The following is a 114,081-nucleotide window of genomic DNA, read 5'->3' as shown; positions in this document are numbered from 1 at the left end:
ACTTCGATGAATGACGAAGGTTGGAAGCAAGCCTTGAGCCGGGAGCTTCAGGACGCTGGGTACGAAATTGATTGGAACAAGGTGATGCGCAGCTAGGCAGGCGGGACTAAAGCCCTGACCTAATCCTTGCTGACAAAGGTGGCTGGAGGTGTAGCCTGCGATGGTCTGCTCCGAGACTTTGTTCGCAAATTGCCTCCCCTTGGAGACACGCGAGAGCCCGCCCCGGAAGCGGGCTTTTTCGTATCTGCCAGTAAAAGTCCCATCAGACGATCTCAATTTCCGTCACACAGCTTCTGCCTCGACTCGAGCGCGTGAAGACTCGGCCTCACCCTAACCAATTGCTACCAACGTAACCATGCAGGAAGGTGGGCGATGGATTTTTCCACGTAGAACTCAACCTTCGCCTCTTTTCCATCACTCGAAAAAGATGGAGAGCCGCTGAGAAGCGGCCTTTCAACCACCTGCTTGGAGTCAATGCTCTCAAGGCTTATGGACTCACCAAGACCTAAGATTTTCCTTGCTATCGCCTGGACCTTTCTGCTCTGTCCCAGCTTAGCGTTGAATGTTTTTTTATCATGCCGGCTACCATCATCGTTCCAGGAAACCTGCTTGCCTTTTGAGGATCGATGCTTAGTTTTGGAGATATGGACGTGACATTTTGAATTGTTTTTTTGATCTGCTGCGTCTAACCGAGCAGACCAAACGCTGTCAATTTCCCTCCAACTCCCTTCGAGGGAAATGGTCACGCAACTGAAGACCTCTGCTGGTAACGTCACGTACAGGTCGGTGATTTCATCAAGCTCGTCGCTTGACTCGGAATTCAACGCAGCTTTCAGGTAATCGCTGAGGCTCATGTCTCTCACTGCCTATTTCCGGGTGTTCGCTCTGTCTAGATTTGTGCTTTCAGGCGCAATTTAATAGATGCAGCCACTCGCCCAGCATCATCGATGTCCACCGTATGACAGACCGGATTGAGCTGCGCATTCAACCCTCGATGCACCATCCGTTCATCAAGATCATGATCAGGAAATTTTGCACCGAACCGCTCGAATCATGCCATAGATGCACATGTACATGCTGTCGATGCCCATGGTCCCCTCTCCGGTGAAGATTCTTGCGGGATTGTACTTCGAGCTGAGCAGGCGATGACTCGGTCACCCCATCAGGAGCTCTTAGGGTAGTCCATCGATGAGTTGGCATCCGATGAACGTTTTCCAAGTTCACTACCAGGATTGGAGCGGGTGTGAAGATGCGACCGATCACTTGTTAGAAATGCCAACGATTTTTTGTTGAGGCTGCCCGGATAACATCGGACCTAAACTGCTTGACGACGCAGCAGAGCTCGCAAAGAAATAACATCATCTAACCTAGCCGAGTTATGTATTGCCCGTTCCAACCACTGCACCTAGTATGGCAATGTGCCGCCAGCGGAGTTTGAGGCACTATATGAGCAGAGTCAGGCAGCGACCTCCACTGCTGCCTGACTCAAACAAAACACTTCCGAGAAAGCCGGAGCGGTTCACTGCGAGGTAAGGAATGCATATCGTGGGTGGCTTCTACCGTGAGCTGTGTCATCTACCTGAGTGGGACGCGCCCATGGGATCCGGTGCACGTGCAGCATTGACTGTCGCTGCACTCTCACCGGGCACGGAATTCACGACCTATGCTGCTGCTAGCGAGAGCATGGCGGTTGAAGCACTTGAGCGCCATGGCATCGCAACCACCGTCGCGACAAGACCAAGCCCCATTGTTTTCGCCTACTTCCATCCTCTCTCATCTCCACATATAGAGCCAGGACGTGAGGAATTGATCACTCAATCCTCCCTGCAGGTAACGGCTGATGCGGTTTTGCGGTTCGGCTTCCTGGAGGGTGATGCTGTCGTCAAGGCGCGCCGTGCGGTGTATGACCCACAGACGTGGCGAAAGCCGAAGCCATTTTCAGCTAACGGATCATCGGCAGATGAACTCGCCCTTGTCATGAATGAGTTGGAAATATCGAGTGCTACGGGCATAGAAAACATCGACCAGGCAGCACATCACCTCATCCAAACCCAAAAAGCTGAGGTCGTGGTCGTCAAGCAAGGCCCCTACGGCGCCAAGGTCTATGACGCCTCAGACAGCAGTACTCACGTTCCTGCGTACAGCTCAGTCCGAGTGTTCAAGATCGGAACTGGGGATGTGTTCAGCGCGGTATTTGCTCACTACTGGGCACAGATGAGAATGCCGGCCCATGAGGCTGCAGACCTCGCTTCCCGCGCAGTATCACTCTACTGCGAAACCCGCACATTCAAGTTCGACAATGCTGCCCTGGCTGCTCGCCAACCCGTCTTTGCAACTCGCGGGGCCACCGCCTGCATTGAAGCAGGAATCGACGCGATTGGGCAGCGTTACGCGCTGGAGGAAGCTCGCTTCGCACTGAGAGAATTAGGAGTCAATGCGATTTGTCCAAATATTGAGCTCGCAATTCCCACTGGGAATTACGAGGCAATACTCGTTATAGACGATGCTCTCCCTCCAGAATCGGTAGGTCGCATTGCAGAACATGCTGCTCGGGGCACACCTATCATCGTTCTCAAAGAACGGGCAGAAAGGGATACACCATGGCCCACAGATACTTTGACAACACCGGACTTTACAACAGCCCTGTATTTCACAGCATGGGCGGCAGGCGAAGCTTTGTCACCAGGCATGCCTTAAACACTTAAAGCATCACCCTCAGGGTAGTGCAATGGAATGTAATCAGCTGAGGCTCAGTCCACACATGGCGGACGTATACATCATTTATGCCAAAGAGAACCGGGACATCGCGGTAAAGGTGCACGATCTGCTTTTCAAGTCTTGGACTGTGTGGATGGATGACCTCATTGTGGGCGACTTCGCTACTGCCATCAAAGAAAATCTCCAGAAAGCGGCGTGCGTGGTGGCACTGTATTCAGAATCCGCAAGCAAGCCAGCGGTGACAGATGAGCTAAGGCTTGCCACCAAATACGGTAAAAAAATCATCCCGTTGCAGCTTGACGATAGTGATCCTCCCTATTCTTTTGGGAACCTCAGCACCGTTAATTTCCAATATTGGTCAGGCGAACCCGACCATGAGGCATTCAAGCTACTTCAGGTCAAAATCCAAGAAGTAGTGCCCGCAATGCGGCCCGCCGAGAGACTATCATCGCTTGAAAGTAACACACTGCCGATCCCAAACATTTTCATGTCGGTATCGTCTCACGAAACTCAATTCAAGCCTGCAGAAGCGTTAAGCGTGCTGAAGGCTCATGGCACGAAGTCGATTCTAGTGTCCGCGTACGACCTGAGAAGATCTGAAGACAAAGATCAGATGATTGAGGAGATCAAAGCTTATCGTGAGCGAGGAGGATTTGTTCTCATCGACTCAGGCAATTACGAGGCAGACCGTACCGAGGACAAAACATGGACGGCGGCCGAGTTTCATCAGGCTCTGCTTGAGACGCCACATGATTGTGCGTTTTGCTTTGACAACCTGGAGCCAAGCAGTGATCTGGAGATGGCAGTTGAGGAGGTCATTCAAGCGTTCGAGCGAGACCGCCTAAACACATCAGCGCCGGTGTATCCGATTGTGCACGTGTCACAGGATGAAGAGGGGCTCAAACGCCTTCCAAACATCGTTTTTGAAGTGGCCAATCGTATCCGTCCAGGTGTCATCGCCATAGCAGAGCGAGAGCTGGGCCCAGGCTTGGCTCTTCGCGCTCGGACGATGAAGCGTGTCAGAACTCAGCTACAAAATCTTCCTTTTTATCAGCCCATCCATTTGCTCGGCACAGGCAATCCTTGGAGCATCTCGGTGCTAGTGGCTGCCGGCGCCGACACCTTTGACGGCCTCGAATGGTGCCGATTCAGCATCGACCCCACCAGAGGCCGCCTTCACCATTTCCAACATTTCGATTTTTTCAAGCACTTATGGAATAGAACCCCTCTGCTTGACATCGTCGACACCGATCCGAAAATCAAATATGCGGGCAAGGTGGCACTTTACAATCTGGAGTACTATGAGGAGTTTGGGCAACTGATGCATTCTATGATTGCAAGCAACGACGCAACATTGTTCGCAACAGGCATTGGACTGACCGCCCCAGAGCTCAAGAAGCTATTCCCGGAGATTTTTCAATGACCATCTATAGTGCCGAAGCCCTTTGCAGAGCGGTCGCGGCAGTCTGCCCAGACATCCGGGAGCGTATCGACACCGGACCCGTCTTGGATGAACGACACCTATGGTGGGAGTTGTCGTGCTGCATCCTCAGCAGTCAGGTGCCCTACCCACTTGCAATGGCGGCTGCGGACAGGATCGATGCGCAGGGCTATCTGCGCGTAGGTGAGCAAGATCACCTTAAGCTTGCTGATCAGCTGTTCGCGGCGCTTATTACCCCTCTTGATGTCGAAGGCAAGCGTCGGCTCTACCGTTTTCCGAGGGCAAAAGCGACCCATCTGGCAGCGACATGGCTGGCGGTGTCCCAAGCAGGGGGATCCCTCAAAGCCTTGATCAGCGGAGATGTAAATGGCGTGAGGGCCTGGCTTGTGTCGAACGCCTCCGGGATGGGCCCCAAGCAGGCGAGCATGTTCTTGCGCAATTGTGGCGTTACCTATGACTTGGCCATACTGGATCGACACGTACTCAATTATATGTCGGCTCAGGGTATCTGCTCAGGCGAGCAGGTATCAATTGCAGGACTGAACCAATACGGCAGATACGAAAACCGTCTTCGTGATCATGCCCAACAGATGGATTGCCCCGTAGGTCTTCTGGACTGGGCGATATGGATTGTGATGCGCGTCGCAAACCGCAAGCAGGAGGCTGTATTTTTATGAGCATCGTAACCCTTGTTTCCGGGGGACTGGACTCTACGCTTGTCGCCAAACTGGCGCTTGAAAAGGGTCTGCGAATTTTTCCTCTTTTTGTCGATTACGGTCAGCGTGCACGCAATCGTGAATTTGCGGCCTGCCAGTTGGCAATGAGAAAGCTGGGACTACCTGAACCAGAGGTGGCGGCCTTATCGGGCTTCGGTAAGCTGATTCGATCAGGTCTCACAGATCCGGGTCTTCATATCATTGACGATGCCTTTACGCCTGGTCGCAACATGCTATTCCTGCTCACCGCAGCCGCGTATGCATACCAGAAAAATGCTGATGCCATTTCGATAGGCCTGCTGCATGAAAGCACTAGCCTCTTTCCTGACCAGACTTCTCACTTCCTTCAACAGGCTGAGCAAATGATCTCTCTGTGTATGGGTAGATCGATCAAAGTGCTCGCACCGTTATCCTCATTCACAAAGCAGGACGTTGTCGCTCTCGCCGAAGCCAAAGGGATATCTCAAACCTATTCCTGCCACCTTGGCGAGGACGAGCCCTGTGGTGATTGCATCGCCTGCAACGAATTCAAGTTTGAGGGAGCACAGTAATGGGGGGGAGCAGCTCTGGAGGATGGAGTCGCCTTGGCGACGTCAAGTCGCTTGAACAAAAGGCCAAGGCGGCGCTGAACGAAGGCAAACGCAACGTGTTCATCAGCTTTGCGACTGAGGACATGAATGAAGTCAATCTGCTTAGAGCGCAGACAAAAAACGAAAACAATGATCTTGAATTCAACGATCATTCTGTAAAGGAGGCTTATGATAGTGATCAGGCCGACTATATCAAACGGAAAATCACCGAACGTATCAACCGCTGTTCTGTGACGGTCGTCTATATTTCAGGCGAAACAGCACAAAGCAAGTGGGTGAAATGGGAAGTCGAAAAAAGTTTGGAATTAGGGAAAAAGGTTATAGCAACTCACGCCGGAGATAGCTTTAACGGAGCGAAGCCTAGTTGGATTTCTGAACAAGGAATCAAAATGGTACCTTGGTCTGGCCTAGCAAACGAACTCAAGTAACCCATCCATACATGAGGCCCGGATCGGGCCTCGGAGTTACAATCAGAATTGACGGCTGGCCCTCCTCTCAAGTGCATCCAGCTTTTTAGGAAGAGCATTGTCGGTATTCCCAATCAAATGCTATATAGTGATATATGAGGATCCGGCAGCTAAAATAATTTTCCTCACAATTTTCACAACTCGCAGTGGTTTGTCAGTTGTCTTTTCGTGCTTCCCACTGCGTATGTTCACGAGAGAATGCATTCTCCGCGTCACCAACAAACTTTGATAGCTCCACATCCTCTGCCAGACCGTATGCATCCTCACGGATAAGCGCAATCTCATTGGCTGTGAGTGCATATGAGGTCGATAGCTCTGTGAATCGCTTTGCCTGCATCCACGTCAAAATGCTAGCAGCAACAGTGATGAAAACATCCGTAGGAAAATACTGAAACGCGGGATTAGCAATCTTTGACGCCGCGCAAGCCAAAGCGATTAAGTTAGCTACGATCAGCCCGGTAAAAAAACATTTGGCGGCAGTGGAGTTGAATTTTGCCTTACGCTTGTACCACTCCAGTTGGTCGTTAATGCGGTGATCAATGTAGGTATCGCGCCGTTGAGTAAAGGCCTGAGCCCTCATTTGCGTCATAGTGTCTGTGACTTGAGGTGCGGAAGCATGACTGATCAGCTGGTTCGAGACACCAGGATTTTGCTGCACGACGTCTCGAAGCCTACTGATTAACAGCGACCTTGATTCCTCGTCGCTCTTGTCGAAGGGTTCGGCGCGAGAAACATAGCGCCAAGTCATCGTTTTGATGGATTCTGCAACTGCTCGCCCCGAATACCATGACTTTTCAGGTCTTTTCCATGCGAGGAAAACGGAACTAGCAAGCGCGAGCAGCAACAACATAAATTGGATGAGCGCAGCAACCCAGTGGGGGTAGTTGATCACGGAGACAAGGGCTGCAAGCACTAGCAGCAAGAGATTACTGAAAAGGGCACCGAGAAAATATTTCTGGGCGTTGCCAGAAAGGGTGTCAGCCGACTGGTATATTCCTGGGAAGTCCGTATTTTGCATTGATTAATCCTTGTATCCAAGATTTTTGTAGATCTCAGGTGCATAATAATAATCACCTAGCTCACTGTTGGTTGGGTGAGTTAAGGCATACTGAATAATCGCTGGCGAAAACGGCACAAACACTGCGCCAACATTCTGCAAGATCGGAGGACAGAGGTCAGCATTGAGATGACGACTACCGTCTAGGTTGACGCCGATGAGCTTACAACCCTTCTCCATGGCTACCTGGATCTCCCAGCGCACATACTTGTGTTTAGATCGCGTGTCCTGCCCGATCAGAAGCGCGAAGGTGCCCGCCAAGTCAATCCGCTCTCGGCATTTGCGCTTGATGTAATCTTCGTCCTCAGAATTCAGCGCCATGTTCAGCTGACAATCTGCAAAATTGAAATCAATGCGCGTGTTCTTTTTCCATGCCCCCATCAGCTCGTACATATGCCGATCAGTGCTGCTGAAGCCCACGAACGTTCTAGGCAACCCCATTTTTCATCCCTTTTGCGAACTACGGCGTTTCTCGTCGTAATTTTTGACTTTACTTTTCATCCGGCGTGAGCGTCGCCAGCCGGTCTGCTCGGATCTTGAAAAGCTCATCTTTCCCGGTCTGGTAAGTATCAATTTCCCACTGGGCTTGGGCGGCGCCTCGAAACATTTGTTCAAAGGGCTCAGCTTTTTCAGGCTGTTCGCACGCAAAATAACAGTTGGCCAAAGTTGCATAAATCCAACGTTTGTCGGGCCTCTCTAGGAAATTCTCGGAACTCAAAACAGGTTGTAGCGCCTTCAGAAGCATCTGACGGATCTTCTGGGCACACATGAAATCAAAAAACTTCTCCGAACGCGCAGACTGAACCTGCGCGCGAAACTCGAAACACTGCGCCAGATTCTGCCCATTGTAATAGTCACGCTTGACCTCAAACCCTCGACGGTAATATTGAATCGAAGCATCAAGGGAAGATCGATCACCCTCAAGTAACCACAGACGCTTGGTGATGGCCCCTGCAATGCCTACGGTTTCCGGGTCATTGGACTCGTCGGGATTCAGTTGTGCAATGATTTCGAAAGCTGACCGCAGAGCTGTGAGCTCGTCTGGCAGCTTGGACTTATAGGTGTTAAGCGCCAGCTTCTGGAGAATGTTAGGTTCCCCGGGCCTCATTTCGCGGGCAGCAGAAAACTCCCGGCAAGCCAGCTCATGCTTGCTTTGACGCATGAAAGTTTCACCATCGCGCATATGCCTAGAAAAGCGCAGATGCGCCTCCTCGGCCTCACCAAGCAACTCTTCATATTCCTCATCAGACATACGAGGCGAAAGCAGTTTGGGCAGGTAGGTGTAGACCGGACTGTCAACAGCTTGAGCCTCCATTACAGATCCGATGAGCGTCCCCAGATCCTTGACCGCCCTTCTAGCCTCCCGTGCCAAGATGTCATCACCGAAATGCTGATATCGAAAAGTACTGATGTGATTTAGATCAAAGTACAGTTTGCCCTGATCTTCACTCATGATGATGGTCGAGTTAGGTCTGAGTGCATGACGTACACCCAACTCATAAACAGCATTCACATTCCCTGTGGAAATGTCGGCAATTACCAAGTCCGCCCTGAGCAGCATCTCGTACATTTTGACATCGATGATGCCTGACTGGGTGATTTCATCAGCCCTGATGCACCTCAAACCGTTGCCCGAAACAGCTGGCTCAATGATAGCCTCGTAGGTGGCGTCGAGATCTAGAACCCTACCCGTCTCATACTCAACTTTCTTGCCAAAACCCATTACGACAAAGCATACCTTCATCACAATATCCCATTCCAACAAGGGATAGGCTGACTGCCTCCCTGACGTCATTGAAAATTCGGTTAGATATTCCGGAGAACATCGACACGGAGGGGGCGCAGCTCAAGTAGCCCGCGCTCATCAAGAAACCGGGGGCCGGCAACTCGAGATCACGAAGATTCAACCCAAAGCGGCGGGCGGGTAGAGTATCCGTAACCTAAGCTGGCCCCTTACCCTTTTTTTGCATATCAATCTGCCACTGGCCCTGAACAGACTATCCTCCATACTCTTGCCTTGAGCAATCCTGCCTGGGAACCAAGAAAGGACCAATCTCTACATGCAGGCCAAAACTTACCCATCCTTCATCTCGGAGCTTATTATGGATGAGCATCGTGAAGCACCTGTTCGACTCGATTACTTCCGTTTAGTTAAACGTCTCAACGAGTACCTAGCCAACCTCGGTGACGAGCGAATCGATGAGGATATTCAAGAAGCATGGGCAGGTTACTTCCAGGAAATGGCCATCACGCAGGAAGAAATTGACATCATCGGACGTTGGTACAGCAGGCATTATACGGTCAGCCTCTCGATTCCGACTCTACGCCGTTATGTAGAGCATCTTCGAGCGCACTCTTTTTTGCCGGATCAACGGCTCGTAGATCAGGTTGAAAGTGATGCAGCCGCAATCCTTGAGGTGTGCGCATCAATGGGGCTGGATGGCCACAGGCTCTCTGACGCACTCTTCCAGGCTGCCGCGTTGGTTCACCACGCTGTCTATCGTGCAAATTATCCAAACATCGATTCAGCTTGTATCCGCCAAGAAATCGAGAGCCGCGCACGGCTCGCGGACTACTTCTCACGTGACATTTTGAATGAAGCTCAAAATGGATTCGGGGCCGCAGCGAAGATAGGCAAGGCTCTTTTTCCCCGACACTGAAATTCGATCCAAGCACAGCGGTTGTGTGCCAGAACAGACCAAGGCGAATGGCGCGCTTGGCCTATCGACTCTTTTGTCTACGTGGCAGTGTGGGACACAAAACGTGTGAGCACGCAGCCAACCCATTCCAACCACGCCGTTCTACAAGACGCTGATTGCTCGGCGGATTGACTATCCGGAGCAAACACCAGAGTTCGCATACTCCCACGGTCGTTGAGGACGGCCTCGTTGTAACCAAAGAAATCGAGCAGATCCCACCTCCACAGTCAGCACAGCACTACCCAGTCCCATCTTCACGCGACTTCGGTGTGTTCACCAGCACCGTGTCAGGATTGCGCAAACAATCGGACCAAACTCGCTGTACGGTTTGATTGGCCAGTGGGCTGGCCCATGCTCAGGTCCCGACTCAACGCTTGATATTCATCGTTTCGACGGCAAACAGGTATAGGGCGAACATCCGCACAAATTCGACACTGCCGAACAGCTTCAGGTTGATAGGATCGGGAACATTCGACACGTACCAAAAAACTATGCACAGGCAGAACGTTAATACCACCCCACCCAAGTAGGGCCCCCAGCTGAAAAGATCGTGATCGGCCAGGCGGCTGTTCAGGTTGATTACACAGTGCACCCACGACACGACCATCACAGAGGCGAAAAATAAAAAGAAGGGCAGCAGCAAGCTGGTAACGGAAAAAGGATCCTTGATCGGCCCTCCACCGTCAACGAATGTCGAAAGAGCCAGCGCTGCAAACACGTTCAGCAGCGGGCGAGACTTGATCCTACCCAAAGCATCCAGAAGATCCTTGAACACTTATGTTTGATCCTTGCATGAGTTGAAACTTAGGCCCGCCTGCAAATCTGCAGTGGACCATCAACGCTTTCGGGGACGGTTCTTTTGTTGACGACGAATAGCTGCAGAGTGCTGAGATTTACGCCGTGCCATTTGCTGATTGAACGGCCCCAGCACTTTGTCCAGGTCTCCGTAAAAATTCGATTTCGACCTGACAACCTCGGTGAAAAAATAGCGCTTAAAAGTAGAACTCTCAAAACGTCCATGCCTCCAGCAGTGCAGCATAAAGTTGCTGCTCAAAAAGAAGCAGAAGCCGCCGAACAAAATGGTCAGCTGCAAGTACAACGCTTGGTCCGTAGCCAGTTCACCGGATGAGTTTTTCACCAGCAACCAATACACCGCCGTAGTCGCTCCCAGTACCACACAGAACATGGGTAATAATGCTCTCTTGCGTATGGGCTGCCCGGCAACACTCACTTGCGTACCTTGGATTAAGGTGTACAGGGCATTCACCAAAAAGGGGAATCCAACGAAAGCAATGTCGATACCTGAGAAAGCGTAGCTCACCGAATCCAGCCAATAGACACCGACTAACGCCAGCGCCGTGATCGCGGCGACGATCAAATCCTTCTGTAGCGATTCAGCGTAATCAAGGTAAAGCCGACCATTTTTGCCCAAGCGCGAATGAACGTAGTCGACTAGTTCTATATACGCCAGCGGCCATAACGATGCCGTAAAGCCGACAATGTAAAAAGCTTTGAGCAGGGCAAAAAACTCAAGATTGTAAAGCAGCGCGAAAGGGTTGACCCTCAGAGCGAGGAACCCCCAAAAAAGCGACACCAGCAGAAGCGGATAGAAGAGGATGCGGTGCAAGTAACGCATGAATTTCCCTAGCTAACAGATCAGGAGTGCAATTGCCCGGGCTGGACGGCTAAAACCCAAAGCGAAACAGGGCCTACCATCCTCTTCGTTGCAAACCAGAGCAGCGTGGCATCCGAAGCTCGTCGCAAATCTGCGCGCTTTGCTTGCCCAAATTGACCAACAGTTCGATCTGACCACAGTCGCTACGCTTGGAAGTAAAATGGCCAAGTGACGCTTGGACGATATCACGCTTAGCGGTGCCAACGCCTATAGAGAAGGACATGGCCTACGAGTTGAAACTGTCACCAAGTTAACGTCGAATCTATCGACGCGGTGCTCTACATCGCGACCAAGGCCAGATCAGTGCGTTGCTGGCCGGTACCGCTACGGAAGAAGGACGCATCGGCTACGTTGCACTGACGAGCGCGAAAAAACTATTTTGGCTGGCCGTCCCAAACAGTTGCTTAGGCGCAATGCGCATCGCCTTGATCAAGGCTGGCTTCACAGAGGCCTCGTCACGGTGACGATGAGCCAACCAGACTCGGTCGATCATGCTGCTGGCATAGCGACCAGAACTTTTTGTCCGACAAAAAGCGACTTGTTCGGCTCCTCTTTTGACGTTCACCGATTGCTCTCGTGACAAGTTGGCCCAACAGGTTGCAGTTAATGAGAAATACGTTGACCCATGGTATCCGCTTCTAGCGCGCCGGTCTTCTCGTAAAAGCACAACGCTGCTGTGGGTGCTGGCGTCGAATTGACCCAGTTGCCGATTGCACGCAAAGCCAGTACCAATTGGGAAAATCCAGCACTTGTAATGGGTTCATAGGGGAGAGCTTGGGGCACCAATTTTTCAGCAAGTGGGTCAATCCTATACTAGCGGCAACACATAGATATTTCCCCGAACAAAAGTGATGCCGAACAAATGCAGTCGCTGTTCTCCCGCATCGAAAGACTGATCACGTCCTCTCAAAGCAGCGAAAGCACATTCGAAAGCCTGGTTTCAGCACTGGAAGAGCTCACCGTCGGATAGGTCGATCAGGATACGAAAGACATGCTGGCCGCTGATTCGGATGAATTGACTCTAGTAGCGATAGCGATATTGAAGCCTACGCATTCGGCGAACGGGTGGCCACGCATTCCTACGACCAGATGAACTCCAATACCGGCCCCTTCGTCGAGTTCTAACTGTCGGATACAGGTCGGCCCAGAGGTGGCGGTTCAAACGGAAGAGCACTGCCACCAGCAGTCAAAGCGAGCGTGCTGCGATAACTATGGTCGAAGCATCTGTCGTGATTTCAGGATTCGGGCAAGAGCTTGTGTGGCGTGAGAGAACGCATCGTGACCCAGGTCATCAATGGGTCCGCTCCCTCTTGATTAGTGCGTTCTGAACAAGAACCTGCAATCGAAGTGAACTACTATTTTCTTCTGCGGAAACGGCCGTTGTGGCCACGCTGCATCAACCTCTGTCCTTGAAGAAATCATCCTTCGTCATCAAACCGAAATCGTCATCCGGCATTCCGCCATCATCGTCGAAGAGCCCTTGAGTACGCGGCTCTTGCTTGAGGCCGACAACAGCTTGGAAAAAGCAGCCTTCACACAGGTGTATCTCGTACCGCTCACCGTCATGCTTCGTTCCATAGCCCCAATGCGCCTGCAACGTTGCAAATTGAAGCCCACCGTTGTGTACCTTGGTGGTGAGCCGACAGACATCGCAAACAACGTCTCTGACACCATCAATTTCGACCTTACCGATAACTTTCATCTCCCATCTCCTCACGTCAGCAAGCGTATGAAAGCAGATGAGCCCCGAGTGACCGTATGGCGTGGAGGGGCACGCCGCTACTGATAAACACCCAAGCGAGCGCGCTCTAGGTAGTCCACCACAACCTTGAAACCCACCGAGGTATTGAGCATCTCGAAAGGAACAATCCCTGAAAGGTGCTTACACGACCGTCCGAGCCAATTCTCGGCGAGCGTTTGAGAGCCGAAGACTATCACTGCAAGCTCAAGTCCCTGGGCGTATTGGAGCGCTACAGCGCTCTGCTGGGGATTCAATCGGACTTCGTTCTGGGGGTTACTCAGCCGTTGGATGGTCCGAGCGGACTTCCCCATGATTCGCTCCAGGAGCTTGTAAGATTTGAATAGGCTTGATGAGCGGACCATAGCCTGAACATCACTGAGGGCAAAACCAGCTTGGACGAGGCGCAGGATGTCCAGATGACTCAAGCTTCCCGTCTCAGCATGGGTCAACTGGAACGTCGGTGGTTGAGCTGCGGCTCCTGTTTGAGGTCTCAAGATTGAAGAACTCATTGGACTGACCTCCCAATGCTCTGGATGCCAGATTTAATCCGTTTCTCTCTCATTGTAGTGATCAGCCGCTTCGAAAGTGAGTTAATCCCACCTCGGCTCGCAGGATCGCTAAAGATCACTACTTCACTCTGATGCACACCTGGGCGATCAGTACGGCCCTATCGTTTGAACAGCAGCTTCATGTAGGCCCGAGTTCGCGGATATCGATCTCGACGTTCCAGACGCTGTGCAAGGCGTGGGAGCAGGGAGAAGATCTGCGACTGCTTGAGACACAGGTTCTGATCCGATCCGAATCGCCGAATAATCTCAGCTTCCAACTCACGTTGCAGTCCATCGTCCCTGCTCTCCCAATCGACTCGCGGATTAGGGTTTCTAGCAGGTTTGGGCACTTGACTAGCCTGCGCATACAACCACTCTCTGTCGTGACGATGCAGCCAGGTGTAAAGCGATTGGCATTCGCGGCGAAGCTCAGTGAGAGAATGCGATGGAAACCGCGACTGAAGCTCAGCCCATCGTAAGCGATGATCAGCCTGATCGAGAGCCATTCGTCGAGCCTCCCATGACGCTTGAACGCCACGCTCCGCGCGGAGCAGCTTGTTCACCGTGGATATGGTGAGTTGAAACTCCCGGCAAATTTCATTCTTTGCCGTTCCTTCAGCAAGTCGGCTCAGTAGATGTGCCCTGAATTCAGACTTGAGCCGCTTCGGCCGAGGGTGGCCCTTTCTGTTTGCCGGTGATACTGAAACCTCAAGTACTGGGGGTGACGTCGGAAGTGCCGAAAGTGCTTTCCGCTGAGCACAAGCGACATCGTGGCATACCGCAAAGGACGAAACCTCGCCGAATAGCCAAGTAATCATCACCAGGTGTTTGAGTGGATGAATGTGCCGCCGTGGTGACCGCACCATTTGACTGATGAAGCTGGTGGCGGCGGTCTCAGTGGATGGTAGCCCACCATATGGACGAAACCTTCGCAAAGGGCTGATATGCGTCAACAGGCTCTGTGCCGCGCTTTCTGTTGGTAGCCACTTGCGGTAGAGCTGGGCGACCATTACTGGATCAAAGTGCTTTGCCAAGCCTAGAGACCCCAACTCGCGGCACACCGAGGCCAGTTGAGCGAGGCGCTCCCGTTCCAGGGAGGTGATCGCGCCATAATCCGAATCGCGTAATGTGCCTGCGCAGGGCATCGTCCAAGTGAAGCGCCCACACCAACGGCGATTTTGGCTGCATTCGCAAAGCACTTCACTGTGCTCAGGGCATACCACCACGCCTGGGTACTGATGGGATAGATGCCAATATGAGACCCCACACGAGTCCAGATCCCGAGCCATGCAGGACCGGCATGCTCGCAAAGGATGATCAGCACCGAATCCTCCACAAACGAGGCCGAGTTGGTACTTCAGCGGTCCAAGCGATGGGCCTCTGATTTGAACAAGGGCGCCGGCGACTGAGCTATCCGACTGAAAAGGGGAGAAGAACGGGAAAATGGTGCGCTGTTCGATGATGGAGATGGCTTCTCCCCAAAGGCCCGAGGTGTTCCGCTCGAAAGCATCCAGACCACAAGGCACATCGTGCTTGATGCACCGCTCTGAGAGGCTGAACAGCTGCTCGGTAGTCGCAGCTGGGCGGAGGTGACCAGACAGGAAATGCAGACGACTGCAAAGACTGAAGAACGTCTCTCCCGGTAGCCAAGCGAGGGAAAGTCCAAAACAAGAGGTAGCCATAGGCACCTCTCCATGCGAGAGGTTTCTCGGGCACGCAAACGTGCTGTGGATAACTTATTGTAGCCGGATGGCAGATGTGGATAGTTTGTTTGGAACTATCAGATAGCGTAGATATTCAGCTACGTCTTAGCAGTGTGGATAACTTTTAAGTTATCCAACGAAGAGCAATTGAAACCTTTTGCACACATTAACCATACAAACTTACGCTATATCAAGCAGCTAGGGAAGGGACCGGAATCTCGTGTGCGCTGTGCAAAAAGCTTTTAAGGTTGTCAACACCGCTTTCATAGCGTTACCATGCGCAGTAATCGCTATAGGCTTAACTGCGAACCGATCTAAAAAAGCATACATAGCGGCGTATGCTAAGTCTCCAAACTTCGCTCTGCGCCAAGAGCAAAAAGTTCGCTGCCAATTAAATAGCCAAGTTATAGAATATAAAGAGGTAAGCGGTATGAAGAATTCTGGTTAGCTTTTCGGGGAGCCAGAATAGACAAAGGCCTGAGTTTTACCCCAAGCCCCTGTGTCAAGATTAGTGCCCTGACACAGCCATTGTCTATCCGCATGCGCGGGGCGTCAAGTCCTGCGGTCCCCCTTCGTCCCTTGAAACGTAAATCCGGGTGCCCCAACAGCACCAGGTCGTGTGCGTACGCCTTTCGTACGCATGTACTCCACTTGGCCACCGCTGGCAGAACAAGTGGTATGGGTATGGACAATAATGATTTCTGAAAAAACGCTGAAGCGGATTAGAGACCGCCAGGGCAATTTCCGGTGGGGGGACGATTACGTTCCCGCCATTTGTGCTGTACCAGGTGAAGCCCCGAAGAGTTCGAGGATCTGCCGCCTTAACAGCCGAAAGCTCGGCCGCACACTTCACCTGCTATCCATTCCTGAACGAGTGTTCACACAACTGGCGTTGTTCAATCCAGCAGTGTTTGAAATTCATGAGCAAAAAATGCTGCACCCGGTGCCGCATGTACATCCCCTGCATGGCCACCCTTTCGCCCTTGGCTTGAGTCTCAGTCCTCTAGTCGGAACTCTCGCCGCAGCAAAAGATATAGGGATGGACCATGCCAAGGTGGTGATAGAAACGCCGTGCGGCGAACGCCAGTGGTCCGCCTACCCATACCTGGGTGACCTACTGATCTACCTCCGCGAGCCGGGCACGGCGCCCTTTGCTCTAAACTGGAACATCAAACTTTCCAAGTTTGATTTTATGGAGAAACGGCGTTCAGCGGTTAAATCATTAGAGGCGCGAAGAAAAGATCGTGAACGCGCAGAGTTACGCCTTCACCTTGAAGAAACTTATTATGCAAGCGCCGGCATCAGAACAGTAAATCTCTCGCTCGACGATATTGACCCTATTGTTGTAGCCAATCTAGATCAGATTTTTGGTTTACATGACCGTCCTCTCAGCCTTGACCAAAATTTACTGGAGGACTTCAGCCACCAATTACAAGAAGATTTTAATATTGGCCGCCCTCCGGCACTGGCGGCCATCACCTATGGCAACAAGTGGGGACATCGCGACCAGTTCATCGCCCGCATATATCAAGATATTTGGAATAGATCGCTACCAGTAGACTTATTTCAATACATACAGATCGACCAACCACTTGGGCAGGCCAGGTGCGAAGTGATTGAGCACTATCGCCATTTTTTCTCGGAAGCCGCTCTATGATGGCGGGATCTCGACTGATTGCACCACAAGGCTGCGGTGAACTCGTAAAAGGAAAGGAATACCACTTTCTCATCAGTGATGGCGGGTGTAACCGTGTCCGCTTGGTCGAATTCGATGAAAAAGGGTCATCTGCGAAGCTGCACACGATGACCCGGCTGCGCTTCGAAGCGGCGCTGGAGGCTGGTGAGATCGTAGAGACAGGTAGCCATGATTATCCGCCATGGCTGACAGCGGCAGCAGGCATCGAAACCAAATGGCGCGAAAGCCGCCGCGTTAGCTCGAAACGGTCGTACGAGGAGATAGTTGACGGCCGCCTACTGAGGATCGTAGAACTTATTCCAAAGAGAGCAGAGATACTGGCCTCGGACGACCCGGAGGCAGTTATTAATGCTCACGCTAGGACTTCAAGGCCGAGGCAGCACCCCGCACGTATCCGGCTATGGTTCTTTACTTATCTCGTATTTGGGCAAACAAAATGGGCATTGATGCCCCGCTTGGACGCATGTGGAAAATGGGACAGAAGTGAGAAAACCGATAAGAAACTGGGTCGCCCATCCGGCCAAGGCCAGAATCATGGATATCCCATAACTCCTGACATGAAGGAGAAAATCCTAACTGCCTTCTCGAAGCACTCACGGGTAGACAAGACCAAGGACGACATCTACGGGGATTCACTGCGAAAGACATTTGGTTGCCGTACTCGCCAGGGCTCAGCGGGGAAAGAGTTCTACCATCCCGACGGTGAGCCTTATCCAAGCTTCAATCAGTTCTGGAATTGGGTACAACGGCTAACAAACCCCTCTGCCCTTGCGCAAGCGATGAAAGGGCCAAGCGCTGCGCGTGCAAAATCCGGCGACATTGGGAGCTTTGCGCAAATGATAGGTAACCTCAATCAGCGATTAGAATTTGATGGTTATTATCCAGAGGAAAAATTATCTGGGTTCATCGAAGGATCGCCACTGGATTCATTTTGTGTGGTGAGAGCAGTATGTGCACTTTCAGGAGCCGTTGTAGGTATAGGCTTTGCCAGAGGCAGGGAAAGCTTGGAGGCGTACCGGATGGCCCTATTTTGCATTGCAATCGGCAAGGTTAAATACTGCAAGCTATTTGGTATGAATATCAAACCTGAGGAGTGGCCCTGCGAAGGACTCTCAAGCCAGATGATATTCGATAGAGGTCCAGGAGTGCATATAGATGTCTCTGGTGCAAAAGAATGGTTAGGCCGCTTGGAAATTACCCCTACACATTCTGGGCAATCTAAAGCCACAGTTGAATCCTCTCATCCTAGAGATAAAAAGTTCAAAGATCAGCCGGCACATGTTCATAGCGGCCTCAATCTTGTTGAAATGTCACGTCGAGAGATACGTCGGGTTATCAAGGACAATGAAACATCCGACGCTAGCGACCGTATGGATGAGGAAATGTGGCTGGAAGGCTTCTCGCCGACCCCTCTGAACGTATGGAACTATCACGATGCGCTTGGCCGCAATCATGGCATCAAGATGTCGCCAGAAGAAGCTGTAAGGGAATTTTTGACGCCTTTGCCTGCGGTGATCAGGGAAAAAGGTGTCTATTTATTCGGGAGAAAGTACAACTCAAAAGAATTGACCGATACAGGTATATTTGACCGAGTTGCTGGTGGTCGCGTGATTCACGCAACAGCATATACCATGACAATGTGCGTTCGACACATATGGATAGAGGTTGAGGGAAGGCTTTACGAACTCAACTGCGTTTTCACCGCAAGCACAAGACGTGGCAGCACGGACATCTCGCTCGAAGACCTTCAGTACATCAACGAATCACGTCTCCGGGCTCAAGCAAAACGCAGAAAAGAAAAAATTGCCATTGATCAGCATCACTATCAAGAGTTTGAAAATGAGACGGGCAAGCCTTGGCATGCTGGAGTGAGAAAGTCAGGGCGTCCGGCTAAGAGTCTTGAAACACAGCGAGACTTAGATGATCAAAGACGACTGGTAGGTAATAAGCCATGATTGAAAGACTGCGAACCAGATTCGATGGTTTGATTGACATCGAGCACATACGGAAAAAGGTAACAGTCCGACCAAAACCCGTCGGCGACATAGATCGACTACCACCTATGTTAGCTGCACACATCCTTGATATGTCACTAAGACAAATTTACCTGCCAAATCAATTCAGTTTAGAGCTTATTGCAGAGCTAGTGGGGAAAGCAGCACTCCATTCGGCAATACGTTCCGAAACAGAACAAACGTTTGTCAAAGGCATGTACTACCCTATAACAGCCGAAACTTTCCCAATCTGCCTTACTGGCTTAGCGGGTGTGGGTAAATCGGCAACCATCGAAGCGCTACTTCGCGCTATGCCCGGCCCTACTGAGTTCAAGCTAAATCATTACATGGAACCTCAAACAGCCGAGTCTTACTGGTACGCCAGCGCTAAAGGTAAAGCGTCTGGTAAGCAGCTGCTCACGGATTTTCTTGGCATTGAAGCGACTACACGAGAGAACACTGCAATCCTCAGATTAAGAGCGCAGCAGCAAGCACATCAACGCGGTATCTCGCTGGCAATTCTTGAGGAAATGCAGCATTTAACACCTGGGAAAGGGGCAGCCCTTACAACCGACATACTGCTTACTATGTCCGGCCTTGGCTTACCCATGGTGTACGTATCTAATTTCAGTTTGGGACATAAGCTGCTTAAACGTAATCAGGAAGACACCCAACGCCTAGTCGCAGAGCCGAGAATCATGTGGCCAGACGCCCTAGAGTCAAAAATCTGGGCTGAATTCATAGACGAATGTATTACCGTGAGTGATGGTCGAATTCGGGCCAATCCCAAAGATTTTTCTTACGAAATCTATCGCGGGAGCTATGGGCTAAAGCGTGCAGCCATTCACCTAATGGTACAGGCATATATCCAGGCTCGTTCCTCAAATCGCGCATGGGTTGAAATTGAGGATGTGCAGAGGGCTTATGCCTCAAGCTCATATTATTCGTACCGGGTGGACGTTGAGGAACTGGAGCGGATTGCTATTCAAAAGAACTCCAAACGTGATGACCTCAATTGCCCATTTGGCTCTCCCATAAACTCGAATGTGGTGCAGTTCGTTAGGAAGGAGCGCGATCATCGTGTCGCTCAAGCTGCTTTCAAAGGTGCGCTGACGGCTGAAGAGCGTGAAGCTCATAAAAGCTTGAAGCTGGATACCGACATGAAGGCTCAAAACCCGAAGCCCCTTAAGCGACCGCCTTTAGGAAAACCTACAAATGATGATTTGGGGAATGCGTTCAGCGATTATTTCGGCGACAAGGAGGACAATTAATCCTAATACCTGTCTTGGTACTCAACACGCATCAGGTCATCTATGTTGCGAACCAGCTTATCTGTTTCACGCAGACTGTCTACTAAAGCAGCAAAGCTGCCATACAACATTGCTATAACTTCAATAATATTATGAGAATACCTATCGTCAGGGCGATATTTCAACCATGTATCGGAAATTCCTTTAGAGTTTTTAAGCCTCCAATTTATCGCCATTAACTCCTCCTCACTAATACTTCCCTCCAGTGCCATTTTATTTGCCTGACCCGCAAGATGTTCTATAGCAGACTCCAAATCAACGGCAAATTTTGATTCTCCGATTTCCGCGAAGATTCTTGCGAATGTCAGTTTATATTCGTGTGGATTTTTCGTGGGTTCGCACTGATGGACATAGCTCCCTTTACACCCGCCCCAAAGCAGATCATGACCATATCTTTGGCGATGATATCGGATATCGTGTCTACATATAGGGCATTGTCTAAGCAGGATTGTATTGTGCTTCGCACATACCTCCACATATCTGTGGTCACGTCTCCAGTAAGGGAAACCAAGCGACTCAATGTCCTCTTTTACACAGTCAATGCAAATTCCAACTCGTTGACTTTCGGTTTCAAATCTCGTTTCGGAATCCTGATAATTGCATCTGGTATAGCTGGATTGGCCGAAGTCTGGAAAAACCCCTACCTGCGAATAACTCGTGTGTTCATGCAGCAGACGATTGAATTCATATGTATCAGCTCTGCCTAGCAGGTCAGCGATCACCCCGATAGACCATCCTCGCATGTAGTACCTGGATATTTTTTTGAGCTTTATCGACTCGGGTGATCGGGGGTCCAGGTAAAAATGCCTTTCGATGAAGGAGCGGAGAGACTCGTGCGGTTGGATGGTGAGCAGCAAGGAGGAGTACCCAATATTTCGAGGCACCAGAGGGGGCAGTAGAGGGATCTCTGCTCGGAGCCCCCAAAGGCTCCAAGCGAGACAGACTTTAATACTCAGAGACAGACTTTAATATTTACGATCAGGGGTGATCAGCTGTGGATAACTTATTCCACCGTCACCGACTTCGCCAGGTTACGCGGCTGATCCACGTCAGTGCCCTTGAGCACAGCGACGTAGTACGACAGCAGTTGCAGCGGAATGGTGTAGAGAATCGGCGACAGGATGTCGTGGATGTGCGGCATCTGCACCACGTGGGTGCCTTCGCCGTTGGTCATCCCGGCTTTTTCGTCGGCGAACACGATCAGTTCGCCGCCGCGGGCACGGACTTCCTGCAAGTTGGACTTGAGCTTCTCCAGCAGTTCGTTGTTCGGCGCGACGGTGACCACCGGCATGTCGTTATCCACAAGCGCCAGCGGGCCGTGTTTCAGTTCGCCGGCCGGGTAGGCTTCGGCGTGGATGTAAGAGATTTCCTTGAGCTTCAAGGCTCCTTCCATCGCCACCGGGAATTGCGCGCCACGACCCAGGAACAAGGTGTGGTTCTTCTCGGCGAACAGCTCGGCAATCTTTTCCACGGTGCCGTCCATCGCCAGGGCTTCGCCGAGGCGGGTTGGCAGACGGCGCAATTCTTCGACCAGTCTGGCTTCAACGCCATCGGCCAGCGTGCCACGTACCTGGCCCAGGGACAACGTCAGCAACAGCAGACCCACCAGTTGCGTGGTGAAGGCTTTGGTCGAGGCCACGCCGATTTCACGACCGGCCTGGGTCAGCAGGGTCAGGTCCGACTCGCGCACCAGCGAACTGATGCCGACGTTGCAGATCGCCAGGCTGGCGAGGAAGCCCAGTTCCTTCGCGTTGCGCAGGGCGGCCAGGGTGTCGGCGGTTTCGCCGGACTGGGAGATGGTGACGAACAGGGTATCCGGCTGCACCACCACCTTGCGGTAGCGGAATTCACTGGCGACTTCGACCTGGCATGGAATCCCGGCCAGCTCTTCGAGCCAGTAACGGGCAACCATGCCGGCGTGATAGCTGGTGCCGCACGCCACGATCTGCACGTTGCGCACCTTGACGAACAGCTCGGCGGCCTGCGGGCCGAACGCTTGTACCAGAACCTGATTCTCGCTCAGGCGACCTTCGAGGGTACGTTGCACCACGACCGGCTGCTCGTGGATTTCCTTGAGCATGTAGTGGCGGTACTCGCCTTTTTCTGCCGCTTCGGCGCCATCGCTGTACTGCACAGTCTGGCGCTCGACCGCCTGGCCGTTCACGTCCCAGATCTGCACGCTGTCACGGCGGATCTCGGCGATATCGCCCTCTTCCAGGTACATGAAGCGGTCGGTCACCTGACGCAGGGCCAATTGATCGGAGGCGAGGAAGTTCTCGCCCAGACCCAGGCCGATCACCAGCGGACTGCCGCTGCGGGCAGCGACCAGACGATCCGGCTGCTGCGCGTTGATTACCGCCAGACCGTAAGCACCGTGCAGTTCCTTGACGGTGGCCTTGAGGGCAACGGTCAGATCGTGCAGATCCTTGAGCTTGTGGGTGAGCAGGTGTGCAATGACTTCGGTGTCGGTGTCCGAGGTGAACACGTAACCCAGCGCCTTGAGTTGTTCGCGCAGCGCTTCGTGGTTTTCGATGATGCCGTTGTGCACCACGGCGATGCCGCCGGAGAAATGCGGGTGGGCGTTACGTTCGTTCGGCGCACCATGGGTTGCCCAGCGGGTGTGGGCAATACCGAGGCGACCGACCAGTGGGTGCTCGGCCAGCGCAGCATCCAGTTCACTGACCTTGCCCACCCGGCGCGTGCGCTCGAGGGTTCCGTCGTTGGTCAAGACAGCGACGCCTGCACTGTCATAGCCCCGGTATTCCAGACGCTTGAGGCCTTCGAGCAGGATGGCGGTGATATTACGTTCAGCAACGGCGCCGACAATTCCACACATGCTTATTTCTCCTGACTGACAGTCGCGCAAATCAAGTTGATACCGCGAGCCTGAATCTGATCGCGTGCATCTAAAGGCAGGCGATCATCGGTAATTAGGGTATGGACACTGCTCCATGGCAGCTCCAGGTTGGGAATCTTGCGGCCGATCTTGTCGGCTTCGACCATCACGATCACTTCCCGCGCCACTTCCGCCATCACCCGGCTCAGGCCGAGCAATTCATTGAACGTGGTGGTACCTCGTACCAGGTCGATGCCATCGGCACCGATAAACAACTGGTCGAAGTCGTAAGAGCGTAGTACCTGCTCGGCGACCTGGCCCTGAAAGGATTCCGAGTGCGGATCCCAGGTGCCGCCGGTCATCAGCAGCACAGGCTCGTGCTCGAGCTCACTCAGGGCGTTGGCCACGTGCAGGGAATTGGTCATCACCACCAGTCCCGGCTGCTGGCCGAGCTCGGGGATCATGGCGGCGGTGGTGCTGCCGCTGTCGATGATGATGCGGGCGTGTTCACGGATGCGTTTGACCGCAGCCCGGGCAATCGCCTGCTTGTATTTGGAAACGTTGAGGCTGGTGTCTGCCACCAGCTCCTGCGGCATGGTGATGGCTCCGCCGTAGCGACGCAGCAGCAGGCCATGACCTTCCAAGGCAGCGAGATCCTTGCGAATCGTAACTTCGGAAGTTTCGAAGCGCTTGGCCAGTTCATCCACACTCACCTCGCCCTGCTCATTGAGCAAAGCCAGAATGTTGTGACGGCGCTGAGGTGTGTTGCGTTTCGACATGGCTGACTAAGTTTCGATTCGAAAGATAACGGAAGCAATCAAAACCTATCAGCTGCAAATCGTCAAGCCGACGCCCATAAAAAAAGACCGCTGGCGGCGGTCTTTTTTGATTCCAGCGTTGTGGATAACTTAGCTCTTCTTGATCTTCTCTGGCCGCTTCCAGCCATCGATGTTCTTCTGCCGCGCACGACCTACGGCCAATTGCGCGTTATCCACATTCTGGGTGATGGTTGAACCGGCTGCGGTGGTTGCACCGGCAGAGATATCCACAGGCGCCACCAGCGAGTTGTTGGAACCGATGAACACATCCTCACCCAGCACGGTTTTCCACTTGTTGGCGCCGTCGTAGTTGCAGGTGATGGTGCCGGCGCCGATGTTGGTGCGGGCACCGATCTCCGCATCGCCCAGATAAGTCAGGTGGCCGGCCTTGGCGCCCTCCCCCATCCGGGCGTTTTTCAGTTCGACGAAGTTACCCACATGGGCGCGGGCCTCCAGCACAGTGCCCGGACGCAGTCGGGCAAACGGGCCGGCATCGCTGCCTTCGCCCAACACCGCACCTTCGATGTGGCTGTTGGCCTTGATCACCACGCCTTTGCGCAGGGTGCTGTTCTTGATCACGCAATTCGGGCCGATAACTACGTCGTCCTCAATGACGACCTTGCCTTCGAGAATCACGTTGATGTCGATCAGCACATCGCGACCCACGGTCACTTCGCCACGTACATCGAAACGGGCCGGGTCGCGCAGGGTGACACCCTGAGCCATCAGTCGACGACCGGCGCGCAACTGGTAATGACGCTCCAGCTCGGACAGTTGTTTGCGATCGTTGGCGCCCTGCACTTCCATCGGGTCGTGAGGTTGTTCGGTGGCGACCGTCAGGCCGTCGCTGACTGCCATCTCGATCACGTCGGTCAGGTAATACTCGCCCTGCGCGTTGTTGTTCGACAGGCGACTCATCCAGTCCGCCAGGCGATTGGCCGGCACCGCCAGGATGCCGGTGTTGCCTTCAGTGATCGCCCGCTGTGCTTCGCTGGCGTCCTTGTGTTCGACGATCGCGGCGACCTTGCCATCGGCATCGCGCACGATGCGACCATAACCGGTCGGGTCGTCCAGCTCGACGGTGAGCAAACCCATCTGCCCGGGTACAACGTGCATGAGCAGACGCTGCAGGGTCTCGACTTCGATCAACGGCACATCGCCGTAGAGAATCAGTACGGTATCGGCGGTGATGAACGGAACAGCCTGGGCGGTGGCGTGGCCAGTGCCCAGTTGCTTGTCCTGCAGCACGAAATTCAGATCGTCAGCGGCCAGACGCTCGCGTACCACATCAGCGCCGTGACCGATGACGACATGAATGCGCTGTGGATCAAGTTGACGGGCGCTGTGGATAACATGGCCAAGCATGGAATCGCCGGCAATCGGGTGCAGCACTTTTGGCAGCGCGGAACGCATGCGGGTGCCTTGACCGGCCGCGAGGATAACGATTTCAAGAGACATGACTGGCTACCAATCCTGGGTGGTCAGCAACTGCGACCGGGTTTGTAGAATTCTGAAAAGAAAAAAGGGTAGCCGAGGCTACCCTTTTTTATCAATCGCACAACAAGTGGCTGACGGATTAACCGCCAAACTTCTTGCGGATCTGCTGGACGGTGCGCAGCTGAGCTGCAGCCTCGGCCAGACGTGCGGACGCAGCTCCGTAGTCGAAATCTGCGCTCTTCTCATGCAGAGCAGCTTCGGCAGCCTTGAGAGCTGCTTGAGCCTGAGCTTCATCCAGGTCGGCGGCACGTTGCACGGTATCGGCAAGCACCTTGACCATGTTCGGCTGAACCTCGAGGAAACCACCGGAGATGTAGAACACCTCGGCTTCCCCGCCTTGCTTGATCAGGCGGATCGGACCTGGCTTCAGATTAGTGATCAGCGGCGCGTGGCCCAGAGCGATACCAAGATCACCCAGAGCACCGTGCGCAATCACCATCTCGACCAGGCCGGAAAAGATTTCTCCTTCCGCGCTGACGATGTCGCAATGGACTGTCATAGCCATCTGATTGCCTCAACCTAAATTAGCGCCCGTTGCCGGGCGCCTGGATTACAGTTTCTTGGCTTTCTCGATCGCTTCTTCGATGCCGCCGACCATGTAGAACGCTTGTTCTGGCAGGTGGTCGTAGTCACCGTTGAGGATGCCTTTGAAGCCAGCAATGGTGTCTTTCAGGGAAACGTATTTACCCGAAGCACCGGTGAAGACTTCAGCCACGAAGAACGGCTGCGACAAGAAGCGCTGGATCTTACGAGCACGGTTTACCAACTGCTTGTCGGCTTCCGACAGCTCGTCCATACCCAGGATCGCGATGATGTCCTTCAGCTCTTTGTAACGCTGCAGCACGTACTGAACACCACGAGCGGTCTCGTAGTGATCGTTGCCGATCACGTTCGGGTCCAGCTGACGCGAAGTCGAGTCCAGTGGGTCTACCGCCGGGTAGATACCCAGAGAAGCGATGTCACGGGACAGAACGACGGTGGCGTCCAGGTGAGCAAACGTGGTCGCTGGCGACGGGTCAGTCAAGTCGTCCGCTGGTACGTATACGGCCTGGATCGAAGTAATCGAACCTTGCTTGGTCGAAGTGATGCGCTCTTGCAGCACGCCCATCTCTTCAGCCAGGGTCGGCTGGTAACCTACTGCCGAAGGCATACGGCCCAGCAGTGCGGATACTTCGGTACCGGCCAGGGTGTAACGATAGATGTTGTCGACGAACAGCAGAACGTCGTTACCTTCGTCACGGAACTTCTCGGCCATGGTCAGACCGGTCAGCGCTACGCGCAGACGGTTTCCCGGTGGCTCGTTCATCTGACCGTAGACCAGGGCTACCTTGTCGAGAACGTTGGAGTCCTTCATCTCGTGGTAGAAGTCGTTACCCTCACGAGTACGCTCACCCACACCGGCGAACACGGAATAACCGCTGTGCTCGATGGCGATGTTACGGATCAGTTCCATCATGTTTACGGTCTTGCCTACACCGGCACCACCGAACAGACCGACTTTACCGCCCTTGGCGAACGGGCAAACCAGGTCGATAACCTTGATGCCTGTTTCCAGCAGCTCGTTGCCACCGGCTTGTTCAGCGAAGGAAGGAGCGGCGCGGTGGATACCCCAGCGCTCTTCTTCGCCGATCGGGCCAGCTTCGTCGATCGGGTTGCCCAGTACGTCCATGATCCGGCCCAGAGTCGCTTTACCGACCGGTACGGAGATGGCTGCGCCAGTGTTGTTGACGTCCAGACCGCGCTTCAAGCCTTCGGTGGAGCCCATCGCAATGGTACGAACCACGCCGTCGCCCAGCTGCTGCTGAACTTCCAGAGTGGTTTCGGCGCCTTGAACCTTCAAGGCGTCGTAGATGCTCGGTACGCTGTCGCGTGGAAATTCCACGTCGATAACGGCGCCGATGATTTGAACGATACGTCCGCTACTCATAGCTGGATCCTCTGAATATTTGAACCGTTAAACCGCGGCAGCGCCGCCGACGATTTCCGAGATCTCTTGGGTGATCGCAGCCTGACGCGCCTTGTTGTAGATCAGCTGCAAATCGCTGATCAAATCACCGGCGTTGTCGGTAGCGTTCTTCATCGCGATCATCCGCGCAGCCTGTTCAGCCGCGTTGTTCTCGACCACCGCCTGGTACACCTGCGACTCCACGTAACGCACCATCAAGCCGTCAAGCAGCTCTTTGGCGTCTGGTTCGTAGAGGTAGTCCCAGTGGTGCTTGAGTTCTTGATCCGGGGTCGCCACCAGTGGAATCAACTGCTCCACGGTAGGCTGTTGCGTCATGGTGTTGATGAACTTGTTGGATACCACGGACAGGCGGTCAATACGGCCGTCCAGATAGGCATCCAGCATCACCTTGACGCTGCCGATCAGATCATTGATCGACGGCTCTTCACCCAGGTGGCTGATAGCTGCAACGACGTTACCGCCGAAGTTGCGGAAAAAGGCCGCACCCTTGCTACCAACGACACACAGATCGATCTCGACGCCGTTTTCGCGGTTTACCGCCATGTCCTTGACCAGGGCCTTGAACAGGTTGGTGTTCAAGCCGCCGCACAGACCACGGTCACTGCTCACTACGACATAACCGACGCGCTTTACTTCGCGATCGATCATGAACGGGTGGCGGTATTCCGGGTTGGCGTTGGCCAGATGCCCAATTACCTGGCGGATACGCTCCGCATAAGGACGGCTAGCAGCCATGCGCATTTGTGCCTTGCGCATTTTGCTGACCGCCACTTTTTCCATGGCGCTGGTAATTTTTTGCGTGCTTTTGATGCTCGCAATCTTACTGCGAATCTCTTTTGCGCCTGCCATGTAACACCTATCAGGTTAGCAAGCGGGAGCCTTGCGGCTCCCGCTGCGGCTTACCAGGTTTGGGTGGCCTTGAACTTCTCGATACCAGCCTTCAGGCCAGCGTCGATTTCGTCATTGAAGTCACCTTTAACGTTGATCTTGGCCATCAAATCGGCGTGATCGCGGTTGAAGAAAGCGATCAGCGCTTGTTCGAAGCTGCCGATCTTGGTGATTTCGATGTCGGTCAGGAACCCACGCTCAGCGGCATACAGCGACAGCGACATGTCGGCGATCGACATTGGCGCGTATTGCTTCTGCTTCATCAGCTCGGTAACGCGCTGACCATGCTCAAGTTGCTTGCGGGTCGCTTCGTCCAGGTCAGAAGCGAACTGGGCGAATGCCGCCAGTTCACGGTACTGAGCCAGAGCGGTACGGATACCACCGGACAGCTTCTTGATGATCTTAGTCTGAGCGGCACCACCCACACGGGATACCGAAACACCGGCGTTCACTGCAGGGCGGATGCCCGAGTTGAACATGGCCGATTCCAGAAAGATCTGACCGTCGGTGATGGAAATCACGTTGGTCGGAACGAACGCGGAAACGTCGCCAGCCTGGGTTTCGATGATCGGCAGTGCGGTCAGGGAACCGGTTTTGCCGGTCACTGCGCCGTTGGTGAACTTCTCTACGTACTCTTCGGAAACGCGGGATGCGCGCTCCAGCAGACGGGAGTGGAGATAGAACACGTCGCCTGGGTAAGCTTCACGGCCTGGTGGACGGCGCAGCAGCAGGGAAATCTGGCGGTAAGCCACTGCTTGCTTGGACAGATCGTCATAAACGATCAGCGCGTCTTCACCGCGGTCGCGGAAGAATTCACCCATGGTGCAACCGGAGTACGGAGCCAGGAATTGCAGTGCTGCAGATTCCGAAGCGCTCGCTGCAACGATGATGGTGTTAGCCAGTGCACCGTTTTCTTCCAGCTTGCGAACCACGTTGGCGATGGTCGATTGCTTCTGACCGATTGCCACGTAGACGCAGAAAATGCCGCTGTCTTTCTGGTTGATGATCGCGTCGATCGCCAGAGCGGTTTTACCGATCTGACGGTCACCGATGATCAGCTCACGCTGGCCACGGCCGACAGGGATCATGGCATCGACAGCCTTGTAGCCAGTCTGTACAGGCTGGTCTACCGACTTACGCCAGATCACGCCCGGAGCAACTTTCTCGACCGCGTCGGTCTCGGTGTTGCCCAGTGGACCTTTGCCGTCAACAGGGTTACCCAGTGCGTCGACAACGCGACCCAGCAGTTCCTTACCAACCGGAACTTCGAGGATGCGGCCGGTGCACTTGGCGCTCATGCCTTCAGCCAGAGTCGTGTATGCGCCCAGTACAACGGCACCTACGGAGTCTTGCTCCAGGTTGAGGGCCATACCGTAGACGCCGCCCGGAAACTCGATCATCTCGCCGTACATGACGTCGGCCAGACCGTGAATCCGCACGATACCGTCAGATACGCTGACGACAGTGCCTTCGTTACGGGCTTGGGAGGTCACATCGAGCTTTTCGATGCGGCCCTTGATAATTTCACTTATTTCGGAAGGATTGAGTTGCTGCATTGCTCTGCTGCCCCTTCAAACTCAAGATTTCAATGCTTCGGCAAGTTTCGCGATTTTGCCGCGAATCGAGCCATCGATAACCAGGTCGCCGGCGCGGATGACCACCCCCCCGATAAGGGAGCTGTCTTCCTCGACTTGCAGGCGCACTTCCCGGTTGAGTCGTGCACTGAGAACCTTGGCGAGTTTGTCTTGCTGTTCTTGGTTCAATGCAAAAGCACTGGTCACTTCAACGTCTACCGATTTCTCTTGCTCGGCCTTGTACAGGTCAAACAGAGCGGCGATCTCCGGCAGAAGCGGGAGACGGTCGTTTTCGGCAACGACATTGATGAAGTTCTGTGCCTTGGCATCAAACTTGTCGCCGCACACGTCAATGAACGTGGCGGCCTTTTCTGCGCTCGTCAGTCGCGGGGCCTTGAGCACGCGCTGCATGGTGTCGTCTTGCGACACCGCTGCTGCCAGGCCGAGCATGGCTGACCAATTGGCCAGTTGCTGGTGGGCCTGAGCGTGCTCGAAGGCCGCCTTAGCGTAAGGTCGGGCCAACGTGGTCAGTTCTGCCATGATCGCCCTCGCTTAGATTTCAGCAGCCAGTTGGTTAACCAGCTCTGCGTGCGCGTTTTGATCGATTGTGGCACCCAGGATCTTCTCGGCGCCGCCGACAGCCAGCAAGCCCACTTGGGCGCGCAGCTTGTCTTTGACGCTGTTCAGTTCCTGTTCGATCTCGGCTTGAGCCTGAACCTTCACACGGTCAGCGTCGATGCGGGCCTTTTCAACGGCCTCTTCGACAATCTGGTTACCGCGTTTCTTGGCTTGCTCGATGATTTCAGCTGCCTGAGCTTTCGCTTCGCGCAGTTGCTGACCCGCTTTTTCTTGGGCCAACTCCAGGTCGCGAGCTGCACGGCTGGCAGCGTCCAGACCATCAGCGATCTTCTTTTGACGTTCGTGCAGAGCTGCGATGACCGGAGGCCATACGAACTTCATGCAGAACAGTACAAAAATCAGGAACGCAACGGACTGGCCAATCAGGGTCGCATTAATGTTCACGCCAACACCTCGCAGTTACGTTGTCCATCACACCAAATCACTCGGAGATCCGAATGATTAGCCAGCGATCTGACCAACGAACGGGTTCGCAAAGGTGAAGAACAGAGCGATACCAACACCGATCATGGTTACGGCGTCGAGCAGACCGGCAACGATGAACATTTTAACTTGCAGCATTGGAACCATTTCTGGCTGACGCGCTGCGCCTTCCAGGAACTTGCCGCCCAGCAGGCCGAAACCAATTGCGGTACCCAGTGCGCCCAGGCCGATCAACAGTGCAACAGCGATAGCGGTTAGACCAACTACAGTTTCCATCTTTCCTCCCGACTTTTACGTCGTATGGTTTAGGTTTTTTAGATTAAAGCGGTAAAACAAATCGTTTCATGGTGCCCCGTGAGGAGCCCCTTCCCGTTTGACCGGGAAGGACATCAGACTAGTCGAGACTGGTCTTAATGGTTTTCTTCGTGCGCCATCGACAGGTAAACGATGGTCAGCATCATGAAGATGAACGCCTGCAGGGTGATGATCAGGATGTGGAACACAGCCCACGCCCACTGCAGGACAACACCCAGGCCGCTCAGCCAGAGCAGGCCGCTGCCGAACATCACAGCGATCAGGATGAACACCAGCTCGCCGGCATACATGTTGCCGAACAGACGCAGAGCCAGAGAGATCGGTTTGGCGATCAGGGTCACGAATTCCAGCAGGAAGTTCACCGGGATCAGCAGAGCCTGAACGAAGATGTTCTTGCTGCCGAACGGGTGCAGGGTCAGCTCGCCGATGAAGCCGCCGAGGCCCTTGACCTTGATGCTATAGAAAATGATCAGTGCGAAAACCGAGAACGCCATGCCCAGGGTCGCGTTCGGGTCGGTAGTCGACACGGCGCGGAACGGGATGTGGTGATCGCCGGAGATCAGGATGGCCAGCTGAGGAATCCAGTCGACCGGTACCAGATCGACGGCGTTCATCAGAAACACCCAGACGAAGATGGTCAGTGCCAGCGGTGCGATCACCGGGCTACGGCCATGGAAGCTGTCTTTCACGCTGCCATCGACGAATTCGACCAGGACTTCAACGAAGTTCTGCAGTGCACCCGGCTGACCGGAAGTCGCCTTCTTGGCCGCCATGCGGAAAAGAAGAACGAAGATCAGACCCAGCGCGACCGACCAGCCGAGAGTATCGACGTGGAAAGCCCAGAAGCCCATTTCCTTGGCTTCTGCTGCGGTGTGGGCAAAGCCCCAGCCGCCGTTGGGTAGCTGACCGAAGGTCAGGTTCTGCAAGTGGTGCTGGATATAGCCCGAAGCGGTTGTTTCTGCCATGGTTGCCTCAAACGCCCTAAGGTCTCGAAAGTCTTGTTCTCATCAGCAGGGGAGCGAACCAGCTGACCGACTGAGTCAGCACGAAGGCGCCGAATACAGCGATCGGCGCCAGTGGCTTCACACCTGCAAACACCAGTGCAAACAGCACTGCCGTCAAAATCAGTTTGCCTGCCTCGCCGGCATAGAAAGACCGGACGATGGACTGGGCTGCTCGGGCGCCGGAAAACCGAAATGCCTTGTGAGCGAAATAAACATTGGGCAGCAAGGCTATCAGGCCTCCGCAAAGTCCCGAGTATCCGGCAACGACTCCGTGCCATTGCCAGAGCGCCAAAGCGCCAATGAGCAAAATGACAAATTGAGCCATCAACACCGGAAAAACCGCCAGGCGATGGAACGGCAGGCGGTTTGGCTTGCGGGTTTCCATCACTATTGCTCTCCAATGGTCGGCTGCCGAAATTCAATAACTTGGCATAATTTGTGCCGACAAAATGCGCGCAGAGTATAGGGGCGGTTCTGCCCCTATTCAACTGTCAGGTAGTGATTTCCGACTGCGCGCTACAAGAGGAATTGTTTCAGCGGATGTGTGCGAGCACACCTTGAAGCTCGTCGAGGGAGTTGTAACCGATCACCAACTGACCCTTTCCCTTCTTGCCGTGGCGGATCTGCACCGCAGAGCCTAGGCGCTCGGCCAGACGCTGTTCGAGGCGGGCGATATCCGGGTCAGGTTTGGCAGGCTCTACCGGCTCCGGTTTGCCACTCAACCATTGGCGAACCAGTGCCTCAGTTTGGCGCACGGTGAGACCGCGTGCGACAACATGTCGCGCCCCTTCCACCTGCTGATTGTCCGGCAGACCGAGCAATGCACGGGCATGACCCATCTCCAGGTCGCCGTGGGACAACATGGTCTTGATCACTTCCGGCAGCGCAATCAGGCGCAACAGGTTGGCCACGGTGACGCGGGACTTACCCACAGCCTCGGCAACCTGTTGTTGAGTAAGCTGGAATTCCTGCTGCAGGCGCTGCAGGGCCACCGCTTCTTCAATCGGGTTCAGGTCTTCGCGCTGGATGTTCTCGATCAGCGCAATGGCGATCGCCGTTTCATCCGGCACGTCGCGGACCATCGCAGGAATGGTTTCCTGGCCGGCCTGCTGACTGGCGCGCCAGCGACGTTCGCCGGCAATGATTTCAAAACGACCACCACCAATCGGGCGAACCACGATCGGCTGCATTACGCCCTGGGCCTTGATCGACTGCGCCAGCTCTTCCAGCGCCTGCGGATCCATGTCCCGGCGTGGCTGATACTTGCCGCGCTGCAGCAGGTCCAGCGGCAGGTGCTGCAACTCACGGCTGTCGGCCTGCGCCGCTTGTTCTTCCAGCGAGCTGACAGTCGGACCGCTCAGCAGTGCATCCAGTCCTCGTCCGAGACCTCGTTTCTTGACGGCCATGGGGATTCCTTAAGTTGGCTGAGCGGCGGCGATGCGTGAATTTTTGCGCTGACGGCGAACCATCTCGCCCGCCAGGGCCAGATAGGCCAGCGCGCCACGCGATTGCTTGTCGTAGGCCAGCGCCGGCATGCCGTAGCTCGGGGCTTCAGCCAGACGGATGTTGCGCGGGATCACCGTGTCGTACAGCTGATCGCCAAAGTGTTCCTTGAGCTGGGCCGAGACGTCGTTCATCAGACTCAGGCGCGGGTCGTACATGGTCCGCAGCAGGCCTTCGACTTTCAGGTTCGGGTTCAGCAGTTCGGCGATGCGCTTGATGTTATCCACAAGGTCGCTCAGACCTTCGAGCGCAAAGTACTCGCACTGCATGGGGATAATGACCCCGTCAGCGGCGACGAGTGCGTTCAGTGTGAGCATCGACAGCGACGGCGGGCAGTCGATCAGGATGTAATCGTAGTTTTCACGAATCGGCGCCAGCGCGCTGCGCAGACGGCTTTCCTTCATCTGCATTTCCAGCAACACCACTTCGGCCGCCGTCAGGTCGCGGTTGGCCGGGAGCAGTTGATAACCGCCGTGTTCCGAATAATGCATGGCCTGGGCCAGATCGCATTCGCCGATCAGGAGGTCGTAGACCGAGTTTTCCAGGCCATGTTTATCCACACCGCTACCCATGGTGGCGTTGCCCTGTGGATCAAGATCGATCAACAGCACCCGGCGCTTGGTCGCGACCAGGGATGCTGCGAGGTTGATACAGGTGGTGGTCTTGCCCACACCACCCTTCTGGTTCGCTATCGCGAATACCTTAGCCATTCTTGCTTGTGTTCCCAATCATGCCGTGCGGCGCAGTATCAGCAGATGGCGTTGGCCTTGGCAACCGGGTACGGCCAGGGCGTGTTCGCTATCGAGTTTGAAGTCTGCCGGCAATGCTACCAGCTCATCGGCCGGATGAACGCCCTTCATTGCCAGCCAGCGCGTATCGGCGTCGCCGAGGTGGCGAGTCCAGTTGGTGAAGTTCTCCATGCTGCTGAACGCCCGGGAAATGATCCCGTTGAACGGCTGTGCAGGCTGAAACGCTTCGACGCGACTGTGGATAACTTGCAGGTTATCCAGTTTGAGTTCGAGTTTGACCTGGGTCAGGAAGCGGGTTTTCTTGCCGTTGCTGTCCAGGCAGGTCACTTGCGAGTCCGGATACAGGATCGCCAGAGGGATCCCTGGCATGCCGCCGCCGCTGCCGACATCCAGCCAGCGGCCGTTTTCGATGAACGACATCACGCTGAGGCTATCGAGCAAGTGACGGGACACCATTTCGTCCGGATCGCGAACGGCGGTCAGGTTGTAGGCCTGGTTCCATTTGATCAACAGGGCCAGATAACCCAGCAGCAATTCGTGCTGGGTTTCAGTGAGATTGACACCGAGCGTGCGGGCTCCTGTGGATAACTCTTCGGCGTGTTGCGAGGTGACCTTAGAACTCAAGCGCTTTGCTCCAACTGACGGCCCGCGCCGCGTTTTTTCAAGTGAATCATCAACAGCGAAATCGCTGCCGGGGTCACGCCGGGGATCCGCGAAGCCTGGCCAAGCGTCTCGGGACGCGTGGCGCCCAGCTTGCTCTGGATCTCCTTGGAGAGACCGGAAATGTTGGTGTAATCGATATCCACAGGCAGTTTCGTGTCTTCGCTGGCGCGCAGACGGGCGATTTCGTCCTGTTGACGGTCGATGTAACCGGCGTATTTGGTCTTGATCTCGACCTGTTCGGCCACCTGTGGATCTTCGGCGCCAAGTCCGGTCACTTCGACCAGACCAGCGTAGTCGATTTCCGGACGGCTCAAGAGATTGAGCAAGTTGTATTCGTGAGTCAGCGGCGTGCCGAACTTCTCGGCAATCGCATCGCCCTGCTGAGTGCCCGGGCGAACCCAGGTGCTTTTCAGGCGCTGCTCTTCGAGTTCGATGCTTTCACGTTTCTTGCAGAACGCCGCCCAGCGCGCATCATCGACCAGACCCAGTTCGCGACCTTTTTCGGTCAGACGCAGGTCCGCATTGTCCTCACGCAGGATCAGGCGGTACTCGGCGCGGGAAGTGAACATGCGGTACGGCTCTTGGGTACCGAGGGTGATCAGGTCGTCGACCAATACCCCGATGTACGCTTCATCGCGACGCGGGCACCAGGCTTCTTTGCCTTTCGCACGCAGTGCAGCGTTCGCGCCAGCCAGCAACCCCTGAGCACCGGCTTCTTCGTAACCGGTGGTGCCGTTGATCTGGCCAGCGAAGAACAGACCGCCGATGACTTTGGTTTCCAGGCTGTACTTCAGGTCGCGCGGATCGAAGTAGTCGTACTCGATCGCATAACCCGGACGCACGATGTGTGCGTTTTCCATGCCGCGGATCGATTGCACGATCTGCAATTGCACGTCGAACGGCAGGCTTGTGGATATCCCGTTCGGATACAACTCATGGGTGGTCAGGCCTTCCGGCTCGATGAACACCTGATGGCTTTCCTTGTCGGCAAAGCGGTGGATCTTGTCTTCGATCGACGGGCAATAACGCGGGCCGATGCCTTCGATTTCGCCTGCAGCGGAATACATCGGCGAACGGTCGAGGTTCGCGGCAATGATTTCGTGGGTGCGCGCGTTGGTGTGGGTGATCCAGCAACTGACTTGCCGTGGATGCTGTTCCTTGTTGCCCATGAACGACATCACCGGGATCGGCGTATCGCCTGGTTGCTCGGTCATCACCGAGAAATCCACAGACTTGCCGTCGATACGCGGTGGCGTACCGGTTTTCAGGCGACCTACGCGCAGCGGCAGTTCGCGCAGACGATGCGCCAGGGCGATCGACGGTGGATCTCCGGCACGACCGCCGGAAAAATTCTGCAAACCGATGTGGATAAGTCCGCCCAGGAACGTACCGGTGGTCAACACCACGGAATCCGCGAAGAAACGCAGACCCATTTGGGTGACAACACCGCGTACTTGTTCCTGCTCGACGATCAGGTCGTCAGCGGCTTGTTGAAATATCCACAGGTTCGGCTGGTTTTCCAGAATTTCGCGGACAGCGGCCTTGTAAAGAATACGGTCGGCTTGCGCACGGGTTGCACGTACGGCCGGGCCTTTGCGGCTGTTCAATACGCGAAACTGGATACCGCCCAGATCGGTGGCCATGGCCATCGCGCCGCCGAGGGCATCGATTTCCTTGACCAGATGGCTTTTGCCAATGCCGCCGATGGCCGGGTTGCAGCTCATGGCACCGAGGGTTTCCACGTTGTGCGTCAGCAAAAGGGTTTTTGCACCCATACGTGCTGAGGCCAGTGCTGCCTCGGTACCGGCATGACCGCCGCCGATGACGATCACTTCAAAACGGGAAGGGAAATCCACCACGCACCTCGTGCCTGCTTAAGTAGGTCATTCAGGAATAGTTTGAGATCAGGTTTCTGGACCTGGTCGGCAAGTATAGGGACTTCGCCCTTCCTAAAGAACCCTTTGCACAAAATTTAACCAGCTGTGGATAACTCGCGATTAAAAGAATAAAAAAGAGAGAAATTTATAAAACCTTTGTTTTAAAGCTTATTCTTACTGCCCATGCTTTCTGTGGATAGATTTCTACAGACCTTTATTTTCAACGTGTACAGAGATTCAAAACCCTGTGTCCATGTGACCATGAGGCCCTTGGATAACCGGTGTAAGCCTGTGGATGAATGAGATGGTTATCCACAGCGGCAGTTATGTTCAGTTTTCAGGCCCTGTTATCAACTGCCCTTAGCGGCAGTTATTCACAGGGCTTAATCCACAGAAATCGGATGAATGAAGGAATTGCGGACACGGAAAATCTACTCAGGAATAGAAATCTGTCCGGCACTGGAGGAAGGAAATACGAGGGAGGGAGAACAGACAGGTCGCGAACGGACCTGTCTGTGGACAACGGAAGGGTTATTTACCGATGCAGAAGCTGGAAAAGATTCGTCCCAGCAAATCATCTGAACTGAAGGCGCCGGTGATTTCCCCAAGAGACTGTTGGGCCTGACGCAGGTTTTCGGCCAGCAGCTCACCAGCACCCGCCAACGTCAGTTGGGCACGTCCATGTTCCAGGGCATCACTGGCATGACGCAGGGCTTCCAGGTGCCGGCGGCGTGCGCTGAAGCTGCTTTCCGATGTTTGTTCGTAGCCCATGCAAGCCTTGAGGTGATCACGCAGCAGATCCAGACCCTCTCCCGCAGATTTGGCGCTCAGGCTGATCGTCACATGGCCATCGTCACTGACTTCCAAGGCAATGGGCTCACCCGTGAGATCGGCCTTGTTACGGATCAATGTAACCTTCGCCGGATCCGGTCGGGTTTCGAGGAATTCCGGCCACAGGGCGAACGGATCAGCGGCCTCAGGCGCCGTGGCATCGACGACCAGCAGTACTCGATCAGCCTCGCCGATGGCTTTCAACGCTCGTTCAACGCCGATCTTTTCCACATGATCATCGGTATCACGCAGACCTGCGGTATCCACGACATGCAGCGGCATGCCATCGATGTGGATATGTTCACGCAGGATATCCCGAGTGGTACCGGCGATTTCGGTCACGATCGCGGCTTCACGGCCGGCCAGTGCATTCAGCAGACTGGATTTGCCGGCATTCGGACGACCGGCAATCACCACGGTCATGCCGTCACGCAGCAACGCACCCTGCCCGGCTTCGCGCAATACGGTGGATAACTCGTTACGAACCTTGTCGAGCATGCTCAGGACATGGCCATCGGCGAGGAAGTCGATTTCTTCTTCCGGGAAGTCGATGGCGGCCTCGACATAAATCCGCAAACCGATCAGCTGTTCGGTGAGGTTATGCACACGTTGGGAAAATGCACCTTGCAACGAACGCAGAGCGTTTCTCGCGGCCTGTGCAGAACTGGCTTCGATCAGGTCGGCAATGGCCTCGGCCTGGGCCAGGTCGAGTTTGTCATTAAGGAATGCTCTTTCGCTGAACTCACCGGGCCGCGCGAGACGGCAGCCCAATTCCAGACAACGCTTGAGCAACATGTCGAGGACGATCGGACCACCGTGGCCCTGCAGTTCCAGTACGTCTTCGCCAGTGAACGAGTTCGGCCCGGGGAAATACAGCGCCAGGCCTTCATCCAGCACCTGTTGATTGTCACTGAAGAACGGGCCGTAGTGGGCAAACCGCGGTTTCAGCTCGCGGCCGCTGATGGCTTTGGCCGCAACACTGGCCAGCGGCCCGGAAATTCGAACGATGCCCACGCCGCCACGGCCCTGGGCGGTGGCGACAGCTGCGATGGTTTCACGAGGTGCGCTCATAAACCGGTATCCAGAACAAAAATGGCAGATAGCAAAACGCCCCACTAGGGGGCGTTTTGAGTGGTGTTATCCACAGAGTAAGTTACGCCTCGGCTTTTTTCGTCGCCGCTTCGATCTTACGCGTGATGTACCACTGTTGGGCAATCGACAGGCAGTTGTTCACAACCCAGTACAGCACCAGACCTGCCGGGAACCACAGGAAGAAGAAGGTGAAGATGATTGGCATCATTTTCATCACCTTGGCCTGCATCGGATCCGGAGGTGTAGGGTTCAGACGCTGCTGGATGAACATGGTCGCGCCCATGATGATCGGCAGGATGAAGAACGGATCCTTGATCGACAGGTCGGTAATCCACAGCATGAACGGCGCCTGGCGCATTTCCACGCTTTCCAGCAGAACCCAGTACAGGGAAAGGAAAACCGGCATCTGCACCAGGATCGGCAAGCAGCCGCCCAGCGGATTGATCTTCTCTTTCTTGTACAGCTCCATCATGGCTTGCGACATTTTCTGCCGGTCATCGCCATGTTGCTCTTTCAGTGCAGCCAGTTTCGGAGCCACGGCGCGCATGCGGGCCATCGACTTGTAGCTGGCGGCCGACAGAGGGAAGAAGATCCCTTTGATCAGCATGGTCAGGAAGATGATCGACCAGCCCCAGTTGCCGACGATGCTGTGGATATGTTGCAGCAGCCAGAAGATTGGCTGGGCAATGAACCACAGAATGCCGTAGTCGACGGTCAATTCCAGACCAGGGGACAACTCTTTCAGCACCGCCTGGCTTTTCGGACCGGCGTACAGAACAGCGCTGGTTTCGACTTTCGCACCCGGTGCAGCGGTCAGCGAAGGACCGGTGTAACCGATGATGTAGTTGCCTTTGCTGTCTTTACGGGTCTGGACGATGTTGTTTTCGCCCTTCGGAGCAACCCATGCAGTCACGAAGTAGTGTTGCAGCCAGGCTACCCAGCCACCGGTGACGGTTTCCTTGAGCTGAGCCTTGTCCATGTCCTTCATGGACACTTTCTTGTATGGCTCGGAACTTGTCCACAGGGCGGCGCCCAGGTAGGTCGCGGTACCGGTAGCAGTCGTGGAAGAAGGATCGGCGCTGGCGTCGCGTTTCAGCTGGGCGAACATCGAACCGGACCAAGGCTGAGCGCTCTGGTTGTCGATCAGATAGGTCACGGTCACGTCATACAGGCCACGTTTCAGAGTGAAACGCTTGATGTAATTGACGCCGTCCTTGCTGAATTTCAGGTCGACGACCAGTTGGTCCTGACCGTCAGCCAGTTGATAAGTCTTCTTCTCCGAAGAGTAGATCGGGCGACCGGCCGGGTTTGCATCCGGACCGTTGGTGCCAATCAGACCGCTCTGTGCCAGATAGGTACGTTCGCCACCGTTGTCGAACAGCTGGAACGGAACGTCCGGACGATCCTGACGACGTGGATACAGCGGCAAGGTCAACTGAGCAACATCACCACCTTGTGGATCGATCGACAGATCGAGCACGTCGGTCTTGATCTGGATCAGATCCTTGCTGGCGGCGACCGGCGTTTCGGCAGGTGCGCTGGTATCGCTTGCGGCACGCGGAATATCGTCACTGGCGGGGGCGTTATTGCCAGTGGCGGTGTCCGGCAAACCGGATGTAGTCGTACTGGAAGCAACATTCTGAGTCGGCAGGGCAGCCTGGCCGTAGTCCTGGTTCCATTTAAGGACCATGACGTAGGACACGATTGCCAGGGCGACGATCAGGATCGTGCGTTTGATATCCATGATTACTCGGCCATCGAAGAAGAACGGGAGGTAGGGATAGGTGGAACCGGGTCATAACCACCGGAATTCCACGGATGACAGCGACCTAAACGACGAAAGGTCAGCCAGCCACCGCGCAGAAGGCCATGATTTTCGATGGCTTCATACGCGTAGCAAGAACAACTGGGGTAGAAACGACAGTGACTGGCCATCAGGGGACTAATGGCATAGCGATAAAACTGGATCGGAACGAGTGCCAGTTTACGCATCTGGACTGTCTACCCCTACAGTTTCGGTTTTGACTGCTGGTACCGGCTTGTTGCGTGCCAGACGCTTCCAGAGTTTGCCGAAATGCTGAATCAATTCGGGGTTTTCTACGTCACCCAAACCTTTGCGCGCGACGATAACAATGTCCCAGCCGACCAGTGAATCCTGGTGCAGGCGAAACGATTCGCGCATCAGACGTTTGAGGCGATTGCGCTCGACGGAGAGCTTGACGCTCTTTTTCCCGATAACCAGCCCGAGACGGGGGTGATCGAGATCGTTGTTGCGCGCAAGGAGCAGGAGATTTTTCCCCGGAACCTTGCCGGTAGGGGAGTCAAAGACTGCCTTGAAATGCCGGGGAGTAAGCAGACGCTTTTCCCGACTGAAGTCCTGACTCACCTCCAGTGCCGGATTATCAAACTGCCAGACGTGCGCGGCCTTTGGCGCGACGACGCGACAGTACGGCACGACCGTTCTTGGTAGCCATGCGAGCACGGAAACCGTGGGTACGAGCGCGTTTGATAGTGCTTGGTTGGAAAGTACGTTTCATGTCGTGTTACCTGGTTCGTCCACAACGGGCCGGAATGGCCCCCGTTTTAAGAGACCGGGGATTCTAGAGAAAGCAAGCCAATAGGTCAATTTCCAACCAACGTTTCCTTATAAATAGATCTTCGGAGCTGCCGGGACCTGATTACCCGGTTTGCCAAAGATAAAAATAAAGAAGGGAATTATTTAAAGCTTTTCTGTAAAGCTTGTAAAAGCTAGGAACGCCACTGTCTGTGGATAACTTGCTCAAGGCCTTGTTTCAAGCGATGTACAGAGAATGACAACTACAGTGGAAAACCGTGTTCAGCCTGTGCTGCGCTGTCGGATAACCTGTGTGTGGAAAGGGTTGTTATCCACAGGCTGGTTATCCACCGACTTTCGCGCCCAGTTGTCCAGTGTGCTCAGATAGGGTTATCCACAGAGCTTATACACACACCGTCGGTCGCCTTTTTCTCGTTTAACGCATTGATAAATCATGTCCACCGGGCAACCTGCATGTGGATAAGTGGACGACTGGCCGCTACAATGGCCGCTTGTTTTTGCCTCACCGGCTTTCAACTTAGGGGATATCCGTGTCAGTGGAACTTTGGCAGCAGTGCGTGGAGCTTTTGCGCGAAGAGCTGCCTGCCCAACAATTCAACACCTGGATCCGTCCACTACAGGTCGAAGCCGAAGGCGACGAGTTGCGCGTCTACGCACCGAACCGTTTTGTTCTGGACTGGGTCAACGAAAAGTACCTGGGGCGCGTCCTTGAACTGCTGGATGAGCACGGCAACGGTCTGGCACCGTCGCTCTCCTTGTTAATAGGCAGCAAACGCAGTTCGGCACCGCGTGCCGCACCGAATGCGCCATTGGCTGCTGCGCAAGTGTCCCAGGCTCAGGCCAACGCGGCGCCGGCCAGCGCACCAGCGCCAGCCCATACGCCTGCACCGACCAAGCGTTCGACGCAGAAAACCGAAGAAATCAGTGAAGAACCGTCCCGTGACAGCTTCGATCCGATGGCTGGTGCCGCTTCGCAACAGGCGCCGGTTCGCGCCGAACAGCGCACCGTGCAGGTCGAAGGCGCGCTCAAGCACACCAGCTACCTCAACCGCACCTTCACCTTCGAAAACTTCGTCGAAGGTAAATCCAACCAGCTCGCTCGTGCGGCGGCCTGGCAAGTGGCAGACAACCCGAAGCACGGCTACAACCCGCTCTTCCTTTATGGAGGCGTAGGTCTTGGTAAGACTCACTTGATGCACGCGGTGGGTAACCACCTATTAAAGAAGAACCCGAATGCCAAGGTCGTGTACTTGCATTCCGAGCGTTTCGTGGCTGACATGGTCAAGGCGCTGCAACTGAACGCGATCAACGAGTTCAAGCGTTTCTACCGTTCGGTGGACGCTCTGCTGATCGACGACATTCAGTTCTTCGCCCGCAAGGAACGTTCCCAGGAAGAGTTTTTCCACACCTTCAACGCCCTGCTTGAAGGTGGCCAGCAGGTCATTCTCACCAGTGACCGCTACCCGAAAGAAATCGAAGGCCTTGAAGAGCGCCTCAAATCCCGCTTCGGCTGGGGCCTGACGGTTGCCGTCGAGCCGCCGGAGCTGGAAACCCGCGTAGCGATCTTGATGAAGAAGGCCGACCAGGCCAAAGTCGAGTTGCCACACGATGCGGCGTTCTTCATTGCCCAGCGCATTCGCTCTAACGTCCGTGAGCTGGAAGGCGCGCTGAAACGCGTGATCGCCCACTCGCACTTCATGGGCCGCGACATCACCATCGAGTTGATTCGCGAATCCCTGAAAGACCTCTTGGCGCTGCAGGACAAACTGGTCTCTGTGGATAACATTCAGCGCACAGTCGCCGAGTACTACAAGATCAAGATCTCCGACTTGCTGTCCAAACGCCGCTCGCGTTCGGTCGCTCGTCCGCGTCAGGTGGCCATGGCATTGTCCAAGGAACTGACCAACCACAGCCTGCCGGAAATCGGCGATGTGTTTGGCGGCCGCGACCACACGACCGTGTTGCACGCCTGCCGCAAGATCAACGAACTTAAGGAATCCGACGCGGACATCCGCGAGGACTACAAGAACCTGCTGCGTACACTGACCACTTGATGAACACCAGCGCAGCTTATTAAGGCAAGGGACTAGACCATGCATTTCACCATTCAACGCGAAGCCCTGTTGAAACCCCTGCAACTGGTCGCAGGCGTCGTCGAGCGCCGACAGACCTTGCCGGTACTGTCCAACGTGCTGCTGGTTGTCGATGGCCAACAACTGTCGCTGACCGGTACCGACCTGGAAGTCGAGCTGGTCGGTCGCGTGCAACTCGAGGAGCCGGCTGAAACAGGTTCCATCACCGTGCCGGCGCGCAAGCTGATGGACATCTGCAAGAGCCTGCCGAACGATGCGCTGATCGACATCAAGGTCGACGAGCAGAAGCTGGTGGTGAAAGCCGGCCGTAGCCGCTTCACCCTCTCGACGCTGCCGGCCAACGACTTCCCGACTGTGGAAGAAGGCCCGGGGTCGCTGACTACCAGTCTGGAACAGAGCAAGCTGCGTCGCCTGATCGAACGCACCAGTTTCGCCATGGCCCAGCAGGACGTGCGTTACTACCTCAACGGCATGTTGCTGGAAGTGTCGACCGGTGTGATCCGTGCCGTGGCTACCGACGGTCACCGTCTGGCCATGTGCTCGATGCAGGCCGACATCGGCCAGCAGGATCGCCACCAGGTGATCGTGCCGCGCAAAGGTATTCTCGAACTGGCACGTCTGCTCACCGAGCCGGACGGCAACGTCAGCATCGTCCTGGGCCAGCACCACATCCGTGCGACCACCGGCGAATTCACCTTCACCTCGAAACTGGTCGACGGCAAGTTCCCGGACTACGAGCGCGTTCTGCCAAAAGGTGGCGACAAGCTGGTACTGGGCGATCGTCAGGCGCTGCGTGAAGCGTTCAGCCGTACCGCGATTCTGTCCAACGAGAAGTACCGCGGTATCCGTCTGCAACTGGCCAGCGGTCAGTTGAAGATCCAGGCCAACAACCCGGAGCAGGAAGAAGCGGAAGAAGAAGTAGGCGTGGAATACAACGGCGGCTCCCTGGAAATCGGCTTCAACGTCAGCTATCTGCTGGACGTGCTGGGCGTGATGACCACCGAGCAGGTTCGTCTGATCCTGTCCGACTCCAACAGCAGTGCGCTGGTGCAAGAGTCCGACAATGACGATTCGGCTTACGTTGTCATGCCGATGCGTCTGTAATCAGCTGATTCTGGATGTCGCTAAGTCGCGTCTCGGTCACCGCGGTGCGCAATCTGCACCCGGTGACCTTCTCCCCCTCCCCCCGAATCAACATTCTTTACGGCGCCAACGGCAGCGGCAAAACCAGTGTTCTGGAAGCCATTCACCTGCTGGGGCTTGCCCGTTCGTTTCGTAGCACGCGGTTGTTGCCGGTCATCCAGTACGAGCAACTCGCCTGCACCGTGTTCGGTCAGGTTGAACTTGCCGAGGGTGGCCATAGTGCATTGGGGATATCCCGCGATCGTCAGGGCGAGTTCCAGATTCGCATTGACGGTCAGAATGCACGCAGTGCGGCACAACTGGCGGAGATCCTGCCTCTGCAGTTGATCAACCCCGATAGCTTTCGCCTGCTGGAGGGGGCGCCGAAGATTCGCCGGCAGTTCCTCGACTGGGGCGTGTTCCACGTTGAACCGCGGTTCATGGCCACCTGGCAGCGTTTGCAGAAGGCCTTGCGCCAGAGAAACTCCTGGCTGCGGCATGGTACACTTGACGCCGTTTCGCAAGCGGTTTGGGACAGGGAACTGTGCCAGGCCAGCGCTGAAATCGATGAATACCGCCGCGCTTACATCAAAGCCTTGAAACCAGTCTTTGAACAAACCTTGAGCGAACTGGTTGAGCTCGAAGGTTTGACGCTCAGCTATTACCGAGGCTGGGACAAAGACCGGGAATTGAGCGCTGTACTCGCCGGATCCGTGCAACGGGACCAGCAGATGGGTCATACCCAGGCTGGGCCACAACGGGCTGACTTGCGTCTTAGATTGGGCGCACACAACGCCGCGGACATCTTGTCCCGGGGGCAGCAGAAGTTGGTGGTCTGTGCATTGCGGATTGCCCAGGGGCATCTGGTGAGTCAGGCCCGACGCGGCCAGTGTATTTATCTGGTGGATGACTTGCCGTCCGAACTGGACGAGAGCCACCGTCGCGCGCTGTGCCGTTTGCTGGAAGACTTACGCTGCCAGGTTTTTATCACCTGTGTAGATCACGAATTACTGAGGGAAGGCTGGCAGACGGAAACGCCAGTCGCTCTGTTCCACGTGGAACAGGGCCGTATCACCCAGACCCACGACCATCGGGAGTGAAGGCATTGAGCGAAGAAAATACGTACGACTCATCGAGCATTAAAGTGCTGAAAGGCCTGGATGCCGTGCGCAAACGTCCCGGTATGTACATTGGTGACACCGACGATGGCAGCGGTCTGCACCACATGGTGTTCGAGGTGGTCGACAACTCGATCGACGAAGCCCTCGCCGGCCACTGCGACGACATCAGCATCATCATCCACCCGGATGAGTCCATCACCGTTAAAGACAACGGTCGTGGCATCCCGGTAGACGTGCACAAAGAGGAAGGCGTTTCCGCCGCCGAGGTCATCATGACCGTCCTCCACGCCGGCGGTAAGTTTGACGACAACTCCTACAAGGTATCCGGTGGTCTGCACGGTGTAGGTGTTTCGGTCGTGAACGCGCTGTCTGAAGAACTGGTCCTGACCGTGCGCCGCAGCGGCAAGATCTGGGAACAGACCTACGTCCACGGCGTGCCTCAGGCACCGATGGCGATCGTTGGCGACAGCGAAACCACTGGCACCCAGATTCACTTCAAGGCTTCCAGCGAAACCTTCAAGAACATTCACTTCAGCTGGGATATCCTGGCCAAGCGCATTCGTGAACTGTCTTTCCTCAACTCCGGTGTAGGCATCGTCCTCAAGGACGAGCGCAGCGGCAAGGAAGAACTGTTCAAGTACGAAGGCGGCCTGCGTGCGTTCGTTGAATACCTGAACACCAACAAGACTGCGGTCAACCAGGTGTTCCACTTCAACATCCAGCGTGAAGACGGCATCGGCGTGGAAATCGCCCTGCAGTGGAACGACAGCTTCAACGAGAACCTGTTGTGCTTCACCAACAACATTCCGCAGCGCGACGGTGGCACTCACCTGGTGGGCTTCCGCTCGGCACTGACGCGTAACCTGAACAACTACATCGAGCAGGAAGGCCTGGCGAAGAAGCACAAAGTCGCCACCACCGGTGACGATGCCCGTGAAGGCCTGACCGCGATCATCTCGGTGAAGGTGCCGGATCCGAAGTTCAGCTCCCAGACCAAAGACAAGCTGGTTTCTTCCGAAGTGAAGACCGCGGTCGAACAGGAAATGGGCAAGTACTTCTCCGACTTCCTGCTGGAAAACCCGAACGAAGCCAAACTGGTCGTCGGCAAGATGATCGACGCTGCCCGTGCCCGTGAAGCGGCGCGCAAGGCCCGTGAGATGACCCGCCGCAAAGGCGCGCTGGACATCGCCGGCCTGCCGGGCAAGCTCGCTGACTGCCAGGAAAAAGACCCGGCGCTGTCCGAACTGTACCTCGTGGAAGGTGACTCCGCGGGCGGCTCTGCCAAGCAGGGACGTAACCGCAAGACCCAGGCCATCCTGCCGCTGAAGGGCAAGATCCTCAACGTCGAGAAAGCCCGTTTCGACAAGATGATCTCGTCCCAGGAAGTGGGCACCCTGATCACCGCGCTGGGCTGCGGTATCGGTCGCGAAGAGTACAACATCGACAAGCTGCGCTATCACAACATCATCATCATGACCGATGCTGACGTCGACGGTTCGCACATCCGTACCCTGCTGCTGACCTTCTTCTTCCGTCAGTTGCCTGAGCTGATCGAGCGTGGCTACATCTACATCGCCCAGCCGCCGCTGTACAAGGTCAAGAAAGGCAAGCAAGAGCAATACATCAAAGACGACGACGCCATGGAAGAGTACATGACGCAGTCGGCCCTGGAAGATGCGAGCCTGCACCTGAACGAAGACGCCCCGGGCATTTCCGGCGAAGCGCTGGAACGTCTGGTGAACGACTTCCGCATGGTGATGAAGACCCTCAAGCGTCTGTCGCGCCTGTACCCGCAGGAGCTGACCGAGCACTTCATCTACCTGCCGGCCGTCAGCCTGGAAATGCTCGGCGACCACGCGAAGATGCAGGACTGGCTGGCCCAGTACGAAGTCCGTCTGCGCACCGTCGAGAAGTCGGGCCTGGTCTACAAGGCCAGCCTGCGTGAAGATCGTGAACGTGGCGTTTGGCTGCCAGAGGTCGAACTGATCTCCCACGGTCTGTCGAACTATGTCACCTTTAACCGCGACTTCTTCGGCAGCAACGACTACAAGACCGTCGTCACCCTCGGCGCTCAACTGAGCACCCTTCTTGATGAAGGCGCATACATCCAGCGTGGCGAGCGTAAAAAAGCGGTCACTGAGTTCAAGGAAGCCCTGGACTGGCTGATGGCCGAAAGCACCAAGCGCCACACCATTCAGCGATACAAAGGTCTGGGCGAAATGAACCCGGATCAGCTGTGGGAAACCACCATGGACCCAAGCGTGCGCCGCATGCTGAAAGTCACCATCGAAGACGCCATTGGCGCAGACCAGATCTTCAACACCCTGATGGGTGATGCGGTCGAACCTCGCCGTGACTTCATCGAGAGCAACGCTCTGGCGGTGTCCAACCTGGATTTCTGATCCTGGTCAGCACCAACGAAAAGGCCAACGCACCAGCGTTGGCCTTTTTTATTGCCTGCGATTCACTCGCCTGCCGCCACACTCTCCAAACGATACCCATACCCATAAATCGTCAGTAACTGCCAACCCCGATCCGCCGTCAGCCCGAGCTTGTTGCGCAGGCGATAGATATGCGTGTCCAGCGGTCGCGACGTGGACATTTCTTCGTGGGGCCAGAATCGTTCGTACAGGTAATCCCGTGAAAGCGGTCGGCCAAGATTGCTGAACAGGCAGTGAGCGAGTCGATACTCGCGCTCGGTCATGACAATCGGTTTCCCGTCGCGGGTGACAGTCAGCTCGGCGTCGTCGAACACCAGGTCATTGAAACGCAGGACGTCGGCCGCGGCGTTACGTTGCAGGCTGTGCCGACGCAGTACCGCTGCAACCCGGGCTTTCAATTCATTGGGCCGAAACGGCTTGCTGACGTAATCGTCGGCCCCGGCATTCAGGGCCTGGACGATATCGCTCTCACCATCGCGGCTGGTCAGCATGATGGCCGCTGGCGGCGCTTCCATGTGTTCGCGGGTCCAGCGCAGCAGCGCCAGGCCGGTCAGGTCGGGCAATTGCCAGTCGAGGATCAGCAGGTCGAAGGTTTCTCGACGCAACTGACGCAGCAGGTCTTCACCGCTTTCGAAGCTGTGCAGTGACCAGGGCTGTCCTCCGGCCTCGGCCATTTGTTGCAGGGTCTGCTCGACCCGGCGCAGTTCGGCGGGTTCATCGTCCAGTATCGCAACGCGCATACGCGGTGGTTCCTTGTCGCTCGGGTGGTGTGCCGACCGGATCGGCTCACTCCATGCAGTGAAAGTAAGCGGCACGCCTTGGAGTGAGCCGCTATGATTCTTCGGGTCTACGTCCTCAGACCGGCCGCCTATGAAACCATTCAACCTGCCCTGCCCTGTTTCCCATGAATAACCAGCGCCGACACGAAAGCCGCGTACCCAGCCAGGTTCAGCGGTTGTTCCGGCAACTGGTGCGCGAGTGGGTGTGGATAAGTCTAGTGCTGTTGCCGCTGACTGCACTGCTTTCCTGGCGTGCGCAGATCAATTTGCATGACCCGGTGCCGTTGATGGGCGCAGGACTTTCGGTAGCCATGGTTGCGTGCGTACTTGGGTTGCTGCTGTGGCGCCCGCGACTGGCGTTATGGCTGACATTGGGCGGGATTGCCTGCGTGCTGCTGACCAGTGCAGGCCTGGCTGAAACGCGGCGTTGGTGGTCACCCACGCCTGCGGCGCTGGGCATGCTGTTCGGCTATCTGATCTGGAACTGGCGTCGCTTGAGTGTGGTGCTCACCTACTTCGGCTGGGAGTTGGCGCGGCTGGACAGTGAACCGAAAGTCTTTCCCGAACGACGTCGGGCGCAGTTTCCCAGCGCCGACCGCTTGCAGGGGCAGATCATGGCGCTTGAGCAAGCCATGAGCCGAACCCGCGATACCCGCCGATTCATTGCCGACGGGCTGGAATATCTGCCGGTCGCAACGCTGATCAGCGATCCTCGAGGACAGGTCCTGTTGGGCAATCGCAAGGCCCGGAACCTGTTCGATCACACTCTGGTGGGCGAGGATGTGCTCGATCAACTGGCGAGCCTGGGCTATCCGGAGTTGTCCACAGAGCCGCGCCCGCCACTATCCGAGCTGCCTCTGCTGGAGTTTCGTGACCACAAGGAACGTAGCCTGCGTCTGGAACGCGCCGCGTTGTTGCCAGTGGATGGCGACATACCGATTGGCTGGCTGCTGAGTCTCACTGACCTGAGCGCCGAACGCGCCGCCGAGGAACAGCGTGGCGTGCTGTTGCGCTTTCTGTCCCACGACCTGCGCGCTCCTCATTCGGCGATTCTTGCCCTGCTCGAGGTACACCGGCATCAGACGGGAACGGATTCACCGCTGTTCGAACAGATTGAGCGCCAGGTACGTCGGGCGCTGGAACTCACCGACGGCTTCGTTCTGTTGGCCCGGGCCGAGTCCGAGGCCTATCAGTTTCAACCGAGCCTGTTCGGGATGCTGGTCATGGACGTGCTGGATCAGGCGTTGCCGATCGCTCAGCAAAAGCTCATCGAGCTCTCGAGCGACATGGACGAACAATCACACGAGCGCCTGATCATGGCCGATCAGGGCTTGCTGACCCGCGCGCTGTTCAACCTGCTGGAAAATGCAATCAAGTACAGCCCGGCCGGTTCAACCGTCGATCTGCGTGTCAGCTGCCACGACGACTGGCTGCGTTGTGAACTGATTGATCAAGGCAAAGGCATCGCTGCAGAGGAACTGCCCGATCTGTTCAGCCAGTACCGGCGCTTTTCTTCTGCACAAGGTATCGACGGCGTGGGCCTGGGGTTGTCGATGGTCAAAGCCGTGGTCGATCACCATGGTGGCCGGATCGAATGCGTGAGCGTGGTTGATCGAGGCACGACGTTCCGTCTGGAGCTGCCGCTGATCGCTGAAGAGCAGGCATAAAAAAACCGGCTATATCAGCCGGTTTCCTTACTTCCGAAAAAAACTTATGCACCTTTTACGGTGTTTTATCAGATTCGGAAATATATAAATAAATCAGTCACTTAGTTTGATGATTCGGCGCTTTGCGAACAAACCGTACACAGGTTATCCACAAATCTCAGACAGCGATCTGATCGTTCGCAGCCGGTGCCTCAGGAGCCGGGGGCAGCGAGCCCATTTCCCGTTGTGTCTTCTCGTTCCACGCCTGCACCCGATCATTCAGATCGGCGATGGCGCGAGGTCCACTGCCCTCGGCGTACATAGGCTCACCAATCACCACGGTGATCACACCGGACTTTTTGCCCCAGCCGATTTTCGGCCAGAACTTGCCGGCATTGTGTGCAATCGGCAGTACCGGAAGCGCTGCATTCACCGCCAATGCGCTGCCACTGCGGGAGAACTTGCCGATGGTGCCGTGGGGAACGCGAGTGCCTTCCGGGAAGATCAGCACCCAGACATCGTCCTTGAGCAGCTCGTCACCTTTCGCCGCCACCTGCTTGAGGGCGGCTTTCGGGTTGTCGCGGTCAATCGCGATCGGCCGCAGCATGGCCATGGCCCAGCCGAAGAACGGCACGTACAGCAGTTCGCGCTTGAGCACCTGGCTCAAGGGCGAGAAATAAGCGGAGAGAAAAAACGTCTCCCACGTGCTCTGGTGGTTCGATTGAATCACGCACGGCCGGTCAGGCACGTTTTCCGCGCCTTTGACTTCGTAACGGATACCGAGAAACACCTTGGTCAACCACAAGGCGCAGCGGCACCAGTACACGTTGATGAAACGATAGCGCGCCTTGAACGACAGAAAGGGCGCGATAAAAAAGCTCAGGCTGCACCACAGCAGAGCGGTGGTGCCCAGCAGCAGGTAAAAGAGGAAGATTCTGATGGCCTGCAGTATCGACATGGCGACGTTTACCGTTACGGGCAATGCCCGACTGTTCAAGCGCACTCCCGATCAATCCCTGGTCAGGAACTTCAGAAGCACTCTAGTTGTGGATAAGTTCTGCGGCAATCGCCGCGAGATCGTCAAAAATCAGGGTGCCCACCGGCAAGGTCTTGGCCTGAGTCTTTTCGCCTTTCCCGGTCTTTACCAAAACGGGCTGTGAATCGACGGCTTTGGCGGCCTCCAGGTCACCAAGGCTGTCGCCGACGAACCAGACATTCGTCAGCGCGACGTCGTAATGCTGCGCGATGGTTCTCAACATCCCCGGTTTCGGCTTGCGGCAGTCGCAACCCTCGTCCGGCCCATGCGGGCAATACACGATCAGCCCGACTTCACCGCCCTGCTCCGCCACCAGTTCGCGCAGGCGCGCGTGCATGGCATCGAGGGTGGCGAGGTCGTAGTAGCCGCGAGCAATGCCCGACTGGTTGGTGGCGACCGCCACCGTCCAGCCGGCCTTGCTCAACTGCGCAATCGCTTCGATCGAGCCGGGCAGCGGAATCCACTCCTCCACCGACTTGATGTAAGCGTCGGAGTCGTAATTGATCACTCCGTCCCGATCGAGAATCAGCAGTTTCAACAGCAGTCCCTCAACCCAGCAGCGAAATGTCGGCAACGCCCAGGAACAGGCCACGCAGACGCGCCAGCAGCGCGTAACGGTTGGCTCGTACGTTGGCGTCTTCGGCATTGACCATCACCGCGTCGAAGAACGCGTCCACCGGCTCGCGCAGGGCGGCCAGGCGTGCCAGCGATTCGTTGTACTGACGCGCCGCGGCCATTGGCTGTACAGCCTGGTCCGCTTGCTGGATCGCCGAGTACAGCGAGAACTCGTTGGCGTTGTCGAAGTACTTGGCCTGGACTTCGGTCGGCACCGAGCCTTCCACCTTGCTCAGCAGGTTCGACACACGCTTGTTCACCGCCGCCAGCGCTGCCGCTTCCGGCAGTTTGCGGAAGGCCTGCACCGCTTGCACACGTTGGTCGAAGTCCAGCGCCGAACCCGGCTTCAGGGCACGTACCGACAGGTAGGTGGCGACATCCACGCCTTCGTCTTCGTAACGCGCACGCAGACGGTCGAAGATGAACTCCAGCACCGCGTCGTTCAGGCCGGCAGCCTTGACCTTGGCACCGAACGCATTCACGGCGAACGCCACGGCATCGTTCAGGTCCAGATCCAGTTGTTTCTCGATCAGGATCCGCAGCACGCCCAGTGCCGCACGGCGCAGGGCATACGGGTCTTTGCTGCCGGTCGGCAGCATGCCGATGCCGAAGATGCCGACCAGGGTGTCGAGCTTGTCGGCGATGGCCACGGCCGCACCGGTCAGGGTGGCTGGCAGTTCAGCGCCGGCACCGCGTGGCATGTATTGCTCGTTCAGCGCCAGGGCGACGTCTTCCGGCTCGCCGTCATTGAGCGCGTAGTAGTAGCCGGCGACACCTTGCATCTCCGGGAACTCGCCGACCATTTCGGTGGCCAGGTCGCACTTGGACAGCAGGCCTGCGCGGGCAGCCCACGAAGCGTTGCCGCCGATGCGTGCGGCGATGTACGCGGCCAGTTTCGACACCCGCTCGGCCTTGTCGTAGACGCTGCCGAGTTTTTCCTGGAACACCACGTTCTGCAGGCGATCGTTGAAGGCTTCGAGCTTCTGCTTCTTGTCCTGCTTGAAGAAGAACTCGGCGTCGGTGAGGCGTGGGCGAACCACTTTCTCGTTACCGGCGATGATCTGCTGCGGGTCTTTGGATTCGATGTTGGCCACGGTGATGAACCGTGGCAGCAACTTGCCGTCGGCATCCAGCAGGCAGAAGTACTTCTGGTTGTCCTGCATGGTGGTGATCAGTGCTTCCTGCGGCACGTCGAGGAAACGTTCCTCGAACGAGCACACCAGCGGCACTGGCCACTCGACCAGCGCGGTCACTTCGTCGAGCAGCGCCGGCGGCACGATCGCAGTGCCTTCCTGACGGGTCGCCAGTTCTTCGGTGCGTTTGCTGATGATTTCGCGACGCTCGTTGGCATCGGCCAGCACGTAGGCGGCACGCAGGTCGGCCAGGTAGCTCGACGGCGAACCGATGCGCACGCTTTGCGGGTGGTGGAAGCGGTGGCCACGGGATTCACGGCCAGCCTTCTGCGCGAGAATCGTGCAGTCGATGATCTGGTCGCCGAGCAGCATCACCAGCCATTGGGTCGGACGTACGAACTCTTCCTTGCGCGCACCCCAGCGCATGCGTTTCGGGATCGGCAGGTCGTTCAGCGAGTCTTCGACGATGGTCGGCAGCAGGCTGGCGGTCGGCTTGCCGGCGATGTTCTGGCTGTAGCGCAGTTTCGGACCGCTCTGGTCGATTTCGCTCAGCTCGACGCCGCACTTCTTGGCGAAGCCCAGTGCCGCTTGAGTCGGGTTGCCGTCGGCATCGAACGCAGCCTGACGTGGCGGGCCGTCGAGGTTGATGCTGCGATCCGGCTGCTGGGTGGCCAGCGCGGTGATCAGCACAGCCAGACGACGCGGCGCGGCGTAGACGGTTTTGCTCTCATAATTCAGGCCGGCAGCTTGCAGGCCCTTGTCGATACCGGCCAGGAACGCTTCGGCCAGGGTGTTCAGGGCTTTGGGTGGCAGTTCTTCGGTGCCCAGTTCAACCAGAAAATCTTGAGCACTCATTGTGCAGCCTCCAGCTTGGCCAGTACTTCGTCACGCAGGTCCGGGGTTGCCATCGGGAAGCCCAGCTTGGCGCGGGCCAGCAGGTAGGCTTGGGCGACGGAGCGCGCCAGGGTGCGAACGCGCAGAATGTATTGCTGACGCGCAGTCACCGAGATCGCCCGGCGCGCATCCAGCAGGTTGAAGGTGTGCGAGGCCTTCAGGACCATTTCGTAGCTTGGCAACGGCAGCGGCTGGTCGAGTTCGATCAGGCGCTTGGCTTCGCTTTCATAGAAGTCGAACAGCTCGAACAGCTTGTCGACGTTGGCGTGTTCGAAGTTGTAGGTGGACTGCTCCACTTCGTTCTGGTGGAACACGTCGCCGTAGGTCACTTTGCCGAACGGACCGTCAGCCCAGACCAGGTCGTAGACCGAGTCCACGCCCTGCAGGTACATGGCCAGACGCTCCAGACCGTAGGTGATCTCGCCGGTCACCGGGTAGCACTCGATGCCGCCCGCCTGCTGGAAGTAAGTGAACTGGGTCACTTCCATGCCGTTCAGCCAGACTTCCCAGCCCAGACCCCAGGCGCCGAGGGTCGGCGATTCCCAGTTGTCTTCGACGAAGCGGATGTCGTGGACCAGCGGGTCCAGGCCGACATGCTTGAGGGAGCCCAGGTACAGCTCCTGGAAGTTGTCCGGGTTCGGCTTCAGGACTACCTGGAACTGGTAGTAGTGCTGCAGACGATTTGGGTTTTCGCCGTAACGGCCGTCAGTCGGACGGCGGCTTGGCTGCACGTAGGCGGCGTTCCAGGTTTCCGGGCCGATGGCGCGCAGGAATGTCGCGGTGTGGAAAGTGCCGGCGCCTACTTCCATATCGTAGGGCTGAAGTACCACACAACCTTGCTCGGCCCAGTATTGCTGGAGCGCGAGGATCAAGTCTTGGAAGGTACGCACGGCTGGCGTAGGCTGGCTCACGAAATTCACCTGTTTCTTGGGCTGCGATTTAAAGAGCGGGAGTATACCCGATTCAGTCGCACCTCCACCCCCTGGAGCCTTATGCCACGCTGCTTTTGGTGCAACGAAGATCCGCTGTACATGGCTTACCACGATCAGGAGTGGGGTACGCCGCTACGCGATGCGCAGGGTTTGTTCGAGTTGCTTTTGCTCGAAGGGTTCCAGGCCGGGCTGTCGTGGATCACCGTGCTGCGTAAACGTGAGCGGTATCGCGAGGTGTTGTTCGGCTTCGACGTACAGCGCGTGGCGCAGATGAGCGACGCGGAAATCGATGAATTGATGCTCGATCCGGGGATCATCCGCAACCGCCTCAAGCTCAATGCCGCCCGGCGTAATGCCCAGTCGTGGCTGGCGCTGGAGGATCCGGTGGCGTTTCTCTGGTCGTTTGTGGATAACCGCCCGGTGATCAATCATTTCAAGGATCGCAGCGAAGTCCCGGCCATCACCCCGCAAGCCGTGGCCATGAGCAAAGGCTTGAAAAAGGCCGGTTTCACCTTCGTCGGTCCGACCATCTGCTACGCGCTGATGCAGGCCTCGGGCATGGTCATGGATCACACTCAGGACTGCGACCGCTACGCGCAGCTGGTCAACGCCGGTTAGAATGGCCGCCTCGCGCACAGCACAAGATCAGGAGTGACCTGTGGAAAAGTTTAAAGGCGCCATGCTGGTTGGCGCTCTGCGGCTGTTTGCCCTGCTTCCGTGGCGGGCCGTGCAGGCCGTGGGTTCGGCGATCGGCTGGATCATGTGGAAAACCCCCAACCGTTCCCGCGATGTGGTGCGGATCAACCTCGCCAAATGTTTTCCACAGATGGACCCGGCCGAACGCGAGCGTCTGGTCGGCCAGACCCTGAAAGACATCGGCAAGTCCCTGACCGAAAGCGCCTGCGCCTGGATCTGGCCGGCCCAGCGTTCCATTGACCTGGTGCGCGAAGTCGAAGGCCTCGAGGTGCTGAAAGAAGCGCTGGCCTCGGGCAAGGGCGTGGTCGGCATCACCAGCCACCTGGGCAACTGGGAAGTGCTCAACCACTTCTATTGCAGTCAGTGCAAACCGATCATTTTCTACCGGCCGCCGAAGCTCAAGGCTGTGGATGAATTGCTGCGCAAGCAGCGGGTGCAACTGGGCAACAAAGTCGCCGCGTCGACCAAGGAAGGCATCCTCAGTGTCATCAAGGAAGTGCGCAAGGGCGGTCAGGTGGGGATTCCCGCGGACCCGGAGCCGGCCGAATCCGCCGGGATCTTCGTGCCGTTCTTCGCCACCCAGGCCCTGACCAGCAAGTTCGTGCCGAACATGCTCGCCGGCGGCAAAGCCGTCGGGGTGTTCCTGCATGCCCTGCGTCTGCCGGACGGTTCCGGCTACAAGGTGATCCTGGAAGCGGCGCCGGAAGCGATGTACAGCACCGACACCGAAACCTCCTGCGCAGCGATGAGTAAAGTCGTCGAGCGTTACGTGGCGGCTTACCCGAGCCAGTACATGTGGAGCATGAAGCGCTTCAAGAAGCGTCCGCCGGGTGAGGCGCGCTGGTACTGATCGGCGATGTGCAATTGTGGATAACCCGACGATAAGGGTTATCCACAGCCGTCACGGTTTCTGCCGATCGAGCTTCTTCAGAAACACCGTCATTTCCTTCTCGGCCTGCTTGTCACCATGGGCCCGGGCCGCTTCCAGACCCTGCTCCCACGCCTGCCGCGCAGCCGTCAGGTCACCCAGCGCCAGTTGCGCCTTGCCCAAAAGTTTCCACGCTGCCGAATACTTCGGATCGAAGCCGACACACCGCTGGAAATGCTCGGCCGCCTTCGCGTTTTCTCCCAGATCCAGATAACCCTTGCCCAGGCCGAAGCGCAGCAATGAGTTATCCACACCCTTGGCGAGCATTTTTTCCAGGGATTCGATCATCGGTTTCGCCTCTCGGTCGATCAGAAGAAACTCAAGCCCACGTGGAACAGCTTCTCCACATCGCGAATATGCTTTTTATCCACAAGGAACAGGATCACGTGGTCGCCGGCGGCGATCACCGTGTCGTCGTGGGCAATGATCACTTCTTCATCGCGGATGATCGCGCCGATGGTGGTTCCCGGTGGCAGCGCGATGTTTTCGATGGCCTTGCCGATGACCTTGCTCGACTTCGAATCGCCATGAGCCACCGCTTCGATGGCTTCCGCCGCGCCCCGACGCAATGAGTGCACGCTGACGATATCGCCACGCCGCACGTGGGCCAGCAAGGTGCCGATAGTCGCCAGTTGCGGGCTGATGGCGATGTCGATGTCGCCGCCCTGGATCAGGTCGACGTAGGCCGGGTTGTTGATGATCGTCATCACCTTCTTCGCGCCCAGGCGCTTGGCCAGCAGCGACGACATGATGTTGGCTTCGTCGTCGTTGGTCAGCGCGAGGAAGATGTCCGCGTCGGCGATGTTCTCTTCCAGCAGCAGGTCGCGATCCGACGCACTGCCCTGCAGCACCACAGTGCTGTCGAGGGTATCGGAGAGATAACGGCAGCGTGCCGGGTTCATCTCGATGATCTTCACCTGATAGCGGCTTTCGATGGCCTCGGCCAGGCGCTCGCCGATCTGCCCGCCGCCGGCGATGACGATGCGTTTGTAGCTCTCGTCGAGACGGCGCATTTCGCTCATCACTGCGCGAATGTTCGCACGGGCGGCGATGAAGAAGACTTCGTCGTCTGCCTCGATCACCGTGTCGCCCTGGGGAAGAATCGGTCGGTCGCGGCGGAAAATCGCGGCCACTCGGGTTTCCACATTCGGCATGTGTTCGCGCAACTGGCGCAGTTGCTGACCGACCAGCGGCCCGCCGTAGTAGGCGCGCACCGCGACCAGTTGCGCCTGGCCTTCGGCGAAATCGATCACCTGCAAGGCGCCGGGGTGCTGGATCAGACGCTTGATGTAGTTGGTCACCACCTGCTCGGGACTGATCAGCACGTCGACCGGAATCGCCTCGTTCTGGAACAGTTGCTCCTCGCGGGTGAGGTACGACGCTTCGCGCACCCGGGCAATCTTGGTCGGGGTGTGGAACAGGGTGTGAGCAACCTGGCAGGCGACCATGTTGGTTTCGTCGCTGTTGGTCACCGCCACCAGCATGTCGGCGTCGTCGGCACCGGCCTGACGCAGAATGTTCGGCAACGAGCCACGGCCCTGCACGGTACGGATGTCGAGGCGGTCGCCAAGATCGCGCAGGCGGTCGCCGTCAGTGTCGACCACCGTGATGTCGTTGGCCTCGCTGGCCAGATGTTCAGCCAGCGAACCGCCGACCTGTCCCGCACCGAGGATGATGATTTTCATCCAGTCACTCCATTGAATCCGTTTAGCCGCGCGCGGCAGCGATCTTGATCAGCTTGGCGTAATAGAACCCGTCATGCCCGCCCTGTTGGGCCAGCAATTGGCGACCATGAGGCTGTTTGATTCCGGCGGTGGTAGCCAGATCCAGCTCCCGGGCGCCCGGCGTGCGCTCAAGAAACGCGCCGATGACTTCGGTATTTTCGGTCGGCAAGGTCGAGCAGGTGGCGTAGAGCAGGATGCCGCCCACTTCGAGGGTTTTCCACATCGCGTCGAGCAACTCGCCTTGCAGTTGCGCGAGGGCTGGGATGTCGTCGGCCTGGCGGGTCAGCTTGATGTCCGGATGGCGGCGGATCACGCCGGTTGCCGAGCATGGAGCGTCGAGCAGGATGCGCTGGAACGGTTTGCCGTCCCACCAGGCTGCCGTGTCGCGACCGTCGGCGGCGATCAGTTTGGCGTTCAGGCCGAGACGCTCAAGGTTTTCCTTCACTCGCACCAGACGTTTGGCTTCCAGATCCACCGCCACCACGCCGGCCAGTGCCGGTTCGGCTTCGAGGATGTGGCACGTCTTGCCGCCCGGTGCACAGCAGGCGTCCAGCACCCGTTGGCCCGGTGCGAGGTCGAGCAGGTCGGCGGCCAGTTGTGCGGCTTCGTCTTGCACGCTGATCCAGCCTTCGGCGAAGCCCGGCAGGCTGCGCACGTCGGCGGCGGCCTCCAGCACGATACCGTCGCGGCTGAAAGTGCACGGCTGCGCGGCGATACCCGCTTCAGTCAGCAGACCCAGGTAGGCGTCACGGCTGTGATGACGGCGGTTGACCCGCAGAATCATCGGCGGATGCGCGTTGTTGGCTTCGCAGATGGCTTCCCATTGCTCAGGCCAGAAGGCCTTCAGGGATTTTTGCAGCCAGCGCGGGTGGGCGGTGCGCACCACCGGATCGCGCTCCAGTTCGGCGAAGATCGCCTCATGTTCGCGCTGGGCATTGCGCAGCACGGCGTTGAGCAAGCCTTTGGCCCACGGCTTTTTCAGCTTGTCGGCGCAACCGACAGTTTCGCCGATCGCGGCGTGCGGCGGGACGCGGGTGTAGAGCAGTTGATAGAGACCCACCAGCAGCAGCGCCTCGACATCGGCGTCCGCTGCCTTGAACGGCTTCTGCAGCAGTTTTTCCGCCAGCGCCGACAAACGTGGCTGCCAACGGGCGGTGCCGAACGCCAGGTCCTGGGTGAAACCGCGATCGCGATCTTCGACCTTGTCCAGTTGCGTCGGCAGGGAGCTGTTGAGCGAAGCCTTGCCGCTGAGGACAGCGGCGAGTGCCTTGGCGGCGGCCAGACGCGGGTTCATTGCGCACCCACCGCTGTACCCAGCACGGTGCCGGTGGCGAATTTCTCACGACGGCTGTTGAACAGATCGCTGAAGTTCAGCGCCTTGCCGCCGGGCAATTGCAGACGGGTCAGGCACAGCGCCTGTTCGCCACAGGCGACGAGCAGGCCGTCCTTGCTGGCGCCGAGAATCGTGCCCGGTGCGCCTTTGCCTTCGGCCAGTGTCGCCGCCAGCACTTTCAGCGCTTCGCCGTTGAGCGTGCTGTGGGTGATCGGCCATGGATTGAAGGCGCGGACCAGACGTTCCAGCTCAACGGCCGGGCGGCTCCAGTCGATGCGTGCTTCGTCCTTGTTCAGTTTGTGCGCGTAGGTGGCGAGTTCGTCGTTCTGCACTTCGCCTTCCAGGGTGCCAGCGGCCAGACCGGCAATCGCCTGCACCACGGCAGGTGGGCCCATTTCGGCGAGACGGTCATGGAGGCTGCCGCCGGTGTCGTCGGCGCTGATCGGGGTCACGACTTTAAGCAGCATCGGCCCGGTATCGAGGCCGGCTTCCATGCGCATCACGGTCACGCCGCTCTCGGCGTCGCCCGCTTCCACGGCGCGCTGGATCGGCGCCGCACCGCGCCAGCGCGGCAGCAGCGAGGCGTGACTGTTGATGCAACCCAGGCGCGGAATATCCAGCACCGCTTGCGGCAGAATCAGGCCGTAGGCCACCACCACCATCAAATCCGGTTTCAGCGCAGCGAGCTCGGCCTGAGCGTCAGCATTGCGCAGGGTCGGCGGCTGCAACACCTGGATATTGTTTTCCAGGGCGAGCTGTTTGACCGGGCTCGGCATCAGTTTTTGCCCACGACCGGCCGGACGATCCGGTTGGGTGTAGACCGCAACGATCTCGTAAGCGCTGTCCAGCAGGGCCTTGAGGTGTTCGGCGGCGAATTCCGGGGTGCCGGCAAAAACGATGCGCAGTGGCTCAGTCATGGGGGAGTCTCATAAAAAGAAAAAGGCTTGCCGCAGCAAGCCTTTGGAGAGGGGCATCAAGCGTTCTGGCGGTGCTGCTTTTCCAGTTTCTTCTTGATCCGGTCGCGTTTGAGCGTGGACAGGTAATCGACGAACAACTTGCCGTTGAGGTGGTCGCATTCGTGCTGGATGCACACGGCGAGCAAGCCTTCGGCGATCAGTTCGTAAGGCTTGCCGTCGCGGTCCAGAGCCTTGATCTTGACCTTCTGCGGGCGGTCGACGTTTTCGTAGAAACCCGGCACCGAGAGGCAGCCTTCCTGGTATTGCTCCATTTCGTCGGTCAGCGATTCGAACTCGGGGTTGATGAACACCCGCGGTTCGGTGCGGTCTTCGGAAAGGTCCATCACGACGATACGTTTGTGCACGTTGACCTGGGTCGCGGCAAGGCCGATGCCCGGCGCTTCATACATTGTTTCAAACATGTCATCGACCAGCTGACGCACTTCGTCGTCCACTACAGCCACAGGTTTGGCGATAGTGCGCAGACGCGGGTCCGGAAATTCGAGGATGTTCAAAATGGCCATAAGCTTGATTGCTGCACGTGTGAGGTAAAGTCGGGCGATGGCCTGGCGGGTCCGAAGATGCAGGCTACCGTTGTGAAACGTAGCTCCTTGATTTTCAGCATAGAGCAGGGAGCGAGCCACGGGGGCTCTGGCGTTTCACGCGAACGCACATAATAAAGGGATTCACCGCATGAGGAAATCACTACTCGCCCTGCTGTTTCTGGCCTCGGCCGGCGCCGCGCACGGGCAAGTGCAACTCAAGGAAGGTTTTCCACAGCAATACACGGTGGTTTCGGGGGATACACTCTGGGACATCTCCGGTAAATATTTGCGCGAACCCTGGCAGTGGCCGCAGCTGTGGCGAGCCAATCCGCAGATCGAAAACCCCAACCTGATCTACCCCGGCGACACACTGACGCTCAGTTACGTCAACGGTCAGCCGCGCCTGACCGTCAATCGCGGCGAGTCGCGCGGCACCATCAAGTTGTCGCCACGCATCCGTACCAGCCCGGTGGCCGAGGCGATTCCGAGCATTCCGCTCAAATCCATCAACAGCTTTCTGCTGAGCAACCGCATCGTCGACAAGGTCGAGGACTTCGACAAGGCGCCTTACATCGTCGCCGGCGATGCCGAACGGGTGCTCAGCGGCACCGGCGACCGGATCTTCGCCCGTGGACATTTCGACCCGAACCAGCCGGTCTACGGCATCTTCCGCCAGGGTAAGGTCTACACCGATCCGCAGAGCAAGGAGTTTCTGGGGATCAACGCCGACGACATCGGCGGCGGCGAAATCGTCGCCACTGAAGGAGACGTCGCCACCCTCGCCCTGCAACGCACGACCCAGGAAGTGCGTCTCGGCGACCGCTTGTTCAGCGGCGAAGAGCGTTCGATCAACTCGAACTTCATGCCCAGCGCCCCCACCACCGACATCAACGGCCTGATCATCGATGTGCCGCGCGGCGTCACACAGATCGGCGCGATGGACGTGGTGACCCTGAACAAGGGCAAACGCGACGGCCTGGCCGAGGGCAACGTGCTGGTGGTGATGAAAACCGGGGAAACCGTGCGCGACCGGATCACCGGCCAGCCGCTGAAAATCCCGGATGAACGTGCTGGACTGCTGATGGTGTTCCGCACCTACGACAAACTCAGTTACGGCCTCGTGCTGAACGCATCGCGCTCGCTGGCGGTGCTGGACAAAGTGAGAAATCCTTAGCTGGCTTCACAAGTTACCAACAGAGTTATCCACAGCTTGTTCCGAAAGGTTCGGGCTTTATAACGATCAAGGATGATCCATGATGATGCCTGTCTCTGCGTCGGTTTCCCCGGCGGAACTGGAAGCGCGCCTGCGCCTGCACCGCTTGCCGGAAATCGGTCCCAAGCGTTTCACCAAACTGCTCGAAGCCTTCGGCTGTGCCTCAAAGGCGATCAGCGCACCGGCCAGCGCCTGGCGCTCGTTAGGATTGCCGGCGACCAGCGCCGAGGCCAGACGCTGCCCTGAAGTTCGGGACGGCGCCAGCCATGCATTGCGCTGGCTAGAGCGTCCGGATCAACATTTGCTGATGTGGGATCACCCGGATTATCCGGCCTTGCTGGCGCAGATTCCCGATCCACCGCCCCTGCTGTTTGTCGCTGGCGACCCACGGATTCTGGAAAAACCGCAACTGGCGGTGATCGGCAGTCGCCGCGCTTCCCGCCCGGGCATGGACACTGCCGCTGCGTTTTCCCGCAGTCTGGCCGGGGCCGGATTTGTCATCACCAGTGGGCTGGCGCTGGGCATCGATGCGGCGGCGCATCAAGCTGCTGTCGACGTCGGCGGGCAAACGGTCGGCGTGCTCGGTACCGGTCTGGAAAACTTTTATCCACAGCGCAATCGGCGGTTGGCGGACGTGATGATTGCGTCCGGCAGTGCGGTGGTTTCGGAATTTCCTCTGGACACCGGGCCGACGGCCAGCAACTTCCCAAGACGCAATCGGATCATCAGCGGTTTGTCCCTCGGCGTGCTGGTGGTCGAGGCCAGCGTGGCCAGCGGTTCGTTGATCACCGCGCGGCTGGCGGCGGAACAGGGTCGCGAGGTGTACGCCATTCCGGGTTCGATCCACCACCCCGGCGCCCGGGGCTGTCATCAACTGATCCGTGACGGCGCCGTGCTGGTGGAAACCATCGAGCACATTCTCGAAGCCCTGCGCGGCTGGCAACATCTGCCGGTATCCACAGCCGCAACGAATCCGGACAACCCGTTGTTGCGTCTATTGCACGCCGCGCCGCACACCAGCGAAGGGCTGGCCGACAGCAGTGGCTGGGCGTTACCCAAAGTCCTGGCGGCATTGACCGAATTGGAGATGGATGGCCGCGCGGTGTGCGAAAACGGCCGCTGGTTTGCGCGCGTGAGCTAGGTTTTACATTGAAGATCGGTAAACTGCGCGAAACCTGTTTGCGGAGAGTTTTTCATGGTCAACAGTTGGCGTGTGCAACAAGCCGCACGAGAGATTCGCGCCGGGGCGGTGATTGCCTATCCAACCGAAGCCGTCTGGGGGCTGGGGTGCGATCCTTGGAATGAAGAAGCGGTGGATCGCCTGTTGGCGATCAAGAACCGTTCGGTGGACAAGGGCTTGATCCTGGTCGCCGACAACATTCGTCAGTTCGATTTTCTGTTCGAGGATTTCCCCCAGGACTGGATCGACCGCATGGCCAGCACGTGGCCGGGTCCGAACACCTGGCTGGTGCCGCACCAGAACCTGCTGCCGGAATGGGTGACCGGGGTGCATGACACCGTGGCGCTGCGGGTCAGCGATCATCCGCAGGTGCGGGATCTGTGCTCGCTGGTGGGACCGTTGATTTCGACGTCGGCCAACCCACAAGGGCGGCCTGCGGCGCGAACGCGCTTGCGGGTCGAGCAGTATTTCCGTGGTCAGGTCGATCTGGTGCTCGGCGGAGCGCTTGGCGGTCGCAAGAACCCGAGCCTGATTCGGGATCTGGCCACCGGCAATATCGTGCGCCCGGCCTGAGGCCGGGTGCCTTCAATCGCCGGCTTGCCGGCGATGACGCCTTAAGGCAGTAAAACAGTCGAACCTGTCGTGCGCCGCGCCGACAGCTCGGTCTGCGCTTTCGCCGCATCAGCCAGTGGATAACGCTGGCTGATATCCACTTTCAGCTTGCCGCTGGTGATCATCCCGAACAGCTCATCCGCCATGCGCTGAAGGTTTTCAGCGTTATTGGCGTAGGTCGCCAGGGTCGGCCGGGTGACGTACAGCGAACCTTTTGCCGCGAGAATACCGAGGTTCACCCCGTCCACCGCACCCGAGGCGTTGCCGAAGCTCACCAACAGGCCACGGGGCGCCACGCTGTCCAGCGACGCTGGCCAGGTGTCCTTGCCGACGCCGTCGTAGACCACCGGGACTTTTTTTCCGTCGGTCAACTCCAGTACCCGTTGGGCGACGTTTTCGTGGCTGTAGTCGATGGTTTCCCAGGCGCCGTGGGCCTTGGCGAGATCGGCTTTGGCTTTCGAGCTGACGGTGCCGATCAGCTTCACGCCCAGGGCTTTGGCCCATTGGCAGGCAAGCAAGCCGACGCCGCCGGCCGCTGCGTGGAACAGAATGGTTTCGCCACCCTTGAGTTCGTAGGTCTGGCGCAGCAGGTACTGCACGGTCAGGCCCTTGAGCATCACGCCGGCGGCGGTTTCGAAGCTGATGGCGTCCGGCAGGTGCACCAGATTCGCTTCCGGCAGGACGTGGACGTCGCTGTATGCACCCAGCGGGCCGCTGCCATAAGCCACGCGGTCGCCGACCTTGAACCGGGTGACTTCGCTGCCCACCGCCTCGACAATGCCGGCGCCTTCCGCACCCACGCCCGACGGCAAGGCCGGTGGCGCGTAAAGACCGCTGCGGTAGTAGGTGTCGATGAAGTTCAGGCCGATGGCCTTGTTGCTCACGCGAACCTGCTGCGGACCGGGCTCGGCCGGTTGATAGTCAACGTACTCGAGCACTTCGGGGCCGCCGTGGGCGCGGAACTGGATTCGCTTGGCCATCTGCCTACTCCTTGGGTCATTTGGGAAGGTCCCTATCGAACGCTCATGCTTGATCTTCGTCAACTGCGGCGTGCCGGTTTGCGATGGTATGCTACGCGCCCATTTGCGCGGGGCGCCGCGCAGTTCCGCCCGATCCAAGGTGAAGCCATGACGACCCGCACCGACGCCGTAAAGGCCTATCTGCTCGACCTGCAAGACCGCATCTGCGCCGCGCTGGAAACTGAAGACGGCGGCACGCGCTTCGTCGAAGACGCCTGGACCCGTCCGGCCGGCGGTGGCGGTCGGACCCGGGTGATCGAGAACGGCACGGTGATCGAAAAGGGCGGCGTCAACTTTTCCCACGTCTTCGGTAGCGGTTTGCCACCGTCTGCCAGCGCCCATCGGCCGGAGCTGGCCGGGCGTGGTTTCGAAGCCCTCGGCGTGTCGCTGGTGATCCACCCGCACAACCCGCATGTGCCGACGTCCCACGCCAACGTGCGCTTTTTCATCGCCGAGAAGGAAGGTGAAGAACCGGTCTGGTGGTTCGGCGGTGGTTTCGACCTGACCCCGTACTACGGCAACGAAGAAGACTGCATCCACTGGCACCGCGTCGCCGAAAAGGCCTGTGCGCCGTTCGGTCCGGACGTCTACCCGCGCTACAAGGCCTGGTGCGACACCTATTTCCACATCAAGCATCGCCACGAGCCGCGCGGCATCGGCGGCCTGTTCTTCGATGACCTGAACGAGTGGGATTTCGACACCAGTTTCGCCTTCATGCGCGCCATCGGCGATGCGTACATCGACGCTTACCTGCCGATCGTGCAGCGCCGCAAGAACGACGCCTTCACCGCCAGGCAGCGTGAGTTCCAGGAATTCCGCCGCGGCCGCTACGTCGAGTTCAACCTGGTTTACGACCGTGGCACCCTGTTCGGCCTGCAATCGGGCGGGCGCACCGAGTCGATCCTGATGTCGCTGCCACCGCAAGTGCGCTGGGCCTACGACTGGAAAGCCGAACCGGGCAGCGAAGAAGCGCGCCTGACCGAGTACTTCCTGCAAGATCGCGACTGGCTGGCCCAGGCCTGAGGACTTCTCATGGATCGTTACGTCGTTTTCGGTAACCCGATCGGCCACAGCAAGTCGCCGATGATTCACAAACTGTTCGCCGAACAGACCGGGCAGAGCCTCGACTACAGCACCCTGCTGGCGCCGCTCGACGATTTTTCCGGCTGCGCCACGGCGTTTTTCCAGGAAGGTCGCGGCGCCAACGTGACCGTGCCGTTCAAGGAAGATGCTTATCGCCTGGCCAACAGCCTGACCGCCCGCGCCGAACGCGCGGGTGCGGTGAACACGCTGAGCAAACTGGCTGACGGCAGCCTGCTCGGCGATAACACCGACGGCGCCGGGCTGGTGCGGGACCTGACGGTCAATGCCGGGTTCAGCCTCACCGGCAAACGCATTCTGCTGCTCGGCGCCGGTGGCGCGGTGCGCGGTGCACTGGAGCCGTTGCTGGCGGAGAAACCGGCCTCGGTGATCATCGCCAACCGCACAGTGGACAAGGCCGAGCTGCTGGCCGAACTGTTCTGTGATCTGGGGCCGGTGTCGGCCAGTGGCTACGACTGGTTGCGCGAGCCGGTGGACGTGATCATCAACGCCACGTCTGCCAGCCTCACCGGCGACGTGCCGCCGATTGCCCCAAGCCTGATCGAGCCCGGCAAAACGCTGTGCTACGACATGATGTACGGCAAGGAACCGACCGCGTTCTGCCGTTGGGCCAGCGAGCATGGCGCGGGCGTGGTGATGGATGGCTTGGGCATGCTGGCGGAACAGGCGGCGGAAGCCTTCTTCCTGTGGCGCGGTGTGCGTCCCGACACTGCGCCGGTTCTGGCGGAGTTGCGTCGACAACTGACGCTGTAAGGCGCTTTAGTCTTCGAAGCGGATCGGGCATTTCTCCGGCCCTTCGAGTTTGCGCAACTCCTCCACTACCTGTGGTCGCGCCTGACGCAAGGTCAGGCTGCGATCCTGACGCAGCAGGCGCCGGGCCTCCTGATGAAGCATTTCCACGCCTGAATAGTCGATGAAGTTGATCTGCTGCGCCTCGATCACCACCCGCGCGCCCTGCATCCGTTGCAAGCGCACTTGCAGATAGTGGCTGGCGCCGAAAAAGATCGACCCGCCGACCCGCAGCACATCGTCTTCGCCATCGCGCCAGTGCTGCACCCTCGGCTGTGAAGTGCGCTTGAGGTAGAAAAACAGCGAGGCCAGCACGCCGGCATAGATTGCCGTCTGCAACTCCAGCAGCAACGTGGCAACGCAGGTCAGGCTCATCACCACGAATTCCGCCCGGCTGACCCGCAGCAACGCGCGAATGCCGCGATGATCCACCAGTCCCCAGGCGATCAGCAGAATGCTGCCGGCCATGGCCGGAATAGGAATGTGCGCGATCAGCCCGGCACCGAAAATCGCAAACAACGCCACCCACAACGCCGAGAACACCCCGGCCAGCGGCGAGCAGGCCCCGGCCTCATAACTCAGCCCGGAACGGGTGAACGAGCCGGCGGACAGCGATCCCGAAAAGAACGCCCCGACAATGTTCGAAAGACCTTGCGCACGGACTTCCTGATTGGCGTCGAGCAACTGTTGCGAACGTGCGGATATCGAACGGGCAATCGACAGGCTGGTGACCAGCCCGAGCATGCCCACCGCCACGGCGCTGGGCAGCAGGCGCAGGATCAGGTCCATATCCAGCGGCAATCCACTGAACGGCGGCAAGCGCCCGAAAAACGCGCTGACCAGTTGAACATGGCCGAACATCGCCGGCCACAGCCACACCACCAGACTGCCGAGGACCAAGGTCATCAACAGCGTCGGCCAGCGCGGCAGCCATTGTTTGAGCAACGCACCGACCACCACCGTCGCCACACCAAGAACCAGCGACGGTTTATCCACCGCCCCGAGATGGCGCAGCAGATCCATCAGACTGTCCAGCGCCGTGGCCTTGGCCGGCAGCTCCAGCCCCAGCAGGTTCGGCAATTGACCGATGGCAATCACCACCGCCGCGCCGAGGGTGAAACCCAGCACTACGGAATGTGAGACGAAATTCACCAGCGCGCCGAAGCGCAACAGGCCGAGCAGCCACTGGAAAATCCCGGCAAGGAAGGTCAGCAGCAGGATCAGGGTGATGTAGTCCTGTGATTCCGGCACGGCCAGCGGACTGACACTGGCGAACAGCACAATCGAGATCGCTGCTGTCGGGCCGCAGATCAGATGCCACGACGAGCCCCACAGGCAGGCGATCAACACCGGAACGATGGCGGCGTAGAGCCCGTATTCCGGTGGGAGACCGGCGATCAGGGCGTAGGCAATCGACTGGGGCAACGCGAGAATCGCCCCGCTGAGCCCGACGACCAGGTCCCGCCCGACGCTGGCGCGGGTCTGCCGCGGCAGCCAGGTCAGGAAGGGGAAAAGTGAGCGACGGCTGGGGAGGGCCATGGATCCTCGCGGGTGAAATTTTGCGCATTGTACGCAGCCCGGGACGCGGAGCGTCCATTGCGGCATTCCCACGCAGAGCGTGGGAACGATCGGCCCGCGCAGTTACAGTTTGGCTTTAACTGCCGGCAACGCATCTTTGCCATCCACAGTCTTCACTCCGTCAAGCCACTTATCCAACACCCCCGGATTCGCCTTGATCCACGCCTTCACCGCCTCCGCATTGCTGACCTTCTTGTTCACCACCTCGGCCATGATGCTGTTCTCCATCTCCTGAGTGAACGCAAGATTGGTCAGCAATTTACCCACATTCGGACAGGCTTCGGCGTAACCCTTGCGGGTCAGGGTGTAGACGCTGCCGGTGTCGCCAAAGTACTTCTCGCCGCCCTTGAGGTAATGCATTTTCAGCTGCACGTTCATCGGGTGCGGGGTCCAGCCGAGGAAGGTGACGAATTTCTGTTTCTTCACTGCCCGCGACACTTCGGCGAGCATCGCCTGTTCGCTGGACTCGATCAGCTTCCACTGGCCCAGGTCGAAGTCGTTCTTCTTGATGATCTCTTGCAGCGAGATGTTCGCCGGCGCGCCGGAGCCGATGCCGTAGATCTTCTTCTCGAATTTATCGGCGTACTTGTTCAGGTCGGCAAAGTTATGCACACCCGCGTCCCACACGTAATCCGGCACGGCCAGGGTGAATTCGGTGCCGTCGAGGTTCTTCGCCAGTTGCGTGACGTCACCGGTGGCGACGAACTTGTCGTAGAAGCCCTGCTGCGCCGGCATCCAGTTGCCGAGGAACACGTCGACCTGTCCATCCTTCAAGCCGCCGAAGGTGATCGGCACCGCGAGGGTGTCGACCTTGGCCTTGTAGCCCATGCCATCGAGCAGAAACCCGGTGATGGCGTTGGTCGCGGCAATGTCGCTCCAGCCGGGATCGGCCATTTTCACCGTGTCGCAGCTCTCGGCGAACGCGGATGCGCTGCCCAGTGCCAGCAGACTGACCGTCACGACTGTGGATAACTTGACCATGGACTTCCCCTTAACGTTATTGGTTTTGGCAGGGTTGTGGATAACGGGCCTTGCGCTCCAGGTCATCGAGGTCGATGTGGTTGCGCATGTATTGCTGACTGGCGTCCACCAGCGGCTGGTGATCCCAGCTCTTCAGTTTGCCGATCGTCAGCGCCTCGGCGACGAAACGCCGACGGCGCTGGCTTTCTAGGACTTTGCGGTGGATGGCCGGGATGTCCCACTTGGCCCGCGCTTCGGCGAGAAAATCGTCGAACAGTTGGCGATGTTGTGGCGATTGGCTGAGTTCTTCCTGCTCGCGTGGATCGTTATCCACATCGAAGAGTAGGCAAGGGTCGGTTTCGCTGTAGATAAATTTGAAGGCGCCACGGCGGATCATCATCAGCGGGCTGACGGTGCCTTCGGCCATGTATTCGCCGAACACTTCGTCGTGACCGCCCTGCCCGTTCAGGTGCGGAACCAGCGAGCGGCCGTCCAGCGGCAGATTCGGTTCCAGGCTGCCGCCCGCCAGCTCGACGAAGGTCGGCAACAGGTCGGCGGTGGAGACGGCAGCGCTGACACGGCCCGATTTGAACTGACCGGGTGCACTTATCAACAGGGGAGCCCGCGCGGCCATTTCGAACCAGTGCATTTTGTACCAGAGGCCCTTCTCGCCGAGCATGTCGCCATGGTCACCGGAAAACACGATGACGGTGTCATCCATCAGCCCACAATCTTCGAGGGTTTGCAGAAGTTTGCCGACGTTGGCGTCGATATAACTGCAAGCACCGAAGTAGGCACGGCGCGCGTCGCGAATCTTATCCACAGGCAGCGGCTTGTCCCACAGGTCGTAGACCTTGAGCAAACGCTGGGAATGCGGATCGAGTGAATGCTGATCCGGCGTCGTTGGAAGCGGTATATCCGCATCGTCGTACAAATCCCAGAATGCCTTGGGAATCGTGTACGGATCGTGCGGGTGAGTCATCGACACGGTCAGGCAGAACGGCTGGTCGCCGTCCTCGCGGATGTGGTCGAACAGGTATTGCTGAGCCTTGAACACCACCTCTTCATCGAAGTCGAGCTGGTTGGTGCGCACGCACGGCCCGGCCTGCAACACCGAAGACATGTTGTGATACCAGCTCGGCCGCACATCGGGCTCGTCCCAGTTCACCGCCCAGCCGTAGTCGGCCGGGTAGATATCACTGGTCAGGCGCTCTTCGTAACCGTGCAGTTGATCGGGGCCGCAGAAGTGCATCTTGCCGGAGAGCGCGGTGCGGTAACCGAGGCGGCGCAGGTAATGGGCGTAGGTGGGAATGTCGGCGGGGAAATCGGCGGCGTTGTCGTAGGCGCCGATCTTGCTCGGCAACTGCCCGCTGACCAAGGTAAAACGCGACGGTGCGCACAGCGGGCTGTTGCAGTACGCGGCATCGAACACCACGCCTTGTTCGGCGAGGCGGCTGAGATTCGGCAGTTTGATCGGCGACGGGCCGTAGAACGGCAACATTGGCGCGGCCATTTGATCGGCCATGATGAAAAGAATGTTCTTGCGCTTCATGTGATCGCGGCATTCCATAGTGAATATTTATGCGACATTGCTGCGATCGAGCATGGATTCCCCGCGATATCCGGTAAAGCCCGCGCCGGACAATGACTAGGATAAGCACAGCTTATGTATGACGCCCTCGGTGATTTGTCGCTGGACCTGCTGCGCGCCTTCGAGGCGGCGGCCCGTCATCGCAGTTTTACCGCTGCGGCGGTGGAGCTCGGCACGACCCAACCGGCCATCAGCCAGCAGATCAAGCGGCTTGAAGAACAACTCGGCACGCGGCTGTTCGACCGCATCTACCGGGGCATCGAACTGACCGAGGTCGGCTCGATCCTGTTCGAGCAGGTTACCCTCGGTTTGCAGAATATCGACGCAGGATTGAGCGCGATCAGCACGCAGCAGCAACATGAAGTACTGCAGGTCGCCACCGATTTCGCCTTCGCCGCGTATTGGCTGATGCCGCGCCTGCACCGCTTCCATGAAGCTTATCCACAGGTGGACGTGAGCCTGGTCACCAGCGAGCGCAATCACAACATGCTGCGTCCGGATATCGACGTTGCCGTGCTGTTCGGCGACGGTCGCTTCAAGCAGGGTGAAAGTCACTGGTTGTTCAGCGAAGAAGTGTTTCCGGTGTGCAGTCCGCAATTGCTCAAGGATCGCTCCCTGCCCTTGCCGGCCCAGGCATTGATGGAGTTTCCGCTGCTGCACCTGCGCGGGGAAAACAGCAGTAACTGGTTCGACTGGAGCGGCCTGTTCCGCGCGCTGAACATCAGTACGCCGCCGGCCCCGGGCCAGTTGCGCTTCGACAATTACACTTTGTTGATTCAAGCGGCGATTGGCGGTCAGGGCGTGGCAATTGGCTGGCGACACCTTGTGGATAACTTGCTCACTCAGGGTCTGTTGTGCCGGCCGATCGCTGAGACCACCCTGTCGCGCCTCGGTTATTACGTGGTGCTGCCGCAACGCAAACGCCGGGGCGCGTTGATCCAGACGTTCGTGGATTGGCTGATGGCCGAACAGGCGAGCAGCGCCGAATCCCTGGCCGGGCTACCGTTGCCGTCGATTGCTGTGTAACGGATCAAGAAGCGGCGACAAAATCCACGTGCTGGCGCAGATGCAAATTCAGCCGCAGCTCATCGGCAATGCCCACCGCCACCCGGTTCAGGCGCTCCAGCGGTTCGGCCAGACCCGGTTCAAGCGTGCGGCCGACCTGACTGAAATGCTCGATCGTCAGCCCGGCCACGCTGCGCGGTGCATTCACCAGCGTCCAGTGCAGCGGGCTGCTTTGCAGGGCTTCGCGAACCTCTTGAGCGGCGTGGCGTTGCAACGGGTCGGCGTTTTCCGGATCGTCCAGGGCTTCGAATTCGCCGATGACAAACAGCCGCGAGACGTTCGCCGCCTGCAGTCCGTCGATCAGCGCATCCACCGCCAGCACCTGTTCCACAGGCCCCAACACCACGGATTTCTCGACATGATCGCTGCTCAGCGGCAAGCCCGGCGCATTGAGCAGGCAGATCACTGCCGAGCTGCCGGCGACACTCTGGTTGACCCGCTCGGCATCGAGCAGATCGCCGCTTTTGGTGCGCAGCCCCGGCCGTGGGGCGAGCGCCGTCAGATCGTCGAGGATGGCAATGACTTCGTGCTGGCGACGCAGCAGTTCAGCCATCAACGCACTGCCCAGGCTACTCATGGCACCATAGAGCACCACTTTCACCGCCGGGGTTTCGGCATTTTTCATGGCTGAGTTCCCTTTTGTTTTCCCTTGTATGGCGTGTGACATACGGTCAACGGCGAGGGTTCGAACCGATTCAGAGGGTTTGCGATGCAGACGATCAAGGGTTATCACGCCCACGTTTATTACGACGCCAGCACGATCAAACAGGCGCGGGCACTTTGTGAGCAGGCAGCAGCGCTGTTTCCATTGAAGATGGGCCGCGTGCACGAACGCCCGGTGGGCCCGCACCCGGACTGGAGCTGCCAGCTGGCCTTCGGCCCGGAGCTGATCGGCGACGTGCTGCCGTGGCTGGCGCTCAATCGCAAAGGGTTGGTGGTGTTCCTGCACCCGGACACCGGCGATGACTTGCTCGATCACACCGAACACGCGATCTGGATGGGCGCGATGCGGCCGCTGGATCTGTCTGTTTTTTAATCAGATGGTTTCTTCGGGTTCGCCCGGCAAATGCTCGTCCAGATGCAGCCACGGTAACTGGCTGTCGGTCCAGATATGCCGCTCGGCGGCGGCCTGCTCTGGATGATCCAGTGTGGCAATCGTCAGATCGATGCTCTCGGGGCTGAGCAGCGTCACCAGCGCAAGGTGTGCGCCGCAGTTCGGACAGAAAAACCGTGCGCAACTGGTCGACGAGTCATAGCGCGAAGGTTTCCCTGTCAGCCACTGGAAGTTCGCCGCCGGCAGCGTGATCCAGGTGGTGACGATGCCGCCGCTGACCTTTCGACAGATCGAACAATGACAGTGGGCGATGTCGTGCAACGGTCCGCTGAACTGATAGCGGATATGTCCGCAGTGACAGCCACCGCCGTGCAACTCAGTCATCGCCCTGCCCTCCGCTTCCCGTGTTCATTGACTCTAGCCCGCATCCGACGGCCGGTTGGCCGTTCGCCCAAAGCTTTCTTGCGCGAAAGGTAGCTGAAAGGTTCCCCGATTAGGATCGCCCCCACTGCCGGCAACAGACCGGTTGGCCAACGCGTGTGATTGCTCGCACGACAGGCCCAATTAACAACAACAATGGTGATTCTGATGTCCTCTGCAACCCGCCTCTTCGCTGCAACTCCGCCCGTACGCCTCGTGCTTCCCGTTCTGCGCTGATCCCGCCCGATCCGCTCACTTACCTAGCCGCGCTACGCCTGGAGTATTCCCATGCTGACTTTCCTTGGCTTCGCCATGGTCATCACGTTCATGTTCCTGATCATGACCAAGCGCCTGTCTGCGCTGATCGCTCTGATCATCATCCCGATCCTGTTCGCCCTGTTCGGTGGTTTCGCGCCGAAGATCGGCCCGATGATGCTCGAAGGTATTACCAAGCTTGCGCCGACCGGCGTGATGCTGATGTTCGCGATTCTGTATTTCGCCCTGATGATCGACTCCGGACTGTTCGACCCGGCCGTGCGCAAGATCCTCAAACTGGTCAAGGGCGACCCGCTGAAAGTTTCGGTCGGCACCGCCGTACTGGCGCTCGTCGTTTCCCTCGATGGTGACGGCGCGACCACTTACATGATCTGCGTGGCCGCGATGCTGCCGCTGTACAGCCGCATCGGCATGAGCCCGCGGATCATGGCCGGTCTGATCATCCTCGCCGGCGGCGTGATGAACATGACCCCATGGGGTGGCCCGACCGCCCGTGCGGCGAGCGCGCTGCACGTGGACCCGTCGGACATCTTCGTACCGATGATCCCGGCGATGGCTGCCGGTGTGGTAGCGATCCTGATCATTGCCTACTTCTATGGCAAACGTGAGCGTGCGCGTCTGGGCGAGCTGCACCTGATCGGCGACGAAATCGATCACAGCGAAATCAGCGTCTCGCAATTCCCGGATGCCCGCCGTCCGAAACTGATCTGGTTCAACGGCCTGCTGACCCTGGCGCTGATGTGCACCCTGATCGCCGGCCTGCTGCCGCTGCCGGTGCTGTTCATGGTGGCGTTCAGTATTGCCATGATCGTCAACTACCCTTGCCTGCAAATGCAGAAGGATCGCGTCGCGGCCCACGCCGGCAGCGTGCTGTCGGTGGTCAGTCTGATCTTCGCGGCGGGCATTTTCACCGGTATCCTGTCGGGCACCGGCATGGTCGACGCGATGTCGAAAAGCCTGCTGGCGGTGATCCCTGATTTCCTCGGCCCGTACCTGGCGGTGATCACGGCGCTGGTGAGCATGCCGTTCACGTTCTTCATGTCGAACGACGCGTTCTACTACGGTGTGTTGCCGGTGTTGTCCGAAGCGGCCAGCCATTACGGCATCACCGCAGTGGAAATGGCCCGTGCCTCGATCGTCGGTCAGCCGGTTCACCTGCTGAGCCCACTGGTGCCGTCGACATACCTGCTGGTGGCACTGGCGGGGATCGAGTTCGGCGATCATCAGCGTTTCACCCTGAAGTGGGCAGTGCTGGTCTGCCTGTGCATACTGGTCGCTGCCTTGCTGTTGGGCACTTTCCCGCTGTTCAGCACGTTGTAACGGCACCAAACTCACCAGGACGCCAGCTGATTGCTGGCGTCCTGGTTTAACACTCGCTCAAAGGAATACACATGGAATGGCTGACCAACCCTGAGATCTGGGTTGCCTTCTTCACCCTGACCGCCCTGGAAATCGTTCTGGGCATCGATAACATCATCATGATTTCGATCCTGGTCAGCCGCATGCCCAAACACATGCAGCAGCGCACCCGGATCTTCGGTCTTGGCCTGGCCATGATCACGCGGATCCTGTTGCTGCTGTCGATCACCTGGGTCATGCGCCTCACCGCCGACCTGTTCGAAGTGTTCGGCCAGGGCATTTCCGGTCGCGACCTGATCCTGTTCTTCGGTGGCCTGTTCCTGCTGTGGAAAAGCTCCCAGGAGATGTACCACGCACTGGAAGGTGAAGACGAAAGCGACGACGAGCCTTCGGGCAAGGGCGGCAACTTCCTCTACACCATCATCCAGATCGCGATCATCGACATCGTGTTCTCGCTGGACTCGGTGATCACCGCCGTCGGCATGGTGTCCCACGTACCGGTGATGGTCGCGGCGATCATCGTGGCGGTGCTGGTGATGATGGCGGCCTCGGGCAAGATCAGCGAATTCATCGATAAGCACCCGTCGCTGAAAATGCTCGCGCTGTCGTTCCTGCTGGTGGTCGGTACCGTGCTGATTGCCGAATCGTTCGACGTGCACGTACCGAAAGGCTACGTCTACTTCGCCATGGCGTTCTCGCTGGCGGTCGAGGCGATCAACATCAAGATGCGCACCGCCATCGCGAAAAAACGCAAACAGCAGGATCCGGTGAAACTGCGCAAGGATATTCCGGGTCAGTAACCCGAATGCTGCACTGATGATCAAAGGGCCTTCGGGCCCTTTTTTCATGGCCGCATGAACCTGTTTTCATGACACTTTTGTTTCAATCCCCGCTTTAGCTGTGCAATGCTGGCGCCCAGACCGTTAGCCAACTACAGCTTAAGTATCAGAACGTAGAAATTGCGCGGTACCGTCAACTTGCCCCTCTGGGGCGCTGCCATTACAGGGGGTCTGCATGCTCACCCTGCTCAATTTGCTGTCTGCCGTGGCCCTGCTGATCTGGGGCACGCACATCGTTCGTACCGGCATCCTGCGGGTGTACGGCACCAATCTGCGCCACGTGATCGGCCAGAACATGTCCAGGCGCTGGCTGGCCTTTGTCGCCGGCATCGTTGTCACTGCGATGGTGCAGAGCAGCAACGCCACCGCCATGCTCGTGACGTCCTTTGTCGGTCAGGGCCTGATGGCGTTGACCCCGGCCCTGGCGACCATGCTCGGTGCCGATGTCGGTACGGCGCTGATGGCGCGGGTGCTGACGTTCGACCTGTCGTGGCTGTCGCCGCTGCTGATTTTTATCGGGGTGATTTTCTTTCTGTCGCGCAAACAGACCCGGCTCGGGCAGATGGGCCGCGTGTCCATTGGGCTTGGGCTGATCATTCTGGCGCTGCAATTGATCGTCGAGGCCGCTGCGCCGATCACCCATGCCCAAGGGGTGAAGGTGATTTTCGCGTCGCTGACTGGCGATATCCTGCTCGACGCTCTGGTGGGCGCGCTGTTCGCGATGATTTCCTACTCCAGTCTGGCGGCCGTGCTGCTGACCGCCACGCTCGCCGGCGCTGCGGTGATCAGTCTGCCGGTGGCGATCGGTCTGGTGATTGGTGCCAACATCGGCAGCGGCGTGCTGGCGTTCATGAGCACCAGCATGCAGAACGCCGCCGGCCGGCAGGTGGCGCTGGGCAGCCTGCTGTACAAACTGATCGGGCTGCTGCTGATCATTCCGGTGCTCGACCCGCTGGTGCACTGGATCGACAGCCTGGATTTCAGCCCCCAGGAAATGGTCATCGGCTTCCATCTGCTCTACAACACCGCGCGCTGCCTGATCCTGCTCCCGAGCGTCGGCCCGATGGCGCGGCTGTGTGCCTGGCTGCTGCCGGAGCGCCCCGAGGTCAATGGCACCGCCAAGCCCCGTCACCTTGATCCCACCGCGCTGGTCACGCCGAGTCTGGCGCTGGCCAACGCCGCCCGGGAAACCCTGCGCATGGGCGACCTGATCGACAACATGCTCGACGCGACCCTCGACGTGCTGCGCGGCAAGCAGACCGCCGTCACCCAGGAAATGCGCAAGCTGACCGATGATGTCGAAGCGCTGTACAGCGCGATCAAGCTGTACCTGGCGCAGATGCCCCGCGAGGATCTCGGCGAACAGGACAGTCGGCGCTGGGCGGAAATTATCGAGCTGGCGATCAACCTTAAACTCGCCAGCGACCTGATCGAACGCATGCTGCGCAAGGTGCAGCAGCAGAAGACTTCGCAACGCCGGTCGTTTTCCGAAGACGGGCTGGAAGAATTGGCCGGCCTGCACCAGCAATTGATCGCCAACCTGCGGCTCGGGCTGTCGGTGTTCCTCAGCGGCGACAAGGAGAGCGCCCGCCAGTTGCTGCGCGAGAAACGGCGCTTTCGCGCACAGGAACGACGTCTGGCCCACGCCCATGTCAGCCGGTTGCAACGCAAGATCGTGCAGAGTATCGAGACCAGTTCGTTGCACCTGGAGTTGATTGCCGACATGAAACGCCTGAACTCGCTGTTCTGCAGCAGCGCCTATGTGGTGCTGGAAACTTCCGATACCGGCGCGCTGGCGGCGGACGATATGGCGGACATCACGCATTCGCCTTGAACGTCTGGGGTTGCGGTCAGTCAGTAACTCAAGGTTTGGCCTCGCGGCCGGACTGACGACACGGATCTCCAATTCAGCCGTATGGAAGCTCGTTATGCGTTGCCTGTTGTTCGCCTGTCTGCTGCTCGGTTCCCTGCCCGCCTTCGCCCTGGATCGTTTTCAGGTCGAAGGCTATGCGCTGCCCAACGGTTTGCAATTGCTGCTCAAGCCCGGCACCGAGCGTGGGCACGTGGCGATCCGGCTGGTGATCGGTGTCGGTCTCGACGATTTCGACTGCAATGAAAAGGAGCTGCCGCACCTGCTCGAACACTTGCTGTTCAGCGGCATCGACGCCACCGGCGAAGGTGGCCTCGAAGAACGCATGCAGGCCCTCGGCGGTGACTGGAACGCTTTCACCAGCAACGCCGATACCACGTTCGTCATCGAAGCCCCTGCGAAAAACCAGCGCAAGGTCCTCGACCTGCTGCTGGCACTGCTGACCCAGACCCGCTTCGACGACAACGCGATCAACGCCGCCAAGCGGGTGGTCGAGCGCGAGGACGGTGGTCACTACACCCGCCTGCAGCGCTTCCTCGACCGGCAGGACCTGGGCCACACTGCAAGCAATCAACTGGCGGTCGAGCTGGGCCTGAAATGCCCGCAGCGGGCCGAAGTCGATGGCCTGACCCGCGAGCAGCTGGATAAGGTGCGCAAGGCCTGGTACGCGCCGAACAACATGACCCTGATCGTCGTCGGTGACCTCGACAAACTGCTGCCGGCCTATCTGGAACGGGCGTGGGGCGCGCTCGAAGCGGTCGAGCCGAGCGAGCACCGTCCATTGCCTGACATCCGCGCCAGCGCCGCCCACGAACGCACGATCACTCGCGGCTTCATCGGCAACAGCGCCAAGCTGCACTGGCTGGTGCCGGAGCCGGTGCTGGACGATCAGTACGATGAAACCTTCGACCTGCTCAAGGAATACCTGGAGTGGGCGCTGTACCGCCAATTGCGCCTGAACCACGGTTTGTCCTACGGGCCGTGGGCCGAGCGCGAAGTGTTCGGCGGTGTCGGCTTCATGAGCCTCAACGCCGATCTGGATCGCGGTGACATCGCCGAAGCCGAACAAGTGCTGGAAGACCTCAAGGCCGACCTGCTAAAAAACGGCCTCGACGCCGACACCTTCAATCGCTTGAAACAAGCCGCCATCGCCCATCAGGCCTGGGCCGTGCAAGGCACCAGTGCATTGGCCGATTACTACTGGAGCGCGCTGGGCGACTACGAGGATGGCCGCTTTGCCGATCCTGCGCGGGAGCTGCAAGGCGTGACGCTGGAGGCGGCGAACAAGGCCATGCGCGAGTTGTTGCTGCAACCGGGTTATCTGCGGATCGAGAAACCGCTGCTCAGCGACGATCAAGTGTTGTGGCTGCTGGCGGGCGGATTGGGCGTGCTGGTGCTGATTCTGCTCGGCTGGCACCTGCATCGGCGCAATTCCGTGGATCCGGAATGACCGGCAGCCTCGCCACGGGGCCCGGCGGGCGGTACTCTGTCGAGGTTTTTTTCCTATCCAGTCGTGAACCACCCCCATGTCTAAATTGACCCTCCTGATCCAGCGCATTCTCGAACTGATGAAGCGCTACCCCGGGGTCATTGCGCTCGGTGGTTTCATCTCCGGGGTCGGCAGCTTCATTCTGGTCGACCGGCAACAGGGCCTGGCGAGCTGGATCACCACGATCATGCTGCTGAGCTGGATCTGGCTGATGCTGGAAAACAGCCTGACCAGGCTGTTCACAAGGATCTTCAAACGGGAAATCCCCCAGCCGCTGCTGCGTTACGCGACGCAGATGATCCACCAGGAAAGCCTGTTTTTCGTCCTGCCGTTCTTCTTCATCACCACCACCTGGAACAGCGGCCAGCTGTTTTTCACCGGGCTGTTGTGCATCGCGGCGCTGATCTCGATCGTCGACCCGCTCTACTACAAGTGGCTGGCGCCACGGCGCTGGGCGTTCCTCGCGCTGCATACCCTGACCCTGTTCGCCGCCCTGCTCACGGCGCTGCCGGTGATCATGCACCTGACCACCTCGCAGAGCTTCAAATGGGCACTGGGGATTGCGGTGCTGCTGTCGTTCCCGAGCCTGGCGTCGATCTTCCCGATCCGCACCGTACGCAATGCCTTGGCGATCCTGTGTATCACGGTCGGCATCGGTGGCGTGGGCTGGGTCCTGCGTTCGTGGGTGCCGCCGGCGACGCTATGGATGACCGACGTGGCGATCAGCACTCAGGTGCAGGACCGGGTTCCGGGCGCCAGCCTCAAGGAAGTCAGCGCCGAGCAGATCCGTGGTGGCGGGCTCTACGCCTACACCGCGATCAACGCGCCGCGCGGGCTCGACGAGCGGATTTATCACGTCTGGCAGTTCAACGGCAAAGAGGTCGACCGCATCGCCCTCGACATTCACGGCGGGCGCAAGGAAGGCTACCGGGCCTGGACCCACAAGCAGAACTTCCCCGGCAACCCGGCGGGCAAGTGGCAGGTGCGGGTGTTGACCGAGGACGGACAGGTGATCGGCGTGCTGCGCTTCGAGGTCACGGACAGCACACCGACCAAAGAAAAGTAACCGGGTTCGTGCTATTACGTAGGTTCGTCTCAAAAGCCGAACAAGCACGGAGCTTATGACCAGCAGCCCAACGACCGGCAGTGCCCGCCTGGACACCTCGATCACCCCTGCCCGCCTGCGGGTGACCGGGGACTGGACGCTTGCCCATTACGCCGAGCTCAAGCAACTGAGCGAAACGCTCAACGGCCAGTACGACGCCAACACCCCGATCGATCTAAACGGCCTCGGCGCCCTCGACACCGCCGGCGCGTCGTTGCTGGTGGAACTGCTCGGCTCCGAGCGGCTGGGCAAGTCCGCCGAACACCCCGACTGCACGATTTCCAGCGCCGACCGCGCCTTGCTGCAAACCGTGTATCGCTCGCTGACCGACTTCTGCGTGCCGATCAAGGAACCGGAAATCAGCGTCAGCGTGCAACTGCTGACGCGCATCGGCCGGGCCGTCGATACGGTCTGGCAGGACACCCTGCAGTTGCTCGGCTTCGTCGGCCTGATCCTCGAAACCATCGCCCGCAGCCTGTTCCGGCCCAAGCGCTGGCGGATCACGCCGATGATTGCGCACATCGAACAGACCGGCCTCGACGCCGCGCCCATCGTGGCGTTGCTGACCTTTCTGGTGGGGGCCGTGGTGGCATTCCTCGGGGCGACGGTGCTGGCCAGTTTCGGCGCCAGCGTGTTCACCGTGGATCTGGTCGGCTTCGCCTTCCTGCGCGAGTTCGGCGTGCTGCTCACGGCGATTCTGATGGCCGGCCGCACCGCCAGTGCCTTCACCGCGCAGATCGGCTCGATGAAGGCCAACGAGGAAATAGACGCGATTCGTACCCTCGGCCTCGACCCCATGGAATTGCTGGTGGTACCGCGGGTGTTGGCGCTGCTGGTGGCGCTGCCGATGCTGACGTTTCTGGCGATGATCTGCGGGATCGTCGGCGGCGCGGTGGTCTGCGCGGTGTCGCTGGATATCTCGCCGGCGATGTTCCTGTCGCTGCTGCAAAGCGACATAGGGATTCAACATTTCCTGGTGGGCCTGGTCAAAGCCCCGATCTTTGCGTTCCTGATCGCCGCCATCGGCTGTCTGGAAGGCTTCAAGGTCAGCGGCAGCGCCGAATCGGTCGGCGCCCACACCACCTCAAGCGTGGTGCAATCGATTTTCGTGGTGATCGTGCTCGATGCGGTCGCCGCGCTGTTTTTCATGGAGATGGGCTGGTGAGTCGTCTACCCCGCACGCCCTCCGAGGCGGTGATCGAAGTTCGTGGCCTGTGCAATCGCTTCGGCCACCAGAGCGTGCACGAGAACCTCGACCTCGACTTGTACAAAGGCGAGATCCTGGCCGTGGTCGGCGGTTCCGGCAGCGGCAAGTCGGTGCTGCTGCGCAGCATCGTCGGCCTGCGCCGGCCCAGCGAAGGCATGGTCAAGGTGTTCGGCCAGAACCTGCCGAGCCTGCCGGAGCATGAGCGTTCGCTGATCGAGCGGCGCTTCGGTGTGCTGTTCCAGAAGGGCGCGCTGTTCTCGTCGCTGACCGTCACCGAGAACGTCGCCCTGCCCCTCATCGAACACGCCGGGCTGAGCCGCGACGACGCCGAACATCTGGCGGCAGTGAAGCTGGCGCTGGCCGGGCTGCCGCTGTCGGCGGCGGACAAGTACCCGGCCTCACTGTCCGGCGGCATGATCAAGCGCGCGGCGCTGGCCCGGGCGCTGGCGCTGGATCCGGACATCCTGTTTCTCGACGAACCCACCGCCGGCCTCGATCCGATTGGCGCGGCGCAGTTCGACCAATTGATCCTGACCCTGCGCGACGCGCTGGGCCTGAGCGTGTTTCTGGTGACCCACGACCTCGACACGCTCTACACCATCACCGACCGCGTCGCGGTACTGGCGCAGAAGAAAGTGCTGGTGGCGGGCCCCATCGACGTGGTCTCGGAAACCGACGACGCGTGGATTCACGAATACTTCCACGGCCCTCGCGGCCGCTCGGCGCTGGACGCCGCCACACAGCTCAACGAGGTCTGACATGGAAACCCGAGCCCATCATGTATTGATCGGCCTGTTCACGGTGATTGTGGTGGCAGGCGCCCTGCTCTTCGGTCTGTGGCTGGCCAAGTCCAGTGTCGATACCGAGTTCAAGGATTACGAAGTCGTGTTCAACGAGGCGGTCAGCGGTCTGTCCCGGGGCAGTCCGGTGCAGTACAGCGGGATCAAGGTCGGCGACGTGGTCAGCCTGCGCCTCGACCCGAAGGACCCGCGTCGAGTGCTGGCACGGATTCGCCTGGCTGGCGACACGCCGGTCAAGGAAGACACCGAGGCCAAACTGGCCTTGGCCGGGATCACCGGCACCTCGATCATCCAGCTCAGCGGGGGCACGCCGCAAAGCTCGAAACTCAAGGGCCATGACGGCAACCTGCCGACCATCGTCGCCTCGCCTTCGCCCATTTCGCGGCTGCTCAGCGACAGCAACGATTTGATGAGCGGGGTCACGACGTTGCTCAGTAATGCCAATCAGATGTTCTCTGCCGACAACATCGAGCGCGTGAGCAAGACCCTCGAGCATCTGGAGCAGACCACTGGCTCGATCAACGATCAGCGCGGCGACCTGCGTCAGGCCATGCAGCAACTGGCGACGGTCGGCAAACAGGCGGGCAACATGCTTGAACAGACGTCCGCGTTGATGCGCAACGCCAACGGCCTGCTCAACGATCAGGGCAAACAGGCGCTCGGCAGTGCCGAACAGGCGATGAAATCCCTGGAGCAAAGCAGCGTCACCATCAACGGCCTGCTCAGCAAGAATCAGAATTCCCTCGACAGCGGCATGCAGGGCCTCAACGGCCTGGCCCCGGCGATCCGCGAACTGCGCGAAACCCTGAACTCGCTGCGCGCCATTTCCCAACGCCTGGAGGCCAACCCCAGCGGTTACCTGCTGGGCAGTGACAAGAACAAGGAGTTCACGCCATGAAGCTGACTCGCCTCGCCCTCCTAGCCGGCTTCACGTTGATCAGCGCATGCTCGATCCTGCCCAAGTCCGAACCGCTGGACGTCTACCGTTTGCCAGCCGCACAGGCGCCCGCCTCGGCCGGTTCGTCGGCGACTCAGCATTGGTCGCTGCGCCTGAACAAACTGCAGGCCAGCGAAGCGCTGAACCGACCAAGCATCGCGGTGATTCCTCAGGGCGATGTGATCAGCAGCTACAAGGCCTCGCGCTGGAGCGATCCGGCGCCGGTGCTGGTGCGTAACCGCTTGCTCGATGGTTTTCAGCGCGATGGCCGGGTATCGCTGTTGAGCACCGACGACAGCAATTTCCAGGCAGACCTGGAACTGGGCGGCAGCCTGCAGGCGTTTCAGACCGAGTATCAGGGCACACAGGCCAGCGTGGTGGTGCGTGTCGATGCGTTGCTGGTGCGCGGTTACGACCAGCGGATTCTCGCCAGTCGCCGCTTTGAAGAGCGTCAGCCGCTCAGTGATGTGAAGGTTCCGGCGGTGGTGGCCGGATTCGGGCAGGCCAGTGATCGTCTCACCGCGAAAGTCGTGGCGTGGGCGGTGGAGCAAGGGCAGAAGGTTGCCCCACCTGCCCGGCCTTGAGGCTTAACCGAAGAACCAGTAGCAGACACCGATAGCGCCGAGCACGCCCGCGAGTTCGGCCAGCAGCGCGCAACCGACGGCATGCCGGGCGCGCTGGATGCCCACCGCGCCGAAGTACACCGCCAATACGTAGAACGTGGTTTCGGTGCTGCCCTGGATCGTTGCGGCCACCAGCGCCGGGAAGCTGTCCACGCCCGAGGTCTTCATCGTCTCGATCAGCATCGCCCGGGCGGCGCTGCCGGAGAACGGTTTGACCATCGCAGTCGGCAGCGCATCGACGAAGCGCGTGTCCCACCCTGCCCACTCCACCAGATGGCGGATGCCGTCGAGGCCGAAGTCCAGCGCGCCCGATGCGCGCAATACGCCGATCGCGCAGAGCATCGCCACCAGGTACGGCAGCAGGTTCTTGGCCACGTCGAAACCTTCCTTCGCACCTTCGACGAAGGCCTCGTAGACCTTCACTTTGCGCAACGCGCCGATCACCAGGAACAGCATGATCAGGCCGAACAGCGTCAGGTTGCCGAGGATCGACGACAGCCCCGCCAGTGCAGTGGCCGACATCGTCGCGAGCAACGCCATGAAGCCGCCGAGGATCAGCGCGCCGGGAATCAGATAAGCCAGCACCACCGGGTCCCAGACCCGCAGGCGCTGCATGAACGCCACCGACAGGAAGCCGACGATGGTCGAGCAACTGGTCGCCAGCAGGATCGGCAGGAACACCAGCGTCGGGTCCGGCGCGCCTTGTTGGGCGCGGTACATAAAGATCGTCACCGGCAGCAGGGTCAGGGAAGACGCGTTGAGCACCAGGAACAGGATTTGCGCATTGCTGGCGATGGTCGAGCTGGGATTGAGCTCCTGCAGCGCCTTCATGGCTTTGAGGCCGATCGGCGTGGCGGCATTGTCCAGGCCCAGGCCGTTGGCGGCGAAGTTCAGGGTGATCAGACCCAGCGCGGGATGTCCGGCTGGAACTTCCGGCATCAGGCGCAGGAACAGTGGCCCGAGCACTTTGGCCAGCCACTCGACGATTCCGGCCTTCTCGGCGATGCGCAGGAAGCCCAGCCACAGGGTCAGCGTGCCGAACAGCAGCACCATGACTTCGACCGACAGCTTGGCCATGGCAAAAATGCTTTCCACCATCGCCGCGAAGATCCCGGCGTTGCCGCCGATCAGCCATTGCCCCAGCGCCGAAACGGCCGCCACGACGAAGAAGCCAAGCCACAGGCCATTAAGCATCAGTCAAATCCCCCCGGAAGATGCGGCGAATGATAGCGGGGTCGCCAGAAACGACAAACCCCGGATTTCTCCGGGGTTTGTCAGGGTGCCTTGCGGGCGGGATCAGTTTTTCGAAACGTCACCGGCCGGCAGTTTTTCCTTGCTGCGCCAATGCGGCAGCGAGTTCCAGTAGCGCTGGCCCTTGGCGTCGTCGTACATGCCTTCCCAACGGGCGATGACCAGTACGGCGAGGGCGTTGCCGATCACGTTCAGGGCGGTCCGCGCCATGTCCATCACACGGTCGACACCGGCGATGAAGGCCAGGCCTTCCAGCGGAATACCCACGCTGCCCAGGGTGGCCAGCAGCACCACGAAGGACACGCCCGGTACGCCGGCGATGCCTTTGGAGGTAACCATCAGGGTCAGGACCAGCAGCAGTTGCTGGCTGATCGACAGGTCGATGCCGTACAGCTGGGCAATGAAAATCGCCGCGATGGACTGGTACAGGGTCGAGCCGTCGAGGTTGAACGAGTAGCCGGTCGGCACTACGAAACTGCAGATGGCTTTCGGTGCGCCGTAGGCTTCCATCTTCTCGATCACCCGTGGCAGCACGGTTTCCGAGGAAGCGGTGGAGTAAGCCAGCACCAACTCATCCTTGAAGATGCGCATCAGCTTGATCACCGAGAAACCGAACATCTTGGCGATCAGGCCGAGAATCACGAAGGCGAAGAAGGCGATGGCGACGTAAACCAGGATTACCAGTTTGGCCAGCGGCAGCAGTGAGGCGAAACCGAAGTTGGCCACGGTCACCGCGATCAGGGCGAATACGCCGATCGGGGCGTAGTTCATGATCATGTGGGTGACTTTGAACATGCTTTCCGAGACGCCCTGGAACATCTTTACCAGCGGCTCGCGCAGGTCCGACTGCAGGCTCGACAGACCGAGACCGAACAGTACGGAGAAGAAGATGATCGGCAGCATCTCGCCGCGGGCCATGGCCGCGAAGATGTTCGACGGGATCAGGTTGAGGATGGTCTCGATGAACGCGTGTTCATGCTGCACTTCGGCGGCGGTCGCCTGGTACTTGGAGATATCCACAGTGCCCAGGGTGCTCATGTCGATGCCGGCACCCGGGTGGAACAGGTTGGCCAGCAGCAGGCCGACAACGATGGCGATGGTGGTGACGATTTCGAAGTAGATGATGGTCTTCAGGCCGATGCGCCCGAGCTTCTTGGCGTCGCCCACGCCGGCGATGCCGACGATCAGGGAAGAGATAACGATCGGGATCACGATCATTTTGATCAGACGGATAAAGATATCGCCTGCCGGTTGCAGGACATTGCTGATCCACCAGGCCTTCTCGGCACTGAAATGGTTGAGCAACGCACCGATTGCAATTCCCAATACCAGACCGATGAGGATCTGCCAGGCGAGGCTAAGCTTTGCCTTCTTCATTATCTTTACCCTTACTTGCGTTTGACTCAGGCACATGCAGGAACTGGAACGCTCATCAGCGGAAAAGTCTGTGCATCTGCCTCCGTATAAGGTGCCCCGAAGCGCGTGTTTACGGCTCTCCGGCAGGCGAAAAAAGGCGCAACTATTCCGATGCAAGGTTGCGCCGTCTAATGCCGTAAACGCCTACCCTATGCCGAATCGGCATGAGCTTTTTTAAATGAAACTGGCGTCCCAACCGGTTCGAATACGACATTTCGGCAGGCATAAGTGCCGTGAACCGGCCATTACAGCGTAGGTTGGTTGTTTTTTGAACGAGTGATTTCGACGAAAAATTTAGGAAAAAGCCTACGTACGGAAACTAAATGTCCGACTTGGTGGATCGACTCTTTCTCGATATACGGTCGCCAGGAAACACCGCGAAATGCTTTCGCACGCAGTGTGGGCGATAAAAATGAAGACCAGAACGCTCTGGATCAACGTTTTGTCACGTTGAAAGCTCAGCGCAAGTCCGTCGAACCGCTTCGGTTGGCGGACTTGCGTCGCAGCTTTTACCCTGACCCGGCCCTCATCGCAGGCACTCCCTGTACCCGTAGGTCACTCCGACCCTGCAACAGTCAGAACGTCCCGGCCCCCTGGTCATGCACCGGCCTTCCTCGGGCCGACGCAATGGAGGACAGCTTTTCGGCTGCCCTCGTGTTCAATACCAGTTCGGATCTTTCTTCAGCGTTTCCATCAACAGATCCTGCATGCCCTGGTCGGGCTTGCCGAGGAAGCGGTAGGTGGCATGTCGCGTTGGCGACTTGTCGGCCGGCAGTCCTTCGGGCACATCGACCAACATGGCGTAAGCATGTTTCTTGTCGAAGCTGAAGGCGACGATCAGACGGTGGTTGAGGCATTTGTCCTGCGATTCGCAGAGCGGCCCCACCAGATACTGATCGCCATCTTCAGTCACGGCATTCATCTGTTGGTCCGGCGCGCCGGAGAGGTTCATTACCCATTCCGGCAGGCGTTCTTCCTTCTTCACCACGCCTTCCCAGGTTTCCCTGTATTGCGGGTCGGAACTCAGCAGTTCGTTGACCCGCGCCTGGCCGTCATTGGCCGCCATCGCCATGGCACTACCGCCCAGGAGCAGGGCGGCTGCCAATGTCTTTAAACCCTTCATGTTCAACCTCGACCGCGACGGCCAAAGAAGAAGGAAGCGATGAACATCACCAGGAACACGACAAAGAGAATCTTGGCGATACCCGTGGCGGTGCCCGCGATACCACCGAAGCCCAGTACTGCAGCAATGATGGCAATGATCAGGAATGTGATTGCCCAGCTCAACATGGTGATTCTCCTTGCTTCTATTTAGGGATGTTGCCGGTCTCGGCGCGGGGGCGCCCAGATTCGTTGATCAGAAAACCCAGCGTTCTTCGCGGGGCATGTCGCCCAGTGGCTGTGGCTGGTCGACGTCCATCATGCGCATCGCGCCGTTGTCGGCCTGGCTGCTGCTGACGGCGCTGAAGTGCGTCTGCGTCGCGTGTTGCATCGAGATCAAAGGCTCAGGTTGCTGACTGTGCTCCCAGCGCAGGTATTGCTGGCAGGCGATCAAAGTGATCAGCAGCGCAAGTGCGCCAAACAGGGCCTGCTGCAAGTGCAGTGGCGAGATACGCATTTGGGCGGCACGTGGGCGAGTCATCCTGGGTTCCTCACTCTTGTTCGATTGGGGCAGTGCATATCTGCCCGGGCTGAAAGAGGTATTGCAGCCTGCGTGCCAGCTTTTTTGTTTGAAAAAAACCAATAAAATCAGCTAGTTACAAACGGTATGAAAATTCCTGACGACGCATCCTGCACGATGGTCCGCATAGGGTCGTGCGTAATGCACGATTATTTCGTAGGAGAAATCATTATTTTTGAATTGAGGACAGGGTACGGATGTCAGAAAAGTAGGCAGGAAACCGACCTGAAACTGTGCGATGTTTAAAAAACTAATGAAATCAGTGGATTAGCCGTTAGGGCAGGAGAGAGCTACCCTGCTATGACTGGAATCGATCAGAATCAACCATGCAACTTGCCCGATTTTTCCGGGACTAACCCAAGACATTCACTTATGGAGCGTAGGAAAAATGGAATCAGCCACTGAGCACCAAGGCCGCATTCTGCTGGTGGACGATGAATCCGCCATCCTGCGAACCTTTCGTTATTGCCTCGAAGACGAAGGTTATACCGTCGCCACCGCCAACAGTGCGGCTCAGGCTGACGCGCTGCTGCAACGCCAGGTGTTCGACCTGTGCTTCCTTGATTTACGCCTGGGTGAAGACAACGGCCTCGATGTACTCGCGCAGATGCGCATTCAGGCGCCGTGGATGCGGGTGGTCATCGTTACCGCCCATTCGGCCGTCGATACCGCGGTAGACGCGATTCAGGCCGGCGCTGCCGATTATCTGGTCAAACCGTGCAGCCCGGATCAATTGCGCCTGGCGACCGCCAAGCAGCTTGAAGTGCGCCAGCTGTCGGCGCGTCTGGAAGCCCTCGAAGGCGAGATCCGCAAACCCAAGGACGGCCTCGATTCCCACAGCCCGGCGATGAAAGTCGTACTGGAAACCGCGCGGCAAGTGGCGGGCACCGACGCCAACATCCTGATCCTCGGCGAGTCCGGCACCGGTAAAGGTGAGCTGGCCCGGGCGATTCACGGCTGGAGCAAGCGCGAGAAGAAATCCTGTGTGACCATCAATTGCCCGTCACTGACCGCCGAATTAATGGAGAGCGAGCTGTTTGGTCACAGTCGTGGCGCCTTCACCGGGGCCAGCGAAAGCACGCTCGGTCGGGTCAATCAGGCCGATGGCGGTACGCTGTTTCTCGACGAGATCGGCGATTTTCCGCTGACATTGCAACCCAAGTTGCTGCGGTTCATTCAGGACAAGGAATATGAGCGGGTAGGGGATCCGGTCACCCGCCGCGCCGATGTGCGCATCCTCGCCGCCACCAACCTCAATCTTGAGGACATGGTGCGCGACGGCCGTTTCCGTGAAGACCTGCTCTATCGCCTGAACGTCATCACCCTGCATTTGCCGCCGCTGCGCGAGCGGGCCGAAGACATCCTGACCCTGGCCGACCGTTTCCTCGCCCGTTTCGTGAAGGAGTATGCGCGTCCGGCACGGGGCTTCAGCGACGAGGCTCGCGAAGCACTGCTGGGCTACCGTTGGCCCGGCAACATCCGTGAGCTGCGCAACGTGGTCGAGCGGGCGAGCATCATCTGCCCGCAGGAGCGCGTGGAAATCAGCCACCTCGGCATGGCCGAGCAACCGGCCAACAACGCGCCACGGGTCGGCGCCGCGCTGAGCCTCGACGAGCTGGAAAAGGCTCACATCGGCGCAGTACTGGCGACCGCCGGGACCCTCGATCAGGCTGCCAAGACTCTGGGGATCGACGCCTCGACCCTGTATCGCAAGCGCAAGCAGTACAACCTGTGAGCATCCGCCGATGAAACTGGCGATGAAGTTGCGGACTCGCTTGTTCCTGAGCATTTCCGCGCTGATCACCGTGGCCTTGCTCGGGTTGATGCTCGGGCTGGTCAGTGTGATGCAGATGGCCGGCACTCAGGAGGCGCTGATCCGCAACAACTTTGTCACCCTGGATCTGGGGCTCAAGCTGCGCCAGACACTCGGCGATCAACTGATCATGATGCTCGCCGAAAAGCCCGACCCCGTGGCGTTCGAAGCGTCCAAACAGCATTACTTCCAGTTGCTCGACGAGGGCATCGCCCAAGAGCAGAAAGACGACGATCGCCAGTATGGATTCAGTCAGGCCAAAGCCGATTACCTGAGCTTCCTCCAGGCGTTCGACATCTCCCGCGACCCGGCTGCTGCCCTGAGCGGCGGTGGCGACTTGCGTGAGCGCTTCAACACCTTGCGCAACGGGTTGATCACCGAACACAAACACGCGCTGAACAACATCAATTCGGTCCAGCACGCCGCTCGCGACCGCGCGTTGCTGATCGCTGGCCTGTTGGGACTGGTGGGGCTGGCGGTGCTGATCATTGGCTTCGTTACCGCCCAGGGCATTGCCCGGCGTTTTGGTGCGCCGATCGAAGCGCTGGCCAAAGCGGCGGACAATATCGGCCAAGGCAATTTCGAAGTGACCCTGCCAGTGTCCTCGGCGATGGAGATCAACCTCCTGACCCGGCGCTTCGGGCTCATGGCCGAAGCCCTGCGCGAACATCAGGCGACCAACGTCGACGAATTGCTTGCCGGCCAGCAGCGTCTGCAAGCGGTACTCGACAGCATCGATGACGGCTTGTTGATGATCGACCGTCAGGGTCGACTGGAACACTTGAACCCGGTGGCCCAGCGGCAACTGGGCTGGGACAGCGATCGCTTCGGCGAGGGCCTCGGCACGGCGCTTCAGCGACCCGAGCTGGATGCACAACTGCAATTGGTACTGCGCGGCGGTACCCTTGAACGGGCACCGGAAGATTTGAGCATCGAGGTTGATGGCGAATCGCGCCTGCTGACCTACAGCCTGACGCCCGTCAGTCATACCCAGGGACATATCCTCGGTGCTGTGATGGTTTTGCATGACGTCACCGAGCAACGCGCCTTCGAACGGGTACGCAGCGAGTTTGTCCTGCGTGCGTCTCACGAATTGCGCACACCGGTCACGGGCATGCACATGGCGTTCGGGCTGTTTCGCGAACGGGCCAAGTTTCCTGAGGAGTCTCGGGAGTCCGACCTGCTCGACACGGTTAATGAGGAAATGCAGCGCCTGATGCAGCTGATCAACGATCTGCTGAACTTCTCGCGCTACCAGAGTGGTTTGCAAAAACTTACGTTGGCGCCTTGCTCCATCGAGGAACTGCTGGAGCGGGCGCGTTTGCGTTTCGCCGATTCAGCAGCGCAGAAGGGCGTTGCCCTGAATGTCGAAGCGCAGGGCTCGCTGCCACGCTTGCAGGCGGATCAGGCGCAGCTTGATCGAGTCCTCGACAACCTGATCGACAACGCCTTGCGCCACACCGCGCGCGACGGGCTGATCCGCTTGCAGGCCCGGCGCCATGGCGAGCGGGTGATCATCAGCGTCGAAGACAACGGTGAAGGGATTGCCTACGGTCAGCAGGGGCGGATCTTCGAACCCTTCGTCCAGGTCGGCAGGAAAAAGGGCGGGGCCGGGCTCGGTTTGGCGCTGTGCAAGGAAATCGTCCAGCTGCACGGTGGGCGAATGGGTGTTTACTCGCGGCCGGGGCAGGGCACGCAGTTCTACATGGCGCTGGCGGTCTAGGCCTCATCGTCCAACCGGCGCCCGGCGAGTCGCCGTCCACGTGTTATCAGCTCGATGAACTGCACCGCGCTCAAGGCGTGGGCGAACAGCCAGCCTTGGCCGAACTTCACTCCTTCGCTGCTCAGCAGTGCCGCCTGGGACTCGAATTCGATACCTTCGGCGATCACTTTCAGGTCCAGGGCCTGGGCCATGTGAATGATGTGCGGCGCGACACCGCTGCTGGCGGCGTCATGGCCGAGGGCGTCGATGAATGCCTTGTCGATCTTCAGGCAGTCCACCGGCAAGGTTTGCAGGTACGCCAGGCTGCAATAACCGGTGCCGAAATCGTCGATCAGCACTTGATGGCCGACATCCCTCAGCGCTTGCAGGTTTTCCCGGGCCACCACCACATCGATCAGGCCACGTTCGGTCACCTCAAAAGCAATCTGCCGCGCCGCGACCCGGTGCAGGGTCAACAGCCGCGCCATGACCTGGCCGATGCGCGGCACCATCACGTCGCAGGCGGCCAGGTTCACCGAGATGTACAGTTGCGGATTGGCTCGCAGCAGCTGGCCGAGCTGCTCGAGCAAGCGTTGCAGGACGAAGTCGGTCATCTGGCGAATCTGCCCGGTGTTCTCGGCCATCGGGATGAACAGGTCAGGGCTGGTCAGCGTGCCGTCCGGCCGGCGCCAGCGCAGCAGGGCTTCGGCGCCGACGCAGTTGCGACTGTCGAGATCGAAGATCGGTTGATACAGCACCTGCAATTCGCCCCGGCGGATCGCGCCGTGCAGCTCTGCGTCCAGCGATTGGCGCTGGCGGACGATCCAGAACACCAGAACTCCGACAAACGCCCCAAGCACGAGGCAGAACGGCACCATCCACCACCAGAGCTCCGGAATGTGCATGCCCGTGCGTGGGCTGATCAGCACCAGTTGGTATTCCGGGTTGTCGGTGGGCATGCGATAGATCAGGTGCGACTGGGTAACTTGCAGCGCATTCGGGGTTTTCGGCGGCCAGGGCTCGGTGGGTGGCCAGGCCTGTGGCACGCCAAGTACCGGAATCGCTCGGGTTCCATGATCGAGCACCACCAGCAGACTGCTGCCGGGCGACAGATCAACCATGTCGGTCAGATGCCCGCGTGAGGTGGCCACGCGAAAGTTGCCGCGCCCGAGCATCAACGCTGCGCGATTTTCATCGGGTTCGGTGGTGGTGTTCAGCCAATAGCTGTACGTCGGGCCTTTGATGTCCGGAGGGCGGATCACCGACAGGCCTTCCTGACGCGGGCGGTTCGAGCAGATCCGCGTGGCATCCATGTAGGCCGCTTCATAGACGAAGCGATAGTTGAACGTCACTTGCTGCAACGTGGCGATCATTTCGTCGTCGCAACTTCGCAAGGGCTGGGCTTCGAGGTCGTCGAGGCTTTCGCGCAACTGGCCGAACAGTTGCTCCAGACGCGCCAGGAACCGCTCGCCCTGAGCGTTCATTTCCTGGCTTTCGCTTTGTTCGACCTGGCGCATGGCCACGAACAGCCCACCGGTGATCAGCAGGCTCGCACTGAGGACAGCCGCGATCATCGCCAGAAACCAGGGGCGATAAAACCAGCTACGCAGCGTCTCTCGGGTAGCAACCATCATGGATATCCGAAGAGTTACCAATGAGTTATAGCTGCTGATTGCATTTTCGCCCTGACCGTCGGGCGGGCGTCATTATTTTGTCTGATTCAGCACCAGCAGCAACGCTGCCGTTTGCGCATCCGGCGTGCCGTCAAAGCGCGCAGGGCGGTAGTGCATCTGGAAGGCCGCGAGCACGTGCCGGGTCGCCACATCCAGCTCGCCGGTCTGCGGCGTCGAGTAGCCCAGGCGCGCCAGTTGGCTCTGGAACCAGGTGATGCTCGGCAGTTCGGCGTCGAACTGCGCCTGTTGGCGTGCCACCGCTTGTTCATTGGGCCAGAGCCCCAGCCCTTCGGCTGCCAGGCGCTTCCAGGGGAACAGCGGCCCCGGGTCGAGCTTGCGCAACGGGGCGATGTCGCTATGGCCGATGATGTGGCGCGGGCTGATGCCCTGGCGTTTGCTGATGTCCTTGAGCAGAACGATGAGCGATTGCACCTGGGCTTCGCTGTAGGGATACCAGAGGCGACCGGTCGGTGTGTCCTTGAAGCCCGGATTGACGATCTCGATACCGATCGAGCTGGAGTTGAGCCAGGTCCGGCCTTGCCATTCGCTTTCTCCGGCATGCCAGGCCCGCAGGTTTTCGTCCATCAGCTTGTAGATGGTGGCGCTCTTGTCGTCGCCGATCAGGTAATGACTGCTGACTTCGCCGTGGGTCAGCAACTGAAGTGAGCGTTCAAGCGAGGCGGAGGTGTAGTGCACGATCACAAACTGCACGCGACTGTCGTGATTGACCGAAGGATGGCTGGTGTCAAAACGCGGGCCGCTGGCACAACCGGCCAGTAAGAGGAGCGACGCGAGGAGGGTAAAAAATTTCATGGCAGAGGGCAGTACACGCAAGACGATAATGCAACAGTGTAACGTATCGCCTTGCGCTTCGACGCTTAAAGGGCTGATTTAAACAATATGGAACAATTGCCTCAGCCCAGCTCCACCCGGTTACGTCCCGCGTTTTTCGCCCGATAAAGCGCCTGATCGGCTCTTTTGAGCACCAGATCGCTGTGTTCTCCCGGCCGAAACGCCGCCAGTCCCATTGAGATCGTGATCGTGACGCGCTCGCCCTTGAAGTGAAACGGGCAGGCCTCGATGGAGGCGCGTAGGTTTTCCAGGAGTTTGGCGCCGACCGCTGGTGGGGTGGCTGGAAGCAGCAGGACAAACTCCTCACCGCCGAAACGAGCGATGAAATCGTTGCCACGCATACGCTTGCGCAGGACTGTGGCGATGATCTTCAACACCTTGTCACCGGCCAGGTGCCCGTAGTTGTCGTTGATCCGCTTGAAGTGATCGAGGTCGAGCATGGCCAGGCTCAGAGTGTTGCCGTGCTGCTGCCACTGGGCGATTTCATGTTCGAGCCGTTCGGTCCAGGCCGCGCGGTTGGGCAGGCCGGTGAGCGGATCGATCAGGGCTTTCTGGCGCTGCTCTTCGAGGTGTTCGCGATAGCCCAGCGCTTCCTGCTCCATGTGCGCGACGCGCTCGGCCAGGCTTTTCAGGCGTCCGGCGACTTCCTGTTCCCGAGCGTCGCGCTGCTTCTGGTGCTGATCCATGGTGCCGAGCAGGCCCTCGAGGTGGTTTTCCAGCACTTGCTTGAGATCATTCAGATCCGCCGCCTCCTGGACGCTGGTCTGCAAGCCGTCGACCTGTTCGCGGATCTGCGTGTCCATTGCTCTCGCGGCGGAGCTGTTGTCGGCGTGTCCTTCGCTGGCCGCCTGCAAGTTGCTCTGGAATGCTTCGAGGCGTTCATTGAGTTGCTGCAGATAGGCTTCGAACTCGTGCTGGCCGCTGTCTGTGATGGCCAGCATCAATGTCGCAAGATCGTCGAGGATCGGTAGTAGTTCGTACCAGTTAAGGCCATTTTTCAGCCGGTCGCGCATGGCTTCGGCTTGCGGGCGGTGGCGCTCCGGCAGGGTCAGGTCATCCAGCAAGCCAATCAGCGTGTCTTCGATGTGTCGGGCGACCGAGCTGTAGGACGGCTCTGGCGAGTCCGGCAGGGCATAGAGAATGTCATGCTCGGATTGTTCCGGATCGATGGCGGCCAATGCCTGGGCGATGGGTTCGGGCAGGGGCAGGCTGTCGAGGATCACGGGCGGAGGGGTATCGCCGGGGAGGATCAACTCGTCGGGGTTGATGGCCGTGGGCACTGCCGGCGCGAAAACCGGAGGAGGCGTGAAGGGTTGCAGCTTTGATTCCGGCTCGACGGGTTCTGGTTCGCCGGGAGCGTTGGGCGCTTCGGTGAGGATTCTGGCCGGCTCAAATGCGACCACCTCCGGCTCTGTAAAGTCTTCTGGGATTGGCTCTGGAGCTTTGGATGGTTCGGCCACGGGGGCGGCGATCAGCGCTGGGCTGACGGGCGCAGTGGCGACCTGTTCAGCGCTTGTAACAGGCGCTTGCGGCGCTGGCACAGCTTCATGTGTGACGGGTGGTTGCTCTGGCTGCACTGACGGGGTCACCGCAGGAGCCTGGGCCACTTGAGCAGGGGGTTCCTCGCTGTCGCGGCTGCCGAACAGGCGCTGCAACAACCCGGGACGCCCCGGTTCCGTCGGCGTCGCCAGCTGACTCAAGGCCTTGCCCTGCAGGCCGCTGAGTTCGCTGAGCAGCAGCGGCATTTCCCTTGCCTGACTCACCCGGCCGTCCAGCTGCTTGGCGAACTTCTTCAGCGGCTGGGCCACTTCTCGGGGCAGCGGCAGGGATTGCAATTGAGTGACCAGTGCAGTCAGTGCGGTGCTGACCTGCTCGATCCGGGTTTCCCGGCGCTGCTCGGAATCGAGCACGGCTTTTTCCAGGCGTGGCAGCAGGGCGGCGAGGCCGGCGTCCATGTCATCGGTGCGCACCACGTCGCGCATCTCTTTCATGCACTGATCGACCACGCGGTCGGTGCCTTCCGCCGCCAGGGTGCTGCGCACCAGGCCGCGGCGCAGCAGGTCGAGCCGGGCGTCCCATCGACGTTCGAGCTTTTCCTGTTGTTCGATGCTTTTGAGGTATTTCTCTTTCCAGCGCTGGGCTTCGTCGCTCATTCAGGGGTTCCGCGAAGGGCAGTGCTCAACGCGGGCAATGCATCGGCCGTGAGCGAACCCGGCAGACGAATCTCTACCGCGACCGGCAGGTGATCGGAAATCGGTTGTGCCAGCACTTCGACCTTTTCCAGGGTCAGGGTCGGGCTGAGCAGAATATGGTCCAGGCAGCGCTGCGGGCGCCAGCTGGGGAATGTCGCTTCGAGTTGCGGGGCCAGCAGGCCGAGGTCGCGCAACGGTGAATGTTGCAGCAGATCGCTGGCGTGGGTGTTCATGTCGCCCATCAGCACCTGATGCTTGTAGCCGCCGATCAGCTCGCGGATATAGGCCAGTTGCATGCTGCGGACCCGGGCGCCGAGCGCCAGGTGCATCATCACTACCACCAGCGCTTCAGGGCCTTCGCCAAAACGCACCAGAATCGCCCCGCGTCCCTTCGGACCCGGCAGCGGGTGGTCTTCGATCGCCCACGGCCGCAGGCGACTGAGCACGCCATTGCTGTGCTGGGCCAGTCGGCCAAGGTTGCGATTGAGTTGTTGATACCAGTAGGGGAAGGCACCGAGCTGGGCCAGGTGTTCGACCTGATTGACGTAACCTGAACGCAGGCTGCCGCCATCGGCTTCCTGCAGGGCGACCAGATCGAAGTCGCCAAGCAGATTGCCGATCTTTTGCAGATTGCTCGAACGCCCGGGGTGCGGCAGCAGATGCTGCCAGCTGCGGGTCAGGTAGTGCCGATAGCGCTCGGTGCTGATGCCGACCTGAATATTGAAGCTGAGCAAGCGCAGACGGCTGTCTGCGGGCAGGCCCGTCGACTCCAGGTGATGCTCGTTGACCTGCGGTTCATGCAGGCCAACGACGCGTTCGGCTCCCCAGCGGCGCATGGCGATTGCCGCGCTTAGTTGGCGGCTGCCTTGTTGGCCGCTCGCTCCTTGGCCACCAGTTGGTCAGCCAGTTTCAACGCCTGTTCGGCCCCGCCGGCAGAGCCGATGTCAAAACGATACTTGCCGTTGACGATCATGGTTGGAACGCCGGAAATTTCATACTTCTTGGCCAGCTCGCGGGCTTTCACGATCTGACCCTTGATGGCGAACGAGTCGAAGGTGGCCAGGAACTTGTCCTTGTCCACGCCTTGAGTGGCGAGGAAGTCGGCCATGTCGTTCTTGTCGGTCAGCTTCTTGTGTTCTTTCTGGATCGCGTTGAACACGGCCGCGTGCACATTGTGCTCGACGCCCATGGCTTCCAGAGTCAGGAACATCTGGCCGTGAGCGTCCCACGGGCCACCGAACATCGCAGGAATGCGCACGAAGTTGACGTCGGACGGCAGTTTTTCAACCCACGGATTGATCACCGGCTCGAACGCGTAGCAGTGCGGGCAGCCATACCAGAACAGCTCGACCACTTCGATCTTGCCAGGCACGGCGACCGGTACCGGGTTGCTCAGCTCGACGTAAGGGGCAGCAGGGGCTTCGGCGGCCTGGGCGGTGACGCCGAACAGGCTGGCAGCGACGAGGGCGGCGCTGATGATCAGATTACGCATGCTTTACTCCTGGACAATTTTGGTCGCCTCGCGCGACCTGTTTTCAGACAGATCCTGGCGGGCATGAGTTCTGTAGTGTAACGGCAGCGGCCACAAAAAAGGGCGGCCAAAGCCACCCTTTTTATACTTCCTGCGACGGATTAATCGAGCGTTAACGTGGCAGGCGTTGGCCATTGCACGCACCGCTCGAATCGCATGTCTTAGTGCAGACCCTGAATGTAGCTGGAGACTGCCGCGATGTCTTCGTCGCTCAGCTTGCGGGCGATGGTACGCATGGTCATCGCGTCGCCGTCGTTGTTGCGGCCGGCTTCTTCCTTGCGGAAATCGGTCAGTTGCTTGGCGATGTACTGAGCGTGTTGGCCACCCAGGTGCGGGAAGCCGGCAGCTGCGTTGCCGGCACCGTTCGGCGAGTGGCAACCAGTGCAGGCTGGCAGGCCTTTCTCGAGGTTGCCGCCACGGAACAGGGCTTCACCGCGAGCGACGATCTTCGGATCGGCGGCGCCGACGCTGCCTTTCTGGCTGGCGAAGTAGGCGGCGATATCGGCCAGGTCCTGATCGCTCAGGTTGGTCAGCAGGCCGGTCATTTCCAGAACGGTGCGCTTGCCCGACTTGATGTCGTGCAATTGCTTGGTCAGGTAGCGTTCACCCTGTCCGGCCAGCTTTGGAAAGTTTGGCGCCATGCTGTTGCCATCCGGGCCATGGCAGGCGCCGCATACGGCGGCTTTTGCCTGGCCTGCGGCTGCATCACCGGAAGCATGGGCGAAGCCTGAGATTCCCACGGTCAACAGCAGACTCACGATCAGTTTGTTCATCAGCTAATCCAACTACGGCTAAGGGTTAAGAGTTATGGACCGGGCTTACTCTCGCTCATCCAGAGGATGAGGGCCTGGTAATCCTCGGCACTGCAGTCCATGCACAAACCACGCGGCGGCATCGCCTTGAAACCCTGGGTCACGTGTTGCACCAGCGTCTCCATACCTTTCGCCAACCTCGGCGTCCAAGCTGCCTGATCGCCTCTTTTGGGCGCCATGGGTAGTTGGCCGGAATGACAGGCTCCACAAACACGGTTGTACACGGCTTCCGGATCCTGTGTAGCCTGTGCGCTGTAAAGCGGCATCAAGACTCCGGCAGCCAGCAGCCATTTCGTCATAAAACGACCTTTTCAGGGTTGAGAGCGTTCTGCGTTCTAATGCGCAATCAAGGTCTGTCGCTCTCGTGAACTTCATCCTTCGCTGGGACAAAGCACACACAAAATCTGCGGCATTATATACTGGCGTCACTGAAACGGAAGCGACACCGCGTTCCGCGCCTAATCCCGGCGCCGCCCACATCGGAAATCCCATGCAACTCAAGAATCCCATCCTCGGCCTGTGCCAACAGTCCACGTTCATGCTCAGTGCCGCCAAAGTCGATCAGTGCCCCGACGACGAAGGCTTCGAAGTGGCGTTCGCCGGTCGTTCCAACGCCGGTAAATCCAGTGCGCTGAACACTCTGACTCACGCCAGCCTGGCGCGCACCTCGAAAACCCCGGGTCGCACACAGCTGTTGAACTTCTTCAAGCTAGACGATGAACGGCGTCTGGTCGACCTCCCGGGCTACGGTTATGCAAAAGTACCAATCCCGCTGAAGCAACACTGGCAGCGTCACCTTGAGGCTTACCTCGGTGGCCGCGAGAGTTTGAAGGGGCTGATTCTGATGATGGACATCCGTCATCCAATGACCGACTTCGACCTGCTGATGCTGGACTGGGCCGTTGCCGCCGGCATGCCGATGCACATTCTGCTGACCAAGGCAGACAAGCTGACCTACGGCGCAGCCAAGAACACGCTGCTCAAGGTGCAGTCGGAAATCCGTAAGGGTTGGGGCGATCAAGTGACGATCCAGCTGTTCTCCGCACCAAAACGCATGGGCCTGGAAGAGGCTTACACTGTGTTGGCGGGCTGGATGGAGTTGGCGGATAAAGGCGCTGAATTGCCTGCTGAGTAAATCGCAGGCAAAAAAAGCCCCGGACTTCATATGGGGAGGGAGAAGTTCCGGGGTTTAAGTTCCGAACCGCTAGGGCGGGGTTCAGATATCTGCCAACACTTAACACAACATAGGAGCATCGAAGGGCTTCACCAGCCATTCAGTATCTCTGAGTACCCTGGCGCAAGATTAGTTCAGATTCTTTTCAAAAAACTTTGGAATAAGCTCAAGAACAATCCGACCTAAGCCCCACTCGATGCCTTTGCCGCGACGCACTGTCGCGGCAAAATCCCGGCCCAGAGGCCTCAGTGCGCCTCGTCCCAGTTGTTGCCGACTCCCACTTCCACCAGCAACGGCACATCCAGTTTCGCGGCTTCGCTCATGTGCACGCGAATTTCTTCGCGAACCTGATCGACCAGATCCTCGCGGACCTCCAGCACCAGTTCGTCGTGCACCTGCAGGATGACTTTGGCGTCCAGCCCGGAAGCGCACAGCCAGTTATCCACTGCCACCATGGCTTTCTTGATGATGTCCGCTGCGGTGCCCTGCATCGGCGCGTTGATTGCCGTGCGTTCGGCGGCCGCGCGTTCCTGCGGCTTGTTGGAGTTGATGTCCGGCAGATACAGGCGACGACCGAAGATCGTTTCCACAAAGCCCTGGTCTGCTGCCTGGGCGCGGGTGCGATCCATGTATTCGCGAACGCCCGGATAACGCGCGAAGTAGGTGTCGATGTAGGCCTTGGCGGTCTTGGTATCGACGCCGATGTCCTTGCCCAGTTTCTGCGCGCCCATGCCGTAGATCAGACCGAAGTTGATCGCCTTGGCGCCCCGGCGCTGGTCAGACGTCACTTCATTCAGCTCGACCTTGAACACTTCGGCCGCCGTGGCGGTGTGCACGTCCAGGTTATTGCGGAAAGCATTCATCAGGCCTTCGTCGCGGGACAGGTGGGCCATGATCCGCAGTTCGATCTGCGAGTAGTCCGCTGCCAGCAGTTTGTAACCTTTCGGCGCAACGAACGCCTGACGGATGCGTCGGCCTTCGGCGGTGCGCACCGGGATGTTCTGCAGGTTCGGATCGCTCGACGACAAGCGACCGGTCGACGCAACGGCCTGATGGTACGAAGTGTGGATACGCCCGGTACGCGGGTTGATCTGCTCCGGCAGGCGATCGGTGTAGGTGCTTTTCAGCTTGCTCATGGAACGGTGTTCCATCAGCACTTTCGGCAAGCGGTGATCGTCTTCGGCCAGTTTCGCCAACACTTCTTCGGCGGTGGACGGCTGGCCCTTGGCGGTCTTCTTCAGCACCGGCAGGCCAAGTTTTTCGTAGAGGATCACGCCCAGCTGCTTCGGCGAACCGAGGTTGAATTCTTCACCGGCAATCTCGAAGGCTTCACGCTCCAGCGCGATCATTTTGTTACCCAGTTCAATGCTCTGGATGCCGAGCAGTTCAGCGTCGACGAACGCGCCCTGGCGCTCGATGCGAGCAAGCACTGGCACCAGCGGGATCTCGATATCGGTCAGTACACTCGCCAGGCTCGGGATAGCGCTGAGCTTGTCGAACAGCGTCTGGTGCAGGCGCAGGGTCACGTCGGCATCTTCGGCGGCATACGGCCCGGCCTGTTCCAGGGCGATCTGGTCGAAGGTCAGTTGCTTGGCGCCTTTGCCGGCGATGTCCTGAAAACTCACGGTGGTGTGATCCAGGTACTTCTGCGCTAGGCTGTCCATGTCGTGGCGGGTGGCGGTGGAGTTGAGCACATAGGACTCAAGCATCGTGTCGAAGGCAATTCCGCGCACGGTGATGCCTTCGTTCTGATCGCCACCGATGGCGCAGTTGGCCAGGATGTTCATGTCGAACTTGGCGTGCTGGCCGACCTTGAGCTTGTTCGGGTCTTCAAGGATCGGCTTGAGTGCGCGCAGCACAGTGTCGCGATCCAGCTGCTCCGGCACGCCGATGTAGGAGTGGGTCAGCGGGATGTAGGCCGCTTCGTTGGCCTGCACCGCGAAGGACAAGCCGACCAGCTGCGCCTGTTGCGCGTCGATGCCGGTGGTTTCGGTGTCGAAGGCGAACAGTTTGGCGTTCTTCAGCTTTTCCAGCCAAACGTCGAATCGCGCCTGATCGAGGATGGTTTCGTACGCGGCTTCAGCCGGAGCGGCGGGCGCTTCCTCTTCGGCAGGCGCGCTGAACAGATCACCGGCCGGCACAGGCTCGGCGGCCGCGCTCAGTTCCTGGCGCTTGGCATCGCGATCCAGGTCATTCAGCCAACTCTTGAATTCCAGCAGGGTGTACAACTCGTAAAGCTTGGCCGGATCTTCCGGACCCATTTGCAGGTCGTCGAGGCCGATATCCAGCGGCACGTCGACCTTGATGGTCGCCAGTTGATAAGAGAGGAAGGCCATTTCCTTGTGTTCTTCGAGCTTGGCCGGCAGGGTCTTGGCGCCACGGATCGGCAGGGTCGGCACGATGTCGAGCTGCGCATACAGCTCGGTCAGGCCGCCGTTGACGCCTACCAGCAGGCCGGAAGCGGTTTTCGGGCCGATGCCGGGAACGCCCGGGATGTTGTCGGAGGAATCGCCCATCAGGGCCAGATAATCGATGATCTGCTCTGGAGCGACGCCGAATTTCTCCTTCACGCCGTCCACATCCATCGAACTACCGGACATGGTGTTGACCAAGGTAATGTGGCCGTCGACCAGTTGCGCCATGTCCTTGTCGCCAGTGGAGATGATCACCGGGCGGTCGGCGGCCGCGCTGCTGCGGGCCAAGGTGCCGATCACGTCATCGGCCTCGACGCCTTCGACGCATAGCAGCGGGAAACCGAGGGCGATCACGCTCTGGTGCAGCGGCTCGATCTGCACGCGCATGTCGTCCGGCATGCTTGGGCGGTTGGCCTTGTATTCGGCGTACATCTCATCGCGAAATGTCCCACCCTTGGCGTCGAACACTACCGCGAACGGGCTGTCCGGATACTGCTTGCGCAGGCTCTTGAGCATGTTCAGCACGCCTTTGACCGCACCGGTCGGCAGGCCTTTGGAGGTGGTCAGCGGTGGCAGCGCGTGAAAGGCGCGGTACAGGTAAGACGAACCGTCCACCAGGACGAGGGGGGCTTGGCTCATGAGCAGAATCAACCTTTTCGGCGGGCCCGGCGCTAGAATAGCGGGACCGTTGACGACAAAGGGACAAGGTTATCATGCGTACGTTAAATCGCTTGCTGCTGGTCAGTCTGATTGCTGTCTCACCGCTGGCCGCGATCGCGGCGGATGATGCGCCATCGTCGGAGCCGGAAGTTACCATTAGCACGCACACCGAAGGCGACAAGGTCATTCAGGAATACAGCCGGAGTGGGTTCGTGTATGCGATCAAGGTCACACCGAAGGGCGGTAAACCCTATTTCCTGGTGCGCGCCGATGGTACGGACGCGAACTACATCCGGTCCGACCAGCCGGATATGCTGATTCCGTCGTGGGAAATCTTTACCTGGAAGTAAGTTTCCTGACTTTTAATCGGCGCCGTCTGATAACGGCGCCAGAACTGAGCAGTTTTTAACCATGTCTGTGTTCACCCCCCTGGCTCGGCCCGAGCTGGAAACCTTTCTCGCCCCGTACGGGCTCGGCCGTCTGCTCGATTTCCAGGGGATCGCCGCCGGCAGCGAAAACACCAACTTCTTCATCAGCATGGAAAAGGGCGAGTTCGTCCTGACCCTGGTCGAGCGCGGCCCGGTGCAGGAAATGCCTTTCTTCATCGACCTGCTCGACGTCCTGCACGAAGCCGATCTGCCGGTGCCTTACGCACTGCGCACCACCGACGGTGTGGCCCTGCGCGAGCTGAAGGGCAAACCGGCATTGCTGCAACCGCGCCTGGCTGGCAAGCACATCAAGCAGGCCAACGCCCAGCATTGCGCGCAGGTCGGTGACTTGCAGGCGCATCTGCACCTGGCGACCCAGGGCGACAACATGATCAAGCGCAAGACCGATCGTGGCCTGGACTGGATGCTGGAAGAGGGTACGCAGTTTCTTTCGCACCTGAGCGATGAGCCGCGCGCACTGCTGCAGAAGGCGCTGGACGAAATCACCCAACAGAGAGAGAAAATTCTCGCGCTGCCACGGGCGAACATCCACGCCGACCTGTTCCGCGACAACGCGATGTTCGAAGGCACACACCTGACCGGGTTGATCGACTTCTACAACGCCTGCTCCGGGCCGATGCTCTATGACGTGGCGATTGCTCTGAACGACTGGTGTTCGGACGATAACGGCCTGATCGACGGCCCGCGTGCGCGTGCGTTCCTTGGCGCCTACGCGGCACTGCGTCCATTCACGGCGGCCGAAGCCGAGCTGTGGCCGACCATGCTGCGAGTGGCGTGCGTTCGGTTCTGGCTGTCGCGCCTGATTGCGGCGGAATCGTTCGCCGGGCAGGACGTGCTGATTCACGATCCGAAAGAGTTCGAGCAGCGGCTGGCGCAGCGTCAGACGGTCAGTACGCCGCTACCTTTCGCCCTGTAAAAGAAAAAACCGCAGCCTGTGCAGGCTGCGGTTTTTTTGTATCAGAGCGATTCGAGACAACCCGCCAGATCATTCCCGAGCTTCTCCAGCACTTGCTCATAACCCTGAGCCGTGGCTGGCGTGTACCCGCCCAAAGCATCCAGCTCCGCCAGCTTCACCGGCAGGCCCGCCACCAGGGTCTCGGCCAGTCGTGGACGCAGCGGCGGCTCACTGAACACGCAGGTCTTGCCGACCTCCTGCAAACGCGTGCGCATCGCCGCTACATGCTGGGCACCGGGTTGCACTTCTGCTGCAACGCTGAACACGCCGGTGTGTTTCAAGCCGTAGGCGTCTTCGAAGTAATCGAAGGCTTCGTGGAAGACGAAGTAGGGTTTGCCTTCAACACTGGCCAGACGTTTCTTCAAACGCTGATCCAGTGCATCCAGACGCTCGTCGAACGCTTTGGCGTTACTCTGATAACGCTCGGCGTTGGCCGGGTCAGCAGCGCTCAAGTCGGCGGCCATTTTGTCGGCAATAACCCGCGCGTTCACCGGCGATAGCCACAAATGCGCATCGAGGCTGCCCGGGCGATGGTCGTGATCGTGTTCGTCGGCTTCTTCGGCATGGGAGTGGCTGTCCGCGGCGAAGCGGCGCAGTTTCATGCCCGGCAGGTCCTGCACGGCAACGCTCGGCAGCGTACGACCGTTCAGCACGCGAGGCAGGAAACCTTCCATGTCCGGGCCGATCCAGTACAGCAGATCCACCGATTGCACCTTGCGTACGTCGGACGGACGCAACGCGTAGTTATGTGGCGAAGCCCCCGGTGGCAGCAGCACTTCCGGAATCGCCACGCCGTCCTGCACCGCAGCGGCAATCAGTTGCAGGGGCTTGATGCTGGTTAGGACTCTGACCTCGGCCTGAGCCGGGCCGATCAGCAGAAAACCGGTGATGAATACGACAAAAACAGAAAAAAGTCGGGACACGATGACCACTCAATGAGGCGAGAACGGGTAACATAATAACGTCTCTAACCAAACTCGTCGCCGCTCATGCCTATTACACCGATTGCCAGCCGTCCCCACGACCACTCGCACTGCGTTCATAGCGCGCTGTCCGAGGCCGATGCTCTGTGTGCACAGAAAGGCCTGCGCCTGACCGCGCTGCGCCGGCGGGTGCTGGAGCTGGTCTGGCAGAGCCACAAGCCGCTGGGTGCCTACGACATTCTGGCGGTGCTCAGCGAGCAGGACGGCCGCCGCGCCGCGCCGCCAACCGTGTACCGCGCGCTGGATTTCCTGCTGGAAAACGGTCTGGTGCACCGCATCTCCTCGCTCAACGCCTTCGTCGGCTGTGTTCACCCGAAACATTCGCACCAAGGCCAGTTCCTGATCTGCCGTGAATGCCACGCCGCCATCGAGCTTGAGCAAAAAACCATCAGCGACGCCATCGTCCACAGCGCTAAGGATGTCGGCTTCATCGTTGAGGCCCAGACCGTCGAAGTGGTCGGTCTCTGCTCCGGTTGCCGGGGGGCTTGATGAGCGATGCGCTGATCCGTCTGGAGCAGGTGGCGGTCCGGTTTGCCGGGCAGAACGTGCTGGACAACATTCACCTGAGCGTCGAACCGGGGCAGATCGTCACCCTGATCGGCCCCAACGGCGCCGGCAAGACCACGCTGGTGCGCGCCGTGCTCGGTCTGTTGAAACCCGACAGCGGCAGCGTCTGGCGCAAGCCGAAACTGCGCGTTGGTTACATGCCGCAAAAACTTCACGTCGATCCGACCTTGCCATTGTCGGTGCTGCGCTTCCTGCGGCTGGTGCCGGGCGTCGATCGCCCACGTGCGCTGGCGGCACTCAAGGAAGTCGGCGCCGAGCATGTCATCGACAGCCCGGTGCAAAGCGTTTCCGGCGGTGAAATGCAGCGCGTGCTGCTGGCCCGGGCACTGCTTCGCGAGCCGGAATTGCTGGTACTTGATGAGCCGGTGCAGGGCGTCGATGTCGCCGGGCAAGCCGAGCTGTACAGCCTGATCACCCGCCTGCGCGACCGTCATGGCTGTGGCGTATTGATGGTTTCCCACGATCTGCATCTGGTGATGAGCACCACCGATCAGGTGGTATGCCTCAACCGTCACGTCTGCTGCTCCGGGCATCCTGAGCAGGTCAGTGGCGACCCGGCCTTCGTCGAGCTGTTCGGCAACAACGCGCCGAGCCTGGCGATCTATCACCACCATCATGACCACGCCCACGACCTGCACGGTTCGGTGGTCAAGGGCCCCGCGTCGGGCCAACCTCACGTTCACGGAGATAGCTGCAAGCATGGCTGATTTTCTGTTCTACGCCCTGCTTGCAGGTCTGGCGCTGGCGGTGGTCGCGGGGCCGCTCGGCTCGTTCGTGGTCTGGCGGCGCATGGCCTATTTCGGCGATACGCTGTCCCACGCCGCATTGCTCGGCGTGGCGTTGGGCTTTTTGCTGGATGTCAGCCCGACCGTGGCGGTGACCGTGGGCTGTCTGCTGCTGGCGGTGTTGCTGGTGACCTTGCAGCAGCGTCAGCCACTGGCGTCCGACACGCTTCTGGGAATTCTCGCACCAAGCACGCTCTCTCTCGGGCTGGTGGTACTAAGCTTCATGCATGAAGTGCGGATCGACCTGATGGCCTATCTGTTCGGCGACCTGCTGGCGATCAGCCCGACCGATCTGGCGTGGATCCTCGGCGGCAGCGCGGCGGTGCTGGTGCTGCTGGTGACCTTGTGGCGCCCGCTGCTGGCAATCACCGTGCACGAAGAGCTGGCCAGGGTCGAAGGCCTGCCCGTGGCCGGTTTGCGCCTGGCGCTGATGCTGTTGATCGCGGTGGTGATCGCAGTGGCGATGAAAATCGTTGGTGTGTTGCTGATTACTTCGCTGTTGATCATCCCGGCGGCTGCGGCACAACGTCACGCCCGTTCACCGGAGCAGATGGCACTGGGCGCGAGCGTGCTGGGCATGCTCGCCGTGTGTGGCGGGCTGGCGCTGTCCTGGTTCAAGGACACCCCGGCGGGCCCGTCAATCGTTGTGACGGCGGCCGCACTGTTTCTGCTGAGTTTTGTTCTGCCCCGTCGAGGGGTGTAGACTTGCTCGTTTTTTGCGCAAATAGAGAGTCGCAGGAATGAAGCCGTTCGCCTCCCGTTATCTGCTCCTTGTCGCATTTTCAGTGCTGCTGGGCGCCTGCCAAAGCACGCCGCCGGTGGCCGAAGCCCCCGATGCGCGGGCCACGGCCATCGCACAGCTGGAGCAAAGCCTGGCCAGCAGCGAACTGGCCACAGCCGAAGACCAATTGGCAGCCTTGCAGGCCGAAACGCCCAACGATCAGTCCCTTGAGCAATACCAGCGCCAGTTGGCCGAGGCCTATCTGCGCCGCAGCCAGATCGTCCTGCAGAAGGGCGATGTGAATGCTGCCGCAACCGCTTTGGCCCGCGCCCGCGCGCTGATGCCCAAGGCCCCGGCGCTGACCGGTGGCGTCAACGGTGCTATCACCGAAGCCCGCAAGGCTGAGCTGGAGAAAGCCGAAGCGGCACTTCAGGCCGCCGAAGCCAAGCCGAAAGCCAAGGTGATCGATCCGACCGCCGAAAGCACCACGGTTGCGCTGAATATCACCGATAGCCGCAAACTTCGCCGTCAACTCGACGCGATCGCCGCCGATGTGGTGAATTACGACTGTGCGGTGAGCATTCAGGCGCCGCGCACCAATGATTACCCGTGGCTGGCGACGTTGATCACCAAACGCGTGAAGAAGCTCGATCCGGATTTCGATCTGCAGATCGAGAAACAGATCTTGCGCACAGTTCCGGCACAGATGGTCTTGAGCCCACGCAAACCTTGAATGACCGCAGCCTGCATTTCGCAGGCTGCGGTTTTTTTCAGGCCGGAATCGCCTTGGCCTTCGCTTCCCGATCCCAAACCCGATGCTGCCCGATCGCAGCAAAGAATGGTTTGGTCAGCGCGCCAACATCCTTGCCCTCCAGTAACCCGGCATCCGCCTCCAGCTTCAGCACATCCAGCAACTGCTTGGCCTCACCCTGCAGCGCAATCGCCTTCAGGTGTTTGTACGCCTCCAGCAGGTAATGCAACGCCACACCGTCACCGCTCAATGCCTTGATCGACGCCGCGCCACCCGGCACGAACACCGCGTCGAACGCCACCGAAGGCAAACCTTCCATCGACGCATCCACCGCCAGGCTTTTGCCATCGGCGGTTTTCACCGGCGCCGAGGTCGGGCCGAGCAGTTTGGCGTGCGCACCCTCTGCCGTCAGCGCCTTCTTCATCGCATCAATTGCCGCACCATCGACACCATTGGCTGCAAGGATCGCGACTTTTCGTGTCTTGATGTTCTCCGGCAACAGGTTGGCCTGACTCAACGATGGTGAGCGATCCAGCGATGTTTTCGGTACGTCGACGGTGCCTTTGCCTGGCGCTGGCAGACCCAGGTTGGCCGCCACGCGTTTGGCCAGCTCCAGATCGATGTTGGCGAGAATCTCGTTCACTTGCCGCGCCCGGATGAATTCACGCTCAACCTTGCCGAGTTCGAAACTGTAGGCGGCGATGATGTGCTCTTTCTCGTGCGCGCTCATGCTGTTGAAAAACAACCGCGCTTGGGAGAAGTGGTCGCTGAACGACTCGCTGCGCTGGCGGATCTTGTTGGCGTCGATGCGTTCCGGATAGCTTTCGAACCCGCCGTCCTGAGCGGCCGGTGGGGTTTCTTTCGGCCAGCCGCCATCGATGGAGTTCGGCTCGTAAGACGCCCGGCCCTTGTCGATCACCGTACGGTGCTGGGCATCGCGCTGGCCGTTGTGGAACGGTGCCACTGGGCGATTGATCGGCAACTCATGAAAGTTCGGCCCGCCGAGTCGGCTGATCTGCGTGTCGGTGTAGGAAAACAGCCGGCCTTGCAGCAGTGGGTCATTGGAGAAGTCGATGCCCGGCACGATATGGCCGGGGCAGAACGCAACCTGCTCGGTTTCGGCGAAGAAGTTGTCCGGGTTGCGGTTGAGGGTCATCTTGCCCAATGGCGTGATAGGAACAATTTCCTCGGGAATCAGCTTGGTCGGGTCGAGAATGTCGAAATCGAAGTCGTGTTCGTTTTCCTCTTCGATGACCTGAACGCCGAGTTCCCATTCCGGGTAGTCGCCCATTTCGATGGCTTCCCAGAGATCGCGCCGATGGTAGTCGGTGTCTTTGCCCGCAAGTTTTTGCGCCTCGTCCCACACCAAAGAACAGGTGCCGGCGGTAGGGCGCCAGTGGAATTTGACGAAGCGCGATTTGCCCTCGGCATTGATCAGCCGGAAGGTGTGCACACCGAAGCCCTGCATGCTGCGCAGGCTTTTCGGGATAGCCCGGTCGGACATGGCCCAGATGACCATGTGTGCCGATTCCGGCACCAGCGACACGAAGTCCCAGAAGGTGTCGTGTGCCGAGCCGCCGGTGGGGATCTCGTTATGCGGCTCGGGTTTTACGGCGTGGACGAAGTCGGGAAACTTGATCGCGTCCTGGATGAAAAATACCGGCATATTGTTGCCGACCAGATCGAAGTTGCCTTCGTCGGTGAAGAACTTCACGGCAAAACCACGCACGTCACGCACCGTGTCGCCGGAACCGCGTGGCCCCTGTACCGTGGAAAAACGCACGAACACTGGGGTTTTCTTCCCCGGATCCTGCAGGAAACCGGCCTTGGTCAGCGTCGAATGGTTCTCGTAGCTCTGAAAGAAACCATGGGCGCCGGTGCCGCGGGCGTGGACGATGCGCTCGGGAATCCGTTCATGGTCAAAGTGCGTGATCTTTTCACGCATGATGAAGTCTTCCAAAAGCGACGGCCCGCGAGCTCCGGCCTTGAGGGTGTTCTGATTATCAGCAATTTTCACGCCCTGGTTGGTGCGCAGGGCCTGACCGGTAGCGTCGGAGCGAAACTTCTCCAGGCTGTCGAGTTTGGCATTGGTGTTGGCGCGATCCGGGGTATCGGTGCCGGCCAGTTGGCTTTTGTCATTGGCAGGTTTCTTGGTACTCATCAGTCATGAACTCCTGTTTGTTCCGGGATTGCCCCGGAACGCTTGAGTGTTTCCCAGGCACGGCACCCAGGGTTTTCAAGTCGCTTAAGTAGTGACTGACGAGGGTTTCGGGCGTTCCTTTTTTATGACCTTTGATCCTGTTATTGCCAAATCGAAGGTTATTTGCGAAATAAATGCTAAGAACCTCTATACGGACAGGCTAAAATGCGCGCCCGGCTAACCGCTGATCCTTTTCCAACGCGCCCCACAAGGTTCGCTACGTGATCGAGTTTCAAAACGTCCATAAGACTTACCGCGTCGCCGGTAAGGACATCACCGCGCTGCATCCGACCAGCTTCTCCATCGAGAACGGTCAGGTGTTCGGCCTGATTGGCCATTCCGGTGCGGGAAAAAGTACCCTGCTGCGTCTGATCAATCGCCTGGAGCAATCCAGTGGCGGCAAGATCATCGTCGACGGCGAAGAAGTCACCGCGCTGGACGCCAACGGCCTGCGCCGTTTCCGTCAGCAGGTCGGGATGATCTTCCAGCACTTCAACCTGCTGGCGTCCAAGACCGTGGCCGACAACGTCGCGCTGCCACTGACCCTGGCCGGCGAACTGTCCCGCGCCGAGATCGACCAGCGTGTGGCCGAGTTGCTGGCGCGGGTCGGTCTGTCCGATCACGCCAAAAAGTACCCGGCGCAGCTGTCCGGCGGTCAGAAGCAGCGTGTCGGCATTGCTCGCGCCCTGGCGACCAAACCGAAGATCCTGCTGTGCGACGAAGCCACCAGCGCTCTCGATCCGCAGACCACGGCATCGGTCCTGCAACTGCTGGCCGAGATCAACCGTGAACTGAAACTGACCATCGTCCTGATCACCCACGAGATGGATGTGATCCGCCGCGTGTGCGATCAGGTCGGCGTGATGGATGCCGGCGTGATCGTCGAGCAAGGTTCGGTGGCCGATGTGTTCCTGCATCCGAAGCACCCGACCACCAAGCGCTTTGTTCAGGAAAGCGAGCAGATCGACGAAAGCGAGCAGCGCGATGACTTCGCTCACGTGCCTGGCCGCATCGTGCGTCTGACCTTCCAGGGCGAAGCGACCTACGCGCCGTTGCTCGGTACCGTCGCCCGGGAAACCGGTGTGGACTACAGCATCCTGGCCGGTCGTATCGACCGCATCAAAGACATTCCCTACGGGCAATTGACCCTCGCCGTCACCGGTGGCGACATGGACGCAGCTTTCGCCCGCTTCACCGCCGCTGACGTTCACATGGAGGTGTTGCGCTAATGGAAGACCTGATGAGTTTCTTCACCAATATCGACTGGTACGAAATCTGGCTCGCCACTGGCGACACCCTGATGATGCTCGGCGGTTCGCTGCTGTTCACCGTGCTGCTCGGCCTGCCGCTGGGCGTGCTGCTGTTCCTGTGCAGCCCACGCCAGTTGCTCGAAGCCAAAGGCGTGTACGCCTTGCTGTCGTTGGTGGTGAACATCCTGCGTTCGCTGCCGTTCATCATTCTGTTGATCGTGATGATCCCGTTCACCGTGCTGATCACCGGCACCTCGCTCGGCGTGGCCGGTGCGATTCCGCCGCTGGTGGTAGGTGCAACGCCGTTCTTTGCGCGGCTGGTGGAAACCGCCCTGCGTGAAGTCGATCGCGGCATCATCGAAGCGACCCAGTCGATGGGTGCGACCACTCGCCAGATCATCATGAACGCCCTGCTGCCGGAGGCCCGTCCGGGCATCTTCGCAGCAATTACGGTGACGGCGATTACACTGGTTTCCTACACGGCGATGGCCGGTGTGGTCGGTGCCGGTGGCCTGGGTGACTTGGCGATCCGTTTCGGCTACCAGCGGTTCCAGACTGACGTGATGATCGTGACCGTGGTATTGCTGCTGATTCTGGTGCAAGTGCTGCAAATGGTCGGCGACCGACTGGTCGTGCACTTCTCGCGCAAATAACCGGTTTTGTAATGACATGAGCCGGCCATTCGCTGGCAGGCGCCAGACGGGCGCCGAAAAAGGAGTTAGCTGAATGAAAAAACTGATCGTTGCCCTGGCTGCCGTTGCAGCGTTCTCGGCCCACGCCGACGAAACCCTGACCGTTGCTGCCACTCCGGTACCGCACGCGGAAATCCTCGAATTCGTGAAGCCGGCACTGGCCAAAGAAGGCGTGGATCTGAAGGTCAAGGTCTTCACCGACTACGTACAGCCGAACGTACAAGTGGCCGAGAAGCGTCTGGATGCCAACTTCTTCCAGCACCAGCCGTACCTCGATGAATTCAACAAGGCCAAGGGCACCAGCCTGGTTTCCGTGACCGGCGTGCACCTGGAACCGCTGGGCGCCTACTCCAGCAAATTCAAGAAAATCGAAGAGCTGCCAAGCGGCGCCAACGTGGTGATCCCGAACGACGCCACCAACGGCGGCCGTGCGCTGTTGCTGCTGGCCAAGGCCGGCGTGATCACCCTGAAGGATCCGACCAACATTCTGTCGACCGTCAAGGACATCGCCCAGAACCCGAAAGACCTGAAGATCCGTGAACTGGAAGCCGCGACCATCCCTCGCGTGCTGACCCAGGTCGACCTGGCGCTGATCAACACCAACTACGCGCTGGAAGCCAAGCTCGATCCGTCCAAGGATGCGCTGGTCATCGAAGGCAGCGACTCGCCTTACGTGAACATCCTGGTGTCCCGCGCGGACAACAAGGACAGCGACGCGATGAAGAAACTGGCTGCCGCCCTGCACAGCCCGGAAGTGAAGAAATTCATTACCGAGAAGTACAAAGGCGCGGTGTTGCCGGCGTTCTAATCTGATCATGTCTAGTCCTGAAATAGGTTTACACCTGTTTCAGCCTCAAAACGCCCGATGCAC

107 protein-coding genes (1 of these 107 only partly in view) are annotated in these 114,081 nt (G+C 58.7%); 45 read left to right on the top strand and 62 right to left on the bottom strand.

Translation table 11 applies throughout. The annotated features are described in order from the left end of the window. Positions 1-96: the final stretch of a TIR domain-containing protein gene (locus ACODTD_RS11865; RefSeq protein WP_489104875.1), read on the top strand. 780 nt of this gene lie to the left of the window's left edge; the window shows 96 of its 876 coding nt (coding positions 781-876); its start codon lies beyond the left edge, outside the window; it ends in the stop codon at positions 94-96. Between the two features lie 245 nt (positions 97-341). Here ACODTD_RS11865 and ACODTD_RS11860 read toward each other — a convergent pair whose 3' ends face one another. Then, on the bottom strand, positions 342-854 hold the full coding sequence (locus tag ACODTD_RS11860; protein ID WP_489104874.1) for a DUF6367 family protein: 513 nt from the start codon (positions 852-854) through the stop codon (positions 342-344). Between the two features lie 682 nt (positions 855-1,536). Here ACODTD_RS11860 and ACODTD_RS11855 point away from each other — a divergent pair. From ACODTD_RS11855 to ACODTD_RS11835, 5 genes are all read left to right on the top strand, one after another. Next, on the top strand, positions 1,537-2,697 hold the full coding sequence (locus ACODTD_RS11855) for a PfkB family carbohydrate kinase (protein WP_489104873.1): 1,161 nt from the start codon (positions 1,537-1,539) through the stop codon (positions 2,695-2,697). A gap of 64 nt (positions 2,698-2,761) precedes the next feature. Further along, entirely contained in the window at positions 2,762-4,141 is a 1,380-nt protein-coding gene (locus tag ACODTD_RS11850; RefSeq protein WP_489104872.1) for a toll/interleukin-1 receptor domain-containing protein, read from the top strand. Next, entirely contained in the window at positions 4,138-4,836 is a 699-nt protein-coding gene (locus tag ACODTD_RS11845) for an 8-oxoguanine DNA glycosylase (protein WP_489104871.1), read from the top strand. Before ACODTD_RS11850 ends, ACODTD_RS11845 begins: the two co-directional genes overlap by 4 nt. After that, complete coding sequence (locus ACODTD_RS11840) at positions 4,833-5,426, top strand: 7-cyano-7-deazaguanine synthase (RefSeq protein ID WP_489104870.1); 594 nt, start codon at positions 4,833-4,835, stop codon at positions 5,424-5,426. Before ACODTD_RS11845 ends, ACODTD_RS11840 begins: the two co-directional genes overlap by 4 nt. Beyond that, positions 5,426-5,893, top strand: coding sequence for a TIR domain-containing protein (locus tag ACODTD_RS11835; RefSeq protein ID WP_489104869.1), 468 nt, complete (start codon positions 5,426-5,428; stop codon positions 5,891-5,893). The genes ACODTD_RS11840 and ACODTD_RS11835 overlap by 1 nt, the downstream gene beginning before the upstream one ends. A 193-nt stretch (positions 5,894-6,086) precedes the next feature. On the opposite strand, the gene ACODTD_RS11830 is transcribed toward ACODTD_RS11835, so the two are convergent. Genes ACODTD_RS11830 through ACODTD_RS11820 form a run of 3 tightly spaced genes read right to left on the bottom strand, consistent with a single transcriptional unit; the run spans position 6,087 to position 8,712 of the window. Then, positions 6,087-6,950 (bottom strand): DUF4231 domain-containing protein, encoded by an 864-nt coding sequence (locus tag ACODTD_RS11830; RefSeq protein ID WP_489104868.1) that lies wholly within the window; start codon positions 6,948-6,950, stop codon positions 6,087-6,089. A gap of 3 nt (positions 6,951-6,953) precedes the next feature. Beyond that, the gene (locus ACODTD_RS11825) at positions 6,954-7,430 is read right to left on the bottom strand and encodes a TIR domain-containing protein (protein WP_489104867.1); all 477 of its coding nucleotides are present in this window, start codon (positions 7,428-7,430) and stop codon (positions 6,954-6,956) included. 49 nt (positions 7,431-7,479) lie between these two features. Next, positions 7,480-8,712 carry a tetratricopeptide repeat-containing protein gene (locus tag ACODTD_RS11820; RefSeq protein ID WP_489104866.1) on the bottom strand — a complete coding sequence of 411 codons (1,233 nt, stop codon included), beginning with the start codon at positions 8,710-8,712 and terminating at the stop codon, positions 7,480-7,482. A gap of 337 nt (positions 8,713-9,049) precedes the next feature. Between ACODTD_RS11820 and ACODTD_RS11815 the strand changes: the two genes are divergently transcribed. Then, on the top strand, positions 9,050-9,649 hold the full coding sequence (locus tag ACODTD_RS11815; protein WP_489104865.1) for a hypothetical protein: 600 nt from the start codon (positions 9,050-9,052) through the stop codon (positions 9,647-9,649). 406 nt (positions 9,650-10,055) lie between these two features. Here ACODTD_RS11815 and ACODTD_RS11810 read toward each other — a convergent pair whose 3' ends face one another. The 5 genes from ACODTD_RS11810 to ACODTD_RS11790 all read right to left on the bottom strand — a co-directional run bounded on the left by ACODTD_RS11810 (position 10,056) and on the right by ACODTD_RS11790 (position 15,334). Then, positions 10,056-10,463, bottom strand: a complete 408-nt coding sequence (locus tag ACODTD_RS11810) for a hypothetical protein (RefSeq protein WP_489104864.1) — start codon at positions 10,461-10,463, stop codon at positions 10,056-10,058. 60 nt (positions 10,464-10,523) lie between these two features. Beyond that, complete coding sequence (locus tag ACODTD_RS11805) at positions 10,524-11,324, bottom strand: hypothetical protein (protein WP_489104863.1); 801 nt, start codon at positions 11,322-11,324, stop codon at positions 10,524-10,526. 1,435 nt (positions 11,325-12,759) lie between these two features. Beyond that, complete coding sequence (locus ACODTD_RS11800; protein ID WP_489104862.1) at positions 12,760-13,065, bottom strand: hypothetical protein; 306 nt, start codon at positions 13,063-13,065, stop codon at positions 12,760-12,762. Positions 13,066-13,142: 77 nt separating this feature from the next. Further along, entirely contained in the window at positions 13,143-13,613 is a 471-nt protein-coding gene (locus tag ACODTD_RS11795; RefSeq protein ID WP_489104861.1) for an antitoxin Xre/MbcA/ParS toxin-binding domain-containing protein, read from the bottom strand. Positions 13,614-13,771: 158 nt separating this feature from the next. Continuing rightward, entirely contained in the window at positions 13,772-15,334 is a 1,563-nt protein-coding gene (locus tag ACODTD_RS11790; protein WP_489104860.1) for a TnsD family Tn7-like transposition protein, read from the bottom strand. 715 nt (positions 15,335-16,049) lie between these two features. Here ACODTD_RS11790 and ACODTD_RS11785 point away from each other — a divergent pair. From ACODTD_RS11785 to ACODTD_RS11775, 3 genes are read left to right on the top strand one after another with little or no spacing between them, the layout of a single operon-like run. Beyond that, on the top strand, positions 16,050-17,012 hold the full coding sequence (locus ACODTD_RS11785; protein WP_489104859.1) for a PDDEXK family nuclease: 963 nt from the start codon (positions 16,050-16,052) through the stop codon (positions 17,010-17,012). Beyond that, the gene (locus tag ACODTD_RS11780; protein WP_489104858.1) at positions 17,009-19,006 is read left to right on the top strand and encodes a transposase; all 1,998 of its coding nucleotides are present in this window, start codon (positions 17,009-17,011) and stop codon (positions 19,004-19,006) included. Before ACODTD_RS11785 ends, ACODTD_RS11780 begins: the two co-directional genes overlap by 4 nt. Then, positions 19,003-20,316 (top strand): ATP-binding protein, encoded by a 1,314-nt coding sequence (locus ACODTD_RS11775; RefSeq protein WP_489104857.1) that lies wholly within the window; start codon positions 19,003-19,005, stop codon positions 20,314-20,316. The genes ACODTD_RS11780 and ACODTD_RS11775 overlap by 4 nt, the downstream gene beginning before the upstream one ends. 2 nt (positions 20,317-20,318) lie before the next feature. Here ACODTD_RS11775 and ACODTD_RS11770 read toward each other — a convergent pair whose 3' ends face one another. The 22 genes from ACODTD_RS11770 to rpmH form a co-directional block, all read right to left on the bottom strand. Continuing rightward, positions 20,319-21,077, bottom strand: coding sequence for a hypothetical protein (locus ACODTD_RS11770; protein ID WP_489104856.1), 759 nt, complete (start codon positions 21,075-21,077; stop codon positions 20,319-20,321). A gap of 281 nt (positions 21,078-21,358) precedes the next feature. Continuing rightward, positions 21,359-23,191 (bottom strand): glutamine--fructose-6-phosphate transaminase (isomerizing), encoded by a 1,833-nt coding sequence (glmS, locus tag ACODTD_RS11765; RefSeq protein ID WP_011336713.1) that lies wholly within the window; start codon positions 23,189-23,191, stop codon positions 21,359-21,361. A 2-nt stretch (positions 23,192-23,193) separates the two neighbouring features. After that, positions 23,194-23,970, bottom strand: coding sequence for a DeoR/GlpR family DNA-binding transcription regulator (locus tag ACODTD_RS11760; protein ID WP_011336714.1), 777 nt, complete (start codon positions 23,968-23,970; stop codon positions 23,194-23,196). A 129-nt stretch (positions 23,971-24,099) separates the two neighbouring features. Then, positions 24,100-25,467 carry a bifunctional UDP-N-acetylglucosamine diphosphorylase/glucosamine-1-phosphate N-acetyltransferase GlmU gene (gene glmU, locus ACODTD_RS11755; protein ID WP_489104855.1) on the bottom strand — a complete coding sequence of 456 codons (1,368 nt, stop codon included), beginning with the start codon at positions 25,465-25,467 and terminating at the stop codon, positions 24,100-24,102. A gap of 118 nt (positions 25,468-25,585) precedes the next feature. Beyond that, a complete protein-coding gene (locus ACODTD_RS11750) occupies positions 25,586-26,011 on the bottom strand; it encodes a F0F1 ATP synthase subunit epsilon (protein ID WP_007954164.1) in 426 nt (141 codons plus the stop codon). Between the two features lie 45 nt (positions 26,012-26,056). After that, positions 26,057-27,433, bottom strand: a complete 1,377-nt coding sequence (gene atpD / locus ACODTD_RS11745; RefSeq protein WP_007954162.1) for a F0F1 ATP synthase subunit beta — start codon at positions 27,431-27,433, stop codon at positions 26,057-26,059. A 27-nt stretch (positions 27,434-27,460) separates the two neighbouring features. Beyond that, on the bottom strand, positions 27,461-28,321 hold the full coding sequence (gene atpG, locus ACODTD_RS11740; protein ID WP_007954161.1) for a F0F1 ATP synthase subunit gamma: 861 nt from the start codon (positions 28,319-28,321) through the stop codon (positions 27,461-27,463). A gap of 50 nt (positions 28,322-28,371) precedes the next feature. Further along, on the bottom strand, positions 28,372-29,916 hold the full coding sequence (gene atpA, locus ACODTD_RS11735) for a F0F1 ATP synthase subunit alpha (protein ID WP_011336716.1): 1,545 nt from the start codon (positions 29,914-29,916) through the stop codon (positions 28,372-28,374). A 21-nt stretch (positions 29,917-29,937) separates the two neighbouring features. After that, positions 29,938-30,474 carry a F0F1 ATP synthase subunit delta gene (locus tag ACODTD_RS11730; protein WP_011336717.1) on the bottom strand — a complete coding sequence of 179 codons (537 nt, stop codon included), beginning with the start codon at positions 30,472-30,474 and terminating at the stop codon, positions 29,938-29,940. Positions 30,475-30,486: 12 nt separating this feature from the next. Continuing rightward, entirely contained in the window at positions 30,487-30,957 is a 471-nt protein-coding gene (locus ACODTD_RS11725) for a F0F1 ATP synthase subunit B (protein WP_011336718.1), read from the bottom strand. A 57-nt stretch (positions 30,958-31,014) separates the two neighbouring features. Then, complete coding sequence (gene atpE / locus ACODTD_RS11720; protein ID WP_003097235.1) at positions 31,015-31,272, bottom strand: F0F1 ATP synthase subunit C; 258 nt, start codon at positions 31,270-31,272, stop codon at positions 31,015-31,017. A gap of 134 nt (positions 31,273-31,406) precedes the next feature. Next, positions 31,407-32,276: a F0F1 ATP synthase subunit A gene (atpB, locus tag ACODTD_RS11715; protein WP_007954148.1), complete on the bottom strand. Its 870-nt coding sequence runs from the start codon at positions 32,274-32,276 to the stop codon at positions 31,407-31,409. Positions 32,277-32,292: 16 nt separating this feature from the next. Continuing rightward, positions 32,293-32,700, bottom strand: a complete 408-nt coding sequence (locus ACODTD_RS11710) for a F0F1 ATP synthase subunit I (protein ID WP_201819687.1) — start codon at positions 32,698-32,700, stop codon at positions 32,293-32,295. Between the two features lie 148 nt (positions 32,701-32,848). Next, positions 32,849-33,721: a ParB/RepB/Spo0J family partition protein gene (locus tag ACODTD_RS11705; RefSeq protein WP_011336720.1), complete on the bottom strand. Its 873-nt coding sequence runs from the start codon at positions 33,719-33,721 to the stop codon at positions 32,849-32,851. Between the two features lie 9 nt (positions 33,722-33,730). Further along, positions 33,731-34,528, bottom strand: coding sequence for a ParA family protein (locus ACODTD_RS11700; RefSeq protein WP_007954142.1), 798 nt, complete (start codon positions 34,526-34,528; stop codon positions 33,731-33,733). A gap of 18 nt (positions 34,529-34,546) precedes the next feature. Further along, positions 34,547-35,191 carry a 16S rRNA (guanine(527)-N(7))-methyltransferase RsmG gene (gene rsmG / locus ACODTD_RS11695; protein ID WP_201819684.1) on the bottom strand — a complete coding sequence of 215 codons (645 nt, stop codon included), beginning with the start codon at positions 35,189-35,191 and terminating at the stop codon, positions 34,547-34,549. Further along, positions 35,188-37,086: a tRNA uridine-5-carboxymethylaminomethyl(34) synthesis enzyme MnmG gene (gene mnmG / locus ACODTD_RS11690; protein ID WP_011336722.1), complete on the bottom strand. Its 1,899-nt coding sequence runs from the start codon at positions 37,084-37,086 to the stop codon at positions 35,188-35,190. Before mnmG ends, rsmG begins: the two co-directional genes overlap by 4 nt. Before the next feature lie 552 nt (positions 37,087-37,638). Then, complete coding sequence (mnmE, locus tag ACODTD_RS11685; protein ID WP_489104854.1) at positions 37,639-39,009, bottom strand: tRNA uridine-5-carboxymethylaminomethyl(34) synthesis GTPase MnmE; 1,371 nt, start codon at positions 39,007-39,009, stop codon at positions 37,639-37,641. An 82-nt stretch (positions 39,010-39,091) separates the two neighbouring features. Next, positions 39,092-40,774: a membrane protein insertase YidC gene (yidC, locus tag ACODTD_RS11680; RefSeq protein WP_489104853.1), complete on the bottom strand. Its 1,683-nt coding sequence runs from the start codon at positions 40,772-40,774 to the stop codon at positions 39,092-39,094. A gap of 2 nt (positions 40,775-40,776) precedes the next feature. Continuing rightward, positions 40,777-41,022, bottom strand: coding sequence for a membrane protein insertion efficiency factor YidD (gene yidD, locus ACODTD_RS11675; RefSeq protein WP_221615836.1), 246 nt, complete (start codon positions 41,020-41,022; stop codon positions 40,777-40,779). Next, complete coding sequence (rnpA, locus tag ACODTD_RS11670) at positions 41,015-41,416, bottom strand: ribonuclease P protein component (protein WP_011336726.1); 402 nt, start codon at positions 41,414-41,416, stop codon at positions 41,015-41,017. Before rnpA ends, yidD begins: the two co-directional genes overlap by 8 nt. 16 nt (positions 41,417-41,432) lie before the next feature. Beyond that, positions 41,433-41,567: a 50S ribosomal protein L34 gene (gene rpmH, locus ACODTD_RS11665; protein ID WP_003213577.1), complete on the bottom strand. Its 135-nt coding sequence runs from the start codon at positions 41,565-41,567 to the stop codon at positions 41,433-41,435. A 568-nt stretch (positions 41,568-42,135) separates the two neighbouring features. On the opposite strand from rpmH, the gene dnaA reads away from it, so the two are divergent. The 4 genes from dnaA to gyrB are packed head-to-tail and all read left to right on the top strand — an operon-like array spanning position 42,136 to position 48,343. Beyond that, positions 42,136-43,659 carry a chromosomal replication initiator protein DnaA gene (gene dnaA / locus ACODTD_RS11660; protein ID WP_221615837.1) on the top strand — a complete coding sequence of 508 codons (1,524 nt, stop codon included), beginning with the start codon at positions 42,136-42,138 and terminating at the stop codon, positions 43,657-43,659. A gap of 39 nt (positions 43,660-43,698) precedes the next feature. Further along, complete coding sequence (gene dnaN / locus ACODTD_RS11655; protein ID WP_011331733.1) at positions 43,699-44,802, top strand: DNA polymerase III subunit beta; 1,104 nt, start codon at positions 43,699-43,701, stop codon at positions 44,800-44,802. A 14-nt stretch (positions 44,803-44,816) separates the two neighbouring features. Further along, a complete protein-coding gene (gene recF / locus ACODTD_RS11650) occupies positions 44,817-45,920 on the top strand; it encodes a DNA replication/repair protein RecF (protein ID WP_003220208.1) in 1,104 nt (367 codons plus the stop codon). Between the two features lie 5 nt (positions 45,921-45,925). After that, the gene (gyrB, locus tag ACODTD_RS11645; RefSeq protein WP_011331734.1) at positions 45,926-48,343 is read left to right on the top strand and encodes a DNA topoisomerase (ATP-hydrolyzing) subunit B; all 2,418 of its coding nucleotides are present in this window, start codon (positions 45,926-45,928) and stop codon (positions 48,341-48,343) included. 62 nt (positions 48,344-48,405) lie between these two features. Here the strand turns inward: gyrB and ACODTD_RS11640 are convergent, their stop codons facing one another. After that, on the bottom strand, positions 48,406-49,122 hold the full coding sequence (locus ACODTD_RS11640; RefSeq protein ID WP_011331735.1) for a response regulator transcription factor: 717 nt from the start codon (positions 49,120-49,122) through the stop codon (positions 48,406-48,408). A gap of 164 nt (positions 49,123-49,286) precedes the next feature. Between ACODTD_RS11640 and ACODTD_RS11635 the strand changes: the two genes are divergently transcribed. Continuing rightward, positions 49,287-50,828 carry a sensor histidine kinase gene (locus tag ACODTD_RS11635; RefSeq protein ID WP_489104852.1) on the top strand — a complete coding sequence of 514 codons (1,542 nt, stop codon included), beginning with the start codon at positions 49,287-49,289 and terminating at the stop codon, positions 50,826-50,828. Positions 50,829-50,985: 157 nt separating this feature from the next. Here ACODTD_RS11635 and ACODTD_RS11630 read toward each other — a convergent pair whose 3' ends face one another. The 4 genes from ACODTD_RS11630 to glyQ all read right to left on the bottom strand — a co-directional run bounded on the left by ACODTD_RS11630 (position 50,986) and on the right by glyQ (position 55,396). Beyond that, a complete protein-coding gene (locus ACODTD_RS11630) occupies positions 50,986-51,765 on the bottom strand; it encodes a lysophospholipid acyltransferase family protein (protein ID WP_041475091.1) in 780 nt (259 codons plus the stop codon). Between the two features lie 82 nt (positions 51,766-51,847). Beyond that, positions 51,848-52,387 carry a D-glycero-beta-D-manno-heptose 1,7-bisphosphate 7-phosphatase gene (gmhB, locus tag ACODTD_RS11625; protein ID WP_181457848.1) on the bottom strand — a complete coding sequence of 180 codons (540 nt, stop codon included), beginning with the start codon at positions 52,385-52,387 and terminating at the stop codon, positions 51,848-51,850. A gap of 4 nt (positions 52,388-52,391) precedes the next feature. Next, positions 52,392-54,446 carry a glycine--tRNA ligase subunit beta gene (gene glyS / locus ACODTD_RS11620; protein ID WP_201819678.1) on the bottom strand — a complete coding sequence of 685 codons (2,055 nt, stop codon included), beginning with the start codon at positions 54,444-54,446 and terminating at the stop codon, positions 52,392-52,394. Then, positions 54,443-55,396 (bottom strand): glycine--tRNA ligase subunit alpha, encoded by a 954-nt coding sequence (gene glyQ / locus ACODTD_RS11615; protein WP_003187265.1) that lies wholly within the window; start codon positions 55,394-55,396, stop codon positions 54,443-54,445. The genes glyS and glyQ overlap by 4 nt, the downstream gene beginning before the upstream one ends. A gap of 81 nt (positions 55,397-55,477) precedes the next feature. Here glyQ and tag point away from each other — a divergent pair, with 81 nt between their 5' ends. Both tag and ACODTD_RS11605 read left to right on the top strand, forming a co-directional pair. Further along, on the top strand, positions 55,478-56,035 hold the full coding sequence (tag, locus tag ACODTD_RS11610; RefSeq protein ID WP_201819675.1) for a DNA-3-methyladenine glycosylase I: 558 nt from the start codon (positions 55,478-55,480) through the stop codon (positions 56,033-56,035). 40 nt (positions 56,036-56,075) lie between these two features. After that, positions 56,076-56,963, top strand: a complete 888-nt coding sequence (locus ACODTD_RS11605) for a lysophospholipid acyltransferase (RefSeq protein ID WP_085748012.1) — start codon at positions 56,076-56,078, stop codon at positions 56,961-56,963. 51 nt (positions 56,964-57,014) lie between these two features. Here the strand turns inward: ACODTD_RS11605 and ACODTD_RS11600 are convergent, their stop codons facing one another. From ACODTD_RS11600 to def, 5 genes are read right to left on the bottom strand one after another with little or no spacing between them, the layout of a single operon-like run. Then, a complete protein-coding gene (locus ACODTD_RS11600) occupies positions 57,015-57,329 on the bottom strand; it encodes a tetratricopeptide repeat protein (RefSeq protein WP_011331742.1) in 315 nt (104 codons plus the stop codon). Between the two features lie 20 nt (positions 57,330-57,349). Next, on the bottom strand, positions 57,350-58,726 hold the full coding sequence (gene trkA / locus ACODTD_RS11595) for a Trk system potassium transporter TrkA (RefSeq protein WP_085606334.1): 1,377 nt from the start codon (positions 58,724-58,726) through the stop codon (positions 57,350-57,352). Positions 58,727-58,748: 22 nt separating this feature from the next. After that, positions 58,749-60,059, bottom strand: coding sequence for a 16S rRNA (cytosine(967)-C(5))-methyltransferase RsmB (rsmB, locus tag ACODTD_RS11590; protein WP_221615839.1), 1,311 nt, complete (start codon positions 60,057-60,059; stop codon positions 58,749-58,751). Continuing rightward, positions 60,056-61,015: a methionyl-tRNA formyltransferase gene (gene fmt, locus ACODTD_RS11585; protein ID WP_201819669.1), complete on the bottom strand. Its 960-nt coding sequence runs from the start codon at positions 61,013-61,015 to the stop codon at positions 60,056-60,058. Before fmt ends, rsmB begins: the two co-directional genes overlap by 4 nt. 56 nt (positions 61,016-61,071) lie before the next feature. Further along, the gene (def, locus tag ACODTD_RS11580) at positions 61,072-61,578 is read right to left on the bottom strand and encodes a peptide deformylase (RefSeq protein ID WP_007954104.1); all 507 of its coding nucleotides are present in this window, start codon (positions 61,576-61,578) and stop codon (positions 61,072-61,074) included. Positions 61,579-61,747: 169 nt separating this feature from the next. Here def and ACODTD_RS11575 point away from each other — a divergent pair, with 169 nt between their 5' ends. The 3 genes from ACODTD_RS11575 (at position 61,748) to tsaC (ending at position 64,565) form a co-directional block, all read left to right on the top strand. Continuing rightward, positions 61,748-62,773 carry a LysM peptidoglycan-binding domain-containing protein gene (locus tag ACODTD_RS11575; RefSeq protein ID WP_201819666.1) on the top strand — a complete coding sequence of 342 codons (1,026 nt, stop codon included), beginning with the start codon at positions 61,748-61,750 and terminating at the stop codon, positions 62,771-62,773. Positions 62,774-62,852: 79 nt separating this feature from the next. Continuing rightward, positions 62,853-63,953 (top strand): DNA-processing protein DprA, encoded by a 1,101-nt coding sequence (gene dprA, locus ACODTD_RS11570; RefSeq protein ID WP_489104851.1) that lies wholly within the window; start codon positions 62,853-62,855, stop codon positions 63,951-63,953. Positions 63,954-64,007: 54 nt separating this feature from the next. Further along, positions 64,008-64,565: an L-threonylcarbamoyladenylate synthase type 1 TsaC gene (gene tsaC / locus ACODTD_RS11565; RefSeq protein ID WP_011331748.1), complete on the top strand. Its 558-nt coding sequence runs from the start codon at positions 64,008-64,010 to the stop codon at positions 64,563-64,565. A gap of 41 nt (positions 64,566-64,606) precedes the next feature. Here tsaC and ACODTD_RS11560 read toward each other — a convergent pair whose 3' ends face one another. Beyond that, complete coding sequence (locus ACODTD_RS11560; protein ID WP_011331749.1) at positions 64,607-65,584, bottom strand: NADPH:quinone reductase; 978 nt, start codon at positions 65,582-65,584, stop codon at positions 64,607-64,609. Between the two features lie 147 nt (positions 65,585-65,731). On the opposite strand from ACODTD_RS11560, the gene hemF reads away from it, so the two are divergent. After that, the gene (gene hemF / locus ACODTD_RS11555) at positions 65,732-66,646 is read left to right on the top strand and encodes an oxygen-dependent coproporphyrinogen oxidase (protein ID WP_011331750.1); all 915 of its coding nucleotides are present in this window, start codon (positions 65,732-65,734) and stop codon (positions 66,644-66,646) included. A 9-nt stretch (positions 66,647-66,655) separates the two neighbouring features. After that, positions 66,656-67,477: a shikimate dehydrogenase gene (gene aroE, locus ACODTD_RS11550; RefSeq protein ID WP_489104850.1), complete on the top strand. Its 822-nt coding sequence runs from the start codon at positions 66,656-66,658 to the stop codon at positions 67,475-67,477. A gap of 6 nt (positions 67,478-67,483) precedes the next feature. On the opposite strand, the gene ACODTD_RS11545 is transcribed toward aroE, so the two are convergent. From ACODTD_RS11545 to betC, 3 genes are all read right to left on the bottom strand, one after another. Continuing rightward, complete coding sequence (locus ACODTD_RS11545; protein ID WP_489104849.1) at positions 67,484-69,052, bottom strand: SulP family inorganic anion transporter; 1,569 nt, start codon at positions 69,050-69,052, stop codon at positions 67,484-67,486. 102 nt (positions 69,053-69,154) lie between these two features. Next, the gene (choX, locus tag ACODTD_RS11540) at positions 69,155-70,072 is read right to left on the bottom strand and encodes a choline ABC transporter substrate-binding protein (RefSeq protein WP_011331753.1); all 918 of its coding nucleotides are present in this window, start codon (positions 70,070-70,072) and stop codon (positions 69,155-69,157) included. A 16-nt stretch (positions 70,073-70,088) separates the two neighbouring features. Further along, a complete protein-coding gene (gene betC, locus ACODTD_RS11535) occupies positions 70,089-71,603 on the bottom strand; it encodes a choline-sulfatase (RefSeq protein ID WP_489104848.1) in 1,515 nt (504 codons plus the stop codon). Positions 71,604-71,717: 114 nt separating this feature from the next. Here betC and ACODTD_RS11530 point away from each other — a divergent pair, with 114 nt between their 5' ends. Continuing rightward, entirely contained in the window at positions 71,718-72,668 is a 951-nt protein-coding gene (locus ACODTD_RS11530; protein ID WP_282475202.1) for a choline sulfate utilization transcriptional regulator, read from the top strand. A gap of 4 nt (positions 72,669-72,672) precedes the next feature. Here ACODTD_RS11530 and ACODTD_RS11525 read toward each other — a convergent pair whose 3' ends face one another. Continuing rightward, positions 72,673-73,332, bottom strand: a complete 660-nt coding sequence (locus ACODTD_RS11525; protein WP_011331756.1) for an NAD(P)-dependent oxidoreductase — start codon at positions 73,330-73,332, stop codon at positions 72,673-72,675. 84 nt (positions 73,333-73,416) lie between these two features. Between ACODTD_RS11525 and ACODTD_RS11520 the strand changes: the two genes are divergently transcribed. After that, positions 73,417-73,743, top strand: a complete 327-nt coding sequence (locus ACODTD_RS11520; protein ID WP_011331757.1) for a DOPA 4,5-dioxygenase family protein — start codon at positions 73,417-73,419, stop codon at positions 73,741-73,743. Here the strand turns inward: ACODTD_RS11520 and ACODTD_RS11515 are convergent, their stop codons facing one another. After that, positions 73,744-74,145 carry a GFA family protein gene (locus ACODTD_RS11515; protein WP_011331758.1) on the bottom strand — a complete coding sequence of 134 codons (402 nt, stop codon included), beginning with the start codon at positions 74,143-74,145 and terminating at the stop codon, positions 73,744-73,746. Positions 74,146-74,469: 324 nt separating this feature from the next. On the opposite strand from ACODTD_RS11515, the gene ACODTD_RS11510 reads away from it, so the two are divergent. The 9 genes from ACODTD_RS11510 to ACODTD_RS11470 all read left to right on the top strand — a co-directional run bounded on the left by ACODTD_RS11510 (position 74,470) and on the right by ACODTD_RS11470 (position 84,647). Beyond that, entirely contained in the window at positions 74,470-75,777 is a 1,308-nt protein-coding gene (locus tag ACODTD_RS11510) for a CitMHS family transporter (RefSeq protein WP_007954069.1), read from the top strand. A gap of 71 nt (positions 75,778-75,848) precedes the next feature. Continuing rightward, positions 75,849-76,616 (top strand): TerC family protein, encoded by a 768-nt coding sequence (locus ACODTD_RS11505; protein WP_011331759.1) that lies wholly within the window; start codon positions 75,849-75,851, stop codon positions 76,614-76,616. Between the two features lie 214 nt (positions 76,617-76,830). Then, complete coding sequence (locus tag ACODTD_RS11500; RefSeq protein ID WP_011331761.1) at positions 76,831-78,489, top strand: Na/Pi cotransporter family protein; 1,659 nt, start codon at positions 76,831-76,833, stop codon at positions 78,487-78,489. 94 nt (positions 78,490-78,583) lie between these two features. Further along, on the top strand, positions 78,584-79,975 hold the full coding sequence (locus ACODTD_RS11495; RefSeq protein WP_489104847.1) for a M16 family metallopeptidase: 1,392 nt from the start codon (positions 78,584-78,586) through the stop codon (positions 79,973-79,975). A 76-nt stretch (positions 79,976-80,051) separates the two neighbouring features. Further along, positions 80,052-81,080, top strand: a complete 1,029-nt coding sequence (locus ACODTD_RS11490) for a DUF5924 family protein (protein WP_011331763.1) — start codon at positions 80,052-80,054, stop codon at positions 81,078-81,080. 55 nt (positions 81,081-81,135) lie between these two features. Then, a complete protein-coding gene (locus ACODTD_RS11485; RefSeq protein WP_011331764.1) occupies positions 81,136-82,284 on the top strand; it encodes an ABC transporter permease in 1,149 nt (382 codons plus the stop codon). Then, complete coding sequence (locus ACODTD_RS11480; RefSeq protein WP_011331765.1) at positions 82,281-83,084, top strand: ABC transporter ATP-binding protein; 804 nt, start codon at positions 82,281-82,283, stop codon at positions 83,082-83,084. The genes ACODTD_RS11485 and ACODTD_RS11480 overlap by 4 nt, the downstream gene beginning before the upstream one ends. Position 83,085: 1 nt before the next feature. Continuing rightward, the gene (locus ACODTD_RS11475; RefSeq protein WP_011331766.1) at positions 83,086-84,024 is read left to right on the top strand and encodes an MlaD family protein; all 939 of its coding nucleotides are present in this window, start codon (positions 83,086-83,088) and stop codon (positions 84,022-84,024) included. Next, entirely contained in the window at positions 84,021-84,647 is a 627-nt protein-coding gene (locus ACODTD_RS11470; RefSeq protein ID WP_201819645.1) for an ABC-type transport auxiliary lipoprotein family protein, read from the top strand. Before ACODTD_RS11475 ends, ACODTD_RS11470 begins: the two co-directional genes overlap by 4 nt. 3 nt (positions 84,648-84,650) lie before the next feature. On the opposite strand, the gene ACODTD_RS11465 is transcribed toward ACODTD_RS11470, so the two are convergent. The 5 genes from ACODTD_RS11465 to ACODTD_RS11445 all read right to left on the bottom strand — a co-directional run bounded on the left by ACODTD_RS11465 (position 84,651) and on the right by ACODTD_RS11445 (position 88,995). Then, positions 84,651-85,880, bottom strand: a complete 1,230-nt coding sequence (locus ACODTD_RS11465) for a nucleoside recognition domain-containing protein (protein WP_011331768.1) — start codon at positions 85,878-85,880, stop codon at positions 84,651-84,653. Between the two features lie 102 nt (positions 85,881-85,982). Then, positions 85,983-87,314, bottom strand: coding sequence for a glutamate/aspartate:proton symporter GltP (gene gltP, locus ACODTD_RS11460; protein ID WP_011331769.1), 1,332 nt, complete (start codon positions 87,312-87,314; stop codon positions 85,983-85,985). 697 nt (positions 87,315-88,011) lie between these two features. After that, positions 88,012-88,476, bottom strand: coding sequence for an inhibitor of vertebrate lysozyme family protein (locus ACODTD_RS11455; RefSeq protein WP_007954053.1), 465 nt, complete (start codon positions 88,474-88,476; stop codon positions 88,012-88,014). Positions 88,477-88,478: 2 nt separating this feature from the next. Continuing rightward, positions 88,479-88,643 carry a DUF1328 domain-containing protein gene (locus ACODTD_RS11450; protein WP_003177151.1) on the bottom strand — a complete coding sequence of 55 codons (165 nt, stop codon included), beginning with the start codon at positions 88,641-88,643 and terminating at the stop codon, positions 88,479-88,481. A gap of 67 nt (positions 88,644-88,710) precedes the next feature. Continuing rightward, on the bottom strand, positions 88,711-88,995 hold the full coding sequence (locus tag ACODTD_RS11445; protein ID WP_011331770.1) for a hypothetical protein: 285 nt from the start codon (positions 88,993-88,995) through the stop codon (positions 88,711-88,713). Positions 88,996-89,422: 427 nt separating this feature from the next. Here ACODTD_RS11445 and algB point away from each other — a divergent pair, with 427 nt between their 5' ends. Both algB and ACODTD_RS11435 read left to right on the top strand, forming a co-directional pair. Further along, entirely contained in the window at positions 89,423-90,769 is a 1,347-nt protein-coding gene (gene algB / locus ACODTD_RS11440; RefSeq protein WP_007954049.1) for a sigma-54-dependent response regulator transcription factor AlgB, read from the top strand. 10 nt (positions 90,770-90,779) lie between these two features. Then, on the top strand, positions 90,780-92,570 hold the full coding sequence (locus tag ACODTD_RS11435; protein WP_011331771.1) for a KinB sensor domain-containing domain: 1,791 nt from the start codon (positions 90,780-90,782) through the stop codon (positions 92,568-92,570). Here the strand turns inward: ACODTD_RS11435 and ACODTD_RS11430 are convergent. The 7 genes from ACODTD_RS11430 to ACODTD_RS11400 form a co-directional block, all read right to left on the bottom strand. Beyond that, a complete protein-coding gene (locus ACODTD_RS11430; protein ID WP_011331772.1) occupies positions 92,567-94,183 on the bottom strand; it encodes an EAL domain-containing protein in 1,617 nt (538 codons plus the stop codon). The two genes, ACODTD_RS11435 and ACODTD_RS11430, sit on opposite strands and share 4 nt — an antisense overlap. 72 nt (positions 94,184-94,255) lie before the next feature. Next, complete coding sequence (locus tag ACODTD_RS11425) at positions 94,256-95,035, bottom strand: N-acetylmuramoyl-L-alanine amidase (RefSeq protein WP_011331773.1); 780 nt, start codon at positions 95,033-95,035, stop codon at positions 94,256-94,258. A gap of 101 nt (positions 95,036-95,136) precedes the next feature. After that, positions 95,137-97,227, bottom strand: coding sequence for a diguanylate cyclase (locus tag ACODTD_RS11420; RefSeq protein WP_489104846.1), 2,091 nt, complete (start codon positions 97,225-97,227; stop codon positions 95,137-95,139). Further along, on the bottom strand, positions 97,224-98,102 hold the full coding sequence (locus ACODTD_RS11415) for an endonuclease/exonuclease/phosphatase family protein (RefSeq protein WP_197869001.1): 879 nt from the start codon (positions 98,100-98,102) through the stop codon (positions 97,224-97,226). The genes ACODTD_RS11420 and ACODTD_RS11415 overlap by 4 nt, the downstream gene beginning before the upstream one ends. A gap of 14 nt (positions 98,103-98,116) precedes the next feature. Beyond that, a complete protein-coding gene (locus ACODTD_RS11410; protein ID WP_039764866.1) occupies positions 98,117-98,758 on the bottom strand; it encodes a thiol:disulfide interchange protein DsbA/DsbL in 642 nt (213 codons plus the stop codon). 200 nt (positions 98,759-98,958) lie between these two features. Continuing rightward, positions 98,959-99,570, bottom strand: coding sequence for a c-type cytochrome (locus ACODTD_RS11405; protein WP_011331776.1), 612 nt, complete (start codon positions 99,568-99,570; stop codon positions 98,959-98,961). Between the two features lie 32 nt (positions 99,571-99,602). Next, positions 99,603-99,908 (bottom strand): c-type cytochrome, encoded by a 306-nt coding sequence (locus ACODTD_RS11400; protein WP_041475093.1) that lies wholly within the window; start codon positions 99,906-99,908, stop codon positions 99,603-99,605. 191 nt (positions 99,909-100,099) lie between these two features. Between ACODTD_RS11400 and yihA the strand changes: the two genes are divergently transcribed. Beyond that, entirely contained in the window at positions 100,100-100,744 is a 645-nt protein-coding gene (yihA, locus tag ACODTD_RS11395) for a ribosome biogenesis GTP-binding protein YihA/YsxC (protein WP_011331778.1), read from the top strand. 284 nt (positions 100,745-101,028) lie between these two features. On the opposite strand, the gene polA is transcribed toward yihA, so the two are convergent. Further along, positions 101,029-103,836, bottom strand: a complete 2,808-nt coding sequence (gene polA, locus ACODTD_RS11390; protein ID WP_011331779.1) for a DNA polymerase I — start codon at positions 103,834-103,836, stop codon at positions 101,029-101,031. A gap of 74 nt (positions 103,837-103,910) precedes the next feature. On the opposite strand from polA, the gene ACODTD_RS11385 reads away from it, so the two are divergent. Together ACODTD_RS11385 and ACODTD_RS11380 are read left to right on the top strand one after the other, a co-directional pair. Continuing rightward, on the top strand, positions 103,911-104,207 hold the full coding sequence (locus tag ACODTD_RS11385) for a DUF2782 domain-containing protein (RefSeq protein WP_011331780.1): 297 nt from the start codon (positions 103,911-103,913) through the stop codon (positions 104,205-104,207). A gap of 61 nt (positions 104,208-104,268) precedes the next feature. Next, entirely contained in the window at positions 104,269-105,222 is a 954-nt protein-coding gene (locus ACODTD_RS11380) for a homoserine kinase (RefSeq protein WP_011331781.1), read from the top strand. Between the two features lie 41 nt (positions 105,223-105,263). Here the strand turns inward: ACODTD_RS11380 and ACODTD_RS11375 are convergent, their stop codons facing one another. Beyond that, complete coding sequence (locus ACODTD_RS11375; RefSeq protein WP_201819634.1) at positions 105,264-106,193, bottom strand: zinc ABC transporter substrate-binding protein; 930 nt, start codon at positions 106,191-106,193, stop codon at positions 105,264-105,266. 57 nt (positions 106,194-106,250) lie between these two features. On the opposite strand from ACODTD_RS11375, the gene zur reads away from it, so the two are divergent. From zur to ACODTD_RS11355, 4 genes are read left to right on the top strand one after another with little or no spacing between them, the layout of a single operon-like run. Beyond that, positions 106,251-106,733, top strand: coding sequence for a zinc uptake transcriptional repressor Zur (gene zur, locus ACODTD_RS11370; protein ID WP_011331783.1), 483 nt, complete (start codon positions 106,251-106,253; stop codon positions 106,731-106,733). After that, positions 106,733-107,518, top strand: a complete 786-nt coding sequence (gene znuC / locus ACODTD_RS11365; protein ID WP_489104845.1) for a zinc ABC transporter ATP-binding protein ZnuC — start codon at positions 106,733-106,735, stop codon at positions 107,516-107,518. Before zur ends, znuC begins: the two co-directional genes overlap by 1 nt. Beyond that, the gene (znuB, locus tag ACODTD_RS11360; protein WP_489104844.1) at positions 107,511-108,299 is read left to right on the top strand and encodes a zinc ABC transporter permease subunit ZnuB; all 789 of its coding nucleotides are present in this window, start codon (positions 107,511-107,513) and stop codon (positions 108,297-108,299) included. The genes znuC and znuB overlap by 8 nt, the downstream gene beginning before the upstream one ends. 37 nt (positions 108,300-108,336) lie before the next feature. Next, positions 108,337-109,050, top strand: coding sequence for a PA5502 family lipoprotein (locus tag ACODTD_RS11355; protein ID WP_102621160.1), 714 nt, complete (start codon positions 108,337-108,339; stop codon positions 109,048-109,050). 37 nt (positions 109,051-109,087) lie between these two features. On the opposite strand, the gene katE is transcribed toward ACODTD_RS11355, so the two are convergent. After that, entirely contained in the window at positions 109,088-111,229 is a 2,142-nt protein-coding gene (katE, locus tag ACODTD_RS11350; protein ID WP_489104843.1) for a catalase HPII, read from the bottom strand. 260 nt (positions 111,230-111,489) lie between these two features. Here katE and ACODTD_RS11345 point away from each other — a divergent pair, with 260 nt between their 5' ends. The 3 genes from ACODTD_RS11345 (at position 111,490) to ACODTD_RS11335 (ending at position 114,018) form a co-directional block, all read left to right on the top strand. Further along, positions 111,490-112,497 carry a methionine ABC transporter ATP-binding protein gene (locus ACODTD_RS11345; RefSeq protein WP_011331788.1) on the top strand — a complete coding sequence of 336 codons (1,008 nt, stop codon included), beginning with the start codon at positions 111,490-111,492 and terminating at the stop codon, positions 112,495-112,497. Next, positions 112,497-113,171 (top strand): methionine ABC transporter permease, encoded by a 675-nt coding sequence (locus ACODTD_RS11340; protein WP_011331789.1) that lies wholly within the window; start codon positions 112,497-112,499, stop codon positions 113,169-113,171. The genes ACODTD_RS11345 and ACODTD_RS11340 overlap by 1 nt, the downstream gene beginning before the upstream one ends. Before the next feature lie 73 nt (positions 113,172-113,244). Next, entirely contained in the window at positions 113,245-114,018 is a 774-nt protein-coding gene (locus ACODTD_RS11335; protein ID WP_085647188.1) for a MetQ/NlpA family ABC transporter substrate-binding protein, read from the top strand. The last annotated feature ends 63 nt before the right edge of the window (positions 114,019-114,081 follow it).

The organism is Pseudomonas sp. FG35 (assembly GCF_057809295.1).
The sequence above is the reverse complement of the archived record's forward strand: the minus strand, read 5'-3'. Positions and strand labels throughout refer to the sequence as shown.

What these genes read in the sequence shown, in the direction of transcription:
- ACODTD_RS11420 (WP_489104846.1), bottom strand. Translation starts at nt 97,227, where the DNA reads ATGAGCGACGAAGCCCAGCGCTGGAAAGAGAAATACCTCAAAAGCATC.
- rsmB (WP_221615839.1), bottom strand. Translation starts at nt 60,059, where the DNA reads ATGAACCCGCGTCTGGCCGCCGCCAAGGCACTCGCCGCTGTCCTCAGC.
- atpA (WP_011336716.1), bottom strand. Translation starts at nt 29,916, where the DNA reads ATGCAGCAACTCAATCCTTCCGAAATAAGTGAAATTATCAAGGGCCGC.
- ACODTD_RS11815 (WP_489104865.1), top strand. Translation starts at nt 9,050, where the DNA reads ATGCAGGCCAAAACTTACCCATCCTTCATCTCGGAGCTTATTATGGAT.
- ACODTD_RS11520 (WP_011331757.1), top strand. Translation starts at nt 73,417, where the DNA reads ATGCAGACGATCAAGGGTTATCACGCCCACGTTTATTACGACGCCAGC.
- polA (WP_011331779.1), bottom strand. Translation starts at nt 103,836, where the DNA reads ATGAGCCAAGCCCCCCTCGTCCTGGTGGACGGTTCGTCTTACCTGTAC.
- tag (WP_201819675.1), top strand. Translation starts at nt 55,478, where the DNA reads ATGCCACGCTGCTTTTGGTGCAACGAAGATCCGCTGTACATGGCTTAC.
- ACODTD_RS11825 (WP_489104867.1), bottom strand. Translation starts at nt 7,430, where the DNA reads ATGGGGTTGCCTAGAACGTTCGTGGGCTTCAGCAGCACTGATCGGCAT.
- znuB (WP_489104844.1), top strand. Translation starts at nt 107,511, where the DNA reads ATGGCTGATTTTCTGTTCTACGCCCTGCTTGCAGGTCTGGCGCTGGCG.
- glmS (WP_011336713.1), bottom strand. Translation starts at nt 23,191, where the DNA reads ATGTGTGGAATTGTCGGCGCCGTTGCTGAACGTAATATCACCGCCATC.
- ACODTD_RS11845 (WP_489104871.1), top strand. Translation starts at nt 4,138, where the DNA reads ATGACCATCTATAGTGCCGAAGCCCTTTGCAGAGCGGTCGCGGCAGTC.
- dprA (WP_489104851.1), top strand. Translation starts at nt 62,853, where the DNA reads ATGATGATGCCTGTCTCTGCGTCGGTTTCCCCGGCGGAACTGGAAGCG.
- trkA (WP_085606334.1), bottom strand. Translation starts at nt 58,726, where the DNA reads ATGAAAATCATCATCCTCGGTGCGGGACAGGTCGGCGGTTCGCTGGCT.
- znuC (WP_489104845.1), top strand. Translation starts at nt 106,733, where the DNA reads ATGAGCGATGCGCTGATCCGTCTGGAGCAGGTGGCGGTCCGGTTTGCC.
- ACODTD_RS11855 (WP_489104873.1), top strand. Translation starts at nt 1,537, where the DNA reads ATGCATATCGTGGGTGGCTTCTACCGTGAGCTGTGTCATCTACCTGAG.
- ACODTD_RS11835 (WP_489104869.1), top strand. Translation starts at nt 5,426, where the DNA reads ATGGGGGGGAGCAGCTCTGGAGGATGGAGTCGCCTTGGCGACGTCAAG.
- ACODTD_RS11525 (WP_011331756.1), bottom strand. Translation starts at nt 73,332, where the DNA reads ATGAAAAATGCCGAAACCCCGGCGGTGAAAGTGGTGCTCTATGGTGCC.
- atpB (WP_007954148.1), bottom strand. Translation starts at nt 32,276, where the DNA reads ATGGCAGAAACAACCGCTTCGGGCTATATCCAGCACCACTTGCAGAAC.
- ACODTD_RS11495 (WP_489104847.1), top strand. Translation starts at nt 78,584, where the DNA reads ATGCGTTGCCTGTTGTTCGCCTGTCTGCTGCTCGGTTCCCTGCCCGCC.
- atpE (WP_003097235.1), bottom strand. Translation starts at nt 31,272, where the DNA reads ATGGAAACTGTAGTTGGTCTAACCGCTATCGCTGTTGCACTGTTGATC.
- ACODTD_RS11485 (WP_011331764.1), top strand. Translation starts at nt 81,136, where the DNA reads ATGACCAGCAGCCCAACGACCGGCAGTGCCCGCCTGGACACCTCGATC.
- glyS (WP_201819678.1), bottom strand. Translation starts at nt 54,446, where the DNA reads ATGAGTGCTCAAGATTTTCTGGTTGAACTGGGCACCGAAGAACTGCCA.
- aroE (WP_489104850.1), top strand. Translation starts at nt 66,656, where the DNA reads ATGGATCGTTACGTCGTTTTCGGTAACCCGATCGGCCACAGCAAGTCG.
- katE (WP_489104843.1), bottom strand. Translation starts at nt 111,229, where the DNA reads ATGAGTACCAAGAAACCTGCCAATGACAAAAGCCAACTGGCCGGCACC.
- ACODTD_RS11515 (WP_011331758.1), bottom strand. Translation starts at nt 74,145, where the DNA reads ATGACTGAGTTGCACGGCGGTGGCTGTCACTGCGGACATATCCGCTAT.
- ACODTD_RS11455 (WP_007954053.1), bottom strand. Translation starts at nt 88,476, where the DNA reads ATGAAGGGTTTAAAGACATTGGCAGCCGCCCTGCTCCTGGGCGGTAGT.
- ACODTD_RS11820 (WP_489104866.1), bottom strand. Translation starts at nt 8,712, where the DNA reads ATGGGTTTTGGCAAGAAAGTTGAGTATGAGACGGGTAGGGTTCTAGAT.
- ACODTD_RS11780 (WP_489104858.1), top strand. Translation starts at nt 17,009, where the DNA reads ATGATGGCGGGATCTCGACTGATTGCACCACAAGGCTGCGGTGAACTC.
- ACODTD_RS11830 (WP_489104868.1), bottom strand. Translation starts at nt 6,950, where the DNA reads ATGCAAAATACGGACTTCCCAGGAATATACCAGTCGGCTGACACCCTT.
- ACODTD_RS11630 (WP_041475091.1), bottom strand. Translation starts at nt 51,765, where the DNA reads ATGTCGATACTGCAGGCCATCAGAATCTTCCTCTTTTACCTGCTGCTG.
- ACODTD_RS11425 (WP_011331773.1), bottom strand. Translation starts at nt 95,035, where the DNA reads ATGAAATTTTTTACCCTCCTCGCGTCGCTCCTCTTACTGGCCGGTTGT.
- ACODTD_RS11430 (WP_011331772.1), bottom strand. Translation starts at nt 94,183, where the DNA reads ATGATGGTTGCTACCCGAGAGACGCTGCGTAGCTGGTTTTATCGCCCC.
- ACODTD_RS11405 (WP_011331776.1), bottom strand. Translation starts at nt 99,570, where the DNA reads ATGAACAAACTGATCGTGAGTCTGCTGTTGACCGTGGGAATCTCAGGC.
- ACODTD_RS11450 (WP_003177151.1), bottom strand. Translation starts at nt 88,643, where the DNA reads ATGTTGAGCTGGGCAATCACATTCCTGATCATTGCCATCATTGCTGCA.
- choX (WP_011331753.1), bottom strand. Translation starts at nt 70,072, where the DNA reads ATGGTCAAGTTATCCACAGTCGTGACGGTCAGTCTGCTGGCACTGGGC.
- ACODTD_RS11530 (WP_282475202.1), top strand. Translation starts at nt 71,718, where the DNA reads ATGTATGACGCCCTCGGTGATTTGTCGCTGGACCTGCTGCGCGCCTTC.
- ACODTD_RS11790 (WP_489104860.1), bottom strand. Translation starts at nt 15,334, where the DNA reads ATGGCTACCTCTTGTTTTGGACTTTCCCTCGCTTGGCTACCGGGAGAG.
- ACODTD_RS11560 (WP_011331749.1), bottom strand. Translation starts at nt 65,584, where the DNA reads ATGGCCAAGCGAATCCAGTTCCGCGCCCACGGCGGCCCCGAAGTGCTC.
- ACODTD_RS11575 (WP_201819666.1), top strand. Translation starts at nt 61,748, where the DNA reads ATGAGGAAATCACTACTCGCCCTGCTGTTTCTGGCCTCGGCCGGCGCC.
- betC (WP_489104848.1), bottom strand. Translation starts at nt 71,603, where the DNA reads ATGAAGCGCAAGAACATTCTTTTCATCATGGCCGATCAAATGGCCGCG.
- ACODTD_RS11710 (WP_201819687.1), bottom strand. Translation starts at nt 32,700, where the DNA reads ATGGAAACCCGCAAGCCAAACCGCCTGCCGTTCCATCGCCTGGCGGTT.
- ACODTD_RS11860 (WP_489104874.1), bottom strand. Translation starts at nt 854, where the DNA reads ATGAGCCTCAGCGATTACCTGAAAGCTGCGTTGAATTCCGAGTCAAGC.
- ACODTD_RS11335 (WP_085647188.1), top strand. Translation starts at nt 113,245, where the DNA reads ATGAAAAAACTGATCGTTGCCCTGGCTGCCGTTGCAGCGTTCTCGGCC.
- ACODTD_RS11840 (WP_489104870.1), top strand. Translation starts at nt 4,833, where the DNA reads ATGAGCATCGTAACCCTTGTTTCCGGGGGACTGGACTCTACGCTTGTC.
- ACODTD_RS11340 (WP_011331789.1), top strand. Translation starts at nt 112,497, where the DNA reads ATGGAAGACCTGATGAGTTTCTTCACCAATATCGACTGGTACGAAATC.
- ACODTD_RS11400 (WP_041475093.1), bottom strand. Translation starts at nt 99,908, where the DNA reads ATGACGAAATGGCTGCTGGCTGCCGGAGTCTTGATGCCGCTTTACAGC.
- ACODTD_RS11505 (WP_011331759.1), top strand. Translation starts at nt 75,849, where the DNA reads ATGGAATGGCTGACCAACCCTGAGATCTGGGTTGCCTTCTTCACCCTG.
- ACODTD_RS11730 (WP_011336717.1), bottom strand. Translation starts at nt 30,474, where the DNA reads ATGGCAGAACTGACCACGTTGGCCCGACCTTACGCTAAGGCGGCCTTC.
- ACODTD_RS11850 (WP_489104872.1), top strand. Translation starts at nt 2,762, where the DNA reads ATGGCGGACGTATACATCATTTATGCCAAAGAGAACCGGGACATCGCG.
- ACODTD_RS11465 (WP_011331768.1), bottom strand. Translation starts at nt 85,880, where the DNA reads ATGCTTAATGGCCTGTGGCTTGGCTTCTTCGTCGTGGCGGCCGTTTCG.
- yidD (WP_221615836.1), bottom strand. Translation starts at nt 41,022, where the DNA reads ATGCGTAAACTGGCACTCGTTCCGATCCAGTTTTATCGCTATGCCATT.
- ACODTD_RS11355 (WP_102621160.1), top strand. Translation starts at nt 108,337, where the DNA reads ATGAAGCCGTTCGCCTCCCGTTATCTGCTCCTTGTCGCATTTTCAGTG.
- ACODTD_RS11415 (WP_197869001.1), bottom strand. Translation starts at nt 98,102, where the DNA reads ATGCGCCGCTGGGGAGCCGAACGCGTCGTTGGCCTGCATGAACCGCAG.
- ACODTD_RS11805 (WP_489104863.1), bottom strand. Translation starts at nt 11,324, where the DNA reads ATGCGTTACTTGCACCGCATCCTCTTCTATCCGCTTCTGCTGGTGTCG.
- yihA (WP_011331778.1), top strand. Translation starts at nt 100,100, where the DNA reads ATGCAACTCAAGAATCCCATCCTCGGCCTGTGCCAACAGTCCACGTTC.
- ACODTD_RS11640 (WP_011331735.1), bottom strand. Translation starts at nt 49,122, where the DNA reads ATGCGCGTTGCGATACTGGACGATGAACCCGCCGAACTGCGCCGGGTC.
- atpD (WP_007954162.1), bottom strand. Translation starts at nt 27,433, where the DNA reads ATGAGTAGCGGACGTATCGTTCAAATCATCGGCGCCGTTATCGACGTG.
- ACODTD_RS11760 (WP_011336714.1), bottom strand. Translation starts at nt 23,970, where the DNA reads ATGTCGAAACGCAACACACCTCAGCGCCGTCACAACATTCTGGCTTTG.
- ACODTD_RS11470 (WP_201819645.1), top strand. Translation starts at nt 84,021, where the DNA reads ATGAAGCTGACTCGCCTCGCCCTCCTAGCCGGCTTCACGTTGATCAGC.
- dnaN (WP_011331733.1), top strand. Translation starts at nt 43,699, where the DNA reads ATGCATTTCACCATTCAACGCGAAGCCCTGTTGAAACCCCTGCAACTG.
- ACODTD_RS11475 (WP_011331766.1), top strand. Translation starts at nt 83,086, where the DNA reads ATGGAAACCCGAGCCCATCATGTATTGATCGGCCTGTTCACGGTGATT.
- ACODTD_RS11635 (WP_489104852.1), top strand. Translation starts at nt 49,287, where the DNA reads ATGAATAACCAGCGCCGACACGAAAGCCGCGTACCCAGCCAGGTTCAG.
- mnmE (WP_489104854.1), bottom strand. Translation starts at nt 39,009, where the DNA reads ATGAGCGCACCTCGTGAAACCATCGCAGCTGTCGCCACCGCCCAGGGC.
- algB (WP_007954049.1), top strand. Translation starts at nt 89,423, where the DNA reads ATGGAATCAGCCACTGAGCACCAAGGCCGCATTCTGCTGGTGGACGAT.
- ACODTD_RS11785 (WP_489104859.1), top strand. Translation starts at nt 16,050, where the DNA reads ATGATTTCTGAAAAAACGCTGAAGCGGATTAGAGACCGCCAGGGCAAT.
- rpmH (WP_003213577.1), bottom strand. Translation starts at nt 41,567, where the DNA reads ATGAAACGTACTTTCCAACCAAGCACTATCAAACGCGCTCGTACCCAC.
- def (WP_007954104.1), bottom strand. Translation starts at nt 61,578, where the DNA reads ATGGCCATTTTGAACATCCTCGAATTTCCGGACCCGCGTCTGCGCACT.
- atpG (WP_007954161.1), bottom strand. Translation starts at nt 28,321, where the DNA reads ATGGCAGGCGCAAAAGAGATTCGCAGTAAGATTGCGAGCATCAAAAGC.
- ACODTD_RS11600 (WP_011331742.1), bottom strand. Translation starts at nt 57,329, where the DNA reads ATGATCGAATCCCTGGAAAAAATGCTCGCCAAGGGTGTGGATAACTCA.
- tsaC (WP_011331748.1), top strand. Translation starts at nt 64,008, where the DNA reads ATGGTCAACAGTTGGCGTGTGCAACAAGCCGCACGAGAGATTCGCGCC.
- ACODTD_RS11500 (WP_011331761.1), top strand. Translation starts at nt 76,831, where the DNA reads ATGCTCACCCTGCTCAATTTGCTGTCTGCCGTGGCCCTGCTGATCTGG.
- fmt (WP_201819669.1), bottom strand. Translation starts at nt 61,015, where the DNA reads ATGACTGAGCCACTGCGCATCGTTTTTGCCGGCACCCCGGAATTCGCC.
- hemF (WP_011331750.1), top strand. Translation starts at nt 65,732, where the DNA reads ATGACGACCCGCACCGACGCCGTAAAGGCCTATCTGCTCGACCTGCAA.
- gltP (WP_011331769.1), bottom strand. Translation starts at nt 87,314, where the DNA reads ATGAAGAAGGCAAAGCTTAGCCTCGCCTGGCAGATCCTCATCGGTCTG.
- ACODTD_RS11800 (WP_489104862.1), bottom strand. Translation starts at nt 13,065, where the DNA reads ATGAAAGTTATCGGTAAGGTCGAAATTGATGGTGTCAGAGACGTTGTT.
- ACODTD_RS11490 (WP_011331763.1), top strand. Translation starts at nt 80,052, where the DNA reads ATGTCTAAATTGACCCTCCTGATCCAGCGCATTCTCGAACTGATGAAG.
- ACODTD_RS11775 (WP_489104857.1), top strand. Translation starts at nt 19,003, where the DNA reads ATGATTGAAAGACTGCGAACCAGATTCGATGGTTTGATTGACATCGAG.
- ACODTD_RS11380 (WP_011331781.1), top strand. Translation starts at nt 104,269, where the DNA reads ATGTCTGTGTTCACCCCCCTGGCTCGGCCCGAGCTGGAAACCTTTCTC.
- ACODTD_RS11705 (WP_011336720.1), bottom strand. Translation starts at nt 33,721, where the DNA reads ATGGCCGTCAAGAAACGAGGTCTCGGACGAGGACTGGATGCACTGCTG.
- ACODTD_RS11700 (WP_007954142.1), bottom strand. Translation starts at nt 34,528, where the DNA reads ATGGCTAAGGTATTCGCGATAGCGAACCAGAAGGGTGGTGTGGGCAAG.
- ACODTD_RS11435 (WP_011331771.1), top strand. Translation starts at nt 90,780, where the DNA reads ATGAAACTGGCGATGAAGTTGCGGACTCGCTTGTTCCTGAGCATTTCC.
- yidC (WP_489104853.1), bottom strand. Translation starts at nt 40,774, where the DNA reads ATGGATATCAAACGCACGATCCTGATCGTCGCCCTGGCAATCGTGTCC.
- ACODTD_RS11795 (WP_489104861.1), bottom strand. Translation starts at nt 13,613, where the DNA reads ATGAGTTCTTCAATCTTGAGACCTCAAACAGGAGCCGCAGCTCAACCA.
- ACODTD_RS11445 (WP_011331770.1), bottom strand. Translation starts at nt 88,995, where the DNA reads ATGACTCGCCCACGTGCCGCCCAAATGCGTATCTCGCCACTGCACTTG.
- ACODTD_RS11510 (WP_007954069.1), top strand. Translation starts at nt 74,470, where the DNA reads ATGCTGACTTTCCTTGGCTTCGCCATGGTCATCACGTTCATGTTCCTG.
- ACODTD_RS11385 (WP_011331780.1), top strand. Translation starts at nt 103,911, where the DNA reads ATGCGTACGTTAAATCGCTTGCTGCTGGTCAGTCTGATTGCTGTCTCA.
- ACODTD_RS11410 (WP_039764866.1), bottom strand. Translation starts at nt 98,758, where the DNA reads ATGCGTAATCTGATCATCAGCGCCGCCCTCGTCGCTGCCAGCCTGTTC.
- glmU (WP_489104855.1), bottom strand. Translation starts at nt 25,467, where the DNA reads ATGTCTCTTGAAATCGTTATCCTCGCGGCCGGTCAAGGCACCCGCATG.
- ACODTD_RS11750 (WP_007954164.1), bottom strand. Translation starts at nt 26,011, where the DNA reads ATGGCTATGACAGTCCATTGCGACATCGTCAGCGCGGAAGGAGAAATC.
- zur (WP_011331783.1), top strand. Translation starts at nt 106,251, where the DNA reads ATGCCTATTACACCGATTGCCAGCCGTCCCCACGACCACTCGCACTGC.
- ACODTD_RS11545 (WP_489104849.1), bottom strand. Translation starts at nt 69,052, where the DNA reads ATGGCCCTCCCCAGCCGTCGCTCACTTTTCCCCTTCCTGACCTGGCTG.
- recF (WP_003220208.1), top strand. Translation starts at nt 44,817, where the DNA reads ATGTCGCTAAGTCGCGTCTCGGTCACCGCGGTGCGCAATCTGCACCCG.